At 63.4% G+C, this 113,966-nt stretch carries 102 protein-coding genes, 1 tRNA gene and 3 pseudogenes (2 of these 106 only partly in view); 55 read left to right on the top strand and 51 right to left on the bottom strand.

The window, feature by feature from the left end:
* The 4 genes from M3484_RS05985 to M3484_RS05970 form a co-directional block, all read left to right on the top strand.
* Nucleotides 1-737, top strand: the 3' portion of a protein-coding gene (locus tag M3484_RS05985; RefSeq protein ID WP_249496160.1) for a YggS family pyridoxal phosphate-dependent enzyme. 67 nt of this gene lie to the left of the window's left edge; only the last 737 of its 804 coding nucleotides appear in the window; its start codon lies beyond the left edge, outside the window; it ends in the stop codon at nucleotides 735-737.
* Between the two features lie 224 nt (nucleotides 738-961).
* Nucleotides 962-1,231 carry a hypothetical protein gene (locus tag M3484_RS05980; RefSeq protein ID WP_249496159.1) on the top strand — a complete coding sequence of 90 codons (270 nt, stop codon included), beginning with the start codon at nucleotides 962-964 and terminating at the stop codon, nucleotides 1,229-1,231.
* Between the two features lie 73 nt (nucleotides 1,232-1,304).
* A complete protein-coding gene (locus tag M3484_RS05975; RefSeq protein ID WP_249496158.1) occupies nucleotides 1,305-1,565 on the top strand; it encodes a hypothetical protein in 261 nt (86 codons plus the stop codon).
* Nucleotides 1,553-1,741, top strand: coding sequence for a hypothetical protein (locus M3484_RS05970; protein ID WP_249496157.1), 189 nt, complete (start codon nucleotides 1,553-1,555; stop codon nucleotides 1,739-1,741). The genes M3484_RS05975 and M3484_RS05970 overlap by 13 nt, the downstream gene beginning before the upstream one ends.
* A gap of 199 nt (nucleotides 1,742-1,940) precedes the next feature.
* Here M3484_RS05970 and M3484_RS05965 read toward each other — a convergent pair whose 3' ends face one another.
* The 3 genes from M3484_RS05965 to M3484_RS05955 are packed head-to-tail and all read right to left on the bottom strand — an operon-like array spanning nucleotide 1,941 to nucleotide 5,815.
* Nucleotides 1,941-3,212, bottom strand: coding sequence for an MFS transporter (locus M3484_RS05965; protein WP_249496156.1), 1,272 nt, complete (start codon nucleotides 3,210-3,212; stop codon nucleotides 1,941-1,943).
* The gene (locus M3484_RS05960; protein ID WP_249496155.1) at nucleotides 3,148-3,540 is read right to left on the bottom strand and encodes a hypothetical protein; all 393 of its coding nucleotides are present in this window, start codon (nucleotides 3,538-3,540) and stop codon (nucleotides 3,148-3,150) included. The genes M3484_RS05965 and M3484_RS05960 overlap by 65 nt, the downstream gene beginning before the upstream one ends.
* 1 nt (nucleotide 3,541) lies before the next feature.
* Complete coding sequence (locus M3484_RS05955) at nucleotides 3,542-5,815, bottom strand: TonB-dependent receptor (RefSeq protein WP_249496154.1); 2,274 nt, start codon at nucleotides 5,813-5,815, stop codon at nucleotides 3,542-3,544.
* Between the two features lie 186 nt (nucleotides 5,816-6,001).
* Between M3484_RS05955 and M3484_RS05950 the strand changes: the two genes are divergently transcribed.
* The gene (locus tag M3484_RS05950; RefSeq protein ID WP_249496153.1) at nucleotides 6,002-6,940 is read left to right on the top strand and encodes an AraC family transcriptional regulator; all 939 of its coding nucleotides are present in this window, start codon (nucleotides 6,002-6,004) and stop codon (nucleotides 6,938-6,940) included.
* A gap of 5 nt (nucleotides 6,941-6,945) precedes the next feature.
* Here the strand turns inward: M3484_RS05950 and M3484_RS05945 are convergent, their stop codons facing one another.
* The 10 genes from M3484_RS05945 to M3484_RS05900 form a co-directional block, all read right to left on the bottom strand.
* Nucleotides 6,946-8,121: an acetyl-CoA C-acyltransferase gene (locus M3484_RS05945; protein WP_249496152.1), complete on the bottom strand. Its 1,176-nt coding sequence runs from the start codon at nucleotides 8,119-8,121 to the stop codon at nucleotides 6,946-6,948.
* A gap of 33 nt (nucleotides 8,122-8,154) precedes the next feature.
* Nucleotides 8,155-9,780, bottom strand: coding sequence for an AMP-binding protein (locus M3484_RS05940; RefSeq protein WP_249496151.1), 1,626 nt, complete (start codon nucleotides 9,778-9,780; stop codon nucleotides 8,155-8,157).
* A gap of 77 nt (nucleotides 9,781-9,857) precedes the next feature.
* On the bottom strand, nucleotides 9,858-10,256 hold the full coding sequence (locus M3484_RS05935) for a RidA family protein (protein ID WP_249496150.1): 399 nt from the start codon (nucleotides 10,254-10,256) through the stop codon (nucleotides 9,858-9,860).
* Nucleotides 10,253-10,675, bottom strand: coding sequence for an acyl-CoA thioesterase (locus tag M3484_RS05930; RefSeq protein WP_249496149.1), 423 nt, complete (start codon nucleotides 10,673-10,675; stop codon nucleotides 10,253-10,255). Before M3484_RS05930 ends, M3484_RS05935 begins: the two co-directional genes overlap by 4 nt.
* A 10-nt stretch (nucleotides 10,676-10,685) precedes the next feature.
* The gene (locus tag M3484_RS05925) at nucleotides 10,686-11,138 is read right to left on the bottom strand and encodes a cupin domain-containing protein (RefSeq protein ID WP_249496148.1); all 453 of its coding nucleotides are present in this window, start codon (nucleotides 11,136-11,138) and stop codon (nucleotides 10,686-10,688) included.
* A gap of 41 nt (nucleotides 11,139-11,179) precedes the next feature.
* A complete protein-coding gene (locus M3484_RS05920; RefSeq protein ID WP_249496147.1) occupies nucleotides 11,180-12,313 on the bottom strand; it encodes an acyl-CoA dehydrogenase family protein in 1,134 nt (377 codons plus the stop codon).
* 73 nt (nucleotides 12,314-12,386) lie between these two features.
* Complete coding sequence (locus M3484_RS05915) at nucleotides 12,387-13,214, bottom strand: enoyl-CoA hydratase family protein (protein ID WP_249496146.1); 828 nt, start codon at nucleotides 13,212-13,214, stop codon at nucleotides 12,387-12,389.
* Nucleotides 13,211-13,642, bottom strand: coding sequence for a MarR family winged helix-turn-helix transcriptional regulator (locus tag M3484_RS05910; protein WP_249496145.1), 432 nt, complete (start codon nucleotides 13,640-13,642; stop codon nucleotides 13,211-13,213). The genes M3484_RS05915 and M3484_RS05910 overlap by 4 nt, the downstream gene beginning before the upstream one ends.
* Nucleotides 13,639-14,379, bottom strand: coding sequence for an SDR family NAD(P)-dependent oxidoreductase (locus M3484_RS05905; RefSeq protein ID WP_249496144.1), 741 nt, complete (start codon nucleotides 14,377-14,379; stop codon nucleotides 13,639-13,641). Before M3484_RS05905 ends, M3484_RS05910 begins: the two co-directional genes overlap by 4 nt.
* Nucleotides 14,376-16,661 carry a bifunctional salicylyl-CoA 5-hydroxylase/oxidoreductase gene (locus M3484_RS05900; RefSeq protein WP_249496143.1) on the bottom strand — a complete coding sequence of 762 codons (2,286 nt, stop codon included), beginning with the start codon at nucleotides 16,659-16,661 and terminating at the stop codon, nucleotides 14,376-14,378. The genes M3484_RS05905 and M3484_RS05900 overlap by 4 nt, the downstream gene beginning before the upstream one ends.
* Before the next feature lie 105 nt (nucleotides 16,662-16,766).
* Here M3484_RS05900 and M3484_RS05895 point away from each other — a divergent pair, with 105 nt between their 5' ends.
* Nucleotides 16,767-17,522 carry an enoyl-CoA hydratase-related protein gene (locus M3484_RS05895; RefSeq protein ID WP_249496142.1) on the top strand — a complete coding sequence of 252 codons (756 nt, stop codon included), beginning with the start codon at nucleotides 16,767-16,769 and terminating at the stop codon, nucleotides 17,520-17,522.
* A gap of 1 nt (nucleotide 17,523) precedes the next feature.
* On the top strand, nucleotides 17,524-18,633 hold the full coding sequence (locus M3484_RS05890) for a 3-hydroxyacyl-CoA dehydrogenase (protein WP_249496141.1): 1,110 nt from the start codon (nucleotides 17,524-17,526) through the stop codon (nucleotides 18,631-18,633).
* 51 nt (nucleotides 18,634-18,684) lie between these two features.
* On the opposite strand, the gene M3484_RS05885 is transcribed toward M3484_RS05890, so the two are convergent.
* From M3484_RS05885 to M3484_RS05865, 5 genes are read right to left on the bottom strand one after another with little or no spacing between them, the layout of a single operon-like run.
* Nucleotides 18,685-20,226: an indolepyruvate oxidoreductase subunit beta family protein gene (locus tag M3484_RS05885; protein ID WP_249496140.1), complete on the bottom strand. Its 1,542-nt coding sequence runs from the start codon at nucleotides 20,224-20,226 to the stop codon at nucleotides 18,685-18,687.
* Complete coding sequence (locus M3484_RS05880; RefSeq protein WP_249496139.1) at nucleotides 20,223-22,364, bottom strand: thiamine pyrophosphate-dependent enzyme; 2,142 nt, start codon at nucleotides 22,362-22,364, stop codon at nucleotides 20,223-20,225. The genes M3484_RS05885 and M3484_RS05880 overlap by 4 nt, the downstream gene beginning before the upstream one ends.
* 3 nt (nucleotides 22,365-22,367) lie before the next feature.
* On the bottom strand, nucleotides 22,368-22,841 hold the full coding sequence (locus M3484_RS05875; RefSeq protein WP_092900447.1) for a MarR family winged helix-turn-helix transcriptional regulator: 474 nt from the start codon (nucleotides 22,839-22,841) through the stop codon (nucleotides 22,368-22,370).
* Nucleotides 22,838-24,397: a phytoene desaturase family protein gene (locus M3484_RS05870; RefSeq protein WP_092900449.1), complete on the bottom strand. Its 1,560-nt coding sequence runs from the start codon at nucleotides 24,395-24,397 to the stop codon at nucleotides 22,838-22,840. Before M3484_RS05870 ends, M3484_RS05875 begins: the two co-directional genes overlap by 4 nt.
* A gap of 5 nt (nucleotides 24,398-24,402) precedes the next feature.
* Entirely contained in the window at nucleotides 24,403-25,194 is a 792-nt protein-coding gene (locus M3484_RS05865; RefSeq protein WP_249496138.1) for a cyclase family protein, read from the bottom strand.
* Nucleotides 25,195-25,363: 169 nt separating this feature from the next.
* Here M3484_RS05865 and M3484_RS05860 point away from each other — a divergent pair, with 169 nt between their 5' ends.
* The 7 genes from M3484_RS05860 (at nucleotide 25,364) to M3484_RS05830 (ending at nucleotide 32,903) form a co-directional block, all read left to right on the top strand.
* Entirely contained in the window at nucleotides 25,364-26,941 is a 1,578-nt protein-coding gene (locus M3484_RS05860) for a phytoene desaturase family protein (RefSeq protein WP_249496137.1), read from the top strand.
* Between the two features lie 85 nt (nucleotides 26,942-27,026).
* Nucleotides 27,027-28,544, top strand: a complete 1,518-nt coding sequence (locus tag M3484_RS05855) for an ABC transporter substrate-binding protein (RefSeq protein ID WP_249496136.1) — start codon at nucleotides 27,027-27,029, stop codon at nucleotides 28,542-28,544.
* 96 nt (nucleotides 28,545-28,640) lie between these two features.
* Nucleotides 28,641-29,651, top strand: a complete 1,011-nt coding sequence (locus tag M3484_RS05850; protein ID WP_249496135.1) for an ABC transporter permease — start codon at nucleotides 28,641-28,643, stop codon at nucleotides 29,649-29,651.
* On the top strand, nucleotides 29,644-30,495 hold the full coding sequence (locus tag M3484_RS05845; RefSeq protein WP_249496134.1) for an ABC transporter permease: 852 nt from the start codon (nucleotides 29,644-29,646) through the stop codon (nucleotides 30,493-30,495). The genes M3484_RS05850 and M3484_RS05845 overlap by 8 nt, the downstream gene beginning before the upstream one ends.
* Nucleotides 30,492-31,364 carry an ABC transporter ATP-binding protein gene (locus tag M3484_RS05840; protein ID WP_249496133.1) on the top strand — a complete coding sequence of 291 codons (873 nt, stop codon included), beginning with the start codon at nucleotides 30,492-30,494 and terminating at the stop codon, nucleotides 31,362-31,364. Before M3484_RS05845 ends, M3484_RS05840 begins: the two co-directional genes overlap by 4 nt.
* Entirely contained in the window at nucleotides 31,357-32,160 is an 804-nt protein-coding gene (locus M3484_RS05835) for an ATP-binding cassette domain-containing protein (protein WP_249496132.1), read from the top strand. The genes M3484_RS05840 and M3484_RS05835 overlap by 8 nt, the downstream gene beginning before the upstream one ends.
* A 667-nt stretch (nucleotides 32,161-32,827) precedes the next feature.
* Nucleotides 32,828-32,903 (top strand) — tRNA-Thr (locus M3484_RS05830).
* On the opposite strand, the gene M3484_RS05825 is transcribed toward M3484_RS05830, so the two are convergent.
* The 5 genes from M3484_RS05825 to M3484_RS05805 form a co-directional block, all read right to left on the bottom strand.
* On the bottom strand, nucleotides 32,892-33,230 hold the full coding sequence (locus M3484_RS05825) for a hypothetical protein (RefSeq protein ID WP_249496131.1): 339 nt from the start codon (nucleotides 33,228-33,230) through the stop codon (nucleotides 32,892-32,894). The genes M3484_RS05830 and M3484_RS05825 overlap by 12 nt on opposite strands.
* 236 nt (nucleotides 33,231-33,466) lie before the next feature.
* A complete protein-coding gene (locus M3484_RS05820) occupies nucleotides 33,467-34,537 on the bottom strand; it encodes a phosphatidate phosphatase App1 family protein (protein WP_249496130.1) in 1,071 nt (356 codons plus the stop codon).
* 44 nt (nucleotides 34,538-34,581) lie between these two features.
* Nucleotides 34,582-36,546, bottom strand: coding sequence for a sensor histidine kinase (locus M3484_RS05815; protein ID WP_249496129.1), 1,965 nt, complete (start codon nucleotides 36,544-36,546; stop codon nucleotides 34,582-34,584).
* Between the two features lies 1 nt (nucleotide 36,547).
* Nucleotides 36,548-37,753 (bottom strand): sigma-54-dependent transcriptional regulator, encoded by a 1,206-nt coding sequence (locus tag M3484_RS05810; protein WP_249496128.1) that lies wholly within the window; start codon nucleotides 37,751-37,753, stop codon nucleotides 36,548-36,550.
* A 91-nt stretch (nucleotides 37,754-37,844) separates the two neighbouring features.
* Nucleotides 37,845-38,717 carry a LysR family transcriptional regulator gene (locus tag M3484_RS05805; protein ID WP_249496127.1) on the bottom strand — a complete coding sequence of 291 codons (873 nt, stop codon included), beginning with the start codon at nucleotides 38,715-38,717 and terminating at the stop codon, nucleotides 37,845-37,847.
* A gap of 461 nt (nucleotides 38,718-39,178) precedes the next feature.
* Here M3484_RS05805 and fdnG point away from each other — a divergent pair, with 461 nt between their 5' ends.
* The 5 genes from fdnG to M3484_RS05780 all read left to right on the top strand — a co-directional run bounded on the left by fdnG (nucleotide 39,179) and on the right by M3484_RS05780 (nucleotide 46,429).
* Nucleotides 39,179-42,271: a formate dehydrogenase-N subunit alpha gene (fdnG, locus tag M3484_RS05800; RefSeq protein ID WP_249496126.1), complete on the top strand. Its 3,093-nt coding sequence runs from the start codon at nucleotides 39,179-39,181 to the stop codon at nucleotides 42,269-42,271.
* Nucleotides 42,268-43,209, top strand: coding sequence for a formate dehydrogenase subunit beta (gene fdxH / locus M3484_RS05795; protein ID WP_092900478.1), 942 nt, complete (start codon nucleotides 42,268-42,270; stop codon nucleotides 43,207-43,209). The genes fdnG and fdxH overlap by 4 nt, the downstream gene beginning before the upstream one ends.
* Nucleotides 43,210-43,219: 10 nt before the next feature.
* Nucleotides 43,220-43,861, top strand: a complete 642-nt coding sequence (locus M3484_RS05790; protein ID WP_092900480.1) for a formate dehydrogenase subunit gamma — start codon at nucleotides 43,220-43,222, stop codon at nucleotides 43,859-43,861.
* Nucleotides 43,858-44,700, top strand: a complete 843-nt coding sequence (gene fdhE, locus M3484_RS05785) for a formate dehydrogenase accessory protein FdhE (RefSeq protein WP_249496125.1) — start codon at nucleotides 43,858-43,860, stop codon at nucleotides 44,698-44,700. The genes M3484_RS05790 and fdhE overlap by 4 nt, the downstream gene beginning before the upstream one ends.
* Before the next feature lie 115 nt (nucleotides 44,701-44,815).
* Nucleotides 44,816-46,429: a GMC family oxidoreductase gene (locus M3484_RS05780; RefSeq protein ID WP_249496124.1), complete on the top strand. Its 1,614-nt coding sequence runs from the start codon at nucleotides 44,816-44,818 to the stop codon at nucleotides 46,427-46,429.
* Here the strand turns inward: M3484_RS05780 and pdxR are convergent.
* Nucleotides 46,426-47,937, bottom strand: a complete 1,512-nt coding sequence (pdxR, locus tag M3484_RS05775; protein ID WP_249496123.1) for a MocR-like pyridoxine biosynthesis transcription factor PdxR — start codon at nucleotides 47,935-47,937, stop codon at nucleotides 46,426-46,428. The genes M3484_RS05780 and pdxR overlap by 4 nt on opposite strands.
* Nucleotides 47,938-48,085: 148 nt before the next feature.
* On the opposite strand from pdxR, the gene M3484_RS05770 reads away from it, so the two are divergent.
* The 5 genes from M3484_RS05770 to M3484_RS05750 all read left to right on the top strand — a co-directional run bounded on the left by M3484_RS05770 (nucleotide 48,086) and on the right by M3484_RS05750 (nucleotide 53,331).
* Nucleotides 48,086-49,204, top strand: a complete 1,119-nt coding sequence (locus M3484_RS05770) for a mandelate racemase/muconate lactonizing enzyme family protein (RefSeq protein ID WP_249496122.1) — start codon at nucleotides 48,086-48,088, stop codon at nucleotides 49,202-49,204.
* A 144-nt stretch (nucleotides 49,205-49,348) separates the two neighbouring features.
* The gene (locus M3484_RS05765; RefSeq protein WP_092900491.1) at nucleotides 49,349-50,437 is read left to right on the top strand and encodes an extracellular solute-binding protein; all 1,089 of its coding nucleotides are present in this window, start codon (nucleotides 49,349-49,351) and stop codon (nucleotides 50,435-50,437) included.
* 73 nt (nucleotides 50,438-50,510) lie between these two features.
* A complete protein-coding gene (locus tag M3484_RS05760; RefSeq protein WP_249496121.1) occupies nucleotides 50,511-51,587 on the top strand; it encodes an ABC transporter ATP-binding protein in 1,077 nt (358 codons plus the stop codon).
* Between the two features lie 3 nt (nucleotides 51,588-51,590).
* Nucleotides 51,591-52,460 carry an ABC transporter permease gene (locus M3484_RS05755; protein WP_092900499.1) on the top strand — a complete coding sequence of 290 codons (870 nt, stop codon included), beginning with the start codon at nucleotides 51,591-51,593 and terminating at the stop codon, nucleotides 52,458-52,460.
* A 4-nt stretch (nucleotides 52,461-52,464) separates the two neighbouring features.
* The gene (locus M3484_RS05750; RefSeq protein ID WP_249496120.1) at nucleotides 52,465-53,331 is read left to right on the top strand and encodes an ABC transporter permease; all 867 of its coding nucleotides are present in this window, start codon (nucleotides 52,465-52,467) and stop codon (nucleotides 53,329-53,331) included.
* A gap of 21 nt (nucleotides 53,332-53,352) precedes the next feature.
* Here the strand turns inward: M3484_RS05750 and M3484_RS05745 are convergent, their stop codons facing one another.
* Nucleotides 53,353-55,422 (bottom strand): bifunctional aldolase/short-chain dehydrogenase, encoded by a 2,070-nt coding sequence (locus M3484_RS05745; protein ID WP_249496119.1) that lies wholly within the window; start codon nucleotides 55,420-55,422, stop codon nucleotides 53,353-53,355.
* A gap of 114 nt (nucleotides 55,423-55,536) precedes the next feature.
* Between M3484_RS05745 and M3484_RS05740 the strand changes: the two genes are divergently transcribed.
* Nucleotides 55,537-56,511, top strand: coding sequence for a sugar-binding transcriptional regulator (locus M3484_RS05740; protein WP_249496118.1), 975 nt, complete (start codon nucleotides 55,537-55,539; stop codon nucleotides 56,509-56,511).
* A gap of 20 nt (nucleotides 56,512-56,531) precedes the next feature.
* On the opposite strand, the gene mtnA is transcribed toward M3484_RS05740, so the two are convergent.
* Both mtnA and mtnK read right to left on the bottom strand, forming a co-directional pair.
* Nucleotides 56,532-57,638 carry an S-methyl-5-thioribose-1-phosphate isomerase gene (mtnA, locus tag M3484_RS05735; RefSeq protein WP_249496117.1) on the bottom strand — a complete coding sequence of 369 codons (1,107 nt, stop codon included), beginning with the start codon at nucleotides 57,636-57,638 and terminating at the stop codon, nucleotides 56,532-56,534.
* Nucleotides 57,635-58,912 (bottom strand): S-methyl-5-thioribose kinase, encoded by a 1,278-nt coding sequence (gene mtnK, locus M3484_RS05730; protein ID WP_249496116.1) that lies wholly within the window; start codon nucleotides 58,910-58,912, stop codon nucleotides 57,635-57,637. Before mtnK ends, mtnA begins: the two co-directional genes overlap by 4 nt.
* A 189-nt stretch (nucleotides 58,913-59,101) precedes the next feature.
* Between mtnK and M3484_RS05725 the strand changes: the two genes are divergently transcribed.
* Genes M3484_RS05725 through M3484_RS05700 form a run of 6 tightly spaced genes read left to right on the top strand, consistent with a single transcriptional unit; the run spans nucleotide 59,102 to nucleotide 65,797 of the window.
* Nucleotides 59,102-60,610, top strand: coding sequence for a sugar ABC transporter ATP-binding protein (locus M3484_RS05725; RefSeq protein ID WP_249496115.1), 1,509 nt, complete (start codon nucleotides 59,102-59,104; stop codon nucleotides 60,608-60,610).
* Entirely contained in the window at nucleotides 60,607-61,623 is a 1,017-nt protein-coding gene (locus M3484_RS05720) for an ABC transporter permease (protein WP_249496114.1), read from the top strand. Before M3484_RS05725 ends, M3484_RS05720 begins: the two co-directional genes overlap by 4 nt.
* 33 nt (nucleotides 61,624-61,656) lie before the next feature.
* Entirely contained in the window at nucleotides 61,657-62,694 is a 1,038-nt protein-coding gene (locus tag M3484_RS05715) for a substrate-binding domain-containing protein (RefSeq protein WP_249496113.1), read from the top strand.
* A gap of 51 nt (nucleotides 62,695-62,745) precedes the next feature.
* The gene (locus tag M3484_RS05710) at nucleotides 62,746-63,675 is read left to right on the top strand and encodes a transketolase (protein WP_249496112.1); all 930 of its coding nucleotides are present in this window, start codon (nucleotides 62,746-62,748) and stop codon (nucleotides 63,673-63,675) included.
* A 2-nt stretch (nucleotides 63,676-63,677) separates the two neighbouring features.
* The gene (locus M3484_RS05705; RefSeq protein WP_249496111.1) at nucleotides 63,678-64,679 is read left to right on the top strand and encodes a transketolase family protein; all 1,002 of its coding nucleotides are present in this window, start codon (nucleotides 63,678-63,680) and stop codon (nucleotides 64,677-64,679) included.
* Nucleotides 64,679-65,797 carry a RuBisCO large subunit C-terminal-like domain-containing protein gene (locus M3484_RS05700; protein ID WP_249496110.1) on the top strand — a complete coding sequence of 373 codons (1,119 nt, stop codon included), beginning with the start codon at nucleotides 64,679-64,681 and terminating at the stop codon, nucleotides 65,795-65,797. The genes M3484_RS05705 and M3484_RS05700 overlap by 1 nt, the downstream gene beginning before the upstream one ends.
* Before the next feature lie 3 nt (nucleotides 65,798-65,800).
* On the opposite strand, the gene M3484_RS23600 is transcribed toward M3484_RS05700, so the two are convergent.
* From M3484_RS23600 to M3484_RS05665, 9 genes and pseudogenes are all read right to left on the bottom strand, one after another.
* Nucleotides 65,801-65,923, bottom strand: coding sequence for a hypothetical protein (locus M3484_RS23600; RefSeq protein ID WP_283258325.1), 123 nt, complete (start codon nucleotides 65,921-65,923; stop codon nucleotides 65,801-65,803).
* Nucleotides 65,924-66,018: 95 nt separating this feature from the next.
* Nucleotides 66,019-66,117 (bottom strand): annotated as a pseudogene (locus M3484_RS23945) (hypothetical protein); the annotation flags it as partial.
* A gap of 185 nt (nucleotides 66,118-66,302) precedes the next feature.
* The gene (locus tag M3484_RS05695; RefSeq protein WP_249496109.1) at nucleotides 66,303-66,626 is read right to left on the bottom strand and encodes an ABC transporter permease family protein; all 324 of its coding nucleotides are present in this window, start codon (nucleotides 66,624-66,626) and stop codon (nucleotides 66,303-66,305) included.
* 451 nt (nucleotides 66,627-67,077) lie between these two features.
* On the bottom strand, nucleotides 67,078-67,311 hold the full coding sequence (locus M3484_RS05690) for a hypothetical protein (RefSeq protein WP_249496108.1): 234 nt from the start codon (nucleotides 67,309-67,311) through the stop codon (nucleotides 67,078-67,080).
* Between the two features lie 192 nt (nucleotides 67,312-67,503).
* Nucleotides 67,504-68,436, bottom strand: a complete 933-nt coding sequence (locus M3484_RS05685) for an ROK family protein (RefSeq protein ID WP_249496107.1) — start codon at nucleotides 68,434-68,436, stop codon at nucleotides 67,504-67,506.
* Nucleotides 68,433-69,581: an N-acetylglucosamine-6-phosphate deacetylase gene (locus tag M3484_RS05680; RefSeq protein WP_249496345.1), complete on the bottom strand. Its 1,149-nt coding sequence runs from the start codon at nucleotides 69,579-69,581 to the stop codon at nucleotides 68,433-68,435. Before M3484_RS05680 ends, M3484_RS05685 begins: the two co-directional genes overlap by 4 nt.
* A gap of 2 nt (nucleotides 69,582-69,583) precedes the next feature.
* On the bottom strand, nucleotides 69,584-70,702 hold the full coding sequence (locus tag M3484_RS05675; RefSeq protein ID WP_249496106.1) for a D-TA family PLP-dependent enzyme: 1,119 nt from the start codon (nucleotides 70,700-70,702) through the stop codon (nucleotides 69,584-69,586).
* Complete coding sequence (locus tag M3484_RS05670; protein ID WP_283258324.1) at nucleotides 70,702-71,214, bottom strand: MlrC C-terminal domain-containing protein; 513 nt, start codon at nucleotides 71,212-71,214, stop codon at nucleotides 70,702-70,704. The genes M3484_RS05675 and M3484_RS05670 overlap by 1 nt, the downstream gene beginning before the upstream one ends.
* 12 nt (nucleotides 71,215-71,226) lie before the next feature.
* Nucleotides 71,227-71,472 (bottom strand): annotated as a pseudogene (locus M3484_RS05665) (M81 family metallopeptidase); the annotation flags it as partial.
* Between the two features lie 229 nt (nucleotides 71,473-71,701).
* On the opposite strand from M3484_RS05665, the gene M3484_RS05660 reads away from it, so the two are divergent.
* Entirely contained in the window at nucleotides 71,702-71,857 is a 156-nt protein-coding gene (locus tag M3484_RS05660; protein ID WP_249496103.1) for a hypothetical protein, read from the top strand.
* A gap of 178 nt (nucleotides 71,858-72,035) precedes the next feature.
* Nucleotides 72,036-72,221 (top strand): hypothetical protein, encoded by a 186-nt coding sequence (locus M3484_RS05655; RefSeq protein ID WP_249496102.1) that lies wholly within the window; start codon nucleotides 72,036-72,038, stop codon nucleotides 72,219-72,221.
* Between the two features lie 160 nt (nucleotides 72,222-72,381).
* Here M3484_RS05655 and M3484_RS05650 read toward each other — a convergent pair whose 3' ends face one another.
* The 7 genes from M3484_RS05650 to M3484_RS05620 form a co-directional block, all read right to left on the bottom strand.
* Nucleotides 72,382-72,714, bottom strand: a complete 333-nt coding sequence (locus M3484_RS05650; RefSeq protein WP_249496101.1) for a hypothetical protein — start codon at nucleotides 72,712-72,714, stop codon at nucleotides 72,382-72,384.
* A gap of 353 nt (nucleotides 72,715-73,067) precedes the next feature.
* A complete protein-coding gene (locus M3484_RS05645) occupies nucleotides 73,068-74,408 on the bottom strand; it encodes a sugar ABC transporter substrate-binding protein (RefSeq protein WP_249496100.1) in 1,341 nt (446 codons plus the stop codon).
* A 64-nt stretch (nucleotides 74,409-74,472) separates the two neighbouring features.
* The gene (locus tag M3484_RS05640; RefSeq protein WP_249496099.1) at nucleotides 74,473-75,816 is read right to left on the bottom strand and encodes a sugar ABC transporter substrate-binding protein; all 1,344 of its coding nucleotides are present in this window, start codon (nucleotides 75,814-75,816) and stop codon (nucleotides 74,473-74,475) included.
* 109 nt (nucleotides 75,817-75,925) lie between these two features.
* On the bottom strand, nucleotides 75,926-77,263 hold the full coding sequence (locus tag M3484_RS05635; RefSeq protein WP_092900532.1) for a sugar ABC transporter substrate-binding protein: 1,338 nt from the start codon (nucleotides 77,261-77,263) through the stop codon (nucleotides 75,926-75,928).
* Between the two features lie 32 nt (nucleotides 77,264-77,295).
* Nucleotides 77,296-78,699: an NtaA/DmoA family FMN-dependent monooxygenase gene (locus M3484_RS05630; RefSeq protein ID WP_249496098.1), complete on the bottom strand. Its 1,404-nt coding sequence runs from the start codon at nucleotides 78,697-78,699 to the stop codon at nucleotides 77,296-77,298.
* Nucleotides 78,700-78,710: 11 nt separating this feature from the next.
* Entirely contained in the window at nucleotides 78,711-79,709 is a 999-nt protein-coding gene (locus M3484_RS05625; RefSeq protein WP_092900535.1) for an ABC transporter permease, read from the bottom strand.
* Entirely contained in the window at nucleotides 79,706-81,397 is a 1,692-nt protein-coding gene (locus M3484_RS05620) for a sugar ABC transporter ATP-binding protein (protein WP_249496097.1), read from the bottom strand. The genes M3484_RS05625 and M3484_RS05620 overlap by 4 nt, the downstream gene beginning before the upstream one ends.
* Nucleotides 81,398-81,900: 503 nt before the next feature.
* Between M3484_RS05620 and M3484_RS05615 the strand changes: the two genes are divergently transcribed.
* From M3484_RS05615 to M3484_RS05595, 5 genes are read left to right on the top strand one after another with little or no spacing between them, the layout of a single operon-like run.
* Complete coding sequence (locus M3484_RS05615) at nucleotides 81,901-83,241, top strand: sugar ABC transporter substrate-binding protein (protein WP_249496096.1); 1,341 nt, start codon at nucleotides 81,901-81,903, stop codon at nucleotides 83,239-83,241.
* Between the two features lie 21 nt (nucleotides 83,242-83,262).
* Nucleotides 83,263-84,672, top strand: a complete 1,410-nt coding sequence (locus tag M3484_RS05610; RefSeq protein WP_249496095.1) for an FAD/NAD(P)-binding protein — start codon at nucleotides 83,263-83,265, stop codon at nucleotides 84,670-84,672.
* The gene (locus M3484_RS05605) at nucleotides 84,659-85,924 is read left to right on the top strand and encodes an acyl-CoA dehydrogenase family protein (protein ID WP_249496094.1); all 1,266 of its coding nucleotides are present in this window, start codon (nucleotides 84,659-84,661) and stop codon (nucleotides 85,922-85,924) included. The genes M3484_RS05610 and M3484_RS05605 overlap by 14 nt, the downstream gene beginning before the upstream one ends.
* A 12-nt stretch (nucleotides 85,925-85,936) precedes the next feature.
* Entirely contained in the window at nucleotides 85,937-86,794 is an 858-nt protein-coding gene (locus tag M3484_RS05600) for an oxidoreductase (protein WP_249496093.1), read from the top strand.
* Nucleotides 86,791-88,143, top strand: a complete 1,353-nt coding sequence (locus M3484_RS05595) for an LLM class flavin-dependent oxidoreductase (protein ID WP_249496092.1) — start codon at nucleotides 86,791-86,793, stop codon at nucleotides 88,141-88,143. The genes M3484_RS05600 and M3484_RS05595 overlap by 4 nt, the downstream gene beginning before the upstream one ends.
* Before the next feature lie 32 nt (nucleotides 88,144-88,175).
* Here M3484_RS05595 and M3484_RS05590 read toward each other — a convergent pair whose 3' ends face one another.
* Nucleotides 88,176-89,480: a FliI/YscN family ATPase gene (locus tag M3484_RS05590; RefSeq protein WP_249496091.1), complete on the bottom strand. Its 1,305-nt coding sequence runs from the start codon at nucleotides 89,478-89,480 to the stop codon at nucleotides 88,176-88,178.
* Nucleotides 89,481-89,578: 98 nt separating this feature from the next.
* On the opposite strand from M3484_RS05590, the gene M3484_RS05585 reads away from it, so the two are divergent.
* The 9 genes from M3484_RS05585 to M3484_RS05545 are packed head-to-tail and all read left to right on the top strand — an operon-like array spanning nucleotide 89,579 to nucleotide 94,040.
* Complete coding sequence (locus M3484_RS05585; protein WP_092902159.1) at nucleotides 89,579-89,959, top strand: FlgB family protein; 381 nt, start codon at nucleotides 89,579-89,581, stop codon at nucleotides 89,957-89,959.
* Between the two features lie 11 nt (nucleotides 89,960-89,970).
* Nucleotides 89,971-90,351, top strand: a complete 381-nt coding sequence (gene flgC, locus M3484_RS05580; protein ID WP_249496090.1) for a flagellar basal body rod protein FlgC — start codon at nucleotides 89,971-89,973, stop codon at nucleotides 90,349-90,351.
* Between the two features lie 11 nt (nucleotides 90,352-90,362).
* Nucleotides 90,363-90,644 (top strand): flagellar hook-basal body complex protein FliE, encoded by a 282-nt coding sequence (gene fliE, locus M3484_RS05575; protein ID WP_092900560.1) that lies wholly within the window; start codon nucleotides 90,363-90,365, stop codon nucleotides 90,642-90,644.
* Complete coding sequence (locus M3484_RS05570) at nucleotides 90,641-90,907, top strand: flagellar biosynthetic protein FliQ (RefSeq protein ID WP_249496089.1); 267 nt, start codon at nucleotides 90,641-90,643, stop codon at nucleotides 90,905-90,907. The genes fliE and M3484_RS05570 overlap by 4 nt, the downstream gene beginning before the upstream one ends.
* 2 nt (nucleotides 90,908-90,909) lie before the next feature.
* Nucleotides 90,910-91,617 (top strand): flagellar hook-basal body complex protein, encoded by a 708-nt coding sequence (locus tag M3484_RS05565; RefSeq protein ID WP_249496088.1) that lies wholly within the window; start codon nucleotides 90,910-90,912, stop codon nucleotides 91,615-91,617.
* A gap of 8 nt (nucleotides 91,618-91,625) precedes the next feature.
* A complete protein-coding gene (gene flgG, locus M3484_RS05560) occupies nucleotides 91,626-92,411 on the top strand; it encodes a flagellar basal-body rod protein FlgG (RefSeq protein WP_249496087.1) in 786 nt (261 codons plus the stop codon).
* On the top strand, nucleotides 92,411-92,845 hold the full coding sequence (gene flgA, locus M3484_RS05555; RefSeq protein ID WP_249496086.1) for a flagellar basal body P-ring formation chaperone FlgA: 435 nt from the start codon (nucleotides 92,411-92,413) through the stop codon (nucleotides 92,843-92,845). The genes flgG and flgA overlap by 1 nt, the downstream gene beginning before the upstream one ends.
* Nucleotides 92,842-93,567, top strand: coding sequence for a flagellar basal body L-ring protein FlgH (flgH, locus tag M3484_RS05550; protein ID WP_249496085.1), 726 nt, complete (start codon nucleotides 92,842-92,844; stop codon nucleotides 93,565-93,567). The genes flgA and flgH overlap by 4 nt, the downstream gene beginning before the upstream one ends.
* Before the next feature lie 2 nt (nucleotides 93,568-93,569).
* Nucleotides 93,570-94,040, top strand: a complete 471-nt coding sequence (locus M3484_RS05545) for a flagellar basal body-associated FliL family protein (protein ID WP_249496084.1) — start codon at nucleotides 93,570-93,572, stop codon at nucleotides 94,038-94,040.
* A gap of 41 nt (nucleotides 94,041-94,081) precedes the next feature.
* Here M3484_RS05545 and M3484_RS05540 read toward each other — a convergent pair.
* From M3484_RS05540 to M3484_RS05510, 7 genes and pseudogenes are all read right to left on the bottom strand, one after another.
* A pseudogene (locus M3484_RS05540) lies at nucleotides 94,082-95,282 on the bottom strand (DDE-type integrase/transposase/recombinase).
* A gap of 151 nt (nucleotides 95,283-95,433) precedes the next feature.
* Nucleotides 95,434-96,915, bottom strand: a complete 1,482-nt coding sequence (locus M3484_RS05535; RefSeq protein ID WP_249496083.1) for an ABC transporter permease — start codon at nucleotides 96,913-96,915, stop codon at nucleotides 95,434-95,436.
* Nucleotides 96,912-97,955, bottom strand: a complete 1,044-nt coding sequence (locus M3484_RS05530) for a quaternary amine ABC transporter ATP-binding protein (RefSeq protein ID WP_249496082.1) — start codon at nucleotides 97,953-97,955, stop codon at nucleotides 96,912-96,914. Before M3484_RS05530 ends, M3484_RS05535 begins: the two co-directional genes overlap by 4 nt.
* 97 nt (nucleotides 97,956-98,052) lie before the next feature.
* Entirely contained in the window at nucleotides 98,053-99,018 is a 966-nt protein-coding gene (locus M3484_RS05525; RefSeq protein ID WP_092900588.1) for an ABC transporter substrate-binding protein, read from the bottom strand.
* A gap of 206 nt (nucleotides 99,019-99,224) precedes the next feature.
* Nucleotides 99,225-100,550 (bottom strand): aspartate aminotransferase family protein, encoded by a 1,326-nt coding sequence (locus tag M3484_RS05520; protein ID WP_092900591.1) that lies wholly within the window; start codon nucleotides 100,548-100,550, stop codon nucleotides 99,225-99,227.
* Nucleotides 100,547-102,067 carry a trimethylamine methyltransferase family protein gene (locus tag M3484_RS05515; RefSeq protein ID WP_249496081.1) on the bottom strand — a complete coding sequence of 507 codons (1,521 nt, stop codon included), beginning with the start codon at nucleotides 102,065-102,067 and terminating at the stop codon, nucleotides 100,547-100,549. Before M3484_RS05515 ends, M3484_RS05520 begins: the two co-directional genes overlap by 4 nt.
* 83 nt (nucleotides 102,068-102,150) lie before the next feature.
* A complete protein-coding gene (locus tag M3484_RS05510; protein ID WP_249496080.1) occupies nucleotides 102,151-103,137 on the bottom strand; it encodes a LysR family transcriptional regulator in 987 nt (328 codons plus the stop codon).
* 116 nt (nucleotides 103,138-103,253) lie between these two features.
* Here M3484_RS05510 and M3484_RS05505 point away from each other — a divergent pair, with 116 nt between their 5' ends.
* The 8 genes from M3484_RS05505 to M3484_RS05470 all read left to right on the top strand — a co-directional run.
* Complete coding sequence (locus M3484_RS05505; RefSeq protein WP_249496079.1) at nucleotides 103,254-105,644, top strand: FAD-dependent oxidoreductase; 2,391 nt, start codon at nucleotides 103,254-103,256, stop codon at nucleotides 105,642-105,644.
* Nucleotides 105,641-108,043, top strand: a complete 2,403-nt coding sequence (locus tag M3484_RS05500) for a GcvT family protein (protein ID WP_249496078.1) — start codon at nucleotides 105,641-105,643, stop codon at nucleotides 108,041-108,043. The genes M3484_RS05505 and M3484_RS05500 overlap by 4 nt, the downstream gene beginning before the upstream one ends.
* Complete coding sequence (locus M3484_RS05495) at nucleotides 108,040-108,843, top strand: SDR family NAD(P)-dependent oxidoreductase (protein ID WP_249496077.1); 804 nt, start codon at nucleotides 108,040-108,042, stop codon at nucleotides 108,841-108,843. Before M3484_RS05500 ends, M3484_RS05495 begins: the two co-directional genes overlap by 4 nt.
* Nucleotides 108,844-108,891: 48 nt before the next feature.
* A complete protein-coding gene (locus M3484_RS05490; protein ID WP_249496076.1) occupies nucleotides 108,892-109,827 on the top strand; it encodes an ABC transporter substrate-binding protein in 936 nt (311 codons plus the stop codon).
* Nucleotides 109,828-109,849: 22 nt separating this feature from the next.
* A complete protein-coding gene (locus tag M3484_RS05485; RefSeq protein WP_249496075.1) occupies nucleotides 109,850-110,899 on the top strand; it encodes an ATP-binding cassette domain-containing protein in 1,050 nt (349 codons plus the stop codon).
* The gene (locus M3484_RS05480) at nucleotides 110,899-112,914 is read left to right on the top strand and encodes an ABC transporter permease (RefSeq protein ID WP_249496074.1); all 2,016 of its coding nucleotides are present in this window, start codon (nucleotides 110,899-110,901) and stop codon (nucleotides 112,912-112,914) included. The genes M3484_RS05485 and M3484_RS05480 overlap by 1 nt, the downstream gene beginning before the upstream one ends.
* Before the next feature lie 25 nt (nucleotides 112,915-112,939).
* Nucleotides 112,940-113,692, top strand: coding sequence for a sulfotransferase-like domain-containing protein (locus M3484_RS05475; protein ID WP_249496073.1), 753 nt, complete (start codon nucleotides 112,940-112,942; stop codon nucleotides 113,690-113,692).
* A gap of 169 nt (nucleotides 113,693-113,861) precedes the next feature.
* Nucleotides 113,862-113,966, top strand: partial view of a hypothetical protein gene (locus M3484_RS05470; protein ID WP_249496072.1) — the start only. 276 nt of this gene lie beyond the right edge of the window; 105 of the gene's 381 nt are visible here — the first part of the coding sequence; its start codon is at nucleotides 113,862-113,864; its stop codon lies beyond the right edge, outside the window.

Raw genomic sequence — 113,966 nt, 5'->3', positions numbered from 1 at the left:
TTGGCCCCGATCCGCGGCAGAGATTCGCGCAGGGTCTTGCGGATACAGAGGCCCGGATCGCGGCCGCCTGCCTGCGTTCCGGGCGTGACAGGCGCGAAGTGCGGCTTTTGCCGGTCACCAAGACCCTGCCCGCGCATATTCTGCGCCTCGCCCATGCCGCCGGGATCCGCGATTTCGGTGAGAACAAGCTGCAGGAGGCGCGCGAGAAGCAGGCGGCGTTGTCGGATCTGGCGATCCGCTGGAGCATTATCGGCCATCTTCAGACCAATAAGGTGAAGTATCTCGTAAGATTTGCCTCCGAATTTCATGCTTTGGACAGCTTGCGTCTGGCGGCAGAGCTGAACCGGCGGCTGGAGGCCGAGGGCCGCGATCTGGACGTCTTTATCCAGGTCAATACCTCGGGCGAGGAGAGCAAATACGGCCTCAGCCCCGACGGGCTCCACGAATTTCTCGGCCAGCTGGGTGGTTTTACGCGCCTGAAGCCACAGGGGCTGATGACACTGGCCATTCTCAGCCCCGATCCGGTGCGCGTCAGGCACTGCTTTGCGCTTTTGCGCCGGTTGCGCGATGAGGCCCAGGCCCTGCATCCGGAGATTTCGCGCCTTTCCATGGGGATGACCAGCGATTTCGAAATCGCAATAGAAGAGGGGGCCGATGTGGTTCGGGTTGGTCAGGCGATCTTTGGCCCGCGCCCGAAAGAGGCCGGGCCGTTCTGGCCGGGCCTCGATGATCTCTGAACCGCCCGCTGCATCTCGTGATGTTGCAGGACGGCGCGGATGATCTCCGCAATCTCGGCACGCCGTTCAGGACAGCGCGAACGTGGCCCGGCCACCACCAGTGATGGCCGGGATAATAGCCTCCACGCGCGGCGGGTTCAGAGAGATAGCCTTTTTCCGGCAGAGTCCCGATCAGATTCAAGGTACGGCATCCGGCCAATGCGGCGGATCTCTCATCCTACCTGTTGCAGGCACAAAGCAGCGGTGCCGATGTTCCTTTCGGGCATCCATTCGACCGGCCTAGAAACCGCACAGGGCCTTTTGCTGACCGCCGCTTCTACTGGGACCGCAATGACAAGACCCGCGCCTTTGGCGAGCGCTTTGCCGAACTGAACAACGGGCGCAAGCCGACGATGAACCAGGCTGGCGCCTATTCGGCGACGCTCGCCTATCCTGAGGCGGTCACCGTGGTCGGCTCGCCCGAAGATGGGGCCTGCCCGCTGATCGCGCCGTAACGCGTCTGACCTGGGCCCGCCGGGGATCTCTGGCGGGCCGAGCCCTTTTACTTGAGCAGAACGAGAGACCCCGATGCCTGTAACAGCGGCAAACAGCGAAGTATTGCGGTTCGACAGGCTTTATATTGGTGGCGAATGGGTGCTGCCGGAAGAGGGCGGCCTGATTGAAAGCATCGCCCCCTCGACCGGTTCGGTCCGGGCTTTGGTTGCCCGGGCCGGGCGCGGCGATGTCGACCGCGCGGTGGCGGCGTCCTGGAAGCTCGGTCCCGCGCTGGCGGCGGGCTGCATACGATCCGCGCCGATCTGTCGAAACCCGAAGAAATGCGCTCGTTGATCAATGAGGGCGCGGCGTTGCCGGGCGGGATTGATGTGCTCTGGGACCATGCCGGCATCCCCGGTCCGGGCGGCGTCGAAGCCCTGGATGTTGATGCCTGTAACCTTGCCATGACGCTGCCGGCATTCTTGTCGCATCTGGCAGGCGCGAGGGCGGTGTCGGTCAGGTTCGGTTGAGTGTTCGCGCCATCGTCTTGCCGCAGGATGAGCCTGTCGTAACCCGGTCCGCCTGCATGTTTCGCGGAGCCTTAGGATTCGGCCCTTTTGAACAGGTGGTCATGGCCGCGCGTGGGGATCGTGAGAAGCGGCTTGTCCTGTGTTGGCTTTGAAAAAAATAGTTATTTATCAAAGCGTTGAACATCATGCGAGGTTGGTTTCACGTCCTGACGCTTACATGGGCGCTTCTGGCCCCATGCCAGCGGGTTCCGGCGGTTGCGGCCATCGAGATCAGCGTGGCGATCAGGAAAAGGCCACCATAGCCGAGCTTTGCAGCGATAAAGCCCGAGGCAACGCCGCCAAACTGATAGACGATCATCTGCGCACAGGCGAGCAGGGTGAAATCGGTTCCGGGCTGGTCCGAAGAACAGACCTGCATGAACAGCGAATAAAGCGCAACGATTTCCATATAGCGGATCAGGGTCTGGAACACTGCCGCTGCTCCAACCGGGTAGAGCCCCCCGAGAATGCCGAAGGCATGCAGCGTGAAAATCGCAAAACAGAGGCTGCGCAGGCTGCCCAAAAGCACCAGCGTCTGATGTGCGCCGCGGCCCTTTACCAGGATCGCCGCAAGGGCCGCGCCACCCAGACCCACACTCGCCGCGGCCGCGCCCGAGAGATAGCCGATCCAGTCAAGCGGCATTCCGGCATCGACGAGATAGGCACCTTCCATCGCTTTCACGAGCCCTTCCGAGGCGCGGTAGAAGAGCGCAAGGCCGAGGACGCTGAGCGCTTCGGGGCGGGCGAGGAAGGCCCGGATCGAGGGCCGGTGGCGTGGGGCCGGGCGGACCTGATCCTCATACATCCATGGCAGGATGATCAGCGGCAGAAGCGTGACAAAGCCCATGATGATCATGGTCACCTGCCAGCCGAAATGCTGGTAGATCAACAGGCTGGCCGTGCCGCCGATCAGAACCGATGCGGCAACCGCGCCGCCCTGGATCGCATTGCCGGTGGCGCGTTCCTGTGGTGCCAGGGTCAGCACCGCATAGCCATCGGTGGCGATGTCCTGGGTCGATGTCGTCAGCGCCAGCGTGAGGCCGATGACAAACAGCGCCGGGATATTGGTCGGCGTGATCAGCGCGAGGGCGAAGATGCACAAGGCGGTGGCAAGCTGCATCGGCACGATCCAGCCCCGCCTTGGCCCAAGGGCGCGCAGCGGATTGAAGCGTTCGATCCAGGGCGCCCAGAGGAATTTCAGCGCCAAAGGCAGCATGATCAGCGCCAGCATCCCGATCGCTTCTTTCGACACCCCGTTTTCGCGCAGGATCGGCGGCACGGCGGCAGCGACAACATAGGACGGCACCCCCTGCGCGATATACAGCGCGGCCAGAACCGCATAGCGGCGCATCGGGCCGGGCAGGGTCTTACCTGTCTGCGAAAAGCCGGTCATGGAGGGCGAGGAAAGCGGCCTCGGCGATGCTTTGGTCATCATAAACCTCGACGGGGATAGACCAGAATTGCGAGAAGGCGGCCCGCTTGCGCTCGGTCGGGGTATCGGTGACGAGCACCAGCCCCCGGATCCGCTCGGCGGTGGCCGCACGGCTGGCTTTGGCCAGCTGGTTCTGCGCCACCTCGCCGTCATGATCAAGACGGAAGCCCCTCAGATCGGAATAGAGCACGAAGGGGCAGTCATGGCGGGCGAGCCGGTCGAACAGCGCCAGGTAGCCGGCGCTGTCGGTGATATCCTGAGGTGGCTGGAAGCGCAGGGACAATGCCGAAGCCAAATCCCGCGCCGCATGGCGGCCGAAATGGATCATATCAGAACGAAACCCGGTATCCGACGGTCACTGTGCGGCCGAGGCCCATGCTGTCGACATTGCGCGTGGCGGTGGCGGTGGGGTTGGCGTAACCCTTGTCGAAGAGGTTTTCGACCGCGACCGAGAACAGCCCGGGCCCGATCTGTTTCGACACGCTCGCATTGACCAGGTTGACGCTTTGCAGATCGATCTCGCCCGGCGCGCGGTCACGGCCCGCCAGATGCAGCGCCTCGACCCGGGCCCGCCAGCCATTCCCGAACTCCTGCGTCACCCCGAGCCGCGCCCGCAACGGCGAGCCGATCCGGTTATTGCCGATCCAGGCGTCGACATTCCCGTCGCCGTTTTTGTCAACGCGGCCCTCGCGATAGGCGATCATGCCATCGAGCACCGTCGCGTCGGAAAGGGCATACATGCCCTGGGCCTCGATGCCCCAGATCTCTTCGCGCTGCTGGCTGACCTGATTGGTGACCGGGTTGAAATTCACCCCCTCATCCGATGTCGAATACCAGGCCGAGATCTGGCCGTTCCAGGTCTCTTCCTCGTGACGCAGCCCGATCTCCCAGGTGTCCACCACCTGCGGCTTCGGCCCGATATCGGCATAGGAGAGCGCATAGGTTCCGGGGGTGCTGCAGCCATAGGCGCCGGCGATCAGCGGGTTGTCATTGCCGTAAGCGGTGCAGATCTCGGCCACCGAATTCATCCCGGCGCGGCGGGTAAAGCTGCCGATATCGGTCAGCGAATAGCCCTGGGACCAGCCGCCGAACAGCTGCGTTGCCTCGCTGAGTTTCCAGGTGAAGCCCAGATTTCCGGTGAATTCTTCGAAGGTGAATTCGCCGCCGGTCACGCTGACCGGGGCCAGATCCAGCCCGACCCGGTAGGCCGGAAAGTAGTAATAGGCGCGCGGGCGCGAGAAATTGCCGACCGTCAGATCGTAATGGTCGTACCGGATGCCGCCCGAAAGCGTCAGCGCGTCATTCACCGGCAGGGTCAGCTGCGCAAAGAGCGCCCGGCTGTCGCTGTCGAGCGGCGTCGAAATCGCCTGGCCGTTGATTGCATTCTGCCTTGTCTCGTCCGTTCCGGCCTCAAAGCCCCAGCTCAGCCCTGCCTCACGCCCGAAAATGGTCAGCGGGCTGTCGATGGCCACCGTGAGCGTGTTGCGCAGGCTTTCCAGTTCCGACTGGTTGTAATCGGCGGTCGGATCGGCCGGATTGCCGCTGTAATAGACCAGCGTATTGACCACCGGATCAAAGACGTTGAACGAAAACCGCTTCATCACGTCATTGCGGGAAAAGGTGACCGCGAGCTTGCCGAGGGCGAAATCCTGATCGGTGTAGCGCAGCGTCAGATAGTTGGAATCCTCGGTCACCGGCTTGCCGTAATAGGGGCGGCTCAGATCCGGCGCGACCGGCGAAACGGTGTAGCTGGTGAAATATTCCGGCCTTTGGTCGAGGCGGACCTGTTCAAAGCTCAGCTCGATCCGTTTGGCATCGTCGATATCATAGCCAAGGCGCAGACCCAGATTGGCGGCTTTGGTATGGTCACCGCCGCCCTGGCCCAGCATCGGATCCGAGGGCAGAAGATTGCCATCCCCGTCAAAAGTCTCGCGGCTTTGCCAGCCGGAGAGGGTAAAGGCATAGTCAAAGGCACCGATCTTCTGGTCGACCTGAACCGAAAGCTCGGGCGCGATTGAGGCACCGATGTCAGTCGTGAAGGCTTTGGCGCGCAGATCCACCGTCACCCGCGCGGTGCCATCGGCATTGGCGCCCGACCGGGTGATGAAATTGACCACGCCCCCGGTGGCCCCGGCGCCGTAAAGCGAGGAGGCGCCGCCGATCACCTCGATCCGTTCGACCGAGGCGAGGTCGATCAGCGACAGCGTCCGCGAGCTGTCGCGCAAGGGCGTGTTGCGTGGCACGCCATCCACCATCACCAGAAGGCTGCGGCCCCGGAAGGTCTCGGACGCGCCCGAAAGCGTCTGATTGCCAAAGCTGAAGCCCGGCACCAGCCGCGCCAGCAGGCTGGTTGCGTCACCGCCCTGTTCGATCTGGGTGGTGATTTCGTCTTCGCCGATCACCTGCACTGCTCCGGGGATCGCAGAAACCGGGCGTTCGCTGCGATTGGCGGTGACGACGATGGTGCCGAGAAAGACCGGCTCCTCTGTTTGCGCCCGGGCGGGCGGGGCAATCGTGATCAGGCAGGTGGTCAGCAAAAGCCCGGCAAGGCCGGTCCGCTGGCGACAGCGGGCAAGGGCACGGGGCGAACATGTGGTCGGCATGGCGGCAAATCCCTTCAGGAGGCAGGGGAAGATCGGGGGTATGCGATCAGGGTTAGACATTGCTGACGAAAATAGTAAGTTTAGCTTGTCCCGCCTCAGGATTTGTCTGGACCCATGTTCCATCCATCTGGATTTTCACGACAGAGTGCTGCGCCACCCGGGTCTTCACCAGGGGCGGGCGGGGCCATGCACGCTTCCGGGGCAGGGGGGCAGCTATGGGCAGCCGACCGGCTGACACGACGACATTTCGCGCGGCCGCGCTTTCGGACGGCGCTGCGGGTGGCGGCCGGGCTCTGGGGCAGGCTGATCGAGGCCAGGGCGGTGGTGCGTCAGGCAGCCACGGAGGATGGGCATTTCCAGGCCATCGAGATCGGCGACGTGCTGCTTTCGACGCTGGATCTGGGCGGCGGCGAGCAGAGCTGGCATTTCACCCCGACCCCGGGATCTGCCGGGCGGGTGCTGCTGCTGTTGCGCCTGATCCGGGGCGGCTGGCTGCAGGAAGGCGACGGGCCACGGGTCTGGCTCCCGGCGGGACAGATCGCGCTTCTGACCCCCGCAGGCCCGTTTGATCTCGGGCTGCCGGATGGCGGGCGCTGTGATCTGGGGCTGATCGAAAGCGATGCGGCCCCTGGCCCGGGCGTGCGGGTGCTGGCGGGCACCATGCCCTCGGTCAATCATCTCGCCTTTGTCGCGGGGTACCTTCTGCGCTGCGCCCCCCATCCGGAAGGCCGCAGCCAGGAGCTGAAACAGATGCTGTTTCGCGCGCTGGATCATGTGCTCAGCGATCTGGGCGGCAAGAACAATGGCAGCGCCGAAACCCCGTTCGAGCGGTTCAAATTCCTGATCGGCGCCAATCTGGGCCGGGCGGATCTGTCGCTGGAAGAGGTGGCGGCGGCGATGGAGCTCAGCCCGCGCCAGCTCCAGCGCTTTTTGCAAAGTCATGGAACCAGCTTCCGCGCCCATCTTTTGCTGCGGCGCCTGCATCACGCTCATGATCTGATCGAGGCCGCGGGCCAGGCAAAGCTGCGGATCGCCGACCTTGCCTGGCGCTGTGGTTTTCGCGATCCGAACTACTTTTCACGGGCCTATGCGAAACACTGGAAAGTGCCGCCCAGCCGGGATTAGGCGCCTCAGACGGCCAGCAGCTCGACCGCGACCCCCTGGCCGACGCCGATGCAAAGCGTGGCAAGCGCCGAGGTACCGCCCGTTTCTGCAAGCCGTCTTGCCGCGTTTGCGACGATGCGGGCGCCCGACATGCCAAGCGGATGCCCCATGCTGATGCCGCCGCCTTTGGCGTTGACGCGCGGATCAGCATCGCTGAGCCCCCAGGCCCGGGTACAGGCCAGAACCTGGGCGGCAAAGGCCTCGTTCAGCTCGATCACATCCTGATCGGCGGGCGGCTTTGCGCCCCGTGCGACCAGGCGCTCTGTCGCCGCAATCGGGCCGATTCCCATGATCCGGGGCGCAACCCCGGCCGAGGCGGCGCGCCCGATCCGCGCCAGAGGCGTCAGGCCAAGCGCGCTGACGCCTTTGGCCGAGGCCAGCAGCACTGCCGCCGCGCCGTCATTCACCCCCGCCGCATTGCCTGCGGTCACCGTGCCGCCGTCGCGAAACGGTGCCGGTAGGGCAGCGAGCTTTTCAATCGAGGTCGCGCGGGGATGTTCGTCGGCACTGACCACGGTGTCACTTTTGCGGCCCCGGATCGTCACCGGAAGGATATCCGCCGCATGCCAGGCGGCATCATAGCGGGTCTGCGACGACAAAGCGTAAATGTCCTGATCCTCGCGCGAGATGCCGTAGTCTTCCGCGACATTCTCGGCGGTCTCGGGCATCGACTCGATCCCGAACTCCTTTGCGATCCGCTTATTGACGAAGCGCCAGCCGATGGTCGTGTCATAGATCTCGGCCTGGCGGGCAAAGGCCGCATCCGCCTTGGGCATCACGAAAGGCGCCCGGCTCATCGATTCCACACCGCCCGCGATGATCACATCGGCCCCGTCCCGGATCGCCCGTGCCCCCGCAATCACCGCATCCATCCCCGAGGCACAAAGCCGGTTCACCGTCAGCCCCGGAACGGAAACATCCAGTCCTGACAACAGAACCGCCATCCGCGCGACATTGCGATTGTCCTCGCCCGCCTGGTTGGCGCAGCCAAAGAGCACCTCATCCGGGGTCAGGCCCGGATACCGCGCCAGCAGACCGTCGATCACCTGCGCCGCCATATCATCAGGCCGCACCAGGGCCAGCGCGCCACCATAGCGCCCGATCGGCGTGCGGCGCATCGCGCAAAGAAAGACGTCATTCATCGGGAGGCTCCGGTTTCACAGAAAAGTGGCCGTTCAGGATTTCGCGGGCTGGCGCAGCTGGAAGCGCTGGATCTTGCCGGTCTGGGTCTTGGGCAATGCGCCGGTAAAAACCACGCGGCGCGGGTATTTATAGGGGGCGATGACCTTTTTCACATGGTCCTGCAGCGCCCTGATCATCAGCGCATCACCCTCATGCCCCGGAACGAGGATCACATGCGCCTCGACAATCTGGCCACGATCCGCGTCAGGTGCGCCGATCACCGCGCATTCCTGTACCGCCGGATGCGAAAGCAGCGCCGCCTCGACCTCGGGCCCGGCGATATTGTAGCCGGCCGAGAGGATGATGTCGTCGGTGCGGGCGGCAAAGTGGAAATAGCCCTCTTCATCCTGCCAGAACGTGTCGCCGGTCAGGTTCCAGCCATCCCGGACATAGACCTCCTGGCGCGGGTCATCCATGTAGCGGCAGCCTGTCGGGCCGCGCACCGCAAGGCGCCCGGTCTGGCCGCGCGGTTTCTCGTTCATGTCTTCGTCGACGATCTTCGCCTCATAGCCGGTGACGGGCTTGCCGGTGCAGCCGGGGCGGTGATCGTCAAAGCGGTTGGTGATGAAGATATGCAGCATCTCGGTCGCGCCAATGCCGTCAAGCATCGGCTTGCCGGTCTTAGCCTGCCATTCCTCATAGACCGGCGCCGGCAGGGTCTCGCCCGCCGAAACCGCCGCGCGCAGCGAGGAAAGATCCGCCCCCTGATCCATCGCGGTCAGCATCACGCGATAGGCGGTCGGCGCGGTAAAGCAGACGGTGGCGCGGTGTTCTTCGATCATGCCGATCATATTGGGCGGGCTGGCCTGTTCCAAAAGCGCCGCTGTCGCTCCAAAGCGCAGCGGAAAGACCGCGAGGCCCCCCAGCCCGAAGGTAAAGGCCAGAGGCGGGCTGCCGATGAAGATATCATCGGGCGTGACGTTGAGGATTTCCTTCGCATAGCCATCCGCGATGATCAGCAGATCGCGGTGGAAATGCATCGTCGCCTTCGCATCCCCGGTGGTCCCCGAGGTAAAGCCCAAAAGCGCCACATCATCGCGACCGGTCTGCACCGCGTCAAATCGGACGGGTTTTTTCAGGGCGATACGGTCAAGTTCGGCATCATGATTGGCGGTGCCGTCAAAGCCGATCACAGTCGTAAGAAAGGCACTGCCATTCTTGCAATGGATCAGATCCTCCATCAGCCGCGTATCGCAAAGCGCATGGCTGATCTCGGCCTTATCGATCACCTTTGCCAGCTCGCCCGAGCGCAGCATCGGCATGGTGTTGACCACGACCGCCCCCGCCTTGGTTGCCGCAAGCCAGCAGGCCACCATCGCCGGATTATTGGCAGACCGGATCAGCACCCGGTTGCCGGGCTTCAGACCATAATCCTCGACCAGGGCATGGGCGATGCGGTTGGTCCAGTCGGTCAGTTCCTTATAGGTGCGGCTGCGGCCATTGCCGATCAGCGCAATATGGTCACCAAAGCCCTTTTCGACCATGCGGCTGGTCAGCTCGACCCCCACATTCAGCCATTCGGGATAGTCAAAACCCGTCAGATCCAGCCCCGGCCAGGTCTCTGTGGCGGGCAGGCGGTCGCGGGTGAAAGTGTCCAGATGGCCCGTTGGTCCCATCATGAGGTTAGCTCCCTGTTGGCCCCGCCGATGTCTGGTCGCTGTCTTGTCGCAGCTTGCGGGGGATGTTCTGTCTTATGTCAGGCCGGGATCACGGCCGTGGCCTCGATCTCGACCTTGGCGCGGTCTTCCATCAGGGCGATGACCTGGACCACGGCCATGGCGGGGTAGTGGCGGCCGATGATATCTTTATAATGCGCGCCAAGACGCTTAAGCCCGCCGAGATATTCGTCTTTGGTGGTGATATACCAGGTCAGCCGCACCAGATGTTCGGGCCTGGCGCCGGCCTCGGCCAGCACCGCGACGATATTGCGCAGGGTCTGCGCCGTCTGATCGACGAAATCATCGCTTTCGAATTCGCATTGCGCATTCCAGCCGACCAGCCCGCCGGTCACGACGATCCGGCCCTCGGCGGCCATGCCATTCGCATAGCCTTTTGCGGGTTTCCAGCCTTCGGGATGCAGGGTCTGAATGCTCATGGTTTCTCCTGAAATGCTATGATCCGGGCCCGGACATCCTCCGGCCAGGGATGGGATTGCCCCGATCCGTCAACATAGACCAGCGTCAGACCAGCGGTCAGACGGTGGCTGCCCGCGCCGTTCTCATCGGAATGATGCGCCTCGATATGGCAGGTGATCGAGGCGCGGCCGATCCGTATGACCGTCAGCTGCCAGTCCAGCACCTCACCGAGGCGCGAGGGCGCATGGAATTCTGCTGTTACCTGGGCCAGCGGCACACCATTGCCGCCGGCCATCATCACCTCATAGGGCAGACCCGCCACCTCCCGGAAAAAGTTCTCGGCAACCGAATTCGTCATCTCGAAATAGCGCGGATAGAAGACGATCCCCGCCGGGTCGCAATGGTTGAACTCTATCCGGATGGGGCGGTGCCAGATCATTTCACGGGCCTCATTCGTTGGCTTCGGGCGGCAGGAAATCAACCGCATGTTCAGCCGAAACACGGACGACCTCTTCCACATCGGTCATGTTGTGCAACTGCTCGAACAAAGCGCGCAGATCTCCGGCAGGCGAGACCCAGAACAAAGCGCGCGACGGCACATCGCCCTTGTTGAAATAGCCATGCGGCACGCCTCTGGGCATCTTCACCAGATCGCCGGGCCGCGCCACCGACCAGACACCATCGAGTTTCACATGCAGCTCGCCCTCCTGGACCAGAATGAATTCATCCTGGGTCGGGTGGATATGCACCGGCACAAACTGGCCCGGTTCGGAATTGGTCTCGAAGGAAAAAGTGCTGCCGCAATCGGCTTTCGGGAAATAGCGCTGGCCCAGAATATTCCATTCCACGCCTTCGATGCCCGTACCCAGCCGGGTGATGCCGCCGTCAAGTGCTTTGGTCATTGCCGTATTTCCCTGTTGTTGATGGTTGTCCTGAAATCCTGTCACAGAAGGCTGCGCGCAATCACCACGCGCTGCACATCCGAAGCGCCCTCATAGATCCGGAGCGCGCGGATATCGCGGTAAAGCTCCTCGACCTTCATGCCGCTGCGTACCCCGTCACCGCCATGCAGCTGCAGCGCCGCGTCAATCACCTCCTGGGCGGCCTCGGTCGCGTAAAGTTTCGCCATCGCAGCCTCGCGGCTGACCCGGGCGGCGCCCTGATCTTTGGTCCAGGCGGCCCGGTAGACCAGCAAAGCCGCCGCATCGATCTTCAGCGCCATATCGGCCAGATGCCCCTGCACCAACTGCAGGGAAGACAGCGGTTCACCCTGGATCCGGCGGCTCTGCGTGCGGCTCAGCGCCTCATCCAGCGCGCGCCGTGCCATGCCCAAAGCCGCCGCCCCCACGGTCGAACGGAACACATCCAGCACCGACATGGCCAGTTTGAACCCGGTCCCCGCCGTGCCGATCAGCGCAGAATCGGGCAGGAACACCTGATCCAGTTTCAGCCGCGCCAGAGGATGCGGCGCCATCACCGTGATCCGTTCCGCGATTTCCAGCCCCGCCACATCGGCCGGCATCAGAAAGGCTGAAAGCCCGCGTGCCCCCGGTGCCTCGCCGCTGCGGGCAAAGATCACATAAAGATCCGCGATGCCCCCGTTCGAGATATAGGTCTTCTCACCAGAAAGCCGCCAGCCGCCCCCGACCTTTTCGGCCATGGTGGTGCTGTTGGCCACATCCGACCCCGATCCCGGTTCCGTCAGCGCAAAGGCTGAAATCGCCCGACCTTCCCGCGTCTTTTTCAGCCAGAGCCGCTGCTCGGGCGTGCCGAACAGCGAGACCGCTCCCATGCCAAGTCCCTGCATGGCAAAGGCAAAATCCGCCAGCGCATCATGGCGCGAAAGCGTCTCGCGGATCAGACACAGGCTCCTGACATCAAGCGTCTCGCCCGCATCGGCGCCTGAATGCCGCAGAAAACCCGCCGCCCCCAGATCCCGCACCAGGCCTTTGCAGGCGGCATCGACATCACTGTGATCCACCGGCAGATGCCCGGCGGCCCATTCCTCCAGCGCCGCTGACAACTCACGGTGACGCGTCTCAAAGAAGGGCCAATCCAGAAAACTGCGGTCGTTCATTTCATCTGTCCAAAAATATCCTGCGGGGGTCCGGGGGTGCAAAACCCCCGGTCATCGGCCAGGATCCCAAAGCTCAGTCGCCCTGGAATACGGGTTTTTCTTTCGCGACAAAGGCGTGGTAGGCGCGTTCAAAGTCCCGGGTCTGCATGCAGATCGCCTGGGCCTGGGCCTCTGCCTCGATGGCCTGTTCCAGCCCCATATTCCATTCCTGGTTCAGCTGGGTCTTGGTGATGCCATGCGCAAAAACCGGCCCTGATGCGATGCGTTTGGCGAGTTTCAGAGCCTCCGCCTCCAGCGCCTCTGCCGGATGGACCCCGTTCCAGAACCCCCAGGCCGCACCTTCCTCAGCCGACATCACCCGTCCGGTATATAAAAGCTCAGCCGCGCGGCCCTGACCGATGATCCGGGGCAGCATGGCGCAGGCGCCCATATCGCAGCCCGCGAGGCCTACCCGGGTGAACAGAAACGCGCATTTCGCCTCGGGCGTCGCCAGCCGCAGATCCGAGGCCATGGCGATGATCGCACCGGCGCCGACGCAGATCCCGTCCACCGCCGAAATGATCGGCTTGCCGCAGCCGATCATCGCCTTGACCAGATCCCCGGTCATGCGGGTAAAGGCCAGAAGATCCTTCATATCCATGCCGACCAGCGGGCCGATAATGTCATGCACATCGCCGCCCGAACAGAAATTGCCGCCATTCGGGGCAAAGACCACCACATCCACATCTGTCGCATAGACCAGCGCCCGGAATGTGTCGCGCAGCTCAGCATAGCTCTCAAAGGTCAGCGGGTTCTTGCGGTCCGGCCGGTTCAGCCGCAGCGTCGCGATCCGGTCCTTCACCTCCCAGAGGAAATGTTCCGGTTGCAGCCCGGCCAGTTCGGTCCTCGTGAGATTGCTCATTTCTTCATCGCCTTCTTCAGAATTTCCGTCAGAACATCGACATCCGCATCGTCGAGCCCGGCAAAGATCTTCGCCACCTCTGCCTCATGCCCCGAGGCGAGGGCTTCGAACTGGCTCAGCCCTTCGGGCGTCAACCCGACATAGACCGTGCGGCGGTCGGTCTCGGACGGGCGGCGCGCGACCAGCCCGTCTTTCTCCAGCCGGTCTACCACGGTCGTCGCATTGCCGTTCGAGACCAGCAAAAGCCGGCTCAGCTCGCTCATGGTGCAGCCTTCGCGCCGCCGGTAAAGCGCGGCCAGCACGTCAAAGCGCGGCAATGTCGTGTCATGCGTCAGCCGCAGGAATTCGCGCAGACCGGCTTCAGAACTGCGCGTCACCGCCAGCATCCGGATCCAGAGTTTTAGCCTGCGTTTGGAACCCTCACTCACACCTCGCCTCCTGCAATGGCCAATGCCTGACCATTGATGCCCTCACTGCCCACACCGCACAACCACAGCGCGGCAGAGGTCACTTCGGCGGGCTGGATCAGGCGCAGTTGCGGATTGGTGGCAGCAAGTGTCCTGCGCGCATCATCCGCATTCATCCCGGTCTTTTCGACGATATTCGCGACCGAACGGTCGGTCATCTCGGTATCAAGAAAGCCCGGGCAAAGCGCATTCACCGTGACCGGTTTCTTCGCGACTTCCAGCGCCAGGCTTTTGACCATGCCGACCACGCCATGTTTCGCCGCCGCATAGGGTGCGACATAGGCATAGCCTTTCAGCCCGGCGGTCGAGGCGACCGCAATCAGCCGCCCCCAGCCGTCGAACTGCGACAGCGCCTCGCGGAAGGTCAGGAAAACCCCGGTGAGATTGACCGCAAGCATCGCGTTCCAGTCTGCCAGCGAGGTCTTCGCCAGAGGCGCCGAGGCTGCGGCCCCGGCATTGGCGATCACAATGTCGCAGCGCCCGGCCTCGGTGAACAGGCGTTTCACCTCCGCCTCATCCGTCACATCGGCCTGCAAGGCCTGCGCGCCAATCGGCCCGGCCACCGCCTGCAAAGGCGCGAGACGGCGCCCGCAGATCACCACTTCGGCGCCCCGGGCGGCAAAGCCCCGGGCGAGATCGGCCCCGACGCCGGTGCCTCCGCCGGTGATCAGTACGCGCTTGCCTGCAAGTTCCGTCATGCCCTTATCGCCTCTTGCTGGCGCTGATGCAGCCGGGTCAGGGTCACCTGGCCATGGCGGTATGGGGCAGGCCATTCGGCATGGGTCTCGCCCTGGTCAATCGCGGCATGCAGCGTCCAGTTGGCATCGGCCAGATGCATCCGTCCGATCATCACCAGATCGGCGCGGCCTGCCATCAGGATGCCATTTGCCTGATCCCAGTCGGTGATATTGCCGACCGCCATGGTCGAAAGCCCCGCCTCGTTGCGGATGCGGTCGGAAAACGGCGTCTGGAACATGCGGCCATAAATCGGGCGCTCGGCCGGGTCGGTCTGCCCGGATGAGACGTCGATGATATCGGCGCCCACCGCGCTGAACTGGCGCGCGATCTCCACCGCCTCTTCCGGGGTCACGCCGCCTTCGATCCAGTCATGCGCCGAGATCCGCACCGACATCGGCTTTTCCTCGGGCCAGACCGCTCGCATGGCGCGGAAGACTTCCAGAGGATAGCGCAGGCGGTTTTCCAGGCTGCCGCCATATTCGTCGCTCCGCCGGTTGGTGACCGGGCTGATGAAGGAAGCCAGAAGATAGCCATGCGCCGCATGCATCTCGATCATATCGGCGCCGGCGCGCTGGGCCATTTCGGCGCCCGCGACGAATTCGGCTTTCACCGCCGCCAGATCGGCCTTGTCCATCTCTTTCGGCACCGCAAGGTCGGGCTTGTAAGCGATGGGCGAGGCCGAGATCACCGGCCAGTTGCCGGTCTTGAGCGGCGCGTCGATACCACCATCCCAGGGAACACAGGTCGAGGCCTTGCGCCCGGCATGGCCGATCTGGATGCAGAGCTTCGCCGTGGTCTCGGCATGGATGAAATCCGCGAGCCGCTTCCAGGCTGCCTCATGTTCCGGCGCGTAAAGACCGGGACAGCCAGGCGTGATGCGGCCAGTGGCCGAGACACAGGCCATTTCGGTATAGATCAGCGCGGCACCGCCCTTGGCGCGTTCCGCGTAATGGATCAGGTGCCAGTCGGTCGGGCAGCCATCAACCGCCTTATATTGCGCCATCGGCGACATCACGATGCGGTTCTTCAGCTGCATATCCCGCAGCTTATAGGGCGCGAACATCGGGCGGCTGCCCTTCTGGCCACCTGCCTGCGCCTGGAACCAGTCTTCCGCGCTGGCAAGCCATTCCGGGTCGCGCAGCCGCAGGTTTTCATGGCTGATCCGCTGGCTGCGTGTCAGCAGCGAATAGGCGAACTGGGGCGAGGGCATATCGAGGTAACGCTCGACCTGTTCGAACCATTCAAGGCTGTTGCGCGCCGCCGATTGCAGGCGCAGCACCTCGACCCGGCGCTCTTCCTGATAGCGTTCAAACGCGGCCTGCATATCCGGCTCGGAATGCAGATATTCGGCCAGCGCAATCGCGGAATCAAAGGCCAGGCGCGTGCCCGAGCCGATCGAGAAATGCCCGGTTGCCGCCGCATCGCCCATCAGCACGACATTCTCATGATACCACTTGTCGCAGATCACGCGGGGGAATTGCGACCAGACCGCCGAGCCGCGCAGATGCGCCGCGTTCGAGATCAGCTCATGCCCGCCGAGATGCGCCTCGAAAATCTGGCGGCAGGTCTCGACGATTTCTTCTTTCGACATCGTGGCGAAACCGAATTTCTCCCATGTCTCGGGGAGGGTTTCGACGATGAAAGTCGCGGTGTTGTTGTCGAACTGGTAGACATGCGCCCAGACCCAGCCGTGCTTTGTTTTCTCGAAGATAAAGGTAAAGGCGTCGTCGAATTTCTGATGGGTGCCAAGCCAGATGAACTTGCATTTGCGCAGGTCGATATCGGGCTGGAAGACGTCTTTATATTCGGTGCGTACGATGCTGTTGATGCCATCGCAGCCGACGACAAGATCGTAATCCCGGCGATACTCTTCGGCAGATTTGAAGATGGTCTCGAATTGCAGATTGACGCCCAGTTCACGCGCACGGTTCTGCAGAAGGATCAGCATCGCCTTACGCCCGATCCCGGCGAAACCATGCCCGCCGGAAACCGTGCGGACCCCGTCATGCACGACCGCAATATCATCCCAATAGGCGAAATCGGCGCGGATCGCCTCGGTCGAGACCGGATCGTTCTTCTGCATCCGGCCAAGCGCGTCATCCGAGAGCACCACGCCCCAGCCGAATGTGTCATTGGCCTTGTTGCGTTCAAGCACCGTGACGTCATGGGACGGGTCGCGCAGCTTCATCGAAATGGCGAAATAAAGGCCCGCCGGACCCGCCCCGAGGCAAAGGATCTTCATAGCCGGAACTCCCTGATTTGCGCCGATCCTTGCGGCTTTCAGAATAAATTTCAAGTTTAAAATTTTTCGACTTGAATATTCATCGTGAGAGGGCATTCTGCCATCATGGAACATCTGATCGAGAGTGATGAGGGCGGCTGGACAAAGCTGATCCTGAACCGGCCTGCGGCAAAAAACGCGCTGAATACGGGGCTTCTGGCGGATCTGGCGGCGGTGCTGAACCGGCTCGCAGGGGATCCCGGCTGCCGCGCGGTGCTGCTGCAAGGTGCCGAGGGAAACTTTGCCGCAGGCGCAGATATTGCAGAGATAGAGACGAAATCCAGCGCCGAGGCGGCGCTGGATCCGCGCAAGACCCATTGGGCGGCGATCCGCGCCTTTCCCAAACCGCTGGTGGCGGCGGTCGAGGGTTTCGCGCTTGGCGGCGGGCTGGAACTGGCGCTGATGGCAGATCTTTTGCTGGTCGGTGATACCGCGCGGCTCGGCCTGCCGGAAAGCAATCTCGGCATCATTCCCGGTGCAGGGGGCGGGCAGCGTCTCCTTGCCCGGGTCGGCCCGGCGCGGGCGGCGCGGCTGGTGCTGACCGGGGAAATTATCGATGCGGATACGGCTTTCGCCTGGGGGCTGTCCTCGCATCGCGTGGGCGATGCCCTGGCCGAGGGTGCCACGCTGGCCGCGCGTCTTGCGCTGCGCGCGCCGCTGGCACTGGCGGCGGCAAAGGCCGCCTTGGTCGAAGGCGCCGAGGCCCCGCTTGCTCTGACCGCAGAGCGGGCCGCATTCGAGACGCTTCTGGACAGCCAGGACAAGGCCGAGGGCATCCGCGCCTTCCGCGAAAAGCGTAAACCCGTCTATCAGGGGAATTGAGATGGCAACGGTTGCGGTGATTGGCCTTGGCACGATGGGGCTGGGGATTGCGCAGACCTATGCGGCGGCAGGGTTTGACGTGCTCGCCACCGATGCGCATGAGCTTGCCCGCGACAATGCGGTCGAACGCCTGACGGGCGCGCTCGTGCCCCGGGTCGAGGCTGGCAAGCTGACGCCGGAGGCTCGCGATGCGCTGCTGTCGCGCTTTCATGTCGTGCCGGATGCCGGGGCGATGGGGGCCGCAGACCTCGCCATCGAGGCGGTGGTCGAACGGCTTGAGGTCAAGACCGCGATCTTCACCGCGCTTGAGGCGGTTATGGCCCCGGACGCAGTGCTGGCGACGAATACCTCCTCGCTGTCGGTTGCTGCGATGGCCGAGGGGCTACGTAACCCGGGGCGCCTTCTGGGCCTGCATTTTTTTAACCCCGCGCCGGTGATGAAGCTGGTGGAGCTGGTCGCGCATGACGGATCTGCGCCAGAGGCGCTTGCCCGTGCCCGTAATCTGACCGAGGCTGCGGGCAAGACCGTGATCGCGTGCCCGGATCGCCCGGGTTTCATCGTCAACCGTTGCGCGCGGCCTTTCTATGGCGAGGCACTGGCGCTGCTGGAAGAGGGTCGCAGCGCAAGCGAGATCGACGCCGCGATGCTGGCGGCGGGCTACCGGCTGGGGCCGTTCGGGCTGATCGATCTGGTCGGTGCCGATATCAACCTTGCCGCGACCGAAAGCCTGGCGCGTGCGATGGCAAACAATCCGCGCTACCACGTCTTTGACGCGCTGAAAGCCCAGGTCTCAAGCGGCAATCTGGGGCGCAAGACGGGCAAGGGTTTTCTCTTCCCTGACCGCCCCGAAACGCCGCCTGCCGATGCGGCAGCGATCGTGCTCAGGATCGAGGCCACGCTGGTGAATGAAGCCGCCTGGCTCCTCGCGGAAGGTGGCACGACCCGGGACGGCATTGATACGGCGGTGAAGCTTGGGCTGAATTTCCCGCGCGGCCCGTTTGCGATGCTGGAGGCCCAGGGCCCGGCGCGCATTCGCGAGGTGCTTGCCGGGCTGGAATACGCTGCACCGCCCGCGCTGAAAAGGCGCTATCTGCCTGCGCCGGGTCTGTAAGTCGGGGTACATGCGAACAAAAGGGCCGGGAGATCATCCCGGCCATTTGCGTTACAGAAAGCTCTCGATCGTCTGGATCGCGCCGTCGAGATCCTTGCCTTCTTCATCCTTCAGCGCGGCCTCACGCAGACGCCGCGCCCAGTCGGCGGCATCCTCGCGATCCGCCACCAGATCAATCGCCGCCATCACGCGGTCGAATTTCGACAGGCCCCGCGCATGGGTGTCGGAATAGCCCTTGATCAGACGGCGGCAGCGGATCAGCTCGACCGCGAGTGCATAGTTGCGGTCGACCTCGGCCATCGCACGGGTCAGCCAGGCTTCGAGATGCGCCACTTCCTGTGCGTGGCGGAGCGTGCGGCGACGCCAGAATTTCATCCCGCCCAGCACATAAAGCATCGCATAGCCGCGAAAGCTGTCGGTGCGGATGCGTCGCCCATGACCAAACCAGCGATTGAGCCGCGCCATGGATTTCGGATTGGCCTCGACCTTCGCCCCCCATTTGCGGGGCAACATGCCGGCGATTTCCTCGGCGCGGGGATGCATGAATTCGGTCAGCTGCATCAATTGCTGATCTTTCGCGCCCATCTCGCCCCGGATCCGCTGAAAACGGCTGCCGCGGGTTTTCAGATCGGCGACCCGGATCACATCATCATAACACATTGCATTGGAGATATATTTCGCCGCCTGGACCGATAGATCCCAGGGGGCCTGGTCCCGCGCCAGCACCGTCGCCAGCCGGTCGAGATAGTCGGCGCCATAGGCTATGTCCTGAAACCCGACCACCTTGCGCAGCCCGTGTTCCGCCATTTCAGCGACCGGGGCGGGCATTGCGCTGACCCGGGTCATCAGTTTCTCCCAGGCCGCCATCAGCTTTGCCGGGCCGCGCACGGGGGTATCCGGGCTGACGGGCGCGGGTTCGTTCTTGCCGATATCACCCTGCAGCGCGGCGTCATAACCTGCGCCAAAGGCACGAATACTGGCCTCGATCCCCTTGCCGCCGGACTGGCGGATCGCCTCTTCAAAAGCTTCGCGCGGGAAAGGGAGAGCGCCCGAGGCCGCCAGTGCCCCGAACAGCGTCGAGGAAATGATCGAGCCGTTTTTTACCGCCACCGCCTCATAATCGGCGGCGAGCAGGCGTTTCGCGGTCTGGATCGCGGCCTCGCGCACGGCCTCGGGGTCGGCGACACCGTCGCCCGGCACCATCTTTTCGGACACCGCCAGATTGCGATGGGTCGAGGCGATCAGCGTGGTGCGGTCCGGCGTGACAAAGCCGCGAATGATGGCGCGCCCGGCTTCCATCCATTCGGCGGCGATCATCACATCGACATCACCCGCCGCCGGCATCAGCGAGAAAACCGGCTGGCCGCCCTCCATCGGGGCCATTTCGACATAGTAGATCGTGGCGCCGGTGCGCTGCGACACGCCCGCGACCGAGGTCGCCTGGGCCGCAAAGCCCTGCGCGCGGGCGACATCCTCGATCCAGCCGGTGAGCACGCCGCCGCCCTGGCCGCCGACGGCATAGATCGCGACCTTGATGATGGATGTCAGCTTTTCATCGGGCTGGCGTGGGGGGATGACCTCGTGCAGGCTCATGCCGGGAACTCCAGCCTGCGGGCCGCGCGACGACGGGCAAGCCATCCGATCAGGCGGGCACTGAGACCGGCCCGCCATTTCTCGAACCCGGTCGGGTTATGGACCACATCGGCGCGGTAAAAACTGGGGCAGAGCACCGCCGCATCGGCCACCTCGCCGCAATTGCCACAGCCGACGCAGGTCTGGTCGATCCAGGCCACCGGATCGTCGCGCAGCGGGTCATTTGTATGTTTCAGCCCCAGAGACGGGCAGCCCGACAGTCGCATACAGGCGTGATCACCGGTGCAGACCGCTGCATCCACGCCAAAGCGCGGCGCCTCGACCCGGCGCCCCTCTTTGATCGCCCGGGCTTTCAGCGGGCGCTCGCGGCGCTGCTTGTTCAGCATACATTCTGACGAAGCGACGATGACCTTGGGGCCCTTTTCCGGCGTAGTCAGGGCTTCGGTGATGGTCGCTTTCAGCTTTGGCACATCATAGGTGTGATCGATCTGGCGCACCCATTTCACACCGATCCCCTTCACCGCCTGCGAGATCGGGTTGTTGGTTGCCTTGGTGTCGTTTGCCGCGCGCGAAGACATCACATCCTGGCCGCCGGTCGCCGCCGAATAATAGTTGTCGACCACCACAACGAGGCCGTCAGATTTGTTGAACACCATATTGCCGATCGAGCTGTTCAGCCCGTTATGCCAGAACCCGCCATCGCCGATGATCGAGATCGGCCGCCGCTCGCCGCCGCCGTCAAAGGCCGCATTGGCCGCCGGGCCAAGCCCGTAACCCATCGTGGCGCCGCCGACGTAAAAGGGCGGCATCGAACCAAAGAGATGGCAGCCGATATCGGCGGTGATCTGATGTTTGCCGCGTTCCTGCTGCACCATTTTCAGCGCGGCAAAAATGGGTCGTTCTGGGCAGCCGGTGCAGAATCCCGGCGGGCGCATCGGCACGACTTTGGTCAGATCGGGCAGCTGCGGCTTGTCTTCATTCGGCGCGCGCACCGTTGCCGGCAGCATTCCAGGCGCCGCGATTTTCAGGAACGCCGTCAGGCTGTCGAGCATGACCTGGCCGGTATATTCGCCCCCCATCGGCAGGATGCCCTTACCATGGAGTTTGACCGATGACCCGGCGCGATAGAGATAGGTCGAAAGCTGCTGTTCGATGAATTCCGGATGGCCCTCTTCGACGACCAGCACATTCTCTTTGCCTTCGCAGAAACCCAGAAATTCCGACGAAACCAGCGGATAGGCCACGTTCAGGCAATAAATCGGCACTTCGGTATTGCCGTAAAGATCGGCGAGGCCCATGCGCTGCAAGGCCCGGATCACGCCATTATACATGCCGCCCTGGACGATCAGCCCGGTCTTGCCCCCCTTGGGGCCGAAGAATTCGTTCAGCTTGTGGTCGACAATGTATTTCTCGGCGGCGGGCCAGCGATTGTTGATCTTGTCCTGCTCGTGCAGATAGGTGAAGGGCGGCAGCACGACGCGGGTGAAATCGGTCTGCGGGTTCTTCAGCGCGTCTTTCACCGTCAAAGCAGGGCGCCTGTTGTCGCGGCATTCAAACGTGCCGGTGACATGGCAGGACCGGATCCGGACGATCATCATGACGGGCGTATTCGTCGCCTCGGACATGTCGAACCCGTAATGCACCGCATCCACCATCGCCTGGAGGTTCGGGCGCGGGTCCAGGAGCCACATCTGCGATTTCATCGCGAAAGCATGGCTGCGTTCCTGCATGATCGAGGACCCTTCGCCGTAATCCTCGCCCACGATGATCAGCGCGCCGCCATTCACGCCGGAATCCGTCAGGTTCGCCAGCGCATCTGACGCCACATTGACGCCGACCGGCCCTTTGAACGTCACCGCGCCGCGGATCGGATAATGCACCGAGGCCGCCAGCATCGCCGCCGCGCCCGCCTCATTGGCATTGGCCTCGAACCGGACGCCCAGCTCGGCCATCAGCTCTTCGGCATCGGAAAGCACATCCATCATGTGAGAGATCGGCGCGCCCTGATAGCCGCCGACATAGCCGACGCCGGATTCCAAAAGCGCCTTGGTGAGCGCCAGAATCCCTTCGCCCGTAAAGGTCTCGCCCGCGCCTTTGCGCAGGTGTTCGACCTCGGCTTTGAAACTGCGCTCTGCCATGGCTTAAACCTCTTGCTTGCAGATATTGGCCAGCATTTTTTGCAAAGTGCCGACGAAAGCATGCCGCTCGTCATCGGAGATCCCGCGAAACATCCGCTCGGCCGCGAGGGCCATATGCGGCCAGATCCGTTCAAACGCGGCACGGCCGAGATCGGTCGAATAGATCCGCGTGGCGCGGCTGTCATTCGGGTCGGCTTCACGCCGCACGAGCCCTTCGGCCTGAAGCTGGTCGAGCGCGCGTGACAGTGTCGATTGCTCGGTCACGGCGAGTTCCGCCAGCTCGCGGATCAGCGGGCCGTCCATCACGGAAAGCACGCCAAGCGCCCGCATCTTGGCGGTGGTCAGGCCCATATCGGCCATCTCGCTGCGCAAAATGCCGTTATACTGGCCCATCAGCCGGTTCATCAGATAGGGGGGGAAGGAAGACAGCCCGATCTGACCAAGGCGCTGCGCGGGGGCAGGGGGTTCACTGCTCATGCGCCGAGCCTCTTCGCTGCATTATAGCCCGAGCCGCCACCCAGCCCCGGCCCCGGATGGGTCGAGGCGCCGATATGGATCAGCCCGCGCACCGGGCCAGTGCCATTGGTGGCATTGTAAAACGGCCGCCAGATGAAGAACTGATCCACCGCGCAGGAACCGCCATAGGGGTCGCCGCCGACAAGGTTGACGTTCATCCGTTCCAGATCTTTCGGGCTATAGGCGCGGCGTGCCAGAACGAGCCTGTCGAAATCTTTGATATGGCTGGCGAGAATGGCCTGAAGGCGGTCGGCGAAAGCCTCGCGCGCCTCGTCCCAGTCGCGGGCCTGGATCTCGCCCGCGGCGTCGCCTTTGATCTCGGTCGGTGCATCGGGAATCTGCATCCAGATCACGGCCTTGCCTTCCGGGCAGCGCGTGGGGTCCAGTCGCGAGGGCTGACCGACGCAGATCGTCGGCCTGGCCGGAAAGAGTCCACGTTCGGCCTCGTTAGACGATTTCGACACCGCATCGACGCTTTCCGCCAGATGGATCAGCGCCACCTGATCAAGGCCGGGCGTCTTCCATTCCGGCACTCCGTCCAGCGCGAAATGCAGCTGGAAATCGCCGCGCCCATGGCGGAAGCGTTTCAGCGCGACCTTCTCTTCGGGCAGGTTCACGTCTTTGAGCAAGCGGTTGTAAAGCTGCCCCGGCGCGACCGAAGCCAGTACCGATTTCGCCCGGATCGTGACGCCATCCTTCAGCCGGACGCCGGTCACCCGGCCCTTTTCCACTGTGATTTCATCAACATCGGCATTGCAGCGCACCTCGCCGCCATTGGCTTCGATCAACGAGACGAAAGCTTTCGCCGCCTGGCCTGCGCCGCCCTTCGAGATCGGCGCGCCAGCGGCCTCCAGCGCGAAGGCGATCACGCGCCCCATGGCGCCGGAATAGGCATTCTCGACCGTCAGACCGCAATGCAGCGCCCAGGGCGCAAACAGCGCACGGGTGTCTTCCGATCTGAAAGTCGTCTCAAGCCAGCCGCGCATCGGGTCGAGCTGCTGGCCCATCCAGCCCGCGAGGCCCCGAAGCCCGCGTTTGCGGGTCTCTTTCAGCAGCACTTTCAGCGTGGCCCAGGACCAGAGTGGCTGACCCAGGATCGCGAACATGAAAGGCGCATCCGCCGCCAGCCGGTCGACCTCGGCGGCAAAGGCATCGCCGTCACCGGGCGCGGCCGCGTTCAGCGTTGCGATATTTTCTGCCCGATTGGTCGAGAGCACCAGCGCCCGCCCGTCCGGTCGCAAAACTGCGGTCGGATGCGGCGTATGGCAATAGTCAAACCCGTGTTTCGCCAGATGTGGCCCAAGCGCCGCCCCGGCCGGGCTGGTCATGAAAAGAACGAATGTGGCCGCCATCGGATCATGCAGGAAACCGGGATGCAGCTCGGTCGTGCGCAGGCAACCACCCGCAACCTCCTCGCGTTCCAGCACCAGGACCTTGCGGCCCTTCAGTGCCAGCAGACTGGCGGCAACCAGCCCGTTGATTCCGGATCCGATAATGATGTGGTCGACAGCGGCCATAGGGTTCAGCTTCCCGCAACGAGCGCCAGCGCGCGGATCGGCGAGCCGGTGCCCTGTTTGATTTTCAGAGGGGCCGCAATCAGGATCGCGCCCTTCGCAGGCAACTTGTCGAGATTGACCAGCGAGGCAAGGCCAAAGCGGTTATTGGCATGGAGCAGATTATGCGCGGGATAGGGCGGCGTCATGCCACCGGCGCAGCCCGCATCGGTGCCGATACACTGGCTGCCCCAGCCGACAATGCCTTTGTCGATCAGATATTGCACCACTTCGGCGGTCGGGCCGGGAGTATGGGGGCCGGTCTCATTGGCGTTCAGGAAAAGTGCCTCGTCATGGTTGAACCGATCCCAGTCCGAGCGCAGAACGACCCATTCGCCGGCCCGGATTGCGCCATGCTTTGCCTCCCAGGCCTTCACATGGTCGATGGTCAGCAGGAAGTCCGGATCGGCCGCGCATTCCGCGCTGAAATCCAGCACATTGACCGGCGCGATCAGGCGCTGGACGTTTATTGTGTCGGTATAGCCTTCGGGGTTTTCGCGACCGGTGATCCAGTGATGTGGCACGTCGAAATGGGTGCCGGAATGCTCGCCCAGCTCTAACCAGTTCCAGGCCCAGAAGGGGCCATTCTCGTCATATTCGCTGATCTTGTGGATCTTTACCGGCGGCGTGTCTTTCGCGAATTCCGGTGGAAGTTTCAGAAGCGGCGTTTCCGGCCCGAGCGTCGCGGTCAGGTCAACCACCCTGACCCCACCCGAAGCCAGCAAACCCGCAAGCTGTATCAGCGCATTGGTTGCGGTCATATCCGTTCTCCCTGTCTGACCATCCGGTCTTTGATTGGTGTCCGGCGCGCCACCTGTTTTCCAGGACCATTCCGGCGCGGCGTAACGCTTTTCTCAGCGCCTGTGAGAATCACGCTAGACAGAAATAAATGCGTTTGCAAATATATCTTAAAAAGCAGGGATCAGAAAAATGTCCGACAGCTATGATGCGATCCTGATCGGGGCGGGGCATAACGCCCTTGCCTGTGCATTGCACCTTGCAGCAAAGGGTTGGAAAGTCGGGCTTTTCGAACAGGCCTCTGCCCCGGGTGGCGCGGTGAAGACCGGCGAATATACCCTGCCGGGCTTTCGCCACGACTGGGCGGCAATGAACCTGAACCTCTTCGCTGGATCGGCGTTTTATAAGGATTATGGGCAGGAGCTGGCGCGGCATGGCTGCACGTTCCTGCCGGTGTCAAAGCCCTTTGCCTCGGCTTTTCCGGACGGAACCTGGCTTGGCGTGACCACGGATCGCGCCGAAACCCTCGCGCGGATCAAAGCCGAGGATCCCGCAGATGCCGAGGCCTGGGCAGGGCTGATTGAAAGCTTTCCGCAAACTGCCGAAGCGATTGGCGGCATCCTTTCAATGCCGATGAAATTCAATGCGATTGCATATTTCATGTTTAAAATGCTGCGTCGCAACAAAATCGGCGGCAGTCTGGATATCGCGCAGTTCATGGCCCAGACGCCGCGCCGCTTTCTGACAAAGACCTTCCGTTCGCCAAAGATGCAGGCGCTTCTGGGGGCCTGGGGGCTGCATCTCGATTATGCGCCCGATGTCGCGGGGGGCGGTATTTTTCCCTATCTTGAGGGAATGGTTGCACAAAATTTCGGGATGATGCTGGGTCAGGGCGGTGCAGACACCATCATCCGCGCCATGGTCGCGGCAATTGAGGCGCGCGGCGGGCGGGTCGAATGTGGCGCCAGCGTCAGCCGCATCCTGCATGAGAATGGCAAGGCGAGCGGCATTGAACTGGCCGACGGGCGCCGCATTGCAGCGAAGAAAGCGGTGATTGCCGGCGTCGCGCCGCAGGCTTTGCTGCGGCTGACCGGCGCGACCGAGCCGCGTTTCGACAAGGCGATGACCGATTACGCCTATGCGCCGGGGACGATGATGATCCATCTGGCGATGGACAGCCTGCCCGACTGGGCGGCGGGGGAGGAACTGAAGCGTTTCGCCTATATCCACCTGGCGCCGAGCCTTGATCAGCAGGCGCGGGTCTATCAGCAGGCCCAGGCCGGGCTTTTGCCTGATGAACCGATCCTGGTGGTGGGCCAGCCGACCGGCCAGGATCCGTCGCGCGCGCCGGAGGGCAAGCATATCCTCTGGGTGCAGGTGCGGATGGTGCCGGGCGAGATCAAAGGCGATGCGGCGGGCCAGATCACCGCGCGCAACTGGGACGAGGCCACCGCGCAGATGGCCGAGCGTGCGCTGGATATTCTGGAGCGCTACGCGCCGGGCACGCGCGCGAAGATCCTTGGGAAACGTGTGGTCTCGCCCCTGGATCTGGAGGCGGAGAATCCCAATCTGGTAGGTGGCGACCAGGTTTGCGGCAGCCACCATATTTCGCAGAATTTCATGTTCCGCCCGGCGCGGGGTCATTCCGATGGCTCGACCGCGCTGAAAAACCTGCATCTGACCGGCGCGGCGGTCTGGCCCGGCGCTGGCACCGGCGCGGGGCCGGGCTATCTGCTGGCCCGAAAGCTGGCGGGGAGGGCGGCCCGGTAAAGCAAATTACTGCGCGCGCGACAAAACGGCATCAGACCGGCGCGCGATCACTGACCCATCCACATAAAAACGACAGGGAAACATGATGAAACTCAACCGCAGAGCCTTGCTGCAGCTCTCTGCTGCCAGTGTCACACTCGGTGCCTTCAGCCTGCCGGCGCTGGCTGAGATCGACGAGCTGGTGATCGCCTATAACGTCACGCTGCCCAGCTGGGACCCGACCACCGGCCCGAGCGCGGTGAACCCGACGATCCAGGGCATTTACCAGTCGGTCTTTGACCAGTTCATTCTGCAACAGCCCGATCTGAAACCGGCGCCGGGGCTTTTGACCGAATGGGGCTGGAACGAGGATTACAGCCAGATCTGGATGGTGGTGCGCGAGGGTGTCAAATGGCATGACGGCTCGGACTTCACCGCCGAGGACGTCGCCTGGAGCCTGGCGCGGGTGGCGGACCCGGCCACGGGCAGCCCGATCCAGTTCGTCTGGGGTACGCTGGAAAACCACCGTGTCGAGGGCAATCGCGTCATCGCCGATGTGAAACAATTCGATCCCACGATCTTCAAATGGATGTATTTCCTGACCGGCTATGTGCTCCCCAAGACCTATTATGAAAAGGTCGGCGCCGAAGGGTTCGAGGCGGCACCGATCGGCACCGGCCCCTATATGGTCGAGAAATTCGAGCGCAATGCCTTTGTGCGGCTGAAGGCGAATGAGGCCTATTGGGGCGGCGCGCCCGAGTTCAAAACGGTGACGATCAAATTCGTGACCGATGCGGCGGCGCGGGTGGCGGAAATCGAATCCGGCAACAGCCATGTCACGCTGGAAATGCCCTATGAGGAATATGACCGCCTTAAAGGTTCTATGAACGGCGTGGCGACGCCCATCTCGGATATCGGGATGATTTTCCTTAATGATATCGAGGTGATGCTGGATCCGAATGTCCGCAAGGCTGCGGTCCATGCGATTGACAAACAGGCGATCATCGACCGCCTGCTGTCGGGTTACGGCGTGAAGATCGACACGCTGGAGACGCCGGAATATGAGGCCTATGACCCGTCGGTCACCGTGGAATATGACCCGGGCAAGGCGGTCGAACTGCTGGCGGCCTCGGGCTATTCGACAGACAATCCGGTGAAGTTCAAAATCCAGACCACGCGGGGCTTCAAGCCCAAGGATTACGAGATGATCCAGGCGATTGTGGGTCTGTGGCGGCGCGTGGGGATCGAGGCCGAGATCGAGGTCTATGAGATCGCCAAACATTACGAGCTGCGCGCGGCCGATCAGCTGGCACCGGCGGCGTTTTACAACTGGGGGAACTCGGTCGGCGACCCGACCACGGGGACCGGGTTCGCGATGTACGGGCCGAGCCCGCATTCGGTCTGGGACGGGCAGGATCTGATCGACATGATCGATCCGCTCTGGGGTGAGAAGGACGAGGCAAAGCGGATCGCGGGTTGGAAGGCGGTGGACCGGTTCATCGCGGAGGAGGCCCTGGTGATCCCGCTGTTGCAATATGTGCAGCCCATCCTTTCGGCGAAGGGTGTGGTGGTCACGCCGCATGCTTCGGGCGCGCTGTTGCCGCATCTGATGACGCGCGGCTGAGTGTGGTGGCGCCGGGGGCTTCGCGCCCCCGGACCCCCGCGGGATATTTAAGGACAGATGAAAGGGCCGGGCCTGCGGCGCTTTCGGGATGTGGCGATGCAATTTTTCAGAACGGTAATGGAGCGGCTGGTGACGACATCGATCACGCTTTTTGGCGTGGCGGTGATTGTTTTTGTCGTCATCCGGGTGGTGCCGGGCAATCCGATTGCGATGATGTTGCCGCCGGGGGCGAGCGAGGCCGATATTGCGCGGCTGAACGCGCTTTACGGCTTTGACCGCTCGATTATGGAGCAGTTTTTCATCTGGCTGGGCGGGGTTGTGCAGGGCGATTTCGGCACCTCGATCACCGCGCGCCAGCCGGTGACGGCGATGGTTCTGGGGCGGCTTCCGGCGACGCTGGAACTCTCGGTCATGGCGCTGGCCATGGCCAGCATCATCGGGGGTGGCCTCGCGCTTTGGGGCACGCGGCGGCGCGAGACCAGCACCGAGGCGGCGATTGATATTGCCAATGGGATGGCGCTTTCGGTGCCGGATTTCCTTTGGGGGCTCTTGCTGATCCTGGGGTTTGGCGTGCTCTGGCCGGTGTTTCACATCTCGGGGCGGGTGACGCCGTCGCTGGATCTGCCCTTTGTGACGAATTTTTACCTGTTCGAGAGCCTGATCCGGCTGCGGTTCGATCTTTGGGCCGATATTGTCAGCCATATGTTCCTGCCGGCGCTGGCGCTGGCGATCCCGCTGGCGGCGATCATCGGGCAGCTTTTGAAGCAGAGCCTGAAAGAGACCATGCATCTGGATTACGTCACCCTGGCAAGGACGCGGGGCTATGGCGAGACGCGGGTCATTTTGCGTGAGGCCCTGCGCAATGCGGTGTTGCCGACGCTGACGCTGGTCGGCGTGCAGTTCACCTTTCTGATCGGCGGCACCGTCATCATCGAGCGGCTGTTTTCCTATGAAGGGCTTGGCAATATGGCCATTGAGGCGGTGATCAACCGCGATCTGCCGCTGATCCAGGGCATCGTGATCCTCTTCGCGCTGATCTTCACCGGGGTGAACCTGGTGGTTGATCTGCTTTATGCCGTTCTGAACCCGAGGCTGCGTCATGGCTGATGCCCGATCGCTTGTGAAACGCCGGGCGGGGCCGCGGCTCTGGCTTTCGGCGGGCTGGATTGGTCTTGTGGTGCTGGCGGCGATCTTTGCGCCGCTGGTTGCGCCACAGGATCCGCTGGCGCAGGATCTGTTCCTGGGCCGGATGCCGCCCTTCTGGATGGCGGGGGCGGAACCTGGCTACTGGCTCGGGACTGACAGTCTGGGCCGTGATGTGCTGAGCCGGATCATCTATGGCGCGCGGGTGGCGCTGTCGGTCGCGCTGGTGGCGGGAGTGGTGACCTGTATCCTTGGCGCTGGGCTCGGGCTGATGGCAGGCTATATGCGCGGCTGGGTCGATACCGTGATTTCGCGCTTTATCGACATCTGGATGGCCTTTCCGCCGGTGCTGTTTTCCATCCTTTTGATCGCCGTGATGGGGCCGGGGCTCACCTCGATCATCGTGGCGATTGTGGTGATCGACTGGACGCGCTTTGCCCGGGTGATCCGGGCCGAGGCGATGGGCCAGGGGGCGATGGACTATGTCGCCTCGGCGCGCGTGGTGGGGCGGGGCCGGATTTCCACTATGCTGACTGAGATCCTGCCCAATGTCCTGCCGACCATCGTGGTGCTTTTGACGCTGGAGATGGGCATTGCGGTGATCATTGAGGCGATCCTGAGCTTTGTGAACCTCTCGATCCCGACCGATGACCCGACCTGGGGCGGGATGATTTCCGAGGGGCGGATCTCGATCAACCAGGCCTGGTGGGTGCTGGTCTTCCCGCTGATCACGCTTTTCCTGACCGTTCTCGCCTTTTCCCAGCTGGGGGAAGGGCTGAAGAACCGCTACGATCCGGTGCTGCGATGAATTATCTTGAACTGAAAGGCCTGTCGGCCCGGATCACCCGGCAGAACCACCCGCTTTTGCGCAGTGTTTCGCTCGCGGTTGCGCCGGGCGAGGTGCGCGGGCTGGTTGGGGAAAGCGGCGCCGGCAAGTCGATGATCGGCAAAGCGGTACTGGGGATCCTGCCGAAAGCGGTGGAGCTGACCGGGGGCGAGATACTCCTTGGCGGTGAAGATCTGCAGAGATTGTCAGAGAAGGACCGGCGGCACCGGATCGGCCAGACCTGCGCCCTGATCCCACAGGATCCGCTGACGGCGCTGAACCCCTCGCGCCGGATCGCGCCGCAGATTACTGACCGGCTGGTGGACATTCTGGGCTGGGACCGGGCGCGGGCGGTGGCACGGGCCGAAGAGCTGCTGGATGAGGTCAGGATGCAGGACCCGGCGCGGGTGATGCGGGCCTATCCGCATGAGCTTTCGGGGGGGATGCGGCAGCGTATTCTGATCGCTTCGGCCTTTGCCGCCGAGCCGAAACTGATCGTCGCCGATGAGCCGACAACCGCGCTGGATGTGACGGTTCAAAAGCAGATCCTGAAACTGATCAGGGATATGCAGACAAGGCACGGCACGGCGCTGTTGTTCGTGACCCATGATCTGGGCGTGGTGTCCAAGGTCTGCAACCGGCTTTCGGTGCTATATGGCGGCATGGTGGTCGAGGATAATGACGTGCCCGGCTTCTTTGCCGGCCCGCGCCATGCCTATTCGCGGGCACTGCTGGCGGCGACGCCGAAATATACCGATCCGGGTGCCAGCCTGACCCCGGTGCCTGACCAGGTGATCGCGGAGGTGAGGGCGGAGATTGACGCATACGACCGGGGGGTGGCGCATGTCTGACGAGCTTTACCGCGTCGAGGGGCTGCGCCTCTCGCTTCCCGATCTGAACCGCAAACCGCTTTGGGGGCCGGCGCCCCGCAATGAGATCCTGAAGGGGCTCGATTTCAGCATCGCGAAGGGTGAGATCATCGGGATTGTCGGTGGCTCGGGGTCGGGGAAATCGACCCTCGGGCGCTGTCTCGTGCGGCTCCTGGAGCCGACGGCGGGGCGCGTTCTGTTTGACGGGCAGGACATCACGCATCTGGATGAGGCGGCGCTGCGGCCGCTGCGGCGAAGGTTCCAGATGATCTTTCAGGACCCGATGTCATCCCTGAACCCGCGCCACCGGGTCGGCCAGCTGATCGCCGCGCCTTTGCGCCTGCATGGCGTGGCGGATGTGCGGGGCCGTGTGGCCGAGGCGCTGGATCTCGTCGGCTTCCCGCAGGATATGGCCGGCCGCTACCCGCATGAGATGTCGGGCGGTCAGCGTCAGCGGGTGGGGATCGCCCGCGCAATCGCCCTGCGCCCCGATTTCATCCTTGCAGATGAGATCGTCTCGGGCCTCGATGTATCGAGCCAGGCGCAGGTGCTGAACCTGCTGGAGCGGCTGGTGAAAGAGCTTGGCCTGACGCTGGCCTTTATCAGCCATGACCTGAGCGTTATCCGGAGGCTGTGTTCCCGGATCATGGTGCTTTACCAGGGCGAGATCGTCGAAGCCTCTGATACGGCAGCACTGTTCGACCAGCCCCGCGCGGCCTATACGAGGGAGCTCCTTGATGCGATCCCCTTGCCCGATCCGGATCAGGTCTGGGCCTGAGCGACTGCGCCACCCCGGCAAGGGGCATCCGCGCCCGGATAGGGCCGGGATGATCGGCGGGACTGGCCAGGTCCGGGGCATTTGCCTCGCAGCGTGTGGCGCGTGACCTTTCAGAAAAGGAGGCGAAGGGCCCGCTAGTCAGGGGCGATTTGACAGGGGCTGTCATTCAGGGGCCCTGGACATCTTGCTTCCACATTGATCCGGACCGACATGTCAAAGATCGTCCTGCGCCCGCCCAAGTATCGCGTGGGGCCGGGATGAGGTTGTGGGTGTCTAATAACGTATTGATAATAATAACTTTACGTCATATTGCATGAAATCTCCTCAGGATGGCCTGCGGCACAGGGTGGCGAGCTGTCTGGGGTCGCTTGCCCTGAGGGGCGCTGTCGGGACGCGCCGCTGGCCTGCCGGGGGCGCCCCTTACGCTACCACGGAAGTCCTATGTCCCGACCTCTCCAATGCGGGGGGCCGGGTAAGGGAAATTGCCGTGAACGGACACTGGACAAGAAGGCCTCGCGCGTTTAAACGAGCGCCTGCATGGCTCCGGTAACGCGATCGGCAGAGCTTTCACAGGCAGCGATTTCGATGCCGGGTGACAGGCAAAGCCAAAGAGTTCTGAGGCCATCGACGACAAGCAGGACAGAATTGGGGCCTGTATCTGGAATACGCCGCTGTAGCTCAGCTGGTAGAGCACGTCATTCGTAATGATGGGGTCGGGGGTTCGAGTCCCTTCAGCGGCACCAGTAACTTACTGGAATACCAGCACAAAATGGCCGTCCTTCGGGGCGGCCTTTTGCTTTGGCAAAGTCGTGCAACCACGGCTGGACCAGTTCAGAAGCGAAGCCAACCGGGGCCTGATCACGAATATGTGAAGCCTTCGGGGCGCCTGCCGGGTCAGAGAAAGGCGAAACCGCGCGCTTCGCAGGATGAACCGTCACTTCATTGACGATGATTCTGCCAACCGCAATTGCGGTCGCAATGGCACCGTCGAGGCTGCCCCGCGCCTTCACCCTGGTGAACTTCTCACTCTCGTGGGCAACCTTCTCGCCCGCCACATTTTCGAAGCACATGCGCAGAAGCGGTCCGTCGCCATAGCGGGAATGTCCCGCAGGATCGCCCGCATCAGCTGCTTCACCGGCGCAGCCATCGGGGCCATTCTCTGGCCGAACTGGTTCACCGTGAAACCCTCCTTCTGAAGGGCCGTGCTGAGCGCAGTCGGGTTCCGGCGGCCGATCACGACGTCCTGCACAGAGAAGCGCTCGGCCAAATCGTTCAGATATCTCTCGCCGCGGTCGCTGGTCTGAGGTTAAAGGGGCGACCAGCCCTTCTCCGGCCCGCTTTCCGGGATCAGGTGCCAGCGTGCAGTGGTCCCGGCAAAGGCCGCATCAAGCCGCGTGCGACTGAGATCGCTGCCTGCCACTTCGCGGATCAGAATGGTGATGTCGCGATCGGGATGGCTGCGGGCGGCTTCGGCGTAAATTTCGGGATCCTGCTCGCCGCTGTCGCCGATCAGCAGAAAGCGGCGGTTGGGGAAATCGGCCAGAATCTGGCGCAATATTGCGCCTTTATGGTGAACCGTACTGTCCGCGCCGGGCAAAAGCCGGTTCCAGGCGGTGCTTTCGCGCAGATGCAGGCTGCCCGGCGGGAAGGCCTCGTCACGGATAAACCCGCTCAGCGCCGGGGCCAGCTGGATCGGGCTGGATGACAGGTAGTGGAAAGACGCGCCCGCCTTCTGCGCGAGGTGGCGGTAGAAGGCGGCCATGCCGGGGGCGGGTTTGAACGGCGCCATCAGACTGTCGCGCAACAACGCGCGCGTATCGGCGACATTGCTGATTTTGACCGTGTCGTCGATATCCGAGATGATCGAAAGCCCCTCGGCCGGCACCAGATGGGCGACACCTTCGAAACGTTCCCCTGCGCCGTCGCGGCTGGTGTGAAAGCGGATCAGGCGGTCATCGCCCGGGGCAGGGATCCTGAGCCGCGCCGAGACCCGGCCGCCGCGATCCGTGGCGGGGAGGAGGCTTTCCGGCGCGTCCGGGCCATCGAAACCGTCGAAACGGATCAGCAATTCCTTGCCGCGTTCGGAATCTGTCAGAAACCAGCGACTGCGTTCGGCGAAGATTGCATTTGCTTCAGGGCCCGCCGCCTCCATGTCGATGCCGAGCGCGGTGGTGAATGCAAGCCGCGCACCGGGGCGGCGTTCGAATTCAAACACCCAGGCCTCGATATTGACCTCGATGAGGCCCGGCAGAATCCCGCGCGCATAGCCGGGCAGGAAAAGCACCGTTTCATCAGCTTTCAGCCCGCGCGCCAGCAGCCGCCCCGGCAAGGCCGTCAGACCGATACCCGCCAATACCCCGCGCCGTGTCAGCATCATTCGCCCTCCGCCTGAAGTCATGATCGGCGCCGCGCCTGCCGCGGTCAATCCGGGCTGTCATCCGCCATCGGCAGGAAGATGCGGAAACTGGTGCCCCCGTTCTGAGGGCTGTCTGCGGTCAGGCTGCCGCCCTGACGGGTCACGAGGTTCAGGCAGATCGGCAGGCCGAGGCCGGTACCGCCCACCCGCCCCCGCGTGGTGAAGAAGGGATCAAAGGCGCGCGCTAGGGTGGCTGGATCCATGCCCGGCCCGTCATCGCTCAGAGTGATCACCACGCCCTCGCGCCCGCTTTCCGCCCCGTCTTCCAGCCGCAATGTGATCTGCCCGCCCTGTGGCATCGCCTGGACCGCATTCGAGACAAGGTTGATCAGCACCTGCTGCAATTCATGCGGGTTCATGCGGATCGGGCGCGTCGGATGGATCTCTTCCACCAGCACCACGCCGGAGCGCGCCAGCAAATGGCGGATCAGCGGTTTCAGCCCCTGGATCGCGGCGGCGGGGTCGGTGCTGAGCGGGCCATCGGTGAATTCCTCGGGCCGGGCGAACTGCAACAGCTGCGACACCAGCCCGTTGATGCGGCGGATCTGTTCGTCGATCAGCCGCAATTCCGGCGCGATATCAGAGTCGCGATCCGCCAGCACCATGCGAATGACTTCCAGATTGCCGGAAATCACCGCCAGCGGGTTGTTGATCTCATGCGCGACCCCGGCGGTCACCTCGCCGATGGTGGCGAGTTTTTCTGCAAGGATCAGCTGGCGGCTGGTGATCTGAAGCGCCTGATTGGCGCGGGTCAGGTCCTGGGTGCGCGCCTCGACCCGGGCGTTCAGATCGGCGTTGAGATTGCGCAGCTCCTGCTCGCGAGACGACAGCAGGGCGAGCAGCGCATCCAGATGGGTCGAAACCAGGGCGATTTCGGCGGCGCCCGGAACCGGGCCGGTGCGTGCCCCCATATCGCCGGCCTCGACCAGCGCGATCGTGTCCCGCATCGCCGCAAGCGGGCGGAAAATGCCGCGCGCCCAGTTGAGCGCGAGCGGCACGAAAAGCCCGCCAACCAGCAGGAAGGCCGCGCCGATCATCAACAGTGTCACCTGGCGGGCAGCGGTATAGGGTGCTTTCGGGATGCCGGCGTAAAGCATCCCGACCCGGTTTCCCGACACATCCGTCAATGCCTCATAGGCCGAGATATACCAGCCATTCACCACGAAGGCGGTGTCATGCCAGGGTCGGCCCACGCCCAGCACCTGGGCCGAGACTGCCGCAGAGGCGCGGGTGCCGATGGCGCGCTCGGACCCGGTGGGGCGCAGCGTGGTCGAGATGCGGGTATCGCCGAGGAACAGAGTGATGACGCCCCGATCAAGCTCTGCGTCGATCTCACCGGACAGCGCCGGATCGCTTGCCGGATAGACCAGCGCCGAGATGCGGTCGATGAAATCTTCATTTCGGTTCAAAAGAATGCCGCCGACCAGCAGTCCGTTCACGCCTTCGGGCAGGATCACCCAATCGGTGGCCAGAACCACAAGCCCGCGATCCTCGCTGGTTGCATCGGTGGGGCGGCTGCCTTCGGTTGTGATCAGCGGTACCGGGGCACGGGCGGCAAGTCCGGGGGAAAGCTGCTCCAGATCTGAAGGGGTGAAAACGGCCAGCCCGCCCTCTGGCACGGCAAAGATCCCGCCGGGCAGGCGCGCGCTGGTCAGCATCAGGAAATCCAGCCCGGCATGGCGCCGCGCTTCTTCCAGAAAGGCCGGCATCTCTGCTGCTGACGCATCGCGATACGCGGCCGAGCGGGCAATCGCCGCCACGTCGCGCGCGGTACTGGCGGTGAGATGGTCAAGATATTGCCGCCCGACAGTCAGGTCACTGGTGACCCGCGCGGCGAGGATCTGGTCGGTCCTGTTCAGCCAGCGCTGCATGGTGATCCCCAACAGGATCGGGGTCAGAACCAGCATCGGCAAGAGCGCGATGATCAGCAGGCGTCCGCGTACCGAAGGCCAGCCGCCGGGCCGCGCCATGTCACTGCCCCATCAGATCGGGCGGAAAGGCCCCGAGGATCAGCGCCCGCTCCACCAGGTTTCTCAGTTCGCGCACATTGCCGGGCCAGGGCCGCGCCATCAGGGCGGCTTCGACCTCGGATGTGATCGCGACCGGGGGCATGCCGAGCCGGCCCGACAGCGCCTCCATGAAATGCGCTGCAAGGTCGATCACATCGCGCCCGCGCGCGGCCAGCGGCGGCATCGGCAGCTGAAGGATATTTATGCGGTGCCAGAGATCCTCGCGCAGCTTTCCGGTTGCGACCAGCATTGCCGGGTCGGCATTGGTCGCGGAAATCAGGCGGATATCGACCGGCAGCTCGCGTTCGGCGCCGACCGGGCGGATGCGGCGGTCTTCGAGAACGCGCAGCAGCCGGGCCTGGATCGACAGCGGCAGCTCTGAGATTTCATCCAGAAACAATGTTCCGCCCTGGGCATGGAGAAAGAAACCGCGCCGCTCGCCGCCGACCTCGCCGAAGAGATCGGCTTCGGCATGGTCCTCATTCAGGGTCGCGCTGTTGACGGGCACGAAAGGCGCATCGCGGCGGTCCGACATCGCATGGATCAGCCGCGCCGCGACCTCTTTGCCACTGCCCGAAGGGCCGGTCAGCAAGACCGAAGACGGCAAGGGCGCCACCCGTGCAATGGTCTCGCGAATGGCGGTGATCCCGGGCGAAGTGCCGATCAGCGCGACCGGGCCGGGCGTCATTTCCGAGCCGCGCCGCAGCTCGTGTTTCAGGACCTGATTCTCGCCCATCAGCCGCGCCTGTTCGGCCGAGCGCGCCACCGCTGTCAGCAACTGGTTCGACCGGAAGGGTTTGAGGATCAGATCGACCACGCCGGCCTGCATCGCCTCGATGGCGATTTCCAGATCGGCAAAGGCCGAGATCAGGATCACCGGCGGCACGATACCGCGCGCGCGCTGTGTCACCAGCCAGTCAAGGCCGCGCTCATTCCCGAGGATGTTATCCAGCACGATCACATCGAAGGGCTCGACCGCGAGCCATTCCTGCGCTTCCTGGACCGAGGCCGCCAGTTCGATCCGCCGGCATTGCGGGCCAAGGATCCGCGCCATGAAATTGCGCATCCCCGGCTCATCATCCACCACCAGCACCGAAACGCGCGCCAGCTTTGCCGCGAAGCCGGGCGGGTTGGCGGTGCGTGTCAGGGGGCGATCGGAAAGGGTCACGCGGCGGTCTCCTCGGGGACGTGCTCTTCCCGTGTCTGGCATTTTGACCGGGCCGGAACAAGGTTTGGATCAGGGACGGTGCTGCGAAGGGTCAGGCCGCCATCTGGCCGGAAAACCCGCTCAACGCCTCTTCAAAGGCGCGCACCATCGGGGCCTGCGGCTCGCGCCGGATCAAAAGCGCGCCAAGGCTATGGCTTTCGCCCTGGTCGCTGACCGGCAGGAGACGGATCTCGTCCTGCTCCGCCAGCAGCGCCGTCAGGCTGTCGGGCACAAGGCTGCACCAGGCGCCTGAACGCAGATGCGCCAGAACCCCATCCAGCCCGGAACAGAGGATCGCAGGTTTCAGCGCCGGGCGCAGGAGCGGCAGATCAGCGGTCAGGCAAAGCGGTTGCGTCGCCACATCGGCCAGGCTGACCGGCCCGCCCGCGGCAAAGGGGTGGTCCTTGCGGCAGGCAAAATACAGCCGCATCTGCCAAAGCGGCAGGTGATGCGCCTGGTCTGATTTTGCCCTGCGTGCGGGCAGCCAGCCAAAGCCGCCATCCAGCGAAAAGTCAGTCAGGCCGGCCTCGATCCCCGCACCATCCGCGAGCGAAATCTGAATGCGTGCCAGCGGGTTGCGGGCCTCGAAAAACTCACAGAACTGCGCCATCATCGGCATGGCCGAGGCAGCAACCCCCAACCGCAGCACCCCTGTCAGCCCGCCTTTGCGGCGTCCCGACAGATCGGCGCGCAGATTGCCATAATCCGAGAGGATCTGACGCCCCCAGATCAACACTTTCTCGCCTTCGGCGGTCAGGCCCTGAAAGCGCTGGCCGCGCAGGATCAGGGGCATCCCCAGATCATCCTCGAGCTTGCGGATCGCCAGAGACAAGGCAGGCTGGCTGACACCGCAGAGTTCGGCCGCGCGTCCGAAATGCTCTTCCTCGGCAAGGGTCACGAAGAAGTCGAGATGGCGGATCAGCATGGCAATGTCCGGGGTTCAGATGCGGGGTCGCTGGCAGAGCTCAGAGGGTGGCAGGGCTGGTATACCCGGGAACGATATGTTTTCATATACATAACGAAACTGACGAATCACAGCCAAAACGGCACATCAAACACCATCGTGCCTTTGTCTGTCTGGGTCATTCGGCCCGGCTGCCTCCTGCGGCGGGTGAAATCACCATATCACAGTTTCATGATTATCAATGCTTACTGCATCATAACCATTATAAATCACAAAATAAATCCATTGCGTGGCGGGGGTTTGGTAAGACCATGTAATTGCCTCGGAATTTTTTCTGCCTGCGGATGCTGCACCATGTCGCGGCCCTGCCCTGGATTGTGCATCTTCTGTCTTGCCCGCTGCCGGAGCCGGCAGCTACTGCGACAGGGTAACGGTGTGCCATCGCACACAATCCCACTCAGTCAAGGGCAGGAGCGGTTGCCATGTATGGTGCCAGTACAAAGATCGGGCGTCGCGGTTTCCTGAAAATCCTCGGCGCCGGAGCAGCGGCACTTTCGGCTCAGGCGATGGGGCTTTCAACTGCCGAGGCACAGGTCTCGGCGGGGGTGCGGCCGTTCAAGCTTTTGCGCGCGAAAGAGACCCGCAACAACTGCACCTATTGTTCGGTCGGTTGCGGCATTCTGATGTACAGTCTTGGCGACGGGTCAAAAAACGCCAAACCGCGCATTTTCCATATCGAGGGTGACCCGGATCACCCGGTCTCGCGCGGCTCGCTTTGCCCGAAAGGGGCGGGCCTTCTGGATATGATCCATTCCAAAGGCCGGCTGACGCATCCCGAATATCGCGCGCCCGGGTCAAGCGAGTGGGTGAAGATCAGCTGGGAGGATGCGACGAAACGCATCGCGCGGTTGTTGAAGGATGATCGCGACGCGAATTTCATCTCGCATAACGAACAGGGGCAGCTGGTAAACCGCTGGCTTTCCTCGGGGATGCTGGCCTCATCTGCGGCCTCGAACGAGACCGGCGTGCTGGATTACAAATTCTCCCGCGCTCTGGGGATGCTGGGGATCGACTGCCAGGCGCGGCTTTGCCATGCGCCGACGGTATCGGCGCTGGCGCCGTCGTTTGGGCGTGGCGCGATGACCAACCATTGGGTCGATATCAAGAACGCCAATGTGGTGATCGTGATGGGCGGCAACCCGGCCGAGGCGCATCCGGTGGGGTTCAAATGGGTGATCGAGGCCAAGATCAAGAACAAGGCCAAGGTGATTGTGGTCGATCCGCGGTTCAACCGGACGGCGTCGGTCGCCGATATCTTCTCGCCGATCCGGGCAGGTTCTGATGCGGCTTTCCTGATGGGAATGGTGCGCTATCTGCTTGAGACGGGTCAGATCCAGCATGAATATGTGCGCGACTACACCAATGCCGCGCTGATCGTGCGTGATGATTTCGCCTTTGATGAGGGTGTGTTCTCGGGCTTCAACGCCGAGACCAACAGCTACGACAAGACCTCCTGGACCTATGCGCGCGGTGAAGACGGGCTGGCTTTGCGTGATGAGACGATGACGCATCCGCGGTCGGTCCTGCAATTGCTGAAGGCTCATGTCGACCGTTATACACCTGAAATGGTCGAGGAGATCACCGGCGTCAAAAAAGCCGATTTCCTCCAGATCGCCGAGGTGATCGGATCCTGTTCAGCCAAAAACAAGACCATGACCTGGCTCTATGCGCTTGGCTGGACCCACCATACCGGCGGCGCGCAGATCATCCGGGGTGCGGCGATGATCCAGCTGTTGCTCGGGAATATCGGCATGGCCGGTGGTGGCGTGAACGCGCTGCGCGGGCATTCGAATATCCAGGGTTATACCGACCTTGGCCTGCTGTCCTTGCGCGTGCCGGGCTATATGAACCTGCCTTCGGACAAGCAGACCAGCCTTGCGCAATATCTGGATGAAACCACGCCGAAGGATGTTACCCCGGGCCAGGTCAATTACTGGAAACACACGCCGAAATTCTTCATCTCTTATCTGAAGAACCAATACGGCCCCCACGCCACCAAAGAGAATGACTTCGCCTTTGATCTCCTGCCGAAATGGGATCGCAGCTATGACATGCTGGCCTATTTCGACATGATGTATAATGGCCAGGTCAACGGCTATATCGCCCAAGGGTTCAACCCGCTGGCGGCGATGCCGGATAAGAACAAGACCTCTAAGGCGCTCGCGAACCTCAAGTTTCTGGTGATCATCGACCCGCTGGCAACCGAGACCTCTAATTTCTGGCGCAATGAAGGCCGGTTCAACGATGTCCCGACCGAGGAGATCATGACCGAGGTTTTCCGCCTGCCCTCGAATTGTTTTGCCGAGGAAGACGGGGCGATTGTGAACTCGGGTCGCTGGCTGCAATGGCACTTTGCCGGGCAGGAGCCGCCGGGCGAGGCGCGGCACGACCCGGCGATCCTGGGCGGCATCATGATGGAGCTGCGGCGGCTTTATGAGGTCGAAGGCGGCGCCTGCCCGGAGCAGGTTCTGCATATGACCTGGGATCATGAGACCTATCACGACCCCTATTTCCCGCATCCCGAAGAAATGGCGAAAGAGGCCAATGGCTATGCGCTGGAGGATGTCTTCGACGAGAACGGCGTCCAGATCCTGCGCAAAGGCCAGCTCCTGGATAACTTTGGCCAGCTGCGCGATGACGGCACGACGCAAAGCTTCTGCTGGGTCTTTGCCGGGTCCTGGACCGAAAAGGGCAACCAGATGGCCAATCGGGACAATACCGATACCGGGCTGGGGAATACCCCCGGCTGGTCCTGGGCCTGGCCCGCGAACCGGCGGCTTTTGTACAACCGCGCGAGCATGGATAAAGACGGCAATCCCTGGGATCCCGACCGCCAGATCCTGCATTGGAATGGCGAGAAATGGGTTGGCTCCGACGTGCCCGACTTCCCGGCGACCATTCCGCCGGGGGCCGATGCCGCGCCGTTTATCATGCTTCCCGAAGGGGTTGGCAGGCTGTTTTCCGAGAAGGGTATGAATGATGGGCCCTTCCCCGAACATTACGAGCCGGTGGAAAGCCCGATTGCCAAAAACCCGCTGCATGAGACAGTGACCCATAACCCGACCGCGCGCATCTTCCAGAATGACCGCGAGCGGATGGGCAACCGCAATGACTACCCCTATGTCGCGACGACCTATTCGGTGACGGAGCTCTTCCGCCACTGGACCAAACACAGCCATCTGAACGCCATGTTGCAGCCCGAGCAATTCATCGAAATCGGGGAAAAGCTGGCGGCGGAAAAGGGTATCAAACATGGCGACACCGTCAAGGTGACGACCAAACGTGGCTATATCACTGCAAAAGCCGTGGTCACCAAACGGATGCGGACGCTGAATGTGGCGGGCCAGGAAGTCGAGCAGATCGGAATCCCCTGTCACTGGGGGTTCGAGGGCGCGACCCGCAAGGGCTATCTCGCCAATACGCTGGCGCCGGGCGTCGGCGACGCGAACTCGCAAACGCCTGAATTCAAAGCCTTCCTTGTCAATGTCGAAAAAGCGGTGGGGGAACTGGCATGAACTCGCAAAACATCGTCCGCCGCTCGGCGACCTCTGATCTGACCCCGGCCCCCCAGATCCGGGACCACCAGATGGAGGTCGCCAAACTGATCGATGTCTCGATCTGTATCGGCTGCAAGGCCTGTCAGGTCGCGTGCAATGAATGGAATGATCTGCGCGGCCCGGTCGAAAACAATGTGGGTGTCTATGACAACCCCGCCGATCTGCATCCCGAGACCTGGACGCTGATGCGCTTTACAGAACATGTCGATGAAAACGACAAGTTCGAATGGCTGATCCGCAAGGATGGCTGTATGCATTGTGAGGATCCTGGCTGTCTGAAAGCCTGCCCGATCCCCGGCGCGATTGTGCAATACGCGAATGGCGTGGTCGATTTCCAAAGCGACCTCTGCGTCGGCTGCGGCTATTGCGTCGCGGGCTGCCCCTTCAACGTGCCGCGCATCTCGAAGACCGATCACAAGGCCTATAAATGCACGCTTTGCTCTGACCGTCTGGCGGTGGGCCAGGCCCCGGCCTGTGCGAAAACCTGCCCGACCGGCGCGATTGCTTTCGGCTCGAAAGAGGAAATGAAAGACCTCGCCGCGACCCGTGTCGCCGAGCTGAACGAGCGCGGCTATGACAATGCCGGTCTTTACGACCCCGCAGGCGTTGGTGGCACCCATGTGATGTATGTGCTCCAGCACGCCGACGACCCCGAGCGGTATGCCGGCCTGCCGAAAGATCCGAAAATCTCGCCCATCGTTGAGGGCTGGAAGGATCTGCTGAAACCCGCCGCTGCCGTTGCCGGTGCGGTCGCGGTTGGCGCGATGGCGGCGCATTTCATCGGGGTTGGCCCCAATACCACCGATGATGATGACCACCCCGAAGGCTCGGATGGCATGCTGCCGGAAGCGCCGCCGGACAATGTCACACCTTTCCCGCAGCACGCGGCAGAGTGAGGGGCACGCCATGGCAAAACCCAAAAAAGACCAGATCCTGCGCACGAAATTCCTTGAGCGGCTTTGCCACTGGAGCATCGTTCTGTGCTTCTTTTTCGCCGCAACTTCGGGGATCTCCTGGTTCTTCCCGACCTTTTCCTGGCTGTCCGGTTTCCTCGGCTCGCCCCAGATGGCGCGGGTGCTGCACCCGTTCTTCGGGATCGCGGTGTTCCTCGGGCTTTGCTACATGTTCAAACGTTTCATGCATCACAATCTGCCGGCCCGGACCGATAAGATCTGGTTTAAGAACGTGGTGCCGGTGCTGGCGGGCGATCACTCCCGCAAACTGCGGATCGGCAAATACAATGCCGGGCAGAAAGTGCTCTTCTGGCTGATCATGGCCTCGATTGTGGCGCTGCTGATTTCCGGCCTGATCATGTGGCGCGCCTATTTCGCGGAATATTTCCCGATCTGGGTGCTGCGCCTTGCCATCCTCGCGCATTCCGTGGCGGGGATCGGGCTGATCCTCCTGATCCTCGGGCATATCTATCTTGCGATCTGGGTCAGGGGTTCGATCACGGGCATGGTGACGGGCTATGTCTCGAAACGCTGGGCGGCGCAGCACCATGACCGCTGGGCCGAAGAAGTTGAATCCGGGAAGGCCGACCATTGAGCATCCACCCCATCCCCGAGGCGCGCCATTTCGACCCTATCCTGCGCGAGGATCTCGGCGCGCTTTATACCGCCCGCGCGACGCGGCTGCGGGCTCTGGCCGAGGGGCATGAGCTTTTGGCATTCCTGAGCCTTGCCGCTGAGATTACATTCGCGCAGCAGGCTGCGATCAGGGCGGATTATGCGGGAACAGAGCCGGTTGACGCCGCCCGTATCGCGGTATCGGGATGCTGGCTCCCGGGGCTTGAAACGATGATCACGCAGATTGGCGGGCGCGTTCCCGAAGGGGTCCATCCGCATCTCGACCGTCTTGCTGCGCTGCCCGAAGCCGACAAGATCACGGCCGCTGTGGCCCTGACCGAAAGCCGTTTCGACGCAGTTGATCCGGCGCTGGCTCCGTTTATCTGGGCTGCCCTGTCGGTTGAGGTGGCCCAGGCCGCCCGTGCCGCGCCCTTGCCGCCGAAGGGCGATGAGGAAACGACATATTGCCCGATCTGCGGCTCGCACCCGGTGGCAAGCCATATCCATACCAGCGAACGCCAGGGGCTGCGCTATCTGCATTGCGCGCTCTGCGATTGCGAATGGCATATGGTGCGGGCGAAATGTTCCTGTTGCGGCGAAGCGGGGCAGCTGGATTACCTCAGTTTCGACACGCCCGAAGCGGCGATCCGGGCCGAGGCCTGCAATGACTGTGGCGGCTATCTCAAAGTGATCAGCGCCGAGCGTGACCCGGATATCGAGACCGTGGCCGATGATCTGGCCAGCCTGGTGCTGGATGATGCAGCGGTGTCTGAAGGCTTTGGCCGCACCGGGTTCAACCCTTTCGCGCTTCCGGGCTGAGGCGTAAGGGGCCGGGCCGCAGGAACCGGAATGGTCCGGTCATTTCGCCGCAATGGCTTTTCCTGAACCGCGCGGCAGGGGATAAGCCTCTGACCGGGATCTGAGCGGTGGGACCATGGCTGCGTTTGACTATATCATCATCGGGGCTGGATCGGCCGGCTCGGTTCTGGCGGAACGGCTGAGTGCCTCGGGCAGGTTCTCTGTCCTGGTTCTGGAGGCCGGCGGCAGTGACCGGCGGTTCATGATCCGGATGCCGGCCGGCTATGGCCACAGCTTTTACAATCCGAAGGTGAACTGGTGTTTCTGGACCGGCCCGCAAGCGGCGCTGGCCGGGCGGCAATCTTACTGGCCGCGCGGCAAGGTGCTGGGCGGGTCTTCCTCGATCAATGCGATGGTCTGGGTGCGTGGTCAGCACAGCGATTTCGACGACTGGCAGGCGCATGGCAATCCCGGCTGGGGCTGGGACGATGTGCTGCCGCATTTTCGCGCGATCGAGACCTGGGAGGGCGGCGAGGATGCCTGGCGCGGTGGTTCGGGCGGGGTGAAGGTCGGGGAAATGGGCGCTTCGGTCCATCCGCTCAGCCACGACTGGCTGGCGGCGGCGAAAAGCGCGGGGTTCAGTGAGACGCCGGATTACAATGGCGCGACGCAGGAAGGCGTCTCGATCTACCAGATCAGCGCGGCCAGGGGGCTGCGGTCTTCTGCGGCCACGGCCTTTCTGCATCCGGCGATGCGGCGCGCCAATCTGCGGGTCGAGACCGGTGCGCTTGTGAACCGCCTGACGATTTCGGAGGGGCGGGTTACGGGTGTTGAATACGCGCGGGATGGCCAGGTCATGACCGCCACGGCGCGGGCCGAGGTGATCCTGTCTGCGGGCGCAGTGCTGTCGCCGGTGATCCTGCAACGGTCCGGCCTCGGACCGGGGGCGCTGCTGCAAAGCCGGGATGTGGGCGTGATCCGCGACCTGCCGGCCATTGGCGCCAATCTTCAGGACCATCTGGGGATCGACTATCTCTTCCGCTCGAAAGTGCCGACGCTGAACACGCAGCTCAGGCCCTGGCTCGGGCGGGCGATGCTGGGGTTGCGATACCTGCTCTTGCGCGATGGGCCACTGGCGATTTCGGTCAACCAGGCGGGCGGCTTCGTCCGTTCGCGCCCCGGGCTCGACCGGGTGGATCAGCAGCTCTATTTCTCGCCGGTCAGCTATTCAAAGCCGACACCGGGCAGGCGTCGACTGACGCTGCCGGATCCGTTTCCGGGGTTTTTCATCGGTATCCAGCCCTGCCGGCCGCAAAGCCGTGGCCGGATCAGTCTGGCATCAACCGACCCGAATGCGCCGCCTGTGATCGAGCCGGATTACCTCTCTGCGCCGGGCGATATGGAGCAGATGCTTGACGGGGTGCGGCTGATCCGGCGCATTGCGGAACGCCCCGAGATCGCCCGCTATATCGAGGCCGAGATGCAGCCCGGCCCGGATATCAGGGATGAAGAGGCGCTGATCGCCGATATCCGCGCCCGCGCCGGCAGCGTGTTCCATGCCTGCGGGACCTGCCGGATGGGGCCGGATGACGGAACCAATGCGGTCGACCCGAAGCTGCGGCTTTACGGGATCGAAGGGCTGCGGGTGGTGGATGCCTCGGCCTTCCCGAATGTCACCTCCGGCAATATCAACGCGCCGGTGATCATGCTCGCCGACCGCGCCGCAGCGATGATCCTTGGGGACCGTTAACCGGTCCCAGCGGAGATCTGCGCTTCAAGCACCGAGGCGAGCACCCCGACCCCGCGCTGGATCGTGCGGGGCGGCACCGCCGTCACCCCCAGCACCAGCCCGGCGGGGCAGGGGTCAGGGCCAAAGCGAAAGCGGTCAAGGCCCGAGACGATAAGCCCCGCCGTCTCGCAGGCGCTGACCACGGCGGGCTCGGACAAAGCGGGATGCCGGAACGTGCCGATCCGGTGAAACCCTGCGGCGGGCGAGGCGCGCAGTTCCATCAGCCCGTTAAGCCGGGTCGCCGCAGCCTCGGCAAAGGCCATGTGGCGCGCGGCATAGATTTCGCGCATCCGGCGCAGATGGGTGGCGAAATGGCCCTCGGCGATAAAACGGGCCAGCACCGCCTGGCTGTCAGGCGAGACGCCTTGCAGGAAGGCGCGCGAGACATGCGAGAAGACATCGACCAGCGGCGGCGGTGCGATGTAAAAGCCCAGCCGCAGCGCGGGAAACAGGTTTTTGGAAAAGGTGCCGACATAGATCACCCGATCCGCACGGTCGGCGCTTTTCAGCGTCGGCAGCGGTCGCCCGTCATAGCGAAACTCGCCGTCGTAATCATCTTCGATGATCCAGCCGTCGCAGTCATAGGCGGCGCGCAACAGTGCCGCGCGCCGTGCAAGGCTCATCTCGGCCCCGGTCGGATGCTGATGCGAGGGCGTGACAAAGGCCAGCCGGAAAGCAGGCGCGCGGGCAAGGCCGGCGGCCACGTCAAGCCCCTCGTCATCGACCGGAACCGGAATCATGTCAGCCCCGCAGGCAATCAGGCTGTTGCGGGCACCAATGGCGCCGGGGTTCTCGAACCAGACCGGATCGCCGGGGTTCAACAGCACGCGGCCGATCACGTCAAAGGCCTGCTGGGCGCCTGCCGTGATGAAAATCTGTTCCGCCTCGCAGGCGATGCCGCGATTGGCGCGCAGGTGATCGGCAATGGCGCGGCGCAGATCGGGGTCGCCCTCGGGTTCGGCATAGCCAAGGATGCGGTTGCGCGACGATCTCCAGTGGCTGGCGGTCAGGCGCGCCCAGATCGCCAGCGGGAAACTGTCGAAATCGGGGAGGCCGGTGACAAAGGCGCGGGGCTGATGCGGATGTGGCAGGCGCTGGTGAAAGCGCTGCGAGGCAGTGTCGATGGCGGTTGAGAGCCGGGCCGTGCGGGCCTCCGGCGGCGGCTCGACCCCGATGATCCCCTGCGGCAGCCTTGCCCCGGCCTGGGCCGAAACGTAGGATCCCGACCCGGTTCGCGCCTCGATCAGCCCTTCGGATAAAAGCCGGTCATAGACCGCCACAGCCGTCGTGCGCGAAATATCGAGATCCCGGGCGAGGCTGCGGCTTGACGGCAGGCGCCGCCCGGGCGCGAGATCGCCCGCAAGGATCAGTCCGCGCAAAGCCGCACAGACCTGCAGGGTGATCGAGGCCGGCAGGCTGCGGTCGATGCGCAGACCGAAGAGCAACTCTCCAGATGAGCGTTTGACCAAATCCCTGTCCCTTCCTCCGGTCGCCCGGCTGTAACCGGCTTCCGACAATTTCGAAAGTGGACCTTATCCGACGCACCTGGCCCGGGGCAATCTTGTCGCCACAAAGAGGCCCGCTGCAAGAGGCCAGCCTTAAGAGAGGACCGACCCCGTGAAGATCACCCGTATCGAGACCTTTTCGTCGCGCTATATCGGTTTTGTCCGGATCACGGATGCCAGCGGCGCGACCGGCTGGGGCCAGGTTTCGACCTATAATTCCGACATCACCGCCCAGGTGCTGCACCGCCAGGTCGCGCCCTGGGTGCTGGGGGTGGAGTTTGACGATCTCGACGCGCTGACCGACAAAGTGTTCGAGCGCGAACATAAATTCCCCGGCTCGTATCTGAAGCGCGCCATTGGCGGGTTTGACACCGCGCTCTGGGATCTGCGCGGCAAAGAGGCCGGTCTGCCGGTCTGTTCGCTGATCGGTGGCAGCCCGGGGCCCTTGCGCTGCTACGCCTCATCGATGAAGCGCGATATCACGCCTGTGCAGGAGGCCGAGCGCTTCCGCCGCCTTCAGGGCGAGTTCGGCTTTGATGCCTTCAAGTTCCGTATCGCGGCCGAATATGGTCATGACATCGACGAATGGCCGGGCCGGACCGAGGAAATCATCCCGACGATCCGGAAGGCGCTCGGCCCGGATGCAGCGCTGCTGGTCGATGCCAATTCCGGCTTTTCGCCGCGCCGCGCGATCCAGGTTGCGGATATCCTTCTCGACAACGGGATCGAGCATTTCGAGGAACCCTGTCTTTACTGGGAACTGGACCAGACCGCCGAAGTCACCCGTGCGCTGGCGGAGAAACCCATCGCGGTCACCGGCGGTGAGCAGGATTGCGAGATGCCGGTCTGGCGGCAGATGATCACCGACCGCGTGGTCGATATCGTGCAGCCCGATATTCTTTATCTGGGCGGCATCAGCCGCACGCTCAGGGTCTGCGAAATGGCCCGCGCGGCCGGCCTGCCGGTCACGCCCCATGCCGCCAATCAGGGGCTGGTGACGCTGTTCACCATGCATCTTCTGCGCGCCATCGAAGGGGCGGGCAAATATCTCGAATTCTCGATCGAGGGGCCGGATTACTACCCCTGGCAATACGGGCTTTACACCGAAGACCCCTACCGGGTCGATGCGGGCCAGGTCACCATCAGCGACCGGCCGGGCTGGGGCGTCGAGATCGCGCCGGAATGGCTGGCGAAATCGGCCTGGCAGATGTCAGACATATCGGATCTCTGAGCCTGCGCCGCGGGCTGGCAAAAGCGGTCTCATGTTTCTTCGAAAGTGGACCTTAGCCCCTGTCACGCCGGGCCACATAGTCAGAGCTTATAAAATACGAGCGGGGTCATTGATGCCCCGCCGGATCAACATAGGGAGTGAACAATGACTGCCAGGACAACCCTGTTTGCACGGCTGCTTGCCGCGTCCGCCTGCGCCACCGCCCTTTGCATTGGCGCAGCCCAGGCCGAGACGCTGCGTCTCCTGACCTGGGGCGGCTATGCGCCTGACAATGTGATCGCGCTTTTTGAAAAGGAATATCCCGATATCAAGGTCGAGGTGACCCTTTCCAACAATGAGGAAATGGTTGCCAAGCTGCGCGCCACCGGCGGTGCGGGCTTTGATCTTGCGCAGCCCAGCCATGACCGCATCTTCGCGGCACAAAGCGAGTTCGAGATCTACAAGCCGCTGGATCTGTCGCAGATCGAGACCGGCAAGATGCAGGCCAACCTGCTGGAGGCCGTCAAAGCCAATACCACCATCGATGGCGCGGTCTACGGCGTGCCGCATCAATGGGGTACGTCCGGCCTTGTGGTCGATGTGACCAAAGCGGCGGATGTGAAGGACTGGTCCGATCTGTGCAAAGAGGAATATAAGGGCAAGACCTCGATGCGCCTGCGCCGGACGATCCTTCTCGGGATGGGCTTCTCGCTCGGCTATGACCCTTTCGCGCTTTACTCTGACACGGCGGCCTATAGCGAGATGCTCGACAAGGTGGCTGATAAGATGATCGCCTGTAAATCGGTGATCAAGACCTATTGGAATGGTGGCGACGACCTCTCGACGCTTCTGCTGTCGGGCGAGGTTGTGGCGTCTGAATCCTGGGATTCCACCGCGTTCAAGCTTTATGGCGAGAACCAGAACCTTGTTTATGTGCCGCCGGCTTCGGGCGCACTGACCTGGATCGACACCTTTGTGATCCCCGCCAAGGGTCGCGCCGATGACGCCGCCTATAAGTGGATCAATTTCGTGATGCGCCCCGAAATCGTGACCATCATGTCGGATTCGACCGGCGCGATTGCTGCGGTCGAGGGCGGGATCGAACTTCTGCCCGAGGCGAAGAAGGTTGCGGTCAAGCTGGCCTTTGACGATGCGGCCATCGCGAATATGAAATTCTTCGCCAATATCCCTCCGGGGCTGGAAGATATCGAAGGCAAGGTGCTGGAGCGTATCAAAGCCGCTTCGGGGAACTGAGCGACCCCTTATGACACCGGGACAGGCGTATCCCCGCCTGTCCCCGCCGCTACTTACCTTTGACGAGCCCCCTATGCATGATCTGGAATGTGTGAACCTGACCAGGGTTTTTGGTCGCCACAGGGCCGTGAATGACGTCTCTTTCACCGTGCCGCGCGGGTCTTTCTTTTCGATCCTCGGGCCATCGGGCTGTGGCAAGACCACACTGATGCGGATGATCGCGGGGTTCGAGACGCCGGATTCCGGCGATATCCGCATCAAAGGCAAATCGGTGCTGGAAGTGCCGCCGAACAGACGTTCGGTCAAGATGGTGTTCCAGCATCTGGCGCTGTTTCCGATGATGAATGTCGGCGAGAATATCGCTTATGGTCTGAAATGCCGGGGCGAGAGCCGTTCGGAAATCGCGCGCAAGGTCGCGGATGTGCTGGCGCGGATCGGGCTGCCGGGGGTGCAGGAGAAGCAGGTCGCGCAGCTTTCGGGCGGGCAAAAACAACGCATCGCCATCGCACGCTGCATGGTGCTGGAGCCGGATGTCCTTTTGCTCGATGAACCGCTTGGCGCACTGGATCTGAAACTGCGCGAGCAGATGAAGATCGAGCTGAAGCTCTTGCAGCATCAGTTCAACACGACCTTCCTCTATATCACCCATGATCAGTCCGAAGCGCTGGTGATGTCTGACAATGTCGCGGTGATGAATGCCGGTCGGTTCGAACAGATCGGCACTCCGAAAGAGCTTTATAACCAGCCGGGATCGGGCTTTGTCGCGGGCTTTGTGGGCGACACCAACCGCTGGGCGGGCCGGGTGACGGCGCTCAGCGGCGATGAGGCGCGGATCATGCTGGACGGCGGGCCGGAGATCATCGCCCGCCAGGGCGCGACCCTGGCCGCAGGCAGCCGCGTCGAGGTGTTTTTCCGCCCCGAGACGATTTCCCTCATACCTGTCGAAGGCGGCAACCAGCTTGCGGGTGAAATTGACAGCCTTTTGTTCAATGGCGCCAATTCGCGGATCCTGTTGCGCAGCTCGGGCCGGCTGATCGAGATCGCACAAAGCGTGATGGATGCGACCACCCCGGTTGCGCGCGGTGACAGCGTGACGGCCTTCTTCCGCTCTACACATGCGCTGGCCTTTCCGGCGCCAGAGGCGGGGTGAGGGATGAAAAGCTCTGACGCCAGCCGGTTGACGCTGATCCTGCTGTTCGCGCCCTTTGCGCTGTGGATCATCCTTCTGATCATCCTGCCGCAGATCGGTGTCGGCTGGCTCTCCTTGCGCGAAAAGCTGGGGCCGCGCGAATATGCGTTCGGTTTCGGCAATTACTTCGATTTCTTCCGCGAGCCGATCTACTGGAACACGCTGTTGCGCACCGCCTGGATCTCGGTTCTGGTCACGATCCTTGCGCTTTTCATCGGCTTTCCGGTCGCCTGGTATATCGCGAAAATCGCGCGGCAGCGGTCGCGCGCGGCCTTGTTCCTGATGTGCCTGATCCCGCTCTGGGTGTCGGATCTGGTACGCGCGTTCGGCTGGATCCTGTTGCTGCGCGAGACCGGGATCATCTCGGGCGCGCTGCAATGGGCGGGGCTGAGCTCGGGCCCGGTCGAGCTTTTGTATAACGACGTCACCGTCGTGATCGGCATGGTCTATACGGTGGTCCTGTTCATGATCGTGCCGCTGGTCTCGACGCTGGACGGGATGGACAATGCGCTGCTTGAGGCCGGTTACAATCTCGGCGGCAGCCGGATCACCGTGTTTCGCCGCATCGTCATTCCCTATGCAATGCCGGGAATCGTTGCGGGCTGCATCATCACCTTCATGCTTGCGGCGGGCAGCTATCTGACGCCGATCCTTCTGGGCGGCAAAAATTCCATGTGGTTCACCGAGCAGATCTACGAGCAATTCGTCACCCGCTATAACTGGGAATCCGGGGCGACATTCGGCGTGCTTTTGCTGGTCTTCACCTCGGGCGTGGTCTGGCTCGGGCTGCGGCTGACCGGGCAGAACCTTGCCTCGACCGTGGCGAAGGAGTGAGAGGATGAACGTCGCCGCCCCCCGTTCCGGTCTGATGCGTGGCCTTTATCTCGGCTATATGCTGGCGTTCTTCTTTTACCTCGCCGCGCCGCTGGTCGCTGCCGCGATCTTTGCCTTCAACGACTCGCAATTCCCGGCTTTGCCGTGGAAGGGCTTTACGCTCAATTGGTTTTTCGGCAGCGAAGAGCCGGTGATCGGTCTGTTCCATGACCGCCGTCTGATGGCTGGGCTGATCAATTCGCTCTGGATCGGGCTGATCGTCTCGGGCCTGGCAGTCGTGATCGGCACCTGCAACGCGTTTTTGTTCGAGCGGAAGAGCTTCCCCTTCAAAAACGTGCTTTACGTGCTGATGATCGTGCCGCTGGTGATCCCGGGCGTGATCCTCGGGATCTCGATCCTGGTGTTTTCCAGCATGATCGCGAATGGCGTCAGCGATGCCTTCTGGTGGGAATGGGATTTCCTGCGCCCGGGCGTATTGCTGGTGATTCTGGGGCAGCTTTCCTTCCTCGTGACGATCACCACGCTGGTGATCTCGGCCCGGCTGCGCAAATTCGACATCGCGCTGGAGGAGGCGGCGCTGAACCTTGGCGCCTCGCGCATCAGGGTGCTGGCGACGGTGACGCTGCCATACCTTACCCCGGCGCTGTTTTCCGGCTTTGTGGTGGCGTTTCTGGTCTCGTTCGAGAACTTCAACACCACCCTGATGCTGGTCGGCTCAGACGCGCCGCTGACGATCACCATGTATGACCGCATGGTCAAAGTCGGCTCGACGCCGGTCCTGAATGCTGTTTCGGTGTTTCTGATGGTCGGATCGGGGTTGCTGGCGCTGGCCAGTGTCTTCGCGCAGCGTCCGCGTCGCGGCGAGGGCTAGGCCCCGCCGCGCGCTTTCGCGTCAGCGCAAAGCCGCTTCGATATTGCCGCCATCCACCGTCATCACATGCGCAGTGGTGCGGGCCGACGCCGCCAGCGCGGTGAAGGCCTGCGCAACATGGCCCGCCTCGACCTCGCGGCCCAGCAGGTTGCCGCCCATATAGCTCGCCTCATCAAGACCACGCGCGGCGGAGCGCGCCGCGATCATCTCGCCGGTCAGAAGGCCCGACCGGATGCGGTCGGCATTGATCCCGTTCACGCGGATGCCCTCGGCCCCGAGTTCCAGCGCGAGCTGGCGCAAAAGGAAGAAGGTCGTTGCCTTGGGCAACCCATAAGCGCCGAAATTCCTGCCCGGGTTCACCGCCTGTTTCGAGACATTGATCAGGATCTGCCCGGCATCGCCCGCGCCGCGTGTGCCGCGCGCGGCGGTCTGGGCGCGGAACACCGCGACGGCGGCCTGGGCAAAGGCCTGATGCGCAAAGAAATTCAGCTCGAAACTCTGACGCAGCGTGTCGTCGGGCAGGGTCGCAGTCTCACCTGTGATCGCGGCACCTGCATTTGACACCAGGATATCGAGCCCGCCGAAGCGTGCCACACAGGCCTCAACCGCGACCTCTGCCGCGCCTTTTGCGGTGATGTCACCGCTGATGCCGCCATGATCGCGGCCAAGCGCCTTCAGGGCGGCGTCAAGCAGCGCCTCGTCGCGGTCGACAAGGAAGATCGCCGCGCCTTCCGCCGCGAAAGCCCGCGCGGTGGCAAGGCCAATCGCCCCCGCGCCGCCGGTGACCAGTACCACCTTGCCCTGAAAGCGCGGCGGCTTGCCCTTGCCGAGCTTGGCCTGTTCCAGCGACCAGTATTCCATCTCGAAAAGGTCACGTTCGCCGATCGGATAGAACCCGCCATGCCGCTCGCCATCCGCCATCACGCGGGTGGTCTGGCTGCCGATATCGCCGGCAATCCGCGCCGCTGCGGCAGTGGCGCCGATACCGACGACGCCTTCACCTTCGATCCATGCAAGGCCGGGCATCGGCGAGAGCATGGTCTTTGGTGTTGCGGCAAGCGGCGCCTGACGGTCGAAATAACGCGCGTAATCTGCAGCGAAATCGGTCACCGCCTGGCGCAGCGCCTCTGGCCCGCCTGCGAGGATCTCACGGGTGATCACCAGCGGATGACCCTTGGTGCGGATCACGTGATCCGGGGTCGCCACACCGCGTTTCGCAAGTGCCACCAGGTCGTCGCGCAGAGTAAAGGCGCGGGCCGCATCATCGGCGCGCAGATCAAGGACCGGCAGGCCTGCCGCCTCGGGCAGGCAAGAGGCCAGCGCGCCGCGCAGCGATGCCAGCGTCTGCGCCAGTTGCGGCGGCGGCAAAGCGGCACCCGGATAGACCGGGCCGGGGCGGCGCTGCGCGAGCCAGGCCTCGACCTCGTTCGTATGCGAGATCAGCCGGTCGTAAGAGGCTTTCGCCCCGGGGCCCCAAGTGAAGTGGCCGTGATTGATCAGCAAAAGCCCTTCGGCCTCGGGATTGCGGTCATAGGCATCTGCCGCTGCTTTCGCGAGCGCAAAGCCCGGCATGATATAGGGCAGAAGTGTCAGCCGGTCGCCGAAGATCTCGCGCGTGGCGGCTTCGACCTCGGGCAGGTTCGCCAGCGTCAGGAAGGCGGTTGCATGGGTATGATCGACATATTTATGCGGGATCCAGGCATGGAGCAGCGTTTCGACCGACGGATTGGGGCCGGTGCTGTCCAGAAGATTGGCGCGCTGGACATCGACCATCGCTTCGTCCGACAGCGCAGCCAGTCCGCGCAGCCGTGCAAGGGGCGCCATGCGCACAGCGGGCAGACCTGCGGCCTGGATGGTCTCCAGATCCCAGCCCGAGCCCTTCACATGCAGCACATCAACCGTGTCGCCGTAAACATCGACGGCCTGCGCCTTCATCGAAGTATTGCCGCCGCCATGCATCACCATATCCGGGTCGCGTCCGATGATGCGCGAGGAATAGACCCTGAGCGCAAGTTCCCGCGCCGCCGCGTCAGACCCCGCCGCCTCCTGCAATGCCCGCGCCTCGGTCTCATTCCAGAGATTCGTTCTCATTTGCACCCTCCCCGGTGGATCCCTAAAAGCAGCCTGTCCAAAGGCAATTGCACGATCATCCGGCATTGTCTACAAATGTCAAATATACCTGTCAAACGTTGAATGAGGCCAGAGGTGAACAACACAGCCAGGCGGCGCACAATCGGCCAGGTCAGCGGCGAGAATGCCGTGATCGAGGTTGCCTGGCTCTATTATCACGAGGGGCTGAACCAGAAGGACATTGCTGAAACGCTGGGGATTTCGCGCGCGACAGTGGTGAATTACCTGCAGGAGGCGCGCGAGCGCGAACTGATCCGCATCACCCTGGCGGCGCCTGCTTTCACCACGCATCGGCTGGCTTCGGATCTCTGCCGCCGCTTCGGGCTGAAAGCGGCCTATGTGGTGCCCGATGAGGGCGCGAGCGTCGAGGACGCCTTTCGCCGGGTGGTGAAGGGCGCGGCGCTCTGGCTGCCGGACCTGCTGGCGCCGGGTGACAATCTGGGCGTGGCCTGGGGGCGCACCGTCTATGATCTTGCAGAGGCGCTGGAGATAACCCGCACTGAAGACATGACCGTCTTGCAGCTGGTCGGTTCTATGGCCACGCCTTACGGCTTTACCGCCGAGGCCTGCTCGACACGGCTGGCGCAAAGGCTGGGGGCGCGCTGCCTCAACCTCCATGCCCCCGCGATCCTGTCGAGCGCTGATCTCGCCCGCGCGCTCCGGGCCGAGCCGATCCTGCGGGTACAGCTCGATGAGATCGAAAAGCTGAACAAGCTCCTGTTCTCGGTCGGCACCGCGAGCGAGGACAGCCATATCGTGTCGAGCGGCCTCGCCACGACGGAGGACCTGGCGCATTACACCGGCAATGGTGCGGTGGGGGTGATCTGCGGTCGGTTCGTCGATGCGGCAGGCCGCGCGATCCCCGGCCCGATGGAAGACCGCATGATCGGCATCCCGCTTGAACGCCTGACCGGGCTTGAGATGGGCATCCTGGTGACGCCGGGCCATGACAAGGTTGAGGCGACGATGGCCGCGATCCGGGGCGGCTATGCCACCCATCTCGTCACCGGCCTTACCGTGGCCGAGGCTTTGCTGGCGCAGGATCTGTAACCCCCGCGCCAGCCTCATTTTCAGCGTTTCAGCGCGGCGGATTTCAGATCGCCGAACATTGCCTCCATCGCGGCCGCATCGGCGGCGACCACGCCGCGCTCGGTGATCAGCCCGGTGACCAGCGCTGCCGGTGTCACGTCAAAGGCCGGATTGCGGCCGCCGGTGCCATCTGGGCTGATCTGCACCTGGATGATCCTGCCCGAGGCGTCCTTGCCCTGAACATGGGTGACCTCGGTATCGGAACGCTCCTCAATCGGGATTTCTTTCACGCCGTCGACAACCGTCCAGTCGATGGTCGGCGAAGGCAGGGCCACATAAAACGGCACGCCATTGGCCTTTGCAGCCAGCGCTTTCAGGTAGGTGCCGATCTTGTTGCAGACATCGCCCTGGGCCGTGGTGCGGTCGGTGCCGACGATCACCAGATCGACCTCGCCATGCTGCATCAGATGGCCACCGGCATTGTCGACGATCAGATCATGGCTGACGCCCGCCGAGTTCAGCTCCCATGCGGTCAGCTGTGCGCCCTGGTTGCGGGGGCGGGTCTCATCGACAAAAACATGCACCGGAATGCCGGCCTCGACCGCGTGATAGATCGGCGAGGTTGCAGTGCCCCAGTCGACCGTTGCGGGCCAGCCCGCGTTGCAATGGGTCAGGATATTGACGGTCTGCCCAGGTTTCCTGGCTGCGATCTCGCGGATCAGCGCGAGGCCGTGCTCGCCGATGCGGCGGTTGATTTCGACATCTTCATCCGCGATCTCATCGGCGCGTTTCGCCGCCGCCGCCGCGCGTTCCCCGGCAGGCAGCGGGCGCAACACGCGGTCCATCTCATCCAGCGCCCAACGCAGGTTGATCGCTGTGGGCCGCGTCTCATGCAGCACTTCCCAGGTCTCGGTGAGCGACGCATCCGAAGGGTCGCGCGCCATCTGATCGGCCACGCCGTAAGCCGCCGTGGCCCCGATCAGCGGGGCGCCACGTACCCACATATCGCGGATCGCGACGGCATATTCGTCGCGCGTGGTCAGCGGCACGATGCGCAATTCATGCGGCAGCCAGCGCTGGTCGATGATCATCACCTGACCTGACGCCTCGCGCCAGATGGAGCGGTAGGGTTTGCCATTGATCTTCACAGGTGGTTCTCCAGGCTGATGCGCCGCGCGAGGTCAAGCACGGCAGGAATTCCGGTAAGGCCATTGCGGCCATGGATCAGTGCGGTTCCAAGCGCGAGGGCACGGGCCTCGCAGCCGGCGCGGGTGGGCGCATCGCTGATGCGTTCGAAATCGGCGTTATGGGCAAGACCAAGGATGCGGCGATGCATCTCGACCCCGCAGAAGCCAAGTGCATCGCGCCAGATCATGCCAAGCCGTTCCGCCCGCGCGATCTCGCCGGCGAGGCCGTGGCCCTGATCCTCATACAGCGTTGCCTGATAAAGGATGCCGGTGCGTTCCTCGCGCCAGAGCCGGGTGAATTCGGCTTCGAACGAGGTCCAGACCGCGGCGGTGACCGACAGCAGCCAGTCCTGGTAGCCGGCCCGCGCGCCCGCGCTGGTCTCGTGGCCGGGCTGCGACATATAGGCCATCAGAAAGTTGGAAATCAGCATGCCGACATCAAAGCCAATCGGGCCATAAGTGGCGAATTCCGGATCAATGACACGGATATCGTCATCAGACACCATGATCGATCCGGTATGGAGATCGCCGTGCAGCATGGTCTCGGCCTGCGAGGTGAAGCCCATCTTCAGATGCTGCGCGGCGACTTTCAGGACCATATCGGCCTGGATGCGGGCAATGGCGCCTTCCAGCCCCGGTGTATGGTGGTTCAGCTTTGCGTTGAAATAGGGGTCGGAAAAGACAAGGTTTTCCGTGATGTCGCAAAGTTCGACATTGCCCGCGAACAGCGCCATATCGGCCTTTTTCGCGGCCGGGGTCATCGACAGATCCGATCCCCGGAACAGCGTGCGCGCGCAGAAATCGCCCAGCCTTTCACCAAGGCCGTTATAGCGTTTTCCTGCGATCAGCCCGTGGCGCAGGATGATATGCGGCGTCAGGAATTCCATCACGACAATGGCCTGCGCCTCGTCGAAATGCCAGACCTCCGGCACTGCGCCCGGGTCACGCGCTTCCTGGCGGGTCAGCGCGTTATATTCAAAGAAGCTGCGTTTCAGCGGCAGGGGCCAGGATTCGCCCACCAGCCGCACATAGGGCAGCGCCTGTTTCACAATCGCCGCACCCGCCGCGCCGCGCAGGATGAAAACGAGGTTCAGGTTGCCATCGCCGACCTCTTCGACCTGCCAGCTGTCGGCAGGGCCGACGCGGCTGGTCAAAAGGCTCAGTCCGCCCAGACGGGACGGCAATGTGCTGGGGGTCAGCGCCTCATATTGCGACGCAGTGTCTGACGGAATCACGGCTTTCTCCTCCCGCAGGTGACATGCCAGAGCTGGCCCGGCCCACCAAATCTTGCCCTCCGGAATGCGGATTCCTCCTCCCGCATCCCGGGGTTCCGGCTAAGGATTTCCATTCTTGCGGCATTTGTCAAACGTTATTGACATTTGAATAACCGAGACGCTAGCCTCGGGTCGGGAGAGGAGACCATCGTGCCGCAGGACGCCATCGTTATCACGGGGCTGACCCGTTCTTTTGCGCGCAATCATGTGCTCCGGGGGGTCAATCTGACCCTGCCGGCCGGCAAAGTGACAGTGTTGATGGGGGCGAACGGGGCGGGGAAATCCACTCTGGTCAAGATCCTCTGCGGGGTGCAGCGCCGCGATACCGGCGAGATCACGCTGGATGGCCAGCCCTTTGATCCGCCCGATCCGGCCAGTGCTTTGCGCGCCGGGGTGGTGACCGTGCATCAGAACATCAATGACGGGGTGGCACCTGATCTCGACGTGGCCTCGAACCTCCTGCTCGACGAGCTGGCGGCGGGTTCATCATTCTTCCTCAACGGGCGTCGGATGCGCGCGGAGGCAAGGCGGATTGCCGGCGCCGTGGGGCTGGATGTCGATGTGACACGCCCGGTGCGCGAGCTGAGCCTTGCAGACCGGCAGCTGGTTTCCATCGCGCGCGCCATGTCACATCGCCCCCGGCTTCTGATCCTGGACGAGCCGACTTCGTCACTTTCGGCAACTGAAACAGAACGGTTGTTCATTTTGATCGACCGACTGAGGGCCGAGGGGGTGGCAATCCTTTATATCTCGCATCGCATGTCCGATATCCGTCGCCTCGCCGACCGGATTGTCTCGATGCGGGACGGGCAGATTTCCGGCCAGTTCGAGGGCGAGACCCTGGATTATGCCGGTGCGGTACGCGCCATGCTGGGTCATGAGATCACCGAAGTCGATATCGACATTCCGCCTCAGGGCCGGGCGGTGATTGAGGCGCGTGCACTGCGGCTGCGCCCTGATGCGGTGCCGTTCGATCTGAGTCTGCATGAAAATGAGGTCGTGGCGATCACCGGCCTTGTCGGGTCGGGGAAATCCCTGCTGGCCGAGGTGCTTTTTGGCGTCTCGCGCGCCGAGGGCGGCATGATCGGCCTGGACGGCACCCCGTATACGCCGAAAAATCCGGGCGCAGCGGTGCAGGCGGGAGTGTTTCTTTCGGCGAAGGACCGGCTGCTGAATGCGGTGATCCCGGAATTCGACATCACCCGCAATATGGTGCTGCCATTCCTGTCGCGTCATACCGGGCTGCTGGCACTGCTGCGCCCCGGGTCCGAGCGCGCCACCGCAACCAGGATGATCGGCGAGATGGGCGTCGTGTGTCAGAGCCCGAAAGACGGGATCCTCACGCTGTCGGGCGGCAATCAGCAAAAGGTTGTCGTCGCGCGCTGGCTGGCCGAGGCCTCGCGCCTTCTGATCCTTGATGAGCCCTTCCAGGGCGTCGACATCCAGGCCCGCCGCGACATCGGCCGCCATATCCGTGCCAGCGCCTCTGGCCGCGCCACTTTGGTTCTGTGTGCCGAGATCGACGAGGCGCTGGAAGTGGCCGACCGCATCCTTGTCATGAGCGAGCATTCGATCATCGGCACCCACCGCAATCAGAATATCGACCTCGGCCTGGTGATGGCGCAGGTCACCGAATCCGCCGCAGGACATGTCGCATGAAAAAAGACTTCAATCTGACCGATTTCGCGATCCGCTACGGGTTCCTGATCCTGATGGCGGGGCTGGTGATCGGCTTTTCCGTCGCGCAACCGGCCTTCCTGACCGCACGCAGCGGCGTGTTCATCCTGCAATCGGTGGCGATCACCGGTATCCTGGCGCTTGGCGTGACCGCCACGCTGGTGGTCGGGGGGTTCGATCTTTCCATCGGGGCGGTGGCGACCTCGTCGCTGATGCTATCGGCCTATACGATGGTGATCTGGGATCTCGGCGCGGTCGAGGCGGTGGTGTTCTGCCTGGCGATGGGGGCCTTCGTGGGCCTGGTCAACGGATTGCTGATCGTCAAAATGCGGGTGCCGGATCTTCTGGCGACGCTTGGGATGATGTTCCTGCTGATGGGGTTGCAGCGTATCCCGACGGAAGGAAATTCCATCTCGACCGGCATGTCGCTGCCCGGAGGCGGCACCGCGACCGGCACATTCTCGCCCGGCTTTCTGATGCTGGGGCGGCACCGGCTCGATTTCATCCTTGAGGATCTGGTGCCGCTTTCTGTGGTGTTCCTGATCGTGATCGCGTTTCTGGTCTGGGGGTTTCTCGAACTCACGCGCCATGGCCGCGTCATGTATGCGATCGGGTCGAACGCAAAAGCGGCGAGCCTTGCCGGCATCAACGTGAATTTCTACCGCATTCTGGCCTATGTGATCTCAGGCACGCTGGCGTCTTTTGGCGGCATCCTGCTGGCGGCGCGGCTGGGGCGGGGTGATGTCGCTTCGGGCAATAATCTCTTGCTCGATGCGGTTGCCGCAGCGCTGATCGGCTTTGCCGTGCTGGGCGCCGCGAAACCCAATGCCTTTGGCACAGCCATCGGCGCACTGTTTGTCGGCATCCTGTTGCAGGGGCTGACCATGCTGAACGCACCTTATTACACGCAGGATTTCATCAAGGGCGCTGTTCTCGTTGTCGCCCTCGTCTTTACTTTCGCGCTTTCCGGTCGGGGAGGCCGGGCGCGCGGCTGAGCAAAACGGATAACAGAGAAGAGGGAGGAAACCATGTTCTCAAGACGGGTGTTTGTGGGCCTGATGGGCGGTATTGCCCTGATCCCGGGCCTCGCTATCGCGCAGGATGCTCCGGCGCCATTCGACAAGCCCGCCGATGTAAAGATCGCGCTGGTGCGCTATCTGTCGACCGGCGATTTCTTTCAGGCCTATCTTTCCGGCGTGGAAAAGCAGTCAGAGGCCCTCGGCGTCAGCCTCCAGGTCTTCGACTCGCGCCAGGATGCGGCTTTGCAGGCCGATATGGTCGATCAGGCCATCGCGCTGGGCGTTGATGGCATCATCATCCAGCACGGTCTGACCGAGTCGATGAAGGAAGCCGCGCAACGCGCCGTCGATGCCGGCATCAAGGTTGTAGCTTTCGACGTGAATGTCGAAAATGCCGCCATCCCGCAGGTCGAACAGTCTGACCGCGACCTGGCCCGCCTGGCGCTGGAACAGGCGATCAAGGATCAGGGCGAGACCTGGACCGCAGGTTACGTCTATGTCCCCGGCATCGCGCCGCTTGATCGCCGTGATGAGACCTGGAAAGAGTTCAAGGCGAAATATCCGGGCATCACCGAGAAAGCGATGTTCGGCACAATGGACAACCCGATTGCCAATTCGGTCGCGAACCAGGCGCGGTCAGTCCTTTCCGCGAACCCGGATATCCAGGTCGTTTTCGCCCCCTATGACGAGTTCGCCAAGGGCGTGAAAATCGCCGTGGACGAGGCCGGCATGGGCCAGGATGTCGCGATCTATTCGGCTGACGTCTCGACCGCAGATATTGCCCTGATGCGCGAAGACGGGTCGAGCTGGAAGGCGACTGCCGCGACCAACCCCGCCGTGGTGGGCGAGGTCTCGGTGCGTACCCTCGCGCAGCTTCTTGCCGGTGAGACCGTCGCGGCCCAGGTCATCGTGCCGCCGACCCTGATCACCCAGGCCGATCTGAACGAGCTCGACATCTCGAATATGGAAGAGCTGGGCGCGAAAATGCCGGCTTTCGTCCATGCCGAAGTGTCGGTGAGCCCCTGGATGAAGCTCCCCGCACGTTGATCTGACCGGGGCCGGCCTGTCCGGCCCCGATTTTCCGCGATGAGGCCACAAATGCAAAACTCCCGTACCACCGAAGAGGTGGCCCATGGCATCCGCTGCCGCGTGTTCGAACATTCGATGCGCAACAATGGCGGCTATCTGAGCCAGGCCTGTTCCGCCGCCGAGCAACTGGCGTTTCTGTATAATGAGGCGCTGAATCTCGGCCCCTCGACCATGCCGATGGTGCCGCCGCCCTTTGGCGGGGTGCCCTCGGCCGCGAACCATGATTACCGCACCGGCGCAGGCTATAACGGCCCGTTCGACGCGGTGCATGACCGGCTGTTCATCGCACCCGCGCATTACGCATTGGTGGCTTACGCCTGCCTGATCGAGACCGGCCGTATGACCCCCGAAGGGCTAGAAATGTTCAACCAGGATGGATCCTCGGTCGAGATGATCGGCGCCGAACATTCCCCGGGGATGGAGGTGCATAATGGTACTCTCGGCATCGGGCTTTCGACCGGCGCGGGCCTTGCCTGGGGCCGCAAGCGGCGGGGCGAGACCGGCGAGGTCTGTGTCTATATGTCGGATGGCGAGGTTCAGGAGGGCCAGACCTGGGAGGCGGTGCAGGCAGCCTCCCATCACGGCATCGACAATCTCTGGGCGCTGATGGACGTGAACCGCCAGCAATGCGACGGCGCGATGGATTCGGTGATGACGGTGGGCGATATCGCCACCAAATTCCGCAATTTCGGCGCGGTGGTGGCCGAAGTTGATGCCCATGACCTGACGGCACTGCGTCAGGCCAAAGCCACGCCGCATGAAGGCCGGCCGCTGATCATCCTTGCCCATTCCAGCCCGACAAAAGGCATGGAATTCCTGATGAAGCGCTTCCCGCGCCTGCATTACGTGCGGTTCAAATCTGACGAGGAACGCCGCGAGATGAACATCGCCATAGCCGCAGAGCTTGGCATTGCACCTGTCGACCTGGGAGGGCACTGAAGATGGAAATGGTGAACCGCCCCTATGCGAAGGCGTTTGAAGATTACGCCGTGCAGCACCCCGAGGTGCTGTGCCTTTCCGCCGACCTGACCTCAAGCTGCGAGATCGACGGCTTTCGTGATCGCCACCCGAATCAGTTCCTGTCGCTTGGCATGGCAGAACAGAACATGCTGTCTTTCGCCGGCGGGCTTGGCCTCGCGGGCTTCCGGCCTTTCCTGCATTCCTTCGGCGTGTTCCTGTATCGCAGGCCCTATGACCAGCTGATGGCCTCCATCGCCTATCCGCGCCGCCAGGTGCGGCTGATGGGGTTCCTGCCCGGCATCACCACTCCGGGCGGCATGACGCATCAGGCAATCGAAGACATTTCGGTGATGCGCACGATCCCGAACATGACCGTGCTGGAGGCCGGTGACGCGAGTGAGGTCGAGAGCATCGTCGCCGCCGCCGACAGTGTCGATGGCCCGGTCTATTGCCGCATCCTGCGCGGCGCGGTGCCGCGGCTTTTTGATACCCCGTTGGAAATCGGCAAGATCCGCGTTCTTGCGGAAGGCACCGATGTGCTGATCGTTACCACAGGGATCACTACCGAAGAAGCGATCCGGGCAAGGGGCGCGCTGGACCGGGCGGGGGTTTCGGTGCGTCACCTGCATCTGAACACCCTGAAACCCTTTGATGCCGCGACGATCATTGGCCATGCAGAACAGGTCAAACATGGTGTCATCACGCTGGAAAACCATCTGGTGACCGGCGGTATCGGCTCGATGGTGGCCGAGGCGCTGGCAGAGGCCGGGCTTTCGCGCCGCCTGATCCGGCTGGGGCTGCAGGACACCTATGCCCATGGCGGCTCGCGCCCCTATCTCATGCGCTATTACGGGATGGATGCGCTGAGCCTTGTTCGCGCGGTCGAACGCCTGACCGGGCAGCAGACCGGCATTGACGAAGATGCGCTTGGTGCGGTCCGGGTCGAGGCGGTGCATTCGGTGGTCAAGGCCGAGGCGCTTTGATGCGCTTCACCGTCACCTACCGCATCCGCGCCGGTGATCTGGCCGAAGCCCGCGCCCGCGCGGATGCAATCGCGCTGGAACAGACGGTCGAGATCCCGCGCGCGGTGGTGCCGCCGGGCTATATCGAAGACGAGATCCTCGGCCGGGTTGAAGAGACCGGCACGCTGTCGGACGGCGTCTTTCAGGCGAAAATCTCTTACTCGCCCGACAGCGCCGGGGAGGAGTTCAGCCAGTTCCTGAATGTGGTTTTCGGCAATTCCTCGATCCAGCAGGGGATCCGGGTGACCGGAGTTGAGCCGGGTGAGACGATGCTGGCGCGCTTTCCAGGCCCGCGTTTCGGCATCAAAGGCATCCGGGCGCGCTGCGGTCGCGCAACAGGCGGAATGATTGCGCCGGTGCTGAAGCCGATGGGCCAGCCACCCGCGGCCTTTGCCGCGCTGGCTGCAGGCGCGGTGCGCGGTGGGGCTGACATCATCAAGGAGGATCACGGGCTTGCGGGTCAGGATGCTGCGCCGTTCGAGGCCCGCGTCGAGGCCGTTGCGAAGGCCGTGGCCGTGGCCAATGCCGAATATGGGCGCAATGCGATCTATATCCCGAACCTCTCTGGCCCGGCGGACCAGATCGAGGCCCGGCTGCGCTTTGCCCGGGATGCCGGAGCGGGCGGTGTCATTGTGATGCCGGGGCTTCTGGGATTCGGCATGGTGCATCGCATCGCGCAGGACGCGGGCCTTGACCTGCCGGTGATGACGCATCCGTCTTTCTTGGGCCCCTGGGTGCTGAACCCCGATACGGGCATGGATCACGGTGTGGTCTTCGGCACGCTTCCAAGGCTTGCGGGGGCGGATATCTCGGTTTTCCCGAATGTCGGCGGGCGGTTTGGCTTCTCGGCAGCGGATTGTCTGCAAATCGCAAAGGCCTGCCGCGCGCCTGGCGGGCCTGGGACGGCGATGCTGCCCAGCCCCGGTGGCGGGATGAGTGTGGAACGCGCCGCTGACATGGTGCGGATGTATGGCCAGGATGTCGTCTATCTGCTGGGCGGCAGCCTGCTGGCCGATCCGCCGAACATCCATCTTGCCGTGGGCGCGATGCGCAAGGCGGTGGATGCGGCGGAGAGCTGAGGCTCAGCCCTTGATCGTTCCGGATGAGAGGCGGCGTTCCAGCGCCTCGCCTGCCGCGTCAAACAGATTGCGTTCGGCGGCACTGAACCCGATGGTGACCGCCTGATAGCCGGGCAGGAAATTCATCTGCAGATTGCCGATGCCCCCCCCGACGAATGTGTTTTGCGGCTTGTGATACAGGTCCTGCGGCGCACCGGCCCGGGCGATTTGGCGCCAATCTGTTTATGCAGCCGGGTGAGTTCAATCCGCATATCGGCGCGCAGGGCGGCATCAGAATTCGAGAGCGGCGCGTCAAAGAGGAAGATTTCGGCGCCTTCGACGGAATAAGGCGTGATGTCCTGATAGGCCGTCAGCGCGGCGAGGACTTCGGGACTGTCTAGGGTGATGCTGCCATCGGCGTCGATGATCTGGTCGTTATTGGTACAGGCTCAGTGCAGGACCTGGTGGACGGGAGTGTCAAAGGTCCTGGCGGGCGGGGCGGTGGTGCAGGCCAGCACTGCGCCGATCACGCTTTTCCGAAAGAGGTCGGACACGTCACATACTCCCGGTTGTGAAGGGTATTTTTTACCGCCCCGGCGGTCAGCCCGCCGACAAGGTATCTTTGCAGGACGAAGATGATGATCATGGCTGGGGCGATGCCCAGGAAAGCGGTGGCCATCAACTCGTTCCAGAGCACATCCTGCTTGCCGAAAAAGGCATAAAGGCCAATCGGCAGAGGCATGTATTCGGTTCTGGAATTGAAGGTCAGCGCGAAGGTGAATTGCTTGTCCATCGACAAATCCAGCACACCTGCCTCAGGGGTATCGAGGCGCGAGACCGGCAGGGCCACGCCTTTGGTTCCAAAGGCTGCGCAACGGCGGACCTGGTAGTCGAAGATATCACCATCGGAAACGAAGGCTTTCTCCGACCCGTTCCAGCCCGACGGTTTTTATAGAACATATCCACATCGTTGACGCCATAAATGCGCGGGCCATTTTCCGGGATAAAGGTCTTCCTGCCTCCGAAAGACGCCACCCGCTCGGGCCACGCCCGGATCAGCCCGTTGTAAAGGTCGAGATCATGGCAGCATTTCTCCTGGCGCCGCCAGTCGCGCATGAAAAGCGCGCCGTGGCAGCAGGGGTAGATATGTTCGGCCGCCTCGACCGAGACGATATCGCCCAGAGGGCCGGCGTCACGCGCCGCCAGAGGTCGCGGTGCGACGGCGCGTAGCGCACACGGGGGCGACCGAGGGGTTCTCAGGCCAGTATCGCACCAGCAGATGCGCCAGCGCATAAGTGTCCTCAGGTGATGAGATGATGGGCTTTTCCGAGAAGACCTGCCCCCGCTTCCAGCCCCAGCCGGATATGGTCAAGGTGGAAATGATCGGGCGAGCTGATCATCGGCAGATCGAAACCGCCGGCCTTTACCAGCGCTTCGGGGCTTTCATGCGAGATGTCGGCGGGGATGCCATGTCCGGTCAGGGTCGCCGCCCCGGCCCTGGATCTCGAAATCCGGGTCCATTTCGCGGAATACATGGGCAAGATAGCCGAGACAAAAAGCCGGGGCCGATAATCGCACCTCGTATAATTCACTCCCTGGGGGGATTACCTGTCAGTAACCTGGAGGGATCGCATGATGATCCCCAATGATTTTTCGATGGCGCTGACCGATGCGCGCAAATCCGGCGGAACATCACTCCGCCGGGCAAGCGGCAAATATGGGGTGGGTCAGCCGTCGCGCTTCCGGTTCAGGCCAAGCACTGCTGCGCCGACAAGGCCGGGCTCGATCGGGCATTGTGCCTGGACGATCAGCGGGCGGGAAAGCCGTTGCAGGATCCGTCCCCGAACCGCTTTATCCAGCGCGTCGATCAGCGGATGCGCATTCGACAGGCCCCCGCCCACCGCGATCACCCCGGCCCCGAGCATGTTCTGCACCATGGCGAGCGGGCCAGAGAGCAGGTCGAGCCAGATCGCGATGGTGCGCGAGGCTGCGGGCTCCTCGGCCTGCCAGGCGGCAATGATGTCCTCTGCGGCAAGTGCCGCGCCGCCAAGGGCAAGATGCAGCTTTTCCATCCCGCGCGCCGAACAGATCGCGTCAAGGCAGCCGGTCTGGCCGCAGCCGCAGGGAAAGGCCGGAAGCACGGTATCGCCGACAATGCTCTGGGCGACAGGGCCATGGCCCCATTCGCCGGTAAAGCCGCCGCCTGATCCGCCGCCCGATGCGGAACTGTCATTGATCAGCCGGCCCCGGACCACGATGCCGCCACCGACCCCGGTGCCGAGGATGATGCCGAACACGACCGCATGGCCGCGCCCGGCGCCGATGGTGGCTTCGGCCAGCGCAAAGCAATCGGCATCATTGCCCAGAACCACCGGCAGGCCGAGCGCCGCCTCAAGGTCAGAGCGCAGGCGCCGTCCGCTCAGGCAGGGGATATTCGCCACGGTCGCGATGCCGGTTTCCGGGTCGATCACCCCGGCGATGGAAAAGGCGAGACAGTCGGGCCGCTCGGGTGCCGCGTCGATGGCGGCCTGCAAAACGGTGGTGAAGGCGGTGAAATCCAGGGCCGGTGTCGGAACGCGGATCGTTGGCCTGATGTCGTCGGGGCCAAAGGCTTCGGCGATCTTTATCGTGGTGCCGCCGATGTCAAAGCACAGGATCACGACCGCGCCTCCTGTGCGGCAATCCCGCCAGAGGGGACGCCCGCAATCCAACAGCCGAGGACCTGCAGCGCATCGTCCAGGCAGATCAGATCCGCCCATGCGCCGGGTCGCAGATGCCCGCGATCCGTCAGGCCAAGCGCCGCCGCTGGTGCTGCTGCGCCCAGCCGCAGTGCCGCGCCCATGTCCAGGCCCAGCCGCAGATGGCAGTACCGCACCGCATCTGCGAGCGCGATATCAGCACCGGCCAGGGTGCCGTCTGCGAGGGTCAGCCTTCCCCCGGCACGGAAAATCTCACGGTCGTTCAGCATGAAGCCGGTCAGATCGCTCCCGACGGTCGACATCGCGTCTGACACGAGAAACACCTCCCCGGGCTTTGCCCGCAGCGCGACCTGCATCGCGGCATCGGCGATATGAAAGCCGTCTGCGATCAGCCCGGCATGAAGGTCGGGCGCCGTCAGCGCGGCGCCGACCAGCCCAGGGGCGCGGTGGCCGAGCTGGCTCATGGCGTTGAAGAGATGGGTGACCATGCGGGCGCCCGCCGCGATATAGTCGCGCGCGGTGTCATAATCACAATCGCTGTGGCCGAGGCTCACCGTTACCCCGGCTGCGACAAGCGCGCGTACCTGATCCGGCGTGACCGATTCCGGCGCCAGCGTCACGATCAGATGCCGCAGCCGGCCCGCGGCAGCGAGGATCATGCCGAGGTCCTGATCCTGCATCACCCGGATCAGCGCGGGGTCATGAGTGCCTTTGCGGGCCAGCGACAGATGCGGGCCTTCGAGATGCAGCCCGAGGAAGCCAGGCACGCATGCCGCTTCCGCCGCCGCGACCGCGCGGTCGGTGATATCGGGGCGGTCGGTGATCAGCGTCACCATCACAGCCGTGGTGCCAAGTTGCGCATGCGCGGCGCAGATCGTTGCGATCCCCCCTGGCGTGGGGTCATTATTGAATAGCACCCCGCCACCGCCATTGACCTGAAGGTCGATATAGCCGGGCGCGATCAGACCGGGCAGACGCGGCCCAGGGGGGGCCGCACCCGACGGGCGGATCGCGGTGATCCGGCCCGCGTCAAAGCTGATCGCCGCATCCTGGTGCCAGGTCTCGCCATCGAAGATCTGGCCTGCGTGAAGGGTTCCGTTGCCCATGCTCACCAGACTGTGCCCCGCGCGGCCAGAGGCTCGACCCGCGTGACCACGCCATTCTTGTGGAACACCATCCGGTCAAAGAGGTTCGAGACCACACAGGTATGGTTCGGCACCACCCGCACCAGATCGCCAACCTGCGGCAGGGGGCTGGTACAGGCGCTCAGATCGACCACGGCATGTTCCTCGGAAAGGCTGGTGATCCTGGCGCCCGCGAGGCCCTCGATCTCGCCGTAATCCGTAAAGCCCAGCAGATCAGAGGTCAGCGTCTTCGATCCGCAATCGAGAACCGCACGCACAGGCGTCGGGCGGGAGACCACCGTCGCCAGCACATGCATCGCCAGATCCTCCGGCCCGCACGCGCCCGCCCGCACCATCGAGCGGTCATTATAGACGTAAGTGCCGGCGCGATGCTCGCTCGCCGAAGGCACCAGATGCGCTTTCCACAGATCGGGCGAGCCGCCATTCGTGCGCATCGGACAGGGAAGGCCCGCCTGCGCCAGCAGCGCCATGGTCTCTTGCAGGAAGGCCTCGACCCGCGCGGCGCCGCCAGGGCCGGGATAAGTCATCAGACCGCCGAAATTCAGGCCCGGTGCGGCGGCGATCAGCTGCGCCAGGGCGAAGGCATCGGCGGCGCTCTGCACGCCGCAGCGCCCGCCGCCGGTATCGCATTCGACCAGAACGGTGAGCGGTTTTTCTGCCGGGAAGGCTGCCGCCAGCCCCGCCACCGTCACCGCCGAATCCGCCGTTACCGCCAGCCACGTCACACGGGCGTTCAGCGCGAGCAGCCGCGCGACCCGCACCGGCCCGAGGATGTTATAGGTGATCAGGATATCGTCGAATCCGGCATCGGCAAAAGCTTCGGCCTCGGTCAGCTTCTGACAATTGATGCCCACAGCCCCGGCCGTGATCTGCTGACGGGCCACGGCGGCGATCTTATGGGTTTTGATATGGGGGCGGAAACTCAGCCCATGCGCCGCCATATAGTCCTGCGCCCGCGCGATGTTGGCGGCGAGCCGGTCCTCGTCGATCACCGGCAGCGGTGTTGCCACATCTGCCAGCGGCGTGCCGGCTTCGGGCCAGGGAAAACCTGGAATGGGAAGGCCGGGTGGGGGAAAGCTCATCACATCTCTCCGAAAGGGTCATCCATGCGCGGCCAGATATCCGCCCGGACCAGCCGGTAGGGAATGGGTGCCGGAATATTCGGATAGGGCTTCCCGGCGCTGCAATAAAGCATTTCCGAGGCGATAGGCGCAAAAGCTGCACAGAAATGGTTGGTTGATCTGATCACGACGATATTTTGCGCCACCGGATCGATCCCGAACGCGGTGAAAAGTGAAGGGTCATAGCTTTGCACCCGCAGGGTCTTGAGGAGGACCGCGATCCCGGTCGTCTCGCCCGCACGGTCGAGAGGCGCAATCCGCGCCGCCGGACCGACAAGCGTGATGTTCTCGCCGAACCGCATTTCGACCTCCGCATTCAGACGGATGACCCGAATCAGCGCGTCGCAGGGCTCGCCGGTCTCTGGCGCCAAATCGCAGGGGCTTCCCGGCGCCCTCGCCGGCGACTGCACAAAGCTGCGCCGCAACCGGGGCCCACAGCGCGCCAATGGCCACGGCGCGCGCCTCAGTCTCATTGATCTGCGGCATCATATGCTTGCCGCGATTGCGAGAAGCGCGCGCCCGAGTTGCTTGGTCAGGATGCGCCAGAGACCCTCGGCGCAGTCGATGAAATCGGTATGGGGGAATTCCTTGAAGACGGTGAAGAAATCCGGTGCGGTGACGCGTTTTGCAGTCAGATGGTTGTGGAGGGGCATCTCGGCGCCATGCAGCCCCAGCACCACCGCATCCACCGGCAACGCGCGCTGCAGCCGGGCAAGCATTTCGTCCCTTAGTTCTTCACAGGCCCCTCATGCGATCAACCCCGCCGGATCGGGCCCGACCGGGATCGGTGCGGTGCAGGGCGTCGGGGTCACCGGATGCCGGCCCGGGGGGCATAAAGCGCCCCCTCGAAACCTTTGCGGTCGATCACGATGGGTGAGAATATGTTGGTTTCCGTGGCCAGCGCCGCCGTGAAGATCCGCGCGGATCCTGCTGGACGAGCCGCTGAACAAAACCGTCGTGATGGCACTGCATGACATCAATTTCGCCTCGGCCCATTCCGACCGGTTTATCGCGATGAAGGCCGGGCGCGTGATCCGCGAAGGCAGCGCGGCCGAGATCGTTCTGCCCCTTTCTCCTTTGTCCTGGCCTCAGAACCGCACCTTGGCGGCCAGCTGACCGAACGGCCCACCTCGTAAAGCGGGGTGATCGGGTTGAAATCCTGGCCATCGATGGCGCGGTCGCCACAGGTCCTGTCGCAAAGGTTGTTGACCCCGGCCCGGTTCACCAGGCCCTCGACCGCAGGCGGCTGATCATCGGTGAAGAGGTTCGGTACTGCATAGCCCGCGACGGCTTAATGGCCGTGGCATCTCTGTGGCCACTGGCCTTTGCCGCCCTGATCGAGCCGCCAAAGGTCAAGGCACTGCCCTCTGGCATGTGCCGCGCCTCGATGGCCAGCACGCCCCCGAGAGGGGTTCCAGGATCGACCGCGCGCCAGCTGTCGGTGCCGGCGCCGTTTACTTTGATCCTGCTTTGCGAGTAGCGCGCAGATAGCCGCGCTCCCGGCCATTCATGATCACGCGGTCGCGGGCAGCGACGATCTTTGACAGGAGGATCTCGCCACCGAGGCTGCGATTACCGGTCTCATAGTCATAACCAGCGCGAAACTTTTCGACCGCGAAGCGTCAGCGCATCGGCCCGCATCACAGACGATCGAGGCACAGCCGCTTAACCCCGAGAAATCGCCCTTCCGGCCCGAGATGCGATAAAACTCTGGTCATCTCAGAGAAGCCCGAAAGAGCTCGACAGACCCTCGACCGGTTCACGCCGCGCTTGGGCATAAAGGTCAACATTTCTGGCTCTTTCGGCCGCCGGGCGGAGGTCAGATCGCCAAAGGTGCTGTCCTCGTCGTAACAGTCGATGCCGGCGGTGATCGTATTGGCATCCGACAGGTGGTAGCAGTATTCTGCCCGCGTCGGCAAGGTCAGGTGCTGCGTGCAATGGCGGCGCAAGGGCTGCGGCGCGTCATCATCCATGCGCTGTCCGCACAGCTTGAACCGGTGACCTTCGGGGGGCTCATAGGCCAGTTTTACTTGTGCCGAGGTCACAGCGGTGGCGCTGCCTTCGACCTTGGTGCCGGGGCCGGTTGATACGAACGATCCCGTGATGTCGCGTCGCGATCAGGTGCGGCGTGTTCAGCGCCCGCGCCGCACCTGTTCTCCACATGCTCGACCGTGACAATGCCAATCCGCGCAAGCGCGGCTGTCTCGCGAAAGGTCGGTTTGCGCAACACCCGGACCCGGTTCGGGCACCGAGGGAAGATGGCTATGTTCCGGGCGGTGAAGCAAGCTGTTCACCGCCCGGCACGAGGGTTGGAGAAAGACAGCGCTCAGGTTGATTTATGCGGCGAAGGGCCGTCGAATTTGATTTTATAGTGATCGGCATATTCCGCGCGCAGCTGATCCCATTCGCCATTGTCGCGCGCCGCAAGATAGGGTGCCGGGTATTCCCAGCCCGCGGGGCGGTCGACCCCGGCCCAGGCCTTGTCGACATCCAGCGGGAAAACCTCGGCCTGGGGGTCCCAGTCGTCGGGATGCAGGACCTTGGAAATCTTGCGGTAATCAAAGGGATCAAGGCCGTTCGTATCGACATAGCGTTCGATATAGCCTTCGACATTCTCCGCCGTGACCGTCAGCGAGCGCCAGTTGAGCAGCCGCTCGGACGCGCGCGGCACCCAGCCGTGGCTGACATCATAGATGCGGCCGGTCAGGATCGCCGCCGCATAGGCGGGGCTGTTCCCCGAAGTCGCCAGCTGTTTGCCGTCGCGGATCGCCTGGGCGCCAAGGCTGGTGCCATCGGCGCCGACCACGAGGATATCCTCGCCCGGGCGCAGACCGGCGGCCTGGATCGCCGCAATCGCGCCCTGTGCCACATCGTCATTCTGCGCCACGACGCCTTTCAGTCCGGGATGGCGGGTCAGCAGATCTTCGGTGGCCTTCAGCGAATCTTCGCGGTTCCATTTGCCCGGCAGCGTGTCGACCAGCCTTGTCTTCGGGAAATCGCGGAACGCGTCGTCCCGCCCGCGCGAGCGTTGCAGATCGGTCAGATTGCCATTGGTGCCGGTCACGCCGACGATATCACCGCCGCCGAACTTTTCCGTCACAGCCGCCAGCAGTTTCGCGGTCACCGCGCGATGGGCCTCGAATTCTTCGGGCACGGTGTAAAGCGTCCAGTAATCCGAGGCTTCGAACGGGGTGAACCAGGGCAGGCTGTCCCAGACATTGGCGACCCAGACCTTGTTTTGCTCGGCCAGCCGGCTGACGCCCCGGATGGTGCCACCATCGGCCAGGTTGAAGATCCCGGCCTGCACACCCGAGGTCACCTGTTGTTCGAACTGATTGAACTGGCGTTCGCCGTCGAACTGACTGTCGAGCCCGGTATACGAGAAATCCAGCGCTTTGGTTGCAGATTCAAAGGCGCCATTCAGGATCTGGTTATATTCATTCGACATGAAAGCCGAGATGAAGGCCAGTTTACCATTCCCCGAGGCCAGCGCGACATTCGGCATTCCTGCCGCCGCCGCAAAGGCCGAGGCTGCGGCCCCGGCCGATGCCATCGCGAGGAAATCGCGCCGCGATACGCCATGGGTGTCGAGGCGCTCCATATGACGCCCGACGGCTTTCGGGTTATCAAGATCGCGCATCCAGCGCGGCAGGGTGATTTTGCCCATTTCCATATCCTTTTGTTCTGTTCTGCCGGGGCTGCGTATTGCCCGCAGCCCGGGCTGCGTCGGCTCAGGCCGGTTTGTTCGGCGAAGGCCCGTCGAATTTGATCTTATTACGGGCGGCGTAATCCTCGCGGACCGCGTCGAACTCGCCCTGCGCCTTTGCCTCGGCGAGAGCCGCGGGAAGGGTCCAGCCTTCGGGGCGCTGATAGCCTTTCCAGATCTCTTCGGTCTCGGCGGGGTAGACATAGGCCTGGGGATCCCAGTCATCGGGGTTCAGGACGCGCGAGAATTTGCGGAAATCAAAGGGATCAACGCCGTTATTGTCGACATAGCGTTCGACATAGGCATCGACATTGTCCTTCGTCACCACGGTCGGTTTCCAGAACAGCTGACGTTCTGCCGCGCGCGGTTTCCAGCCATTCGCCACATCATAAAGCCAGCTGGTCAGGAAGGCGCCGGTGAAGACCGGGCTGTTGCCGCTGGTCGAGGTCTGGAGCCCTTCCTGGATCGCCTTTGCCCCCAGCGAGGTGCCATCCGCCCCGCCGACGAAGAAATCCTCGCCCGGCCTGAGCCCGGCATTCCTGAGCGCGGTCAGCGCCCCCTGGGCCTCGTCATCGTTCTGCGCGACGATACCCCTCAGATTGCCGTTGCGGGTCAGGAGATCCTCGGTCGCACGCAAGGATTCCTCGCGCAGCCATTTGCCGGGCAGCTCGTCGGTCTGACGGATATTCGGGAATTCCTCCAGCGCGAGATTGCGGCCCGCATTGCGCGAGATCTCGCACCAGTTGCCGGGGGTGCCGGTCAGCGCCGCAACCTCGCCCTCGCCGAATTTGTCGGTCACGGCCTGATAGACGGCGCGGGCGACGCCGCGATGGGCCTCGTCCTCATGCGGGTTCAGATAGACGGTGAAATAGTCGCCGACATCAAAGGGGGTAAACCAGGGCACGCTGTCCCAGATCGCGGCGAAAAAGGTCTGGTTGTCTTCGGCAAACTGCCCGGCGCGGCGCAGTGCCGATCCGTCGAGGATGTTAAAGAACCCGCCGATCGCCTGTTCGGTGCCAAGCTGTTCAAACTGCGACAATTGCCGCCCGGAATCGATCTGGCCATCGAAAAAGCTGTAATTCAGTCCAAGCGCAGATGCCGCCTTTTCAGCGCCGAGGCTGACGAGCTGATTATATTCGGTGCTGGCGCTCCAGGCCAGATAGGCCACCTTATTCGAGCCCGAGGCCACCGCGACATTGGGCATCCCAAGTGCTGCCGCCGCCGCGCTGGCCGCAACACCTGCCGAGGCGAGCGACAGGAAATCGCGCCGCGACACGCCGCTGGTATCCAGCCGCTCCATATGGCGATCGATGATCTTTTTCTGCGTGAAGTCGGGCAGATGCCGGGGGTTAAAGCCTTTGCGGACCATGATGGCCTCCGTGAGGGTGCAACCGGCCGCATCGCGCCGCGACCAGCGGGCGAAGGGCCTGGAAAAAGCGGGGCGGGGGGACCCGGCCCGTTACGGGCCGGGATGGAGGTCAGGCCTTGTTCGGCGAAGGCCCGTCATATTTGATTTTGTAGTGATCGGCATATTCCGCCGCGACCGCAGCGCTTTCGCCATTCTCACGCGCGGCAACATAGGCGGCGGGGTATTCATAGCCCTGGGGCTTGTCGATCCCGGCGAAGTTATTGTCGATATCCAGCGGATAGACCTCGTTCTGCGGATCCCAGTCTTCCGGGTGCAGCACTTTCGACATGCGTTTGTAATCGAACGGTTCGACATCGCCATTATCGACATAGCGTTCGATCCAGCCGTCGATATTCGACTGATCCAGCGTCAGCGTGTTCCAGTTCAGCTGCCGTTCCGGTGCGCGCGGCACCCAGCCGTTCAGCACGTCATAGATCCGCGTGGTGAAAAGCGCGGCAGCGAATGCCCCGGTATTCCCCTTGGTTGCCAGCATCTCGCCGTTCTTGACCGCCTTCGACCCGAGCCCGGTGCCCGAGGTGCCGACGATCAGCACATCCTCGCCCGGGCGCAGGCCGGCGGCCTTCAGCGCCGCGATGGAGCCAAGCGCGATATCGTCGTCCTGGGTCACGATGCCGACCACATTCGGGTTGCGGGTCAGCAGATCTTCGGTTGCCTTCAGCGCGTCCTCGCGGTTCCACAGGCCCGGAAGCTCATCGACCAGTTTCGTCTTCGGGAATTTCTCGAAAGCCTGGTCGCGGCCGCGGTTCCGTTGCAGTTCCAGAAGGCTGCCTTTCGATCCGGTGACGCCGATGATGTCGCCGCCGCCGAATTTCTCGGTGACTTCGGCCAGCAGCACTTCGGTGATTTCGCGATGCGCAGTGACCTCTTCCGAGACCGCGAAGAGGGTGTAGTATTCATCGGCGTCAAAGGGGGTGAACCAGGGCAGGCTGTCCCAGACATTGGCGACATAGATCTTGTTTTGCGAGGCGACACGCGAGATCCCCCGGATCGCGCTGCCATCTGCCAGGTTGAAGATCACGCCATTGGTGCTGGCCGCGACCTGGCTTTCAAACTGGTTATATTGCTTTTCGCCATCCAGCGAGCTGTCGAAGGAGCTGTAATTCAGCCCCAGAACCTCACCTGCCTTTTTCGCGGTGCGGTCAAAGGTGACGTTCCATTCATTGATCAGAAAGCCGGTGAGATAGGCGAATTTGCCGTTTTCCGAGGCAATCGCGGTGGCGGGCAGGCCGAGATAGGCCGCCCCTGCCGCCGCCGCAGCACTTGCCGAGGCAAAGGACAGGAAGTCGCGCCGCGACACGCCGCTGGTGTCGAGCCGCTCCATATGGGCGTCGATCACTTTGCGGTTGGTAAAGTCGGGCATCCGACGGGCGAGGTCTTTGAAGTTCATCTTGATAGGGCCTTGGCTCAGGTTGGTAAGGGTTATTTTGCCGGAACGGTCGCGGCTTTTGCGACCGGCGCGTTGGCTTGCGCAAAGGCGCCGCGATAGCGCGATGCCGGGTGACGGGTGTTGACGCGGGCGCCCTCGCCGAGGATTTTCTCGCGATAGGTGCCGGGGGCGTAGTCGCGCTGCGCGAGGCCGCGTTTTTGCAGCACTGGCACCACATGTTCGGCGAATTCCAGGAACGACGCCGGCAGGCGGTGATAGCTGACATTGACGCCGTCGATCCCGGCCTCCTGCCAGACTTCCAGCGCATCGGCGATGCTTTCCGGTGTGCCGGTGATATTGCCGGCCTTCGCATAGACCTGGCCCAGATCGCGCACTTTCGGGACCACGCCGGGGTTTGAATCCTCAAACGCGCGGACCACACCCTGAACGCCCTCGATCTCGAGCTCTTTCACCGGGCGTTCCGGGTCGAGAACGCCAAGGTCAATGCCCAGATCGCGCGAGAGATGCGCGAGATAGCCGTCGAGGCTGACATCCTCACTGATGTCGCGGGCTTTCCGCGCCGCTTCTTCCTCGGTCGAGCCGATGATGAAGCTCATGCCCTGGATATATTTCAGATCGCCGACCTTGCGCCCGGCCTCGATCAGATAGCGGTTGGTTTCCTCGATCTGGCGGCGGGCACCTTCGGGTTTTTGCGCGACGATGTAGGTGCCCTCGGCGTTCCTTGCAGCAAAGGCGCGACCGGCGGTGGAAGATCCGGCCTGGAACAACAGCGGCACCCGCTGCGGTGAGGGCTGCGACAGATGCGGGCCCAGCACCTTGTAGCGCTTGCCCTCATGATGGATGCGGTGGATTTTGGCCGGATCGGCGTAGCGGTTGCCTTTTTTATCGGCCAGCACCGCGCCCTCGTCCCAGGACCCTTCCCAGAGCTTATAGACCACGTCGATATATTCATCGGCCCAGGCGTAGCGCTCGTCATGTTTGACGATGCGGTCAAAGCCGAAATTCTGCGCCGCGTTATGGCTGACCGATGTCACCAGGTTCCAGCCGATCCGCCCTTTCGAGAGATGATCCAGGGTCGAGATCTTGCGGGCGAAGTTGAACGGATGTTCCTGAAGGATCGACGAGGTCAGCGTGAGGCCCAGCTGATCCGTCGCGCCGATCAGCGCGGCAATCAGCGCGCCGGAATCGTTGATCGGGATCTGGACGGCCTCTTCGATATAGGTCTCCCACCCGCCTTTATAGGCCGGGTCGACCCCGATGATATCGGCGGAAAAGAGGGCGTCGAATTTGGCGGCCTCCAGCGCTTTTGCCAGCGTGGTCCAGGTGTTCAGATCGTTGAATTCGGTTTGCAGCGTATCGTCACGGCGCCAGAGGCCGTGATGGATATGCGAGACGGAGTTCATCACAAATCCGTTGAGGATCAGACGTTTGGTCATGAGCGTATGCCTTATTTGATGACCTGATCAGCGCCGGATTTGCGGCTGACCAGCACGGCGGCGATGACGACAAGGCCTTTGATGATCATCTGCAGGAACTGCGAGACGCCCATCAGGTTGAGGCCATTGTCGAGGATCGCGATGATGAGAACGCCGATCAGCGTGCGGTGAACGCCGCCAACCCCACCGGCCAGAGAGGTGCCGCCCACCACGATTGCGGCCAGGCTGTTCAGCAAAAGATCCGAGCCAAGCGATGGCCCCGCCGCGCCGAGGCGCGCGACCGCCAGGATGGCACCAAAGCCCGCAAGCAGCCCCGACAGCGCGAAGGCGTAAAGCTTATACCGCTCCACCGGGACGCCGGCGGTGCGCGCGACCTGCTCGCCGCCGCCGATCAGATACATATAGCGGCCAAAGCGGGTACGGGTCCCGATGACGACCAGCACCACCCAGGCGAGGATCGCCCAGAGCGCGATATTCGGCAGGCGCGGGATCCATTGGCCGATCGAGATATCTTCCAGCCCCGGGGCGTTGAACTGGATGGCGCGGCCATCAAGCAGTGTCAGCGCGATGCCGGAAAAGACCGAGAGCGTGCCGAGGGTGACGATGAAGGAGGGGATCTTGCCGCGGGTATAGATCAGCCCGTTCACCAGCCCGAGGCCCGCGCCGACAAGGGCGGCAAAGGGGATCACCAGCCAGCCGATGCTGAACGCGTTCAGCACCGAGACCGAGACCGCACCGACCAGCAGCACAATCGCGCCGACAGAAAGGTCAATCGACCCCATCAGCACGATGAACGTCGCGCCAAGGCAGACGATCAGCAGCGTCGCCGCCTGGCCGCTGACGGCCGAGAAATTGCGCAAAGTAGCGAAACTGTCGGTCGCAAAGCTGAAGAAGACGAACAGCGCCAGCACGACCCCGATGGGGAACCAGAGCGAGGTCTCGACCTTTGCAAAAAGGCCGGTGAGGGGGGACAGGAAGGTGCGGCCTTCCGGATGCGGGGCGGTGGTCATTCTGCGGCTTCCAGCTGTGTTTCAGGTGCGGCGGTTTGGGCGCCAGGGGCAGGGTTGGCCACGGGCTGCGCCCGGGGCGCGGCCTGGCCGGGGTCGCTCAGCATCAGGCCGACAAGGGTCTGTTCCGAGGGTTTGTCATCCGCCGGCGCGGCCACCTCGGCCACAACGCCGCCATGTTGCAGGATCAGGATGCGGTTCGAGAGGCCAATGAGTTCAAGGAGTTCATCGGTGATCAGGATGATCGCGACGCCCTGATCGGTCAGGTCGCGCAGCACGCGGTAAATTTCCTGTTTCGCGCCCGCATCGACACCGCGCGTCGGGTTGTCGAGGATCAGCACATCGGGTTTGCGCTCCAGCCAGCGGGCCAGCACCACCTTTTGCTGATTGCCGCCCGAGAGCCGCGACATGGCAAGATCTGGTGTGGCCGAACGGATCGCCAGCGCGTCGATATGGGCGCGGACGGCGCGGCGTTCCTTCCGGCCGCGCCAGATTCCGAAGCGGTTCGAAAACAGATCGCCGCCGCTGCCGGTTGAGAAATTCCAGGCAGTGGGGAAAGAGGGGATGATGCCCTCGGCAAGGCGTTCCGCCGGGATATAGCCAAGCCCCTCGCGCGTGACGCGGCCGATATCGGGGCGCCGGAGCGGGCCATTCCCGATCGCGACCTGACCGGCAAGCGGCCGGATCACACCGGCAATCGCCTTCCCGAGCCGCGACTTGCCGGAATCGAGCAGCCCGCCAATGCCAAGGATCTCGCCCGGCCGGATCTCAAGATTGATCTCTGGCCCATCGGCCAGGACGCGCAGCCCCTCGGCCCGCAAGGCGGGCGTCACCGGCAGCGTGGTCTGCTGGCGGTTCTCATAATAGTAGTCGGTGGCGCGTTCACGCCCGACCATGAAACCATGCAGCCGGTGCTCGTCGGTTTCCGCGGGCGTTACCCGGGTGACCATCTCGCCGTCTTTCAGCACATAGATCACATCCGAGATGTCCAGCACCTCGGTCAGCCGGTGCGAGACGAAGAGGAGCGAGCCATATTGGCGGATTTTGCGCACCAGCCCGAAAAAGCTCTCTTCGTCGCGCCGGTCGAGCGCCGAAGTCGGCTCGTCCAGCAAGACCAGAGGTTCTGTGACCCCGCGCAGAAGTTTCGGCGTCAGGCAGGCTCGGGCGATCTCGATGGATTGCCGGGTCGAGAAATCATAGTCACCGGTCTTGCGACGGACATCGACATCCAGCCCCGCCTCCTGAACGATTTCCCGTGCGGCGCGGATCATCGCATCGCGGTCAACCCATTGGCCAAACCTGGTAAAACGCGCCTCTTCACCCAAAAGCAGGTTTTCATAGACCGGCACATTCTGGACGAGGGATTGTTCCTGAAAGACGCGGGTGATGCCCTGCGCTACCGCCGCGCGATGGCTGGGCGGACTAAAGGGCGCACCGGCGAGATGCAGCGTGCCGTGATCGGGCGCAGTCAGGCCCGAAAGGATGTTGAATATGGTCGATTTCCCGGCGCCATTCTCTCCGACCAGCGTCACCACCGATCGGCGCGGCACGTCAAAAGAGACGTCCGAGATCACCTGCACGGGGCCATAGGATTTCGAAAGGTTGCGCACCTCCAGCAGGTTGTCGCCAGTTTGTGCCGCGTCCCCCGGCCTCTGCGCCGGGATGGAGTTCCATTCTGATCTGAATGACATTTCGCTGTTCCGGGATGGATGCAACAAGCCTCTCTTTGCCCGGGGACAAAAAGTCTGGCTCGCCACCGGCTACGGACCTCCGCAGCCTCATTCCGGTGAATATAGGCAAGTCAGAGAGTAAGTGTTTCCAAACATTCCCCGCTTGCGGCGATGCAGCATTCTTAAATCACGATTCTTACAGGCGATATTTTCTCCGTCTCACCTGTCAGGTGCATTTTCTGAAATCACAGGTCGATTCTGAGAGATTATTGCCCGCAGATCCGAGGGGTGACGCCAGGACAATTCCTGCCGGGGCAGAATATTTTTCGTCTTAAGTGGCCCCGCGCAGATCATATCTTCTGTTGAGCGCATTCCTTCCAATTCGACCCGGCTAATTGGCAGGAATTTCCCGGATCTGTACCGAGAATGATAAAGATCTGACTGCGCCCTCTGTGTCATCTGTTCTGGCGCCAGGCCCTGACGCTGAGCGTTGCGGGATGCCGGCATCAGATGCGGAGATATCCATGAAATTCCTGAAACAGGCCGGCGGATGGTTTTCCCCCGATGGTTCTGCGGCGGTTGACGCTCACCTTGACCGGCTCGACACGAAAGGCGTGTCGCGGCGCGATCTGCTGGCGCTCGGGTCGGCGGGGCTGGCGGCGACCGCTTTTGCCGGGATCAGCGGTCTGCCGAATGTGGCGCTTGCATCGGCGGATGGCAAACTGGCCTATCTGGCCTGGACCAGCCGGGTCGAATTCATGATCCAGGCGAGCCGCGCAACCGAAGCCGCCACCCGTGAGTTTGGCTTTTCCTATAGCTATCTCGATGGTCAGATGAGCAGCCAGACCCAGCTGGACCAGGCTGAACAGCAGCTGGGCCTTGGCGTGAATGCGATCATCCTGCATGCGCCCGATGGCAGTGCAGTGCGGCGGATTGCGGAATATTCGGCGCAGAACAAGACCTATTTCTCGAATGTATGGGCCACCTTACCCTGGCTGACCCCCTTCGATGTCAGCGATTACTACACGCTTTATGCGGTGCCCGAAGAGTTCACGGCCCATGGCGCGGTGACGCGGATCCTGCTTGACGAGGTGACGAAGCGCTTTGGCGGCGGCAAGATCATCGGCGTGACCGGAGTGCCCGGCTTCTCGACCGATACGGTGCGCAGCCGTGGTCGGGATGCGGCCTTTGCCGATTTCCCCAAAACCACGCTTGCCGACCAGCTGCCGGGCCTTTTTAACCGCGAGGATTCGCTCAAGGCTGCCCAGGATCTGCTGACCCGCCACCCCGATATAAGGGGCGTGGTGGCGCAAAATGACGATGTGGCGATGGGGGTGATCGCGGCGCTGCGCGCGGCCGGACTGGTGCCGGGCGAGGATGTGCTGGTGGTTGCCGCCGATGGCACGGCCGAGGGGCTGCTGGCGGTCAAAAGCGGGCAGTTGTTGGCCACTTCGGCCAATTCTCCGGCCTATCAGGCAGGCCTTTTCACCTCGCGGCTTTATGACGTTCTGAATGGCTGGCAACCGCGTGCCTCTGAACGGATGCAAAACTGGAAATCGCTGATCGTTACGGCGGAGAACGTCGACGGCTATATCGCGCGCCATGTCGATAATGGCGATGTTTTGCCCTTTGATTATCGCCGCATGTCGAAAGTTCTTCACCCGGATGACTGGGATCCCCAGGCACAGGTGACGCCGCTTGATATTGACCATGAATGGAACGGGTTTGAGAAGCCCCCGGGCTGGGATTATCCGGCGCCTTATAAAGCCGCCAAAGAGAATGGCGAATGGGAGGCGGTGACGGCGGAATATGCCGAACATTACCGGATCCCGTTCGAGGGACCTTCGCCTTTCGCGAAATCCTGATCATGGCTGATGATTTCAACCATGACTAACCAGGCGACAAGGGCCGTACTCGTGATCGGCGACGGGCTTTCCGGGGCGCTCGTGGCGGCGGCTCTGCTACGCCAGGGCGCCGCCGTGATCCTGATCGGCGAGAATGGCCGGCCGGGGCAGGGCACTGCCTATACCGCTGGTGCAGATATCCACCAGGCCAATGGCCCGGCCTCGGCGCTCAGCGCTGACCCTGCGGACCCGGACCATTTCAGCCGCTGGCTGGAGGAGCGCTATGCCGGTGGCCCGATCCCCGGGGGCGGGCCTCAGGCGCGGGCGGCGGATGTCTTTGTGCCGCGCTGGCTTTACGGGCATTATGCCGCTTCGATCCTGGAGGCGGCAGCCCGGAATGGTGGCCTGACCTGCATCACGGCTGAGGTCACCGACCTTGCGCCGAAAGCGGGCGGGTTCAGCGCCAGCCTGGCGGATGGGCGCGAGATTGCAGGCAGCCATGCCGTGCTGGCAACCGGGCTGCATTTTTCGCGCCCCGATGCAGGTCAGGCAGTGGGCAGCGCGATTGCCCCCTGGGACATCGCGCGGATGCGCGCGCTGCGGCCGGGGGCCGAAGTTGCGATCATCGGTTCGGGGCTGAGCATGGTCGATGCGGTGGCCTCGCTGGCCGAGGCAGGCCATCACGGTCATATCACGGTGTTTTCGCGCCATGGCCGCCGGCCAGAGCCGCGTCGGCTGGCGCCGGAATGGCCGGATTATCTTGCCGACCTGCCTGACCGCATCACCATCCGCGCCCTTTTCGCACTGGTGGTCCGGGAATGCCGGCTGGCGCAGGCCTCGGGGGGCGACTGGCAATCGCCGCTTGATCTGGTGCGGGCCCATATCGGGCGCTGGTGGCGGGCTTCGGACCCAGGAGAGAAACGTCGCTTTCAGCGCCATGTTCGCAGCCTGTGGGAGGTCAACCATCACCGCGCCCCGCCCATCGGTCATGCCCATGTCATTGCGGCGGCGCGCGAAGGGCGGCTGCATCAGGTCGCCTCGACCGTGCAGGGGATCAAGGAGGGCCGGGGCGTGACGATCCGCCACCGTTTGCGCGGTGGCCAGGCGGTGACGGCTTCGCGCTTCGATGCGGTGATCCTCTCTGCCGGGGTGGAATATGACTGGCGGCGGATCGAACGCCCGCTGGTTCAGAACCTGCTGGAGCGCGGGCTGGTGCGACCCGGCCCCTTGTCGCTGGGGATCGACGCGGCGCCTGATGGGCGGGTGACCGACCGGGATGGGCGGTGCTCGCTTCGGCTCTTTTCCCTTGGCCCCCCTTTGCGCGGGCTGTGGTGGGAGAGCACCGCCATCCCCGACATCGCAAGGCAAGCCGTGGAAATTGCAGAAATTATAGGGTCGGAACGGGATGCCGTCTCCGACCAGACGAAGGAGAAAGTGAATGAGCCAGATTGACCAGCTTTGGGGCGCCCCCCCTGCCGCGCAGACGGATCCTGGCAGCCGGTATGAGGAGGTCGCGTCTGGTTTTCGTCCGATCCTGGCCGCGATTACCGATGCATTTGGCCGGCGTGAGCGCGAGCACAGCCTGCCGCTGGAACAGATCGCGGCGTTGAAGCAAAGCGGCTTTACCGCAACGCGGCTGCCGGTTGCAGAAGGCGGCAAGGGCCTCAGCTTTCCGGAATTCCTGAACCTGATCATCGAGCTGGCCGAGGCGGATTCGAACATCGCCCAGGCGCTCCGGGTACATTTCGGCTTTGTCGAGGATGTGCTGAACCAGCGCGATGCGGCGCGGCGCGCGCTCTGGGCCCCGCGCCTGGCGGCGGGCGATCTGGTCGGTGTCGGCTTTACCGAGATCGGCGAGGCAAAGACCGACCGTTTTTCGACCCGGCTCAGCCAGACGGCTGACGGGCTGCGGCTGACCGGCAGGAAGTTCTACACCACCGGCACGCTTTACGCCGACTGGATCGACGTTTCCGCCAGTGATGATCAGGGCGAGACCGTCTTTGCCTTTGTGCCCCGCACCGCGCCGGGCGTGACCGTTCTGGATGACTGGGACGGGTTCGGCCAGCGGCTTTCGGCCTCGGGCACCAGCATTTACGAGAATGTCGAAGTCGCGCCCGGGAACCTCTGGCAAGGGGCCGAACGGCTGCGCTATTCGACTGCCTATTATCAGCTCTACCATCTCGCGACGCTGGTTGGGATCGGGCGGGCGCTGGTGCGTGACACAGTGACGGAGCTTGGGTTGCGGCGGCGCACCTTCAGCCACGCGAATGCGGCGCTGCCCCGCCATGATGCGCAGGTTCTGGCGGTGCTGGGCAAGCTTCGCGCCCAGGTCTATGCCGCTCAGGCGATCACGCTGAAAGCGGCAGAGGCGGTCGGGCGCGCCTTCGCCACCCGGTTTGCCGGCGACGAGGCAGCAGAGGAGGCCGCCAATATCGTGGCCGAACTGGAATCGGCCCAGGCGCAATCGGTGGTGATCGATCTGATCCTGGCGGCGACGACCTCGCTTTTTGACGCGCTGTCGGCCTCGGCCACGCGCAGCGGGCTGGGGCTCGACCGGCATTGGCGCAATGCCCGCACTCTCGCCTCGCATAATCCGCGTATCTACAAGGACCGGATCATTGGCGACTGGGCGGTGAACGGCACGGTGCCGCCGCCGCAATGGATCGCCGCGATACACCCGGATGCCAAACCGGCGGTGGCATAAGGGAGCAAGATCATGACATTAAGGGATAACTCTGTCTGGTTCATCACCGGTGCCTCCACCGGCTTCGGGGCGATCTTTGCCCGCCAGGCGCTGGAGGCCGGGCATCGTGTGGTCGCGACCGCGCGCGACATCCGCGCGCTGGACCCGCTGGTCGCGCGGTTTGGCAATCGCGTGCTGCCGCTTGCGCTGGATGTGACGGATGACCGCGCGCGCGAGGCGGCGATCAGCGCCGCCGAGGCACGGTTCGGGGCGATTGATATCCTCGTGAACAATGCGGGATTTGGCTATCTCGCGGCCCAGGAGGAAGGCCAGGACGCCGAAATCCGCCAGCTTTTCGAGGTGAATGTCTTTGCCCTTGCGGCGCTGACGCGACTGATTCTGCCAGGTCAGCGGGCGCGCGGCTATGGCCATATCGTCAATATCAGCTCGGTCGCCGGTCTCGCGGCGAAGCCTGGCGTCGGCTATTATGCGGCGACGAAATTCGCGGTCGAAGCGCTGTCAGAGGCGCTGTCGGAAGAGGTGGCCGAGTTCGGGATCCGGGTGCTTCTGGTCGAGCCGGGGCCGTTCCGCACCGATTTCGCCGGTCGTTCGATCCTCGCGGCACCGCAGATTGACGCCTATCGCGGGCGCATCGCGCATCAGCGTCCGGCCTCGATCCGGGCCAGAGCGGGCCAGGAAGACGGAGATCCCGAACGCGCGGTGCAACTGGTGCTGGCGCAGCTCGCGCGCGATGATGCACCGCTGCGGCTGGCGCTTGGCGCCGTCGCGGTCGATCGCGCATTGGAAAAGCTGGAGCCGCTGGTGGCGGAGCTGAAAGCGCAGCGCGCCCTTTCCATCGCCGCCGACCACAAACCGGAGGGCGGCGCATGAGCCGCAAGCTGCGCCTTGGTGCGTTTTTGCCCGGCGGTGGTCAGCATGTCGCGGCATGGCGCCATCCGGATCAGCCGCTGGACGGCGCGGTCAGCCTCGCCTTTCACCAGGAGCTCGCGGCCCTCGCCGAACGCGGGCTGTTCGACGCTTATTTCCTTGCGGATACGCTTTCCGCCGAGATTGGTGGGCGTGAGGGCGGCAGTGCAAAGGCCGCCGGTTTCGAGCCGCTGACCCTGTTTGCGGCGCTTTCGGTCACCACGAAACATATCGGGTTCATCGCCACCGCCTCGACCAGCTACGAGGAGCCCTATCATGTCGCGCGCCGTTTCGCTTCACTGGATATGATTTCGGGCGGGCGCGCGGCCTGGAATGTGGTGACCTCGCATGGGGACGGGCCGGCGCGGAACTTCGGTCTTGCGGCACAATATGGCCATGACGCGCGCTATGCCCGGGCGGCCGAGCATCTCGATGTGGTCAGACAGCTTTGGGACAGCTGGGATGATGATGCCTTCCTGCGGGACCGGACCACGGGGGTCTATTTCGACCCGGCAAAGGTGCGGCCGATCCGGCATGAGGGCAAATATTTCCGCGTCGAAGGCCCGCTGAATGCGCCGCGCCCGCCGCAGGGGCATCCGGTGATCGTCCAGGCTGGTCAATCCGAGACGGGCCGCGATTTTGCCGCCGCCTCGGCCGAGGTGATCTTTACCACCCAGCAGGATCTGGCTTCGGCCCAGGCATTTTATGCCGATGTGAAGGGGCGGGCGGCGGCATTTGGCCGGTCGTCGGATGAGATCCTGATCATGCCGGGCCTCGCCCCTTTTATCGGGGCGACAAAGGCCGAGGCCCAGGCGAAATATGACGCGTTGAACGCGCTGATCCTGCCGGAAGAGGGCATCGGGCTTCTGAACGCGCTGACCGGCGGCACGCTGGATCTGGCGGGCTATCCGCTGGACGGGCCGCTGCCCGAGGCGCCTGTGACCGAGGGGATGAAGAGCCGTCAGCAGCTTTTGCGCCGTATCGCGGATGAGACCGGTTTCTCGATCCGCGAGCTTTACGCCTGGGTTGCCACCGCGCGCGGCCATCTGACGCTGATCGGCACGCCGGTCGAGATCGCCGATCTGATGGAGGAATGGCTTATCGGCAAGGGCGCAGACGGGTTCAACATCCTGCCCCCCTGGCTGCCGGGCGGGCTTGAGGATTTCGTGACGCTTGTCATCCCCGAATTGCAACGGCGCGGTATCTTCCGCCGCGAATATGAGGGGCGGACCCTGCGCGAAAATCTCGGGCTGAAACGACCCGCGAACCGCTGGGCTACGGTCGGATCAGATCAGGGTCTGGCGGCGGAGTAAGCCGGTGCCGGGGCGCCTGTCGTCCCGGTCCCTCACGCTTTCAGGTGGATCTGCAACCGCTCGAAGCTCGCCTTATTGCCGCCGGGGGGCGCGGATTCTGCCAGAAAGCCATCAAGGCCCGGCCAGAGCCGGATCGCGCGGTCGATCTGCGGGTCGCTTCCGGCGACATAAAGCCCGGCATGGATCATCATCTCGGCCTGATCATAGATGGATAAGAGCCTGCGCGCCTCGGTGATCACGTCGTTCTCTGCATCGGTTGCGGCACCGGGCAGGCTGCGCGAGACCGAGCGCAAGAGATCCACCGCCGGATAGCGGCCACGCTCGGCAATCTCGCGGCTGAGCACGACATGGCCGTCCACCGTGCCGCGAATGATATCGGCAATCGGCTCTTCCATATCCGAGCCGGCGACCAGAACCGAAAACACTGCCGTAATATCGCCGGGCCCGTCGCTGCCCGGCCCCGCCCGTTCGCATAAAGACATCAGCGCATGGGCGGTCGAGGGCGGATAGCCCCGCAGCGAGGCCACCTCGCCCGAGGCCAGCGCGACCTCGCGATGCGCTTCGGCAAAGCGGGTGACAGAATCGACCAGCAGCAGCACATGTTTGCCAAGGTCGCGGAAATACTCGGCCACCGTCATGGCCGAGAGGAGGCAGCGTTTGCGCATCAGTGGTGACTGATCCGAGGTTGCGGTGACGACGACCGCGCGCGCCATGCCATCCGGCCCCAGCACCTTATCGGTGAATTCCCTGAGTTCGCGCCCGCGTTCCCCCACCAGGGCGATCACCGCCACATCCGCCTGCACCCCGCGCGCGAACCGCGCCAGCAGCGATGATTTTCCGACGCCGGAGCCCGCAAAAAGCCCGATCCGCTGCCCCCGGACCAGCGGCAGCAGCGTGTCGAACACCGCGACCCCGGTCGCGAGCCGCGCGCCGAAACCGCGCCGATGCGCGGGGTCGGGCGGGGTTGCGACCATCGGGCGCCGTTCCGGCCCCGCCAGCAGGGGGCGTCCGTCAAGCGGTCGACCCAGCGGGTCGACGATCCGGCCCAGCCAGGAGGAATCGGGCGCAAGTTCGGCCTTTCCGACCAGCTCGACCCGGCTGCCGATCCCGAGACCGCCGGTCTCGCCCTCGGGCAGGATCAGGGCGCCTGTTTCCGAGACACTGATCACTTCGCCGCCGAGTTGCCCCGCGCCTGCAAGCACGCGGTCGCCGGGCGAGGCACCGTGTAAGCCTCTGACAATAAGGCTTCCCATCGAGTTTCCGGTGATACGGCCCACCTCTCGCACGGCAGAGAGAGCGGCGATTTCTGCGCGAAGCGCGTCAAATTCGAATGCCATCCGGCGCCTCCTGTTCAGCCAATTACGGTTTCTAAAGGAATCACCCTTAAACCTTGGTGAAGCAGATGAGGGAAACCGCATCCGAAGGGAGAACCCCGGTGTTCGCGAAACTTGAACTGACCAGAATGGCACAGGCGCTGGCGTCACATGCAGGATCGCGCATGGATGTCATCGCCCGCAACGTCGCCAATGCAGATACGCCGGGATACCGGGCGCATGACCTCCGGCCATTTGCCGAGGTCTATAAAAGTGAACCCGACATGCGCGCGACCCGCCCCGGGCATTTCGCCACAGGGGGCAATGCGCCGCGTGGTGAGATCATCGCCGGCAGCGGCAGCGAGGCACCCAATGGCAATGATGTCTCGATCGAAATGGAAATGGTGAAATCGGCCACCGCCCGTCAGGACCATGAAATGGCGCTGGCGATCTATCGCGCAACTTCGGGCGTCATCCGCGCCTCACTCGGTCGCAATAGCTAGGGGCGGGCATCATGAATGATCTGACCACGTCACTCGCCGCCTCTGCCTCGGGAATGGAAGCCCAGGCCAACCGTTTGCGCCATGTGTCCGAGAATATCGCGAATGCCGATACGCCCGGCTATCGCCGCAAGGTGATCAGCTTTGACCAGGTGGTCGAAAGCGGGACGGTTCGGGCCGGAAAGGTCCGCCTTGATCCGCGCGAACTGCCCGAGATCTACAGCCCCGGCCATCCGATGGCCAATGAGGCCGGATATTACAACGGGTCCAATGTGGACCTGATGATCGAGATCGCTGACGCCCGCGAGGCACAGCGCAGTTACGACGCAAATGTCAGACTCTTCGATCAGGCAAGGCAGATGATGCAGAGCCTGTTTGAGGTTCTGCGCCGCTAGGAGACACCAGAATGGATGTAAACACTTCTTTTGCCGCAGCACATTACGCGCAGGCCAGAACGGCCGCAGCGCCCGGCTCCGGCAGCGGTCTTAGCTTTGCCTCGGTTGCGGGCGAGTTCACCGATACTTTGATGCGTCATGAAATCACGGCGCGCGACGCGATGGCCGGCAATGCCAGCCCGCATGCGCTGGTCGAGGCGCTGTCCTCGTCGCAGCTTGCCGTCGAGACTGTGGCGACGGTGCGCGACAAGGTGGTCGAGGCCTATCAGGAAATCCTGAGGATGCCGGTATGACCGAGGCCGCCTTTTTCGATGTTTTGCGCCAGGCGCTTTGGGTGGCGGTGAAGATATCCGCCCCGATCCTTGTGGTGGCGCTGGTGACAGGTGTGGTGATCGGCCTCTTCCAGGCCCTGACCTCGGTGCAGGAGATGACGCTGACTTTTGTCCCCAAACTGGCGGCGATGCTGGCGGCGTTCTGGATCTCGATGGGCTTCATGACCGGTTCGATGACCGCGCTTTACGGTGACGTCATCATCCCGCTGATCGAAGGAGGCTGACCATGGATTCCGCAGGTTACGTCGCGCTCAGCCGGCAATCCGGGCTGATGCGGGAAATGCAGATCGTGGCGAATAACGTTGCCAATATCTCGACCAACGGCTTCCGGCGCGAAGGCCTCGTCTTTGCCGAACATGTTGCGCGGCTTGACCGGGAACCGTCGCTTTCGCTCAGCCATGGCAATGTGCGGATCGCCGATCTTACCCAGGCGGGTGTGACCATGACCGGCGGTGCTTTTGATCTCGCGATCCAGGGCGATGGCTTTTTCCTTGTCATGACGCCCGAAGGGGATCGCCTGACCCGCGCCGGCAGCTTCACGCCTTCAGTCGATGGCGAGCTTGTCCGCCCCGAAGGGTATCAGCTGCTGGATGCCGGCGGCGCCCCGGTTTTCGTGCCACCCGGTGCCGCGATTGCCGTGGGGGAGGATGGCACCATCTCTGCAAATGGCGAGGCGGTGGGGCAGATCGGGCTCTGGCAGCCCGCCGATCCGCTGGCGCTGCGCCACCGCTCCGGCACGCTGTTTGACGGCGGAATGGTCGAGCCGGTTGCGACCGGCAAGATCATGCAGGGCTTTCTCGAAGAGAGCAATGTGAACCCGGTCGCGGAGATCGCCCGCATGATCGAGGTGCAGCGGACCTATGAGATGGGCCAGAAATTCCTCGAGGCCGAGGACAGCCGCGCCCGCAACGTCATCCAGACCCTTGGTCAATAGGTGGGCCGATGAAAGCACTCCATATCGCCGCGACCGGCATGTCGGCCCAACAGATGAAGGTCGATGTCGTCTCGAACAATCTCGCGAATATGTCGACCACCGGCTATAATGCGCGGCGCGCCGATTTCGCGGATCTGCACTATCAGCAATATACCCGCCCCGGCACGGTCTCGGTCAGTGATGGCACCATGCTGCCGACCGGGGTGCAGATCGGCCTTGGCGTGCGTCCTTCCTCGGTTTCCGTCGTTTTGCAGCAGGGCTCGCTCTCGCAGACCAATGGCGACCTCGATGTCGCCATCGACGGCAATGGCTATCTGGAGGTCGAGCTGCCCTCCGGCATCTCCGGCTACACCCGGGATGGCGCGCTGAAACGCTCGGCGGATGGGCAGATCGTGACCTGCGACGGCTATCCGGTGGTCCCGGGGATCACCATCCCGCCCGAAACGCGCTCGGTTGCGATCAATGCCGCCGGAGAGGTCTGGGCCTATTTCAGCGACCGTGTTCAACCCGAGCTTCTGGGCCAGTTCACCCTGACCGATTTTACCAATGAAAAGGGGCTGGAGGCCATCGGCTCGAACCTCTTCCTGGAAACCGCCGCCTCCGGCCCGCCGATTGTAAACGAACCTGGCACCGAAGGTCTGGGCACGCTGCGTCAGGGCTATCTCGAGGAAAGTTCGGTCGATGCGGTGCGAGAGATTACCGATCTGATCAAGGCGCAGCGCGGCTATGAGCTGAATGCGAAAGTCATTACCGCCGCCGACCAGATGCTCGGCGCAACGACGCAGTTGCGCTGATGCTTTGGGGCCTTGCACGACTTATCCTGCCCATGCTGATCCTGGCTGGGACAGCCCGCGCCGAAAGCCTTGTCGCGGCCCGAAATCTGCCGGCGCAGACCATCATTGCGCCAGGCGATCTGATGCAGGTTGTGACCAGTATCAGCGGCGCCCTGACGCTGCCCGCCGAGGCTGTCGGCCAGGAGACCCGCGTTGCCATCTATGCCGGCAGGCCTGTCAGGCCAGGCGATATCGGTCCTCCTGCCCTGATCGAGCGCAACTCAATCGTTGCGCTGGAATATCGGGCGGGCGGGCTTGTGATCCGTGCCGAGGGCCGCGCCCTTGCCCGGGGTGGGGCAGGGGAGATGATCCGCGTCATGAATCTGGCGTCAAAAACCACCGTTTCGGGCCGCATCGGTGCCGATGGTCTGATCCTGGTCGGAGGATTTCCGTGAAATACACGCTCATTCTTTTGTCTCCCCTTGCTCTGCTGGGCTGCGGCGATCTTTCTCAGGTCGGCAAAGCCCCTGACTTCAGCCCGCTGGAGGGCAGCTACCAGCATCACGCGATCTATTCGACACCAATGCCGCGGACGACACCCCCTTCCGGCGTGGCCTATGATTCCTCTCTTTGGAACGCCAGTTCGGAATCGCTCCTGGGCGACAGGCGTGCGGCATCGCGTGGCGATATTCTGACGGTCGTGATCGAAATCGACGACAGCGCCGAGATCTCGAATTCGACCGGCCGGTCGCGCACCGGCGCGCAAAAAATGGGGATGCCGCAGCTTTTCGGAATTCCGCAACGGATCAACGAGAAACTTCCCGCCGGTGCGACGATGGGGAACGCGGTCGATACCAGCTCTTCATCGACATTTTCCGGCAGTGGTGACGTGTCGAGATCGGAGAAGCTGACCCTCCGCATCGCAGCCACGGTGGTCGAACAACTGGCAAATGGCGTTTTGCGTATCGAGGGGCAACAGGAGGTAAGGGTGAATAATGAACTTCGCGAACTTATCGTCACCGGCTATGTGCGGCCGACCGATATCTCGCGCCAGAACGAGATCACCTATGACAAGATCGCGGGAGCGCGGATCTCTTATGGCGGCAGAGGACAGATCACAGATGTTCAGCAGCCCCGCTACGGGCAGCAGATCACCGATATTCTGCTGCCGTTCTGACCATGAAAAAGCTGCTTGTCCCATTGCTTCTTTCCCTGATCGGGTTCGCGCTCGGTGGTGGTGCCGGCTACTTCCTGCGCGTGACACCTGCCGGCGACCTCGCCCAGGAAGGTTCTGATCGCAAAGCGAGCGAAACGCCTGATCCTGCGAAAGTCGAGTTTGTGCGGCTCAACAATCAGTTCATCGTGCCGGTGATGGAGGGCGGGCGGATCGTGTCTCTGATCGCGGCCTCGCTGAGCCTGGAGATTGTTGCAGGGCAGTCTGACATGGTCTTTGCCCGCGAGCCAAAGCTGCAGGACGCCTTTCTTCAGGTCATGTTCGATCACGCGAATTCCGGGGGGTTCAGGGGGTCTTTCACGGATTCCTCAAATCTTATTGTCCTCCGTAAAGCCCTGCTGGAACAAGCGAGAACGGTGCTTGGTCCGACGGTCAATGATGTGCTGATCACCGAGATCGCGAGACAGGACAGTTAGGGCATTGGGGCCTGGGGGAGGAAACTCTGCCCGTTTGCCAGTCAGCCGCCCCGGGTTTCCCGGGCGCTTTCGCGTCTCATTATTTGCTGCCGTTTGAACCCGGCGGGCGACAGCATCCCATTCCCCGCTTGCTTGCGCTTTGGGTCACAGAATATTCCGATGTTGTCGAACATGTCCGCCTGGCGCTTTCGCAGCTCTGGCAGGTCCTGCGTCTGATCCGCCCGTGCCTGGGCGGGTTGAGAAGCGCTCGGCGACTGCGTTCCCGTGGCAGTTGCCACGGCGTCTTCTGGAAGGCTCCCGATTATGGGCGCGTGAGACAATGCCGCCCGGCCCGTGCCGGTGACCTGGCTCCCCTGATCCCCAAAACTGAGCACTTTCCGCTGCGGCTTGCGCCGCGATACAGCCATGGGCAGGGCCTGCAGAACTACATCCGGCGTCTGCCTGCTTTGCATCGACCAGCCAATCACGCGCCGGGTGCAGGGGTCGACGATCAGGCCATGGGAACACCATTGGTCCGGGAGACTATGGCGAGGCGAAAGGCAAGCAAAACCCTCTTGCCGCGGGATGCAGGTGATATCGGTCAGCCAGGCCTTGTCCGGGGCCTCGGGATTGAGCTGCCGATCGTGGCCATACCAGTTCACCTGAACCGCTGGCGTTCACCGGCTCGATGACGACCATCGACCGATGGCTTGCCACCTCAGCTGCCGAAGCGGCGCCTGTAGCCGATCTGCGACCTGATCTCGGCAAGCGAGGCCAATCTGGCATCGAAGGTTTCGGGCAGTCGCTTTCGCTCTGTTCAACCAGATCATTATGCAGCTCGCGATATCCGCAGACCTGGCCGCTCTCCGCCCAGGCGTTCCGCAGCCGCTCAGTCAGGCGTCGGCCTTGCCTCATGCGCGCACCCTCATCGAGGCGTGGAGCCGGGCATGGAATCCGCTCGGCTGCAGGCGCAGGCACATGGCCGGGACAGAAAACTGCCCCCGATGCCCGGTCACGAACTCCGTCGCCATTCGGGCCGAGCCAATGGCGTCTCAATGGCTGCACTTACTTTGCATCCCTGACGAAATATGCGGTGGCTTTTCTCAGGATATCACGCTCCCCAACGACCCGCGTCAGCCCTCGCTTCAGGACAGAGATAGGGCTTGCTCATCCCAGGCCGGCGCGAAACGTCGCCGACCGGACAGAGATCTGCGCGACGGCATCGCGCCTGAACCCTTCAGCGAAATTATATGTGCCCCTCACGGTCTCCCTGCCTCAAAATCTGCGAAGAAGGCCTGCACGGCATGGGGCTATTCACAAATGACCTGCGTCGGTTTCACAATTGCCGCCAATTCCTGTAGCTCGGATTGTATGGGTATCGCGCCCGTCCGGTCCGGGGGGAACACCTGCGCCTTCATTTGCTGCGGCCCTGGACGATACGGTCGATCACCATGGCACAGGCCAGAATCGCGAGGCCGGCGAGGACGCCTTTTCCGACTGCAGCATATTGCAGCGCGGAAAGGACATCTTCGCCAAGGCCCCGCGCCCCGATCAGCGAGGCGATCACGACCATCGAGAGGCACATCAGCAGCGTCTGATTCACGCCGGCCATGATCGAGGGGCGCGCGATGGGCAGGTCGACCTGAAAAAGCATGAACCGGCGGGAGGCGCCAAAGGCCTGGGCAGCCTCGCGGATGCTTTCGGGCACCGATGCGATACCCAATGCCGTCAGGCGGATCACCGGCGGCATCCCGAAAATCAGCGTGGCGATAATGCCGGGGGGTTTGCCGATCCCAAAAAATGCAATGACCGGAATAAGATAGACGAAGGCCGGCATGGTCTGCATCAGATCGAGTACCGGCCGCATCAGGGTCAGGACACGGCGGTCCCGACCCGCCCAGATGCCCAAAGGCAGGCCAAAGAAGACACAGAGGAACGCAGCGGTTCCCAAAAGGGCGACCGTTGCCATGCTCTTTTCCCAAAAGCCGAACAGCGCGAGATAGGCCAGGGCTGCGGCGGAAAAGATCGCGACGCGGCGGCCGGACACCTGCCAGGCGATCAGGATCACGCCGGCCATCACAACGGGCCAGGGCGTGGCCACGAGCGCCAGTTCCAGCAGGGCGAGGATGGCGTTGATGCCCGATGCGATGGCGCGAAACAGGCCGCCCAGCCCTTCGGCGGCAGATCTGAACCCGCGATCCAGCCAGCGCGCGCAGGCGTTGTAGATCTCGGGGGATGAGGGGAAGCTGGTCAGCCAGGCAGGAGGGTCGGTAAAGGCGAACCGCCAGGCCGAAAGCGCTGCGCTGGCAAGGGTCAGGCTGGCCGCGAAAACGGCGCGTTGTGGCGGCAGCCCATGCCCGAGCCGGCGGTCAGCCCGCCAGCGCCGGAAGCGCCGGTTCAGCAGGATGGTTCCCAGAAATCCGGTCGCCAGATGCACGACGATCAGACCGAACCCGCCCGCAAGGCCATAGCCAAAGGATTGCGATTGTGCCTCTTCTGCCTCGGCCCGGGCATTTGTGGCGGCTTTCGCGATGCCTTCGGCCGAACGTTTCATGCCCTCACCCAGCGGGTCGCGATTGGCGATGGCAGTTTCGGCAGCGGCAAGGCGGTTTGCGGATTGTGCCTCAAGCCGGTCGGCCCTGGCGCGGGCATCAGCGCCCGGGTCCCCAAGTACTGCAATGGCCAGCAGGACCACACTGACGACAGTGGCGAAAAACGCCGGCCAGAAAGCGGCCCAGAGCGATCTCGCCCCGAGCCAGGACGCGCCGAAAAGGGCGGCCATCGGGTTGAAACGCGGGCGGGGCCGGGCCTCTTCATCCAGCAGCGCGAAGGCGCGGCTGTAAAACGCCGCGCCGCGCTGTACGAATTCGGCGACAAGCGGATCCGGTCGGGTCATGGCGCGGCCTCTCCTCGATTGCCGATGGCGGCGAGCAGCGTCTTCTGATGCACAAGGCCGACCGGAATGCCGTCACGGCAAACCAGAACCGGGGCGTCGCTGGTGGCAAAATGCGTCGTCAGCGCGGTAAGCGGTGTGTTCAGATCGACCCGCGCCGGATCCTCTGTCAGGCCTTCCGGCAGTGCAGGCAGCGGCTCCATGATCGTGCCGGCGCGCAAGACCTGCAACGGCGAGACATGGCGGGTGAATTCCGCGATGAAATCGGTGGCGGGCCGGGTCACGATCTCTTCCGGCTGACCGATCTGTTGGATCTCTCCATCCTTCATGATGGCGATCCGCGACCCGATGGCGATGGCCTCGTCGAGATCATGGGTGATGAAGATCACCGTCTTGCCCATTTCCCGGGCGAGATTGCGGAACTGGTCCTGCAACTGGCGTCGGATCAGCGGGTCGAGCGCGGAAAAGGGTTCGTCCATCAACAGGATCGGCGGGTCGGCGGCCAGAGCACGGGCAAGGCCGACGCGCTGCTGCATGCCGCCGGAAAGCGCGGTCGGCAGGCTGTCCCCCCAGCCGGCCAGCCCGACTTTTGCCAGCGCAATCTCGGCCTGGTCGAAACGCTGACGCGGTGTGGCGCCCTGGATCTCCAGCGGCAGGGCGACGTTTTCGCGCACCGTGCGATGCGGCAACAGGCCAAAGCTCTGAAATACCATGCCAATCCGGGACGATCGCAGCTCGCGCAGGCGTGCGGGGCTGGCCTGGGTGATATCCTCGCCTTCGAGAAGGATCTTGCCCTCGGTCGGCTCGATCAGCCGGTTGATCAGCCGCACCAGGGTCGACTTTCCCGACCCCGACAGGCCCATGACGCAAAAGACTTCGCCCCGCGAGACGGAAAACCCGGCATCGCGCACGCCGATCACCGCATCAAAGGCGGCCATCAGTTCGGCTTTGCTTTTGCCGGATTTTGCTCCGGCCAGCGCCGCTCTGGCGTCATGGCCGAAGACTTTCCAGACCGAGCGCAGTTCGATTACGGGGTCGCTCACTGTTCTGTTCCGTCTGACTGGCCGCGGGGGGCGGCGGAAAAGCGGAAAGCCGGAGAGGCAAGACCGCTCCGGCCCCGAAGGCGCAAAGGATGATGGATTACTGCGCGGTCCAGGCGGCAATCTGCGCCGCATTGGCCTCGATCCAGGGCTTCACGACCTCATTCGGGTCTTTGCCGTTGATGATCTCCAGCGACCATTTGTTCACATCATCGGCGCTGAGCTGGATGTTTTGCAGCAGCGTCACCAGAGCGGGGTCGCGCGTCGCCAGATTGGCCGACCAGGAGATGTGCACTGTGGTCTCGGGATAGGCCGAAGCGACATGGGATTTCGCCTGCCAGTCCGGGTCCTGGTCGGGCTGCACGATGACGAAATTCGCGGGATCATGCGCCGGTTCCTGCAGCAGGACCAGATCATAAATCGCGAAATTCTGGTGCGGGCCGTAGCAATAGCCCAGCCAGGGGCGGTCGGCTTTCACCGCCGCGTCCAGACCGGCTGTGGCAATGGCCTCATCGGTCGATTGCAGCTCGAAAAACTCGGCAAAGCCGTAGTCGCGGGCACGGATGGTCTCGATATTGGTCGACAGCCAGCCCTGCGGGCCGATCCAGACCTCGCCTTTGCCATTGCCATCCGAATCGAACAGCGCGGCAATCTCGGGATTCGCCAGGTCGAAAACCGAACGGATATTGTGCTTCTCGGCGGCGGCTTTCGGCACGCAATAGCCCTGCACGGCAGGGAAAGATTTCTCGCCGACGGTGACCAGTTTTTCCTCATCGGCATATTTGGTTTTGGGCGCGCTCTGGTTCGGCAGCCAGGTCTCGGTCCAGATATCGACCTCGCCGGTGCCGCGCGACATTGCCTCCCATACCACCGGGACCGAGGCGACCGGCACGGTTTCCACCTCAAGCCCGAGCGCCTCTTCGATGATGCCCTTGACCGCAAAGGCAGTCGCGCGGCCCGAGGCGTAATTCGGATCCGGGATCACCAGCTTTTCGGCCAGCGCAAGGCCCGGCGCGAGGCTGGCAGAGGTGATCAGAGCGGCAAAAAGGCGGGAGGCGGTCAGCATTGCTATGGTCCTGTCTGGGTATGGGAGTGGCTGCGCGTTTCCGTCATTCCCTGCAGCGCTTTATCGCATCGCAGGTGGTTAAGGGACATTCCAAAGCCTGGAGCCGGACAGAAGGTTTGTTATCCGGATGCACGGTTTTTGGGCATATCTGTTCTGTTCGACCCGGGATCTGGCCCTGTGACAGAGAAAATTTCCCGAGATGGTGGTCAGCCGCGTCTGGCGCGGTCAAAGGCGCGGTCCAGCCCCTCGGCGACCTGATCGACATCTTTCAGTGTCAGGCACAAAGGCGGCACCATCCTTAAAGTCGACCGGTGCGGCCCCGATTTCGACAGGATCAGCCCGGCTTCGCGGCAGGCTTCAAACACCGCGCCGGTGGTTTCGGCGTCTGGGGTCTTTTTCGCCCTGTCCGAGACCATTTCGATTGCCAGCATCAGGCCGCGACCGCGCACATCGCCGATAACCGGATATTTCTGCCGCAGCTCGCGCAGGCGCGAGAGCAGCGCGGCGCCGACTTCCTTTGCATTCTCCTGCATCCGGTCGCGTTTCAGGATTTCGAGCACTGCGCGCCCGGCGGCGCAGGAGGTCGGGTTCGAGCCATAGGTGTGGAACATGAACCGCTCGCCCATCGGCTCGGCGATCTCACGCCGCACCACCACCGCGCCCAGCGGGAAGCCATTCGAGATGCCCTTGGCCATGACGACGATATCGGGGATGACGCCGTCGGCCTCGAACCCCCAGAAATGATCGCCGGTGCGGCCAAAGCCCGATTGCACCTCATCCGCGATATAGAGCCCGCCCGCTGCGCGGATGCGTTCGGCCGCGCCGGACATATAGCCCGGCGGCATTTCGATGATGCCGCCATAGCCCTGGACGCTTTCGACCAGTATCCCGGCGACCCGGCCAGTGGTCGAGGACTGGATCACGTGGTCGATCTCATCAAGATAGGGGGCGGCGCCGGCATTCTCGCCGAAAATGCCGCGATACTGGTTCGGCTCGGCCACAAAGGCGACATTCCCGGGCATACCCGGATGCCGCCAGCCGGCGATCCCGGTCACTGATTGTGCGGCAGAGGTCGGGCCGTGATAGGCGGTCCTGAGCGCGATCAGATCGAGATTTCCGGTATATCCCCGCGCCATCGCCATCGCGAGGTCAATGGCCTCGGACCCGGAATTCGTGAAATGCACCACCCATTCGATATCGCCCTTTTCGCCTTTCGGCATGGTGGACGCCAGTTCCTCTGCGAAATGCGCGGGCACCGGATGGTAGAACATCGTGGTGCAATGGGTCAGCTCTGCCGCCTGGTCCATCGCAGCTTTGACCACTTCGGGATGCGAATGGCCGACCGAGATGCAGACATTCATCCCCAGAAGGTCGGTATAGCGGCGGCCCGCTTCGTCCCAGAGATATTGCATCTCGCCCCGGCGAAACACCATCGGCTCGCGGAAGGGGACGAATTTGCGCAAAGCGGCCGAATAATAGCGGTCGCGGCGGACGGCGGTTTCCTCGAGGTTCCAGCTGGTGTGAAGCGTCATGCCATCTCTCCGGTGATCTCATATGTGCGGCGCGCGACGAAATCGTCGAGCGCTTCGCGGATGCTTTCGTCCATCACGGGTGCCTCGTAATCGCGCAGGATTTGTCTGACGCGGTCCGATGCGCGGTCCTGCTGCCAGAGCCCGCCTTCCGCCGTCCATTGCTCGTAAGTGCCGTTGTCCGACATCTCGCCCAGCCAGAAGGCGGATTCAAAGTTTTCGCGGGTATGGGCTGCGCCGAGGAAATGGCCGCCGGGGCCGATTTCGTGAAAGGCCTCCATCGCCTGGGCGGCTTCCGAGAAATCAATACCTTGCGTGAAACGCGCCATGGCGGCGCAGCGGTCGGCATCCATCACGATCTTCTCGTAACCGGTGGTGAGCAAGCCTTCGAGGCAGCCCGTGGCATGGATAATGAAATTCACGCCCGCCATCACGGCGCCCATCAGCTGGGCCTGTGACTCATATCCGGCCTGGGCATCTGGCACTTTTGATGCGGTCAGCGCGCCGACCGAATGGAAGGGCAGGCCAAGGCGATCCGCCAGCGTCTTCGCACACATCTGGAACTGGGTGCCTTCGGGCGTGCCAAAGGTGGGGGCACCGGTGCGCAGGCTCAGCGGTGAGAAAAACGTGCCAAAAACCGAAGGCGCACCGGGCCGGATCAGCTGGATCAGCGCGACGCTTGCCATGACCTCGGCCAACACCTGCGCGAGTGTGGCCGCGACCGTCACCGGCGACATCGCGCCGCCAAGGACAAAAGGCGAGACCACAGTCGCCTGACCCGCGCGGGCATATTCCTTCAGTGCCCAGAGCATGGTCTCATCCAGCACCAGCGGCGCATTGGTATTGACCACGGAATAAAGCACGCAATTCGCGTCGACGAACTCTGCCCCCATGGCGAGCTTTGCCATTTCAATCGTGTCACGGGCGCGTTCGGGCGCGGTGACGGCCCCCATGAAGGGTTTGTCGGAATGGGTCAGATGGGTATGGGCCATATGCAGATGGCGCACAGGAACCGGCAGATCGACCGGTTCGACCACCACGCCGCCGGAATGGTTCACGGCGTTCAGGCTGTAATGCAGCTTGGTTATCTCACGGAAGTCGTGGATCGTGGCATAGCGGCGCCCCTTTTCCATGTCATGCACGAAAGGAGGGCCGAAACTGGGCGCGAAAAGCTGCGCCTCGCCGCCGATCTGGACGGATCGGCCCGGGTTGCGGGCATGTTGGGTAAAGACCTTGGGCGCGGTTTTGATCTTGTCGCGGCACCAGCCGGGATCAAAGCGCACCCTTTCGCCATCGACCCGCGCACCGGCCTTGCGGAAGATCTCCAGCACCTCGGCATCGCCGCGGAATTCCATGCCAATCTCGTCGAGGATGCGGTCTGCATTTCTCTCGATGATGGCGACGGATTCGTCGTCGATCAGACTGACAATGCCGATGCGGCGCAGCACATAGGGCGACGAGACCTTGTTCCTCGCGCTTCTCTCCTGCATCCGGGCACTGCGGCCCCGCCTCTCCTGCATCCCGGTCTCCATCGGCGTGTTGCCGGGCCGACGATAGCGGGGCGCGAAGCTCTGCAAAGGTTAAACTTATACTATCGGTAATCCTAATGAGACGGATTAGCGATCTCGTGGTAGCTCACCTGGCCGGAGATTGCGGGGAAATGACGATCAAAGGCACGTTTCAGGATCTTCTGGCTTTCCAGCGCGATGCGCAGCGGGATCGTGCCAAGATCATCACGACGCGACACCAGGCGGATTGTGCGCTTGAGCGGCGCGAAGGGCAGCGGCTCGATCCTGAGACGCATCCCTTCGGCGACGCCGTCAATCAAAAGCGTCGGTGACAGGATCGCGAAACATTTGCCGGTGATGACGCCGGCCATCACCATCGCGGTACGGTCGGCCTCGATCGCGCGGGGCAGATCAAGGCGGCAGCGTTGCAGATGCTGGTCGGTGCGGCGCCCGACCGGGGTGGTTGTGCCAAAACGTGCGAGGGAAAGCTTGCGGGAAATGGCGTGGATATCGTCAGCGGGTCCTGTGTAACTATCTGGCAGAATAAGATAAAACGGCTCATCCAGGATCGGGATAAAGCTGAATCCCGGCCCGTCCTGCAGCCGTTCAGAGGTGACCGCCATATCGATCCGCCGGTCATTCAGTGCCGCGAAATGGTCAGTGGCGAGGCCCGCCGACAGGATCAGCTCGGGCACTTTCATCGCATTATTGACCAGATCATAAAGCCCCGGCGTCAGCGTGGTCGCGGTCGAGGCCAGCAACCCGACCCTGAGCGCCGGCAGCGAAGAGGCGCCCAGATGCTGCATGTCGCGCTTCAGATCGTCGATCTGGTTCAGGAGCCGAAAGCCATGCCGCTGCAGCGTTTCGCCGGCATAGGTCAGGGCAATCGGCCGGGTCGAGCGGTCGAACAGTGCCATGCCAAAGATCAGCTCCAGGTTCTTCAGATGCTGCGAGGCGGCCGATTGCGTGATCCGCAGGGCCGAGGCCGCCGCCGTCACCTGCCGCATCTCGGCCACCGCCATGAAAACCTCGATGGCGCGGAACAGGTTGATATCAGGTTCGTCTTTGCCGCGTTCGCGCATGATCTTAACCGGGTTGTTGTTCTGATAAGAATTAGTATCCCTAATGATGCCTGTCCATCCTTGCGCGAAAGCCGCTGCCTCTGTCTGATTTTGCCAGAAGAGACGGGGCGCCTGGAATGCGGAAGATCGTGATTATCGGCGGCGGTGCGGTGGGGCTCAGCCTCGCATATCATCTGACAAAGACCGCTGCCGCTTCGGTCACGTTGCTGGAGCGTGGCAGCCTGACCTCGGGCACCAGCTGGCATGCGGCCGGGATCGTCGGGCCGCTGCGCGCGACCCCCAATGCGACCCGGCTCGCGATGTATGCGGGCGAGCTTTTTCCAAAGCTTGAGGCGGAAAGCGGGCTTTCGACCGGCTATCGTCGCACCGGCGGCTATTGGCTGGCGCGCGATCCGGCGCGGATGGATGAATTGCACCGGATTGCGGCGCTTGGCCGGCATTTCGGGCTGCACCCGACACTTACCGGGCCTGAAGGCGTTAATGTGCCGGGGCTAGATCTGACCGGCGTGATCGGCGCGATGGCGGTCGAGGAAGACGCCAATGTGAACCCGGTCGATCTGTGCATGGCCTATGCGCGGCTGGCAAAGGCCCAGGGTGCGCAGATCCGCGAGGGCGCGAGGGTTGACCGGATCCTGACTGAAGGCAGCCGCGTGACCGGCGTATTGCTGGCAGATGGCGAGGTGATAGAGGCCGATCAGGTCGCGCTATGCGCCGGCGCCTGGTCAAAGCGGCTGGCCGATCCGCTGGGCGTCGCGCTGCCCTTGCAGGCGGTTGAGCACATGTATGTCGTGACCGAAGCCATGCCCTTGATGCCGCATCCTTTTCCGGTGCTGCGCGACCTTGATCGCGGCATCTATATCAAGGGCGATGCCGGCAAGCTGGTGATCGGTGGGTTCGAGCCCGATGCCAAATGCTGGGATGCGTTCGGCCCTTCGGGCGACCGGCCGTTTCTGGAGCTCCCCGATGACTGGGAGCAGTTTACCCCCTTTATGGAGGCGGCCCTTGCGCTGATCCCGGGCCTTGCCGATGTCGGCATCCAGCATTTCATGAACGGCCCCGAAAGTTTCACCACCGACACCAGGATGCTTCTGGGTGAAGCGCCCACGGTCGACGGGCTTTACGTTGCGGCGGGGATGAATTCGGTGGGCGTGATGTCATCGGCCGGGGTAGGACGGGTGCTGGCCGACTGGATGCTGGCCGGCCATGCTCCGATGGATCTCTGGGAGACCGATATCGCCCGCGCCGATCCGCTGGCGGCCGCGGCTGCGCATGTCGAGACCCGGATGCAAGAGGCCGTGGCCGATGCTTTCGCGCTGCATTGGCCGTTCAAACAGCCGAAAGCCGGGCGCGGTTTGCGCAAATCGGCGCTGCATGATGAATGGCAGGCTGCGGGTGCGGTCTTCGGCCTTACCGCCGGGTGGGAGCGCGGTCTGTGGTATGCGCAAACCCCGTCGGAACAATCCCTGCCGCTGTCGACCGGCGCGCAGCCCTGGTATCCGATTGCGGTCCGCGAGGCGGCACAGATGGCGGCGGGGGTGGTGCTGCTCGACCTTACGCCTTTCGGGAAATTCGACATTGCCGGGCCCGATGCGCTGCCCTTCCTGCAACAGATCACCACCGCCAATATGGATGTGGCGCCTGGCCGTGCGACCTATACGCTGCTTCTGAACGCGCAGGGCGGGATCGAGGGCGATGTGACGGTGCGCCGGGCTGCGGATCACTTCCGCCTGGTGTCCGGTGCGGCGACGCGCTGGCGGGATATGGCCTGGCTCCGGCGCCGGGCGCACGGGTTTGATGTCGCGATAACCGATGCGACGGAATCCGAATCCGTGATCGGCGTTATGGGGGCGGGGTCGCGGGCGCTGCTGGCCGGGCTGTCGCCGGATGACTGGCAGGATTTCGCCTTTTCGACCGCACGCGAGGTGGTGATCGCGGGCCGGTCCTGCCTGGCGCAGCGGGTCAGTTTTGTCGGCGAACTCGGCTGGGAGCTTTACATCCCCAACGCCGCCGCCCCGGCGGTGTTCCGGGCGCTGCGCGCAGCGGGGGCGGCGCCGATGGGCCATCACGCGCTGGATGCCTGTCGGATCGAAAAGGGGTTTCGCCATATGGGCCATGATCTGGGCCAGGACATTTCAGCGCTTGAGGCGGGGCTCGGCTTTACCATTGACTGGTCGAAGGATTTCATCGGTAAAGCGGCGCTTGAGACGCAGCGCAAAGAGGGTCTCCGGCGCCGCCTCGTGTTGTTCGATCTGCCCGATCACCCTCTGGTCCTGCATGACGAACCGATCTGGGATTCGGGCCGGGTGGTCGGGCTGACCACTTCGGGCGCGCGGGGCGCGCGGACAGGCAGGACCCTGGCGCTTGGCCTTATCGAAATTGCGCCGGGCGAGACCCCGCAGACGACGGCCACACGGCAGTTTACCATTGAAATCGCAGAGAAACATTATGCGGCACTGGCGCTGAGCCGGCCGCCATTCGACCCCTCGGGCGAGAGGATGAAGGCATGACGCGCGACGCACAGGTTCTGATCATCGGCGGCGGCGCCATGGGCGTTTCGCTGATGTATCACCTGATGAAATCGGGCTGGACCGATGTGATCCTGACCGAGAAAAACGACCTCACCCATGGGTCCACCTGGCATGCGGCCGGGCTTTGCACCCATTTCGCGCATAACCCGACCATCCAGGAGCTGCGCGCCACCAGCGTCAGGCTTTACCGCGATATTCTGCCCGCCGAGACCGGCGAAAGCTGCGGCTTTCACCCGTCGGGCGCGATGCGGATCACTTCGAACCCCGAGCGGATGGCGGAATTTGCCCATGTCGCGGGCCTGTCGAAATTCACCGGCTATGAGCTCAGGCTTTTGCACTCGCCCGAAGAGGTGGCGGCGCTGCATCCGCTCGCGCGGACCGAAGGGATCATCGGCGGGATTTATGAGCCCGATGACGGACATGTCGATCCGACGCTTGCGACCAATGCGATGGCGAAGGTCGCCCGTGCGCGCGGCGCTGTGATCTTGCGGCGCAATCCGGTGCTTTCGATCCGGCGCGAAAACGGTGTCTGGGCGGTCGAGACAAAGCAGGGTCTGATCCGGGCGCAGCATATCGTCAATGCCGCCGGCACCTGGGGGTTCGAGATCGGGCGGATGATGGGGGCGAATGTGCCCTCCGTCCCGGTGCTGCATCAGTATCTGGTGACCGATACTGTCCCGGCGGTGGCCGACCGGATCAAAGCGGGACTGCCGGAACTGCCGATGATCCGCGACCCCGAGGAAAGCTGGTATGTCCGCCAGGAGCGTGATGCGCTGATCCTTGGCCCCTATGAGAAAGAGGCGCAGGTCTGGTCGGTTGACGGCGTGCCGCCCGAATTCGGTGCCGAACTGATGGAGCCGGATCTTGACCGGGTTGAACATATCCTGATGGCGGCAATGGCGCGGATCCCGGCGCTGGAAACCGGCGGCGTGAAATCGGTGGTCAATGGCCCGATCACTTTTACTCCCGATGCCAATCCGCTGATCGGGCCGGCCTGGGGTCTTGAAAACGCCTGGCTTCTGACCGGGTCTTCGATGGGGGTGATGGAGGGCGGCGGCTCCGGCTGGTTCCTGGCGCATTGGATGACCCATGGCGCGCCGCCGATGGATGCGCTGGCGGTGGACAGCCGCCGCTTTGGCCCCTGGGCGGATCGCGATTACCGGGTGGCAAAGGCGGTTGAGTGTTTCGGCCTGCAATTCGGGGTGCATTACCCGCATGAGGAACGCCCCGCCGCACGCGGCAAACGCCTGACGCCGCTTTACGATCTGATGCTGGCGCGCGGCGCGCAGATGGGCGCGGCTTATGGATGGGAACGCCCGAACTGGTTCGGCGCGCCGGCGCGGCTCACCTTCGGGCGGCCCGACTGGTTCGATGCCGTGGCGCAGGAATGCCGGATGGTGACAGAGCGCGCAGGCCTTGCCGATATGTCGGTCTTCTCGAAATTCGAGGTGAAAGGGCCGGGGGCGCGCGCCTTTGTCGATGCGCTTGGCTGCAATATGGCACCAAAGCCCGGGCGGGTGGGGCTGACCTATGCGCTGAGCCCGGCGGGCGGCACCGAGTCGGAATTCACGGTCGCCTGTCTTGCGGAGGATCATTTCTACCTGACTTCGGCCGCGGCGGCAGAGATGCGCGATGATGATCTTCTGCGTGCCCGGGCGCCCGGATCTGATGTGGAAATCAGCCGGGTCAGTGACGATTTTGCGGTGATCGGTCTGATGGGGCCGGCGGCGCCCGCGATCCTCGGGCGGCTGACCTCTGACCCCTTCGGCGCCTGGATGTCGGTGCGTGAGATGACGGTCGCGGGTATCCCGGTTCGCGCGTTGCGGCTTTCCTATATCGGTGAGGCGGGGTGGGAGCTGCATGTCCCCGCCGCCCGCGCGGCAGAGCTGTTCCTTGCGCTGGAAGCCGCAGGCCAGCCCGAGGGGATCGGCTGTTTCGGGTCTTATGCGATGAATGCGATGCGGCTGGAAAAGGGCTATCCCGCCTGGGGTGCCGATTTCACCACCGAACGCACACCCGCCGAAACCGGAATGGGGTTCCTTGTGAAACCCGATCACGATTTCCCCGGCTGCGAGGCGCTTCTGGCCCGTATGGCCGACCCTGCGCGGTGGGAGATGGTGCTCCTGGAAATCGACCCCGGCGAAAGCGAGCCCTATTACGCGCATTCTCTCTGGCAGGGCGCGGCCCCGGTCGGCATCGTGACCTCGGCCGCGACCGGGCATCGGACCGGCAAGGTTCTGGCGCTGGCCTATCTGCGCGACCGGAATGCGCGGGATGGGCTGGAGGTTGAAATTCTCGGCACCCGCCGCAAGGTTCGGATCCTTGATCGTCCGCCTTTCGACCCGGACAATCTCCGGCTGCGGAGCGGGGCGACATGAGTCCCCCGGTGCCGCGCGCGGTTGCCATCGTCACCGGCGGCCTTTCCGGCATCGGCCATGCTGTGGCGCTGGATCTTGCGGCGCGCGGCTACCGCGTCGTGGTCGGCGCGCGTGATCTGGAAAGCCGGGCGCGGCTGGATGCTTTTGGCGCACTGACCGGGGCGGCGATTGCCGGCGGCGGCGAGGTTCGGGCGGATATGCTCGACCTCACCGATCCGGGTTCGGTGGCCGGGTTTTGCGAGCGCACGACAGAGCGTTTCGGCCCGGCGGATGTGCTGATCAACGCCGCCGGGATCACCGCCGAACAGCCGGTCGAAGGGCATGGCGATGCGCTCTGGCAATCCATCATCGACACCAATCTGACTGGCGCCTTCCGGATGATCCGGGCCTGTCTGCCGGGGATGAAGGCGCGGGGCTGGGGGCGGATCGTCAATATCGGCTCCACCGCCGCGACCATAGGCTGGAAGGACAATCCGGCCTATTGCGCTTCGAAAGCCGGGCTTCTCGGTCTGACGCGCTGTGTCGCGCTGGAAGGCGCCTCGCATGGCGTGACCTGTGTGATGGTCAGCCCGACCTGGGTCGATACCCCGATGATGGCCACTGATCTGGCGCAGGTCGTGGCCCGTGAGGGCCAGGGCCGGAGCGTCGAAGAGGCCCGCGCAGCGATTGCCGCTGAAAACCCGCAGGGCCGCATCATCCAGCCCGGCGAAGTCGCGGAGCTTGTGGCTTTTCTGATCACCGATGCTGCCAAAGGCATCACTATGGAGGAGGTGAAGATCACCGGCGGCGCGCTCTGGTGAGCGTTTCCGGTGGGCAAAACACACCAGACAACCGACAGGGAGATTATAATGACAAAGAAGAGCATGAATGCCGCTGTGTCACTTCTCACATTGGCCGCCATGGCCGGTGGGCCGGCGCTGGCCGCTGACCCCGGCGCGGTCGATGAGCCGATAAAGCTTGCCATGCTGGAATGGACGGGCGCGCAGATTTCCGCGCAGATCGCCGGCAAGGTGCTGGAAAAGGCGGGTTATAAGGTCGATTACGTGACCGCCGGAAATTACCCGCATTTCCAGGGGCTTGCGGACGGAGATATCGCGGCCTCGGTCGAGATATGGCTGAATAATGTCGGGGATGTTTACCCGAAAGTCCTCGCCGAAGGCAAAGTCGAGGATATTGGCAGTCTTGGGCTGACCACCAATGAGGGCTGGCTCTATCCGAAATTCATGGAGGAGCTTTGCCCGGCCCTGCCGTCATGGGAAGCGCTGAATGACCCGGAATGCGTGGCGCTGCTTGCGACGCCCGACACGCTGCCGAATGGGCGGTTTCTGGATTACCCGGCCGATTGGGGGTCGCGCGCGGCAACGATCATCCTGGACAATAACCTGCCCCTCACGGCGGTGCCTTCGGGGTCGGAAGGGGCGCAGCTGGCCGAGCTCCGCGCAGCGGCAGCCGCGAAGACACCGCTCGTCATGATGTTCTGGGCGCCGCATTTCATCCTCGCCGAGGTTGAGACCGGCTGGATAGAGATGCCGCCCTGCAAGGGCCAGTCCAATGAACATTGCATCATGCCGCCCGACGTCAACAAGGTGGTCTGGTCGGGCTTTGCGCCGAAATGGCCGGCCGCCTATGAAATCCTGAAAGCCTTTGAGATCACGACCGAAGATCAGCAGAAGATGATGCTGGCGATCGACGAGAAGGGCCAGTCTCTGGATCTGGTGACAACCGAATGGGTCACCGCGAATGAGGCGATCTGGCGTCCCTGGCTTGATAAGGCGCTGAACTGAGGCCGGGGCGGTGGTGAGCGCCGTGGCATCAGACAGCATCATGCTCAGCTGCCGGGGGTTGTGGAAGGTATTCGGGCCACGGCCCGGCTACTATTTTGACACCACCGGCTACCGGATCGACCCTGAGGCGCTGGTCGCGCGCCTCAGGCAGGAGGGGCATATTCCGGCGGTGGCGGATGCCACATTCGATGTCCGCAAAGGCGAGATTTTCGTCATCATGGGGCTTTCGGGGTCGGGGAAATCGACGCTGGTGCGCTGCCTCTCGCGCTTGCTGGATATCGAATATGGGGTGCTGGAATTCGAAGGGCGGGACCTCTCGCGCATCTCGGGGCGCGAGCTGACCGAAATCCGGCGTCGCAAGATGGGAATGGTGTTCCAGAGTTTTGGTCTTATGCCGCATCTGACGGCACTGGAAAACGTCGCCTTCCCGCTGAAACTGCAGGGTATGGCGCGGGCCCCGCGTGAGGCCCGCGCGCGCGAAATGCTGGAGCTGGTGGAGCTTGCCGCCCGCGCCGATGCGCTGCCGGCGCAGCTTTCGGGCGGACAACAGCAAAGGGTCGGCATCGCGCGAAGCCTGGCGCCGGACCCGGAACTGTGGTTCCTTGATGAGCCGTTTTCGGCACTGGACCCGCTGATCCGGCGGCAGATGCAGGATGAATTCCTGCGGCTGCAACGCCAGCTGAAAAAGACCATCATCTTCATCACGCATGACATTATGGAGGCCTGCCGGCTTGCCGACCGTATCGCGCTGATGCGGGGCGGGCAGATCATCCAGATCGGCACGCCGGCTGAAATCCTGTTGTCCCCGGCCGATGACTATGTCGCGAGCTTCACCGCCGAAGTGGCGTTGAGCCGGGCGATCCGGGTGCGCGATCTGATGACTCCCGGTGGAATGTCGGGCGCCGCAGACGGCCCCGCAGTCGCGTCTGAGGCCTTGTTAGAGACGCTTTTGCCCGATCTTGCCACGGGACGGCGGCAGTTCGCGGTCGCTGGCGCCCCGGGGATGGTCCTGGAGTCCGAGGCGGTTCTGGCGGTGCTGCGCCGTGATGCCTCTGGCGCGGGGGAACGGTGATGCCGCATTTCACCAGGGAAGAGATGATCTGGGCGGGGCTGTTTCTGGTGTCGGTTCTGCTGGTGGGGCTGGCGCATCATCTGCCCGTCCTGCGCGGCTTTCCCGCCGTGCTGACCCTGCCGCTGTCCGAGGCGCTGAATACCGTGATTTCCCCGGTGTTCGAGACCTTGCGGCCGCTGGGCCGGGTGCTGTCCTTCATGATCGAGACTCCGCTTTCCGCGATCCGCGCGGGGCTGGCCTGGGCGCCCTGGCCCGCGACGGTCCTCGCTCTGGTCGCGCTGGCCCTTTATGCCGGTGGGCGGGGGCTCGCGGTGTTTGCGGCCCTGGCGCTTGGGCTTGTGGTCCTGATGGGCTATTGGCCCAGGGCGATGAACACGCTCGCACTGGTGCTGATTTCAGTGCCGCTGGCGGTGGGGATCGGCTTCGCGTTCGGGACGCTCGGGCATCTTGTGCCGAGGGTCCGGCCCGGCCTGACCTTTCTGCTGGATGTCATGCAGACCTGGCCCGCGTTTGGCTATCTCATTCCGCTTTTGCTGATGTTCGGCTTTGGTCCGGCGGCGGGGCTGGCGGCGAGTGTGATCTTTTCGATCCCGCCGATGGTGCGCAATACCATGCTGGGGCTGGACGAGGTCCCCCCGGCGATTGTCGAAAGCGCGCTGATGGCCGGGGCGCGGCCCGGGCAGCTTTTCTGGCAGGCGCGGGTGCCGGTGGCTTTGCCGCAGCTGATGGTGGGGGTGAACCAGACCACGATGGCATCCCTGTCGATGGTGATCATCATCGCGATCATCGGCGGCTTCAACGATATCGGCTGGGAGGTGCTTTCCGCGATGCGCGCCGCCGAACTCGGACGCTCGCTGGGCGCAGGGCTGGTGATCGTGCTGATCGCGGTGCTGCTGGACCGGATCACGCGGGGGCTTGCCGGGCGCCGGCGCAGGTCAGGGGGCTGGTTCCTGGCCGGGCTGATCGTCGCGCTGGTGCTGGTGGTGGCTCTGCCTGGTGAGACACTGTTGCCGGGTGAAGAGGCGCAGCGCTGGCTGCGGCTTCTGGACGCGTGGCTCCTGGATTTCGTCGCCTGGAGCGCGCCCTTCTTTGCCCTGCTGCGCGATGCGATTACTTACGGGCTGATGCTGCCGATGCGGCTTGGTTTCTCCGGATCGGCAAGCCCGATGGTCTGGGGTTTTGTGCTGAGCCCGCCGGTGGTCTTTGCCTATGTCCTTGTTGCAACCGGGATCGCGCTTGGCCTTGGATGGCGCCGGCCCGGGCGCGGCATTGCCTTTGCCTTTGCCGCGCTGATCTTCTGGACCGGGCTGCCGGGCTTTCCCTGGCCCGGTGTCTTCCTTCTGACCGCCTGTGCAACTTTTCGGGCCGGGGGCGCAGGGCTCACCGCGCTTGCGACAGGGGCGCTGTTGCTTGCCGGTGTCTCGGGCCTCTGGCAGTCGATGATGCAATCCATCTATCTTTGCGCGGTGGCGGTGCTGATCTCTTTCGCGATCGGCGCCACGCTGGGCGTGATCGCGGCCGAGAGCGACCGCGTCTCGGCCCTGATGCGCCCGGTTTGCGACACGCTTCAGACCATGCCGCAATTCGTGTTCCTGATTCCGGCGCTGATGCTGTTCCGGGTGGGCGAATTCACCGCCCTCATCGCCATCGTGCTTTACGCCGTGGTGCCGCCGATCCGCTATGTCGAACACGGGCTGCGCAATGCCCGGGCCGACCTGACCGAGGCAGGCCTGCAGATGGGGGCCACGAGGTGGCAGCTTTTGTGGCAGGTGAAACTGCCGCTTGCGCGGGGCTCGGTGCGGCTTGGGCTGAACCAGACCATCATGGCGGCGCTGTCGATGCTGGTGATCGCGGCGCTGGTGGGCACGCGCGAGCTGGGGCAGCAGGTCTATGTCGCCCTGTCCAAAGCCGATGCCGGGGCAGGGCTGATCGCGGGGGGTATTATCGCCGCTATCGCGCTGGTCGCAGACCGGCTTTTGCGGGCGCCAGAAGGCAAATCCGGGGACAAAACATGACGCAAAAGGGCAAGAGGAGGTTCGGATGAACAGGATCTACGCTTTGTGGTCGCATCCGCGGTCGATGTCGACGGCGATGGAGCGGGTGATGCGCGAGCGCGGCGATCTCGACTGCGCTCATGAGCCCTTCATGTATGATTATTACGTCCATCGCGCGATCCGGCAGATGCCGCATTTCGATGTCCGCCCGGATCACCCGGTCAGCTATCCCGCGATCCGCGACCATCTGCTGGCACGGGCGGCGAAGGGGCCGGTCTTCTTCAAGGACATGTCTTATTATGTGATGCCGCATATCCTGGCGGATGAGGCCTTCGCACCGCATCTGGTGAATGCGTTCCTGATCCGCGATCCGCTGGCTTCGATCACCTCATATTACAAGCTGGATCCCGAGGTCAGCCTCGACGAGGTCGGTCTGGAGGCGCAATGGCGTCATTTCAGCGCGCTGAAGGCGGCGGGCCGGAACCCGGTCGTGCTTCGGGCTGAGGCGGTGCGCGAGGACAGTCGCGGCACGATGGCGCAGTTCTGGCAGGCGGTCGGGCTGCCATTTTCCGAACGTGCCTTCACCTGGCAGGACGAAAAGCCGAAAGACTGGGATCAGGTTGGCGGCTGGCACGGGGATGTCAGCGCTTCCAAGGGGATCCGACCGCTGAGCGCGACCGAGGCCGGGGAAACGCGCGCCAAATTCGACGCTCTCGCCCAGACGCATCCGCGCATGAAACGCGATCTGGCGCATCATCTGCCCTATTATCAGAAGCTTCTGGCCGAAGCTTTGTGCTGATCCCCTGCGCCTGCGGCGCGAATCGTCCTGCAGGCGTGGGAAAATGCCTCTCTCCCGGCCCGGGCGGAGAGAGAGTATATCCTGTCGGGGCGCAAAGTCTGACCGGAGCCTTCCCTTGCCGCGCCCTGCCGGAATCGGGACTATTTCGCCTGAAACCACAGGTGAACCCATGTCTTACGCAGCCGGCCCGGCCAGAGATGCCGGTCACTCACCTCGCTCCGGCCCTGCGCGGAGCCTCGCGGATCTGGCGCTGTGGCTGACCACGCGGCGGGCG

This window comes from Pseudomonas sp. GX19020 (genome assembly GCF_023371075.1).
GTDB lineage: Bacteria > Pseudomonadota > Alphaproteobacteria > Rhodobacterales > Rhodobacteraceae > Pseudogemmobacter.
The sequence above is the reverse complement of the archived record's forward strand: the minus strand, read 5'-3'. Positions and strand labels throughout refer to the sequence as shown.

What these genes read in the sequence shown, in the direction of transcription:
- M3484_RS05760 (WP_249496121.1), top strand. Translation starts at nt 50,511, where the DNA reads ATGCATGATCTGGAATGTGTGAACCTGACCAGGGTTTTTGGTCGCCAC.
- M3484_RS05915 (WP_249496146.1), bottom strand. Translation starts at nt 13,214, where the DNA reads ATGAGCAATCTCACGAGGACCGAACTGGCCGGGCTGCAACCGGAACAT.
- M3484_RS05480 (WP_249496074.1), top strand. Translation starts at nt 110,899, where the DNA reads ATGCCGCATTTCACCAGGGAAGAGATGATCTGGGCGGGGCTGTTTCTG.
- M3484_RS05855 (WP_249496136.1), top strand. Translation starts at nt 27,027, where the DNA reads ATGAAACTCAACCGCAGAGCCTTGCTGCAGCTCTCTGCTGCCAGTGTC.
- M3484_RS05595 (WP_249496092.1), top strand. Translation starts at nt 86,791, where the DNA reads ATGAGCCGCAAGCTGCGCCTTGGTGCGTTTTTGCCCGGCGGTGGTCAG.
- M3484_RS05590 (WP_249496091.1), bottom strand. Translation starts at nt 89,480, where the DNA reads ATGGCATTCGAATTTGACGCGCTTCGCGCAGAAATCGCCGCTCTCTCT.
- M3484_RS05600 (WP_249496093.1), top strand. Translation starts at nt 85,937, where the DNA reads ATGACATTAAGGGATAACTCTGTCTGGTTCATCACCGGTGCCTCCACC.
- M3484_RS05860 (WP_249496137.1), top strand. Translation starts at nt 25,364, where the DNA reads ATGTCCGACAGCTATGATGCGATCCTGATCGGGGCGGGGCATAACGCC.
- M3484_RS05690 (WP_249496108.1), bottom strand. Translation starts at nt 67,311, where the DNA reads ATGTATTCCGCGAAATGGACCCGGATTTCGAGATCCAGGGCCGGGGCG.
- M3484_RS05495 (WP_249496077.1), top strand. Translation starts at nt 108,040, where the DNA reads ATGAGTCCCCCGGTGCCGCGCGCGGTTGCCATCGTCACCGGCGGCCTT.
- M3484_RS05475 (WP_249496073.1), top strand. Translation starts at nt 112,940, where the DNA reads ATGAACAGGATCTACGCTTTGTGGTCGCATCCGCGGTCGATGTCGACG.
- M3484_RS05965 (WP_249496156.1), bottom strand. Translation starts at nt 3,212, where the DNA reads ATGACCAAAGCATCGCCGAGGCCGCTTTCCTCGCCCTCCATGACCGGC.
- M3484_RS05815 (WP_249496129.1), bottom strand. Translation starts at nt 36,546, where the DNA reads ATGGCGCGGCCCGGCGGCTGGCCTTCGGTACGCGGACGCCTGCTGATC.
- M3484_RS05755 (WP_092900499.1), top strand. Translation starts at nt 51,591, where the DNA reads ATGAAAAGCTCTGACGCCAGCCGGTTGACGCTGATCCTGCTGTTCGCG.
- M3484_RS05945 (WP_249496152.1), bottom strand. Translation starts at nt 8,121, where the DNA reads ATGAATGACGTCTTTCTTTGCGCGATGCGCCGCACGCCGATCGGGCGC.
- flgG (WP_249496087.1), top strand. Translation starts at nt 91,626, where the DNA reads ATGAAAGCACTCCATATCGCCGCGACCGGCATGTCGGCCCAACAGATG.
- M3484_RS05715 (WP_249496113.1), top strand. Translation starts at nt 61,657, where the DNA reads ATGTTCTCAAGACGGGTGTTTGTGGGCCTGATGGGCGGTATTGCCCTG.
- fliE (WP_092900560.1), top strand. Translation starts at nt 90,363, where the DNA reads ATGGATGTAAACACTTCTTTTGCCGCAGCACATTACGCGCAGGCCAGA.
- M3484_RS05620 (WP_249496097.1), bottom strand. Translation starts at nt 81,397, where the DNA reads ATGTCATTCAGATCAGAATGGAACTCCATCCCGGCGCAGAGGCCGGGG.
- M3484_RS05790 (WP_092900480.1), top strand. Translation starts at nt 43,220, where the DNA reads ATGGCAAAACCCAAAAAAGACCAGATCCTGCGCACGAAATTCCTTGAG.
- M3484_RS05825 (WP_249496131.1), bottom strand. Translation starts at nt 33,230, where the DNA reads ATGTGCTTCGAAAATGTGGCGGGCGAGAAGGTTGCCCACGAGAGTGAG.
- M3484_RS05900 (WP_249496143.1), bottom strand. Translation starts at nt 16,661, where the DNA reads ATGAAGATCCTTTGCCTCGGGGCGGGTCCGGCGGGCCTTTATTTCGCC.
- M3484_RS05625 (WP_092900535.1), bottom strand. Translation starts at nt 79,709, where the DNA reads ATGACCACCGCCCCGCATCCGGAAGGCCGCACCTTCCTGTCCCCCCTC.
- M3484_RS05570 (WP_249496089.1), top strand. Translation starts at nt 90,641, where the DNA reads ATGACCGAGGCCGCCTTTTTCGATGTTTTGCGCCAGGCGCTTTGGGTG.
- M3484_RS05920 (WP_249496147.1), bottom strand. Translation starts at nt 12,313, where the DNA reads ATGAACGACCGCAGTTTTCTGGATTGGCCCTTCTTTGAGACGCGTCAC.
- M3484_RS05850 (WP_249496135.1), top strand. Translation starts at nt 28,641, where the DNA reads ATGCAATTTTTCAGAACGGTAATGGAGCGGCTGGTGACGACATCGATC.
- M3484_RS05670 (WP_283258324.1), bottom strand. Translation starts at nt 71,214, where the DNA reads ATGAGACTGAGGCGCGCGCCGTGGCCATTGGCGCGCTGTGGGCCCCGG.
- M3484_RS05510 (WP_249496080.1), bottom strand. Translation starts at nt 103,137, where the DNA reads ATGCGCGAACGCGGCAAAGACGAACCTGATATCAACCTGTTCCGCGCC.
- M3484_RS05940 (WP_249496151.1), bottom strand. Translation starts at nt 9,780, where the DNA reads ATGATGGGACCAACGGGCCATCTGGACACTTTCACCCGCGACCGCCTG.
- M3484_RS05885 (WP_249496140.1), bottom strand. Translation starts at nt 20,226, where the DNA reads ATGAGCCTGCACGAGGTCATCCCCCCACGCCAGCCCGATGAAAAGCTG.
- M3484_RS05720 (WP_249496114.1), top strand. Translation starts at nt 60,607, where the DNA reads ATGAAAAAAGACTTCAATCTGACCGATTTCGCGATCCGCTACGGGTTC.
- M3484_RS05875 (WP_092900447.1), bottom strand. Translation starts at nt 22,841, where the DNA reads ATGAGCAGTGAACCCCCTGCCCCCGCGCAGCGCCTTGGTCAGATCGGG.
- M3484_RS05895 (WP_249496142.1), top strand. Translation starts at nt 16,767, where the DNA reads ATGGAACATCTGATCGAGAGTGATGAGGGCGGCTGGACAAAGCTGATC.
- M3484_RS05960 (WP_249496155.1), bottom strand. Translation starts at nt 3,540, where the DNA reads ATGATCCATTTCGGCCGCCATGCGGCGCGGGATTTGGCTTCGGCATTG.
- M3484_RS05865 (WP_249496138.1), bottom strand. Translation starts at nt 25,194, where the DNA reads ATGACCGCAACCAATGCGCTGATACAGCTTGCGGGTTTGCTGGCTTCG.
- M3484_RS05935 (WP_249496150.1), bottom strand. Translation starts at nt 10,256, where the DNA reads ATGAGCATTCAGACCCTGCATCCCGAAGGCTGGAAACCCGCAAAAGGC.
- M3484_RS05605 (WP_249496094.1), top strand. Translation starts at nt 84,659, where the DNA reads ATGAGCCAGATTGACCAGCTTTGGGGCGCCCCCCCTGCCGCGCAGACG.
- M3484_RS05500 (WP_249496078.1), top strand. Translation starts at nt 105,641, where the DNA reads ATGACGCGCGACGCACAGGTTCTGATCATCGGCGGCGGCGCCATGGGC.
- M3484_RS05970 (WP_249496157.1), top strand. Translation starts at nt 1,553, where the DNA reads ATGCGCTCGTTGATCAATGAGGGCGCGGCGTTGCCGGGCGGGATTGAT.
- M3484_RS05610 (WP_249496095.1), top strand. Translation starts at nt 83,263, where the DNA reads ATGACTAACCAGGCGACAAGGGCCGTACTCGTGATCGGCGACGGGCTT.
- M3484_RS05870 (WP_092900449.1), bottom strand. Translation starts at nt 24,397, where the DNA reads ATGGCCGCTGTCGACCACATCATTATCGGATCCGGAATCAACGGGCTG.
- M3484_RS05630 (WP_249496098.1), bottom strand. Translation starts at nt 78,699, where the DNA reads ATGACCAAACGTCTGATCCTCAACGGATTTGTGATGAACTCCGTCTCG.
- flgC (WP_249496090.1), top strand. Translation starts at nt 89,971, where the DNA reads ATGAATGATCTGACCACGTCACTCGCCGCCTCTGCCTCGGGAATGGAA.
- M3484_RS05840 (WP_249496133.1), top strand. Translation starts at nt 30,492, where the DNA reads ATGAATTATCTTGAACTGAAAGGCCTGTCGGCCCGGATCACCCGGCAG.
- M3484_RS05950 (WP_249496153.1), top strand. Translation starts at nt 6,002, where the DNA reads ATGCACGCTTCCGGGGCAGGGGGGCAGCTATGGGCAGCCGACCGGCTG.
- M3484_RS05650 (WP_249496101.1), bottom strand. Translation starts at nt 72,714, where the DNA reads ATGGATGATGACGCGCCGCAGCCCTTGCGCCGCCATTGCACGCAGCAC.
- M3484_RS05515 (WP_249496081.1), bottom strand. Translation starts at nt 102,067, where the DNA reads ATGCAGGAGAGGCGGGGCCGCAGTGCCCGGATGCAGGAGAGAAGCGCG.
- M3484_RS05655 (WP_249496102.1), top strand. Translation starts at nt 72,036, where the DNA reads ATGGCCGTGGCATCTCTGTGGCCACTGGCCTTTGCCGCCCTGATCGAG.
- M3484_RS05675 (WP_249496106.1), bottom strand. Translation starts at nt 70,702, where the DNA reads ATGAGCTTTCCCCCACCCGGCCTTCCCATTCCAGGTTTTCCCTGGCCC.
- M3484_RS05925 (WP_249496148.1), bottom strand. Translation starts at nt 11,138, where the DNA reads ATGACCAAAGCACTTGACGGCGGCATCACCCGGCTGGGTACGGGCATC.
- M3484_RS05750 (WP_249496120.1), top strand. Translation starts at nt 52,465, where the DNA reads ATGAACGTCGCCGCCCCCCGTTCCGGTCTGATGCGTGGCCTTTATCTC.
- M3484_RS05525 (WP_092900588.1), bottom strand. Translation starts at nt 99,018, where the DNA reads ATGCTGACCGCCTCCCGCCTTTTTGCCGCTCTGATCACCTCTGCCAGC.
- M3484_RS05890 (WP_249496141.1), top strand. Translation starts at nt 17,524, where the DNA reads ATGGCAACGGTTGCGGTGATTGGCCTTGGCACGATGGGGCTGGGGATT.
- M3484_RS05905 (WP_249496144.1), bottom strand. Translation starts at nt 14,379, where the DNA reads ATGACGGAACTTGCAGGCAAGCGCGTACTGATCACCGGCGGAGGCACC.
- M3484_RS05490 (WP_249496076.1), top strand. Translation starts at nt 108,892, where the DNA reads ATGACAAAGAAGAGCATGAATGCCGCTGTGTCACTTCTCACATTGGCC.
- flgA (WP_249496086.1), top strand. Translation starts at nt 92,411, where the DNA reads ATGCTTTGGGGCCTTGCACGACTTATCCTGCCCATGCTGATCCTGGCT.
- M3484_RS05700 (WP_249496110.1), top strand. Translation starts at nt 64,679, where the DNA reads ATGCGCTTCACCGTCACCTACCGCATCCGCGCCGGTGATCTGGCCGAA.
- fdxH (WP_092900478.1), top strand. Translation starts at nt 42,268, where the DNA reads ATGAACTCGCAAAACATCGTCCGCCGCTCGGCGACCTCTGATCTGACC.
- M3484_RS05545 (WP_249496084.1), top strand. Translation starts at nt 93,570, where the DNA reads ATGAAAAAGCTGCTTGTCCCATTGCTTCTTTCCCTGATCGGGTTCGCG.
- fdnG (WP_249496126.1), top strand. Translation starts at nt 39,179, where the DNA reads ATGTATGGTGCCAGTACAAAGATCGGGCGTCGCGGTTTCCTGAAAATC.
- M3484_RS05805 (WP_249496127.1), bottom strand. Translation starts at nt 38,717, where the DNA reads ATGCTGATCCGCCATCTCGACTTCTTCGTGACCCTTGCCGAGGAAGAG.
- M3484_RS05835 (WP_249496132.1), top strand. Translation starts at nt 31,357, where the DNA reads ATGTCTGACGAGCTTTACCGCGTCGAGGGGCTGCGCCTCTCGCTTCCC.
- M3484_RS05745 (WP_249496119.1), bottom strand. Translation starts at nt 55,422, where the DNA reads ATGAGAACGAATCTCTGGAATGAGACCGAGGCGCGGGCATTGCAGGAG.
- M3484_RS05535 (WP_249496083.1), bottom strand. Translation starts at nt 96,915, where the DNA reads ATGACCCGACCGGATCCGCTTGTCGCCGAATTCGTACAGCGCGGCGCG.
- M3484_RS05955 (WP_249496154.1), bottom strand. Translation starts at nt 5,815, where the DNA reads ATGCCGACCACATGTTCGCCCCGTGCCCTTGCCCGCTGTCGCCAGCGG.
- M3484_RS05880 (WP_249496139.1), bottom strand. Translation starts at nt 22,364, where the DNA reads ATGGCAGAGCGCAGTTTCAAAGCCGAGGTCGAACACCTGCGCAAAGGC.
- M3484_RS05680 (WP_249496345.1), bottom strand. Translation starts at nt 69,581, where the DNA reads ATGGGCAACGGAACCCTTCACGCAGGCCAGATCTTCGATGGCGAGACC.
- M3484_RS05845 (WP_249496134.1), top strand. Translation starts at nt 29,644, where the DNA reads ATGGCTGATGCCCGATCGCTTGTGAAACGCCGGGCGGGGCCGCGGCTC.
- M3484_RS05780 (WP_249496124.1), top strand. Translation starts at nt 44,816, where the DNA reads ATGGCTGCGTTTGACTATATCATCATCGGGGCTGGATCGGCCGGCTCG.
- M3484_RS05565 (WP_249496088.1), top strand. Translation starts at nt 90,910, where the DNA reads ATGGATTCCGCAGGTTACGTCGCGCTCAGCCGGCAATCCGGGCTGATG.
- M3484_RS05640 (WP_249496099.1), bottom strand. Translation starts at nt 75,816, where the DNA reads ATGGTCCGCAAAGGCTTTAACCCCCGGCATCTGCCCGACTTCACGCAG.
- M3484_RS05660 (WP_249496103.1), top strand. Translation starts at nt 71,702, where the DNA reads ATGGCACTGCATGACATCAATTTCGCCTCGGCCCATTCCGACCGGTTT.
- M3484_RS05645 (WP_249496100.1), bottom strand. Translation starts at nt 74,408, where the DNA reads ATGGGCAAAATCACCCTGCCGCGCTGGATGCGCGATCTTGATAACCCG.
- M3484_RS05505 (WP_249496079.1), top strand. Translation starts at nt 103,254, where the DNA reads ATGCGGAAGATCGTGATTATCGGCGGCGGTGCGGTGGGGCTCAGCCTC.
- M3484_RS05820 (WP_249496130.1), bottom strand. Translation starts at nt 34,537, where the DNA reads ATGATGCTGACACGGCGCGGGGTATTGGCGGGTATCGGTCTGACGGCC.
- M3484_RS05765 (WP_092900491.1), top strand. Translation starts at nt 49,349, where the DNA reads ATGACTGCCAGGACAACCCTGTTTGCACGGCTGCTTGCCGCGTCCGCC.
- M3484_RS05520 (WP_092900591.1), bottom strand. Translation starts at nt 100,550, where the DNA reads ATGACGCTTCACACCAGCTGGAACCTCGAGGAAACCGCCGTCCGCCGC.
- M3484_RS05710 (WP_249496112.1), top strand. Translation starts at nt 62,746, where the DNA reads ATGCAAAACTCCCGTACCACCGAAGAGGTGGCCCATGGCATCCGCTGC.
- M3484_RS05705 (WP_249496111.1), top strand. Translation starts at nt 63,678, where the DNA reads ATGGAAATGGTGAACCGCCCCTATGCGAAGGCGTTTGAAGATTACGCC.
- M3484_RS05975 (WP_249496158.1), top strand. Translation starts at nt 1,305, where the DNA reads ATGCCTGTAACAGCGGCAAACAGCGAAGTATTGCGGTTCGACAGGCTT.
- M3484_RS23600 (WP_283258325.1), bottom strand. Translation starts at nt 65,923, where the DNA reads ATGAATTTCCTGCCCGGCTATCAGGCGGTCACCATCGGGTTCAGTGCC.
- M3484_RS05930 (WP_249496149.1), bottom strand. Translation starts at nt 10,675, where the DNA reads ATGATCTGGCACCGCCCCATCCGGATAGAGTTCAACCATTGCGACCCG.
- M3484_RS05635 (WP_092900532.1), bottom strand. Translation starts at nt 77,263, where the DNA reads ATGAACTTCAAAGACCTCGCCCGTCGGATGCCCGACTTTACCAACCGC.
- M3484_RS05615 (WP_249496096.1), top strand. Translation starts at nt 81,901, where the DNA reads ATGAAATTCCTGAAACAGGCCGGCGGATGGTTTTCCCCCGATGGTTCT.